Annotated in this window: 88 protein-coding genes, 4 tRNA genes and 2 pseudogenes (1 of these 94 running past the window's edge); 58 read left to right on the forward strand and 36 right to left on the reverse strand. The window is 65.6% G+C overall.

Annotated features, from left to right (window positions below; all coding sequences use genetic code 11):
- Window positions 1-479: the 5' portion of a GNAT family N-acetyltransferase gene (locus E3O28_RS08355; protein WP_104102733.1), read on the reverse strand. It extends 1 nt beyond the left edge of the window; 479 of the gene's 480 nt are visible here — the first part of the coding sequence; the start codon lies at window positions 477-479; its stop codon straddles the left edge of the window (only 2 of its three bases are visible, at window positions 1-2).
- Between the two features lie 262 nt (window positions 480-741).
- Here E3O28_RS08355 and E3O28_RS08360 point away from each other — a divergent pair, with 262 nt between their 5' ends.
- Window positions 742-3204 carry a DEAD/DEAH box helicase gene (locus tag E3O28_RS08360; protein WP_134415602.1) on the forward strand — a complete coding sequence of 821 codons (2463 nt, stop codon included), beginning with the start codon at window positions 742-744 and terminating at the stop codon, window positions 3202-3204.
- Between the two features lie 94 nt (window positions 3205-3298).
- On the opposite strand, the gene E3O28_RS08365 is transcribed toward E3O28_RS08360, so the two are convergent.
- The 7 genes from E3O28_RS08365 to paaI form a co-directional block, all read right to left on the reverse strand.
- Window positions 3299-6055: an HAD-IC family P-type ATPase gene (locus tag E3O28_RS08365; RefSeq protein WP_134415603.1), complete on the reverse strand. Its 2757-nt coding sequence runs from the start codon at window positions 6053-6055 to the stop codon at window positions 3299-3301.
- Between the two features lie 9 nt (window positions 6056-6064).
- The gene (locus E3O28_RS08370) at window positions 6065-6577 is read right to left on the reverse strand and encodes a universal stress protein (RefSeq protein WP_233191501.1); all 513 of its coding nucleotides are present in this window, start codon (window positions 6575-6577) and stop codon (window positions 6065-6067) included.
- Between the two features lie 71 nt (window positions 6578-6648).
- Window positions 6649-6993 carry a helix-turn-helix domain-containing protein gene (locus E3O28_RS08375; protein ID WP_134341836.1) on the reverse strand — a complete coding sequence of 115 codons (345 nt, stop codon included), beginning with the start codon at window positions 6991-6993 and terminating at the stop codon, window positions 6649-6651.
- 10 nt (window positions 6994-7003) lie between these two features.
- Entirely contained in the window at window positions 7004-7402 is a 399-nt protein-coding gene (locus E3O28_RS08380) for a hotdog fold thioesterase (RefSeq protein WP_104102727.1), read from the reverse strand.
- A gap of 54 nt (window positions 7403-7456) precedes the next feature.
- Entirely contained in the window at window positions 7457-8092 is a 636-nt protein-coding gene (locus E3O28_RS08385) for a TetR/AcrR family transcriptional regulator (protein ID WP_104102571.1), read from the reverse strand.
- Between the two features lie 74 nt (window positions 8093-8166).
- Window positions 8167-9486 (reverse strand): phenylacetate--CoA ligase PaaK, encoded by a 1320-nt coding sequence (gene paaK, locus E3O28_RS08390; RefSeq protein ID WP_241973060.1) that lies wholly within the window; start codon window positions 9484-9486, stop codon window positions 8167-8169.
- A 24-nt stretch (window positions 9487-9510) separates the two neighbouring features.
- Complete coding sequence (gene paaI, locus E3O28_RS08395; protein WP_104102568.1) at window positions 9511-9945, reverse strand: hydroxyphenylacetyl-CoA thioesterase PaaI; 435 nt, start codon at window positions 9943-9945, stop codon at window positions 9511-9513.
- Between the two features lie 116 nt (window positions 9946-10061).
- On the opposite strand from paaI, the gene paaA reads away from it, so the two are divergent.
- From paaA to E3O28_RS08425, 6 genes are read left to right on the forward strand one after another with little or no spacing between them, the layout of a single operon-like run.
- Window positions 10062-11045, forward strand: a complete 984-nt coding sequence (gene paaA / locus E3O28_RS08400) for a 1,2-phenylacetyl-CoA epoxidase subunit PaaA (RefSeq protein ID WP_104102566.1) — start codon at window positions 10062-10064, stop codon at window positions 11043-11045.
- Window positions 11045-11350 carry a 1,2-phenylacetyl-CoA epoxidase subunit PaaB gene (gene paaB, locus E3O28_RS08405; protein WP_104102564.1) on the forward strand — a complete coding sequence of 102 codons (306 nt, stop codon included), beginning with the start codon at window positions 11045-11047 and terminating at the stop codon, window positions 11348-11350. The genes paaA and paaB overlap by 1 nt, the downstream gene beginning before the upstream one ends.
- The gene (gene paaC, locus E3O28_RS08410; protein WP_134415604.1) at window positions 11347-12177 is read left to right on the forward strand and encodes a 1,2-phenylacetyl-CoA epoxidase subunit PaaC; all 831 of its coding nucleotides are present in this window, start codon (window positions 11347-11349) and stop codon (window positions 12175-12177) included. Before paaB ends, paaC begins: the two co-directional genes overlap by 4 nt.
- Before the next feature lie 2 nt (window positions 12178-12179).
- Window positions 12180-12698 (forward strand): 1,2-phenylacetyl-CoA epoxidase subunit PaaD, encoded by a 519-nt coding sequence (paaD, locus tag E3O28_RS08415; RefSeq protein WP_233191499.1) that lies wholly within the window; start codon window positions 12180-12182, stop codon window positions 12696-12698.
- 2 nt (window positions 12699-12700) lie between these two features.
- On the forward strand, window positions 12701-13852 hold the full coding sequence (gene paaE, locus E3O28_RS08420; protein WP_134341838.1) for a 1,2-phenylacetyl-CoA epoxidase subunit PaaE: 1152 nt from the start codon (window positions 12701-12703) through the stop codon (window positions 13850-13852).
- A 48-nt stretch (window positions 13853-13900) separates the two neighbouring features.
- Window positions 13901-14674 (forward strand): enoyl-CoA hydratase/isomerase family protein, encoded by a 774-nt coding sequence (locus E3O28_RS08425; protein WP_104102554.1) that lies wholly within the window; start codon window positions 13901-13903, stop codon window positions 14672-14674.
- Between the two features lie 281 nt (window positions 14675-14955).
- On the opposite strand, the gene E3O28_RS08430 is transcribed toward E3O28_RS08425, so the two are convergent.
- The 5 genes from E3O28_RS08430 to E3O28_RS08450 all read right to left on the reverse strand — a co-directional run bounded on the left by E3O28_RS08430 (window position 14956) and on the right by E3O28_RS08450 (window position 20736).
- Complete coding sequence (locus E3O28_RS08430) at window positions 14956-15663, reverse strand: ABC transporter ATP-binding protein (protein ID WP_104102551.1); 708 nt, start codon at window positions 15661-15663, stop codon at window positions 14956-14958.
- Complete coding sequence (locus E3O28_RS08435; RefSeq protein ID WP_104102549.1) at window positions 15660-17576, reverse strand: ATP-binding cassette domain-containing protein; 1917 nt, start codon at window positions 17574-17576, stop codon at window positions 15660-15662. The genes E3O28_RS08430 and E3O28_RS08435 overlap by 4 nt, the downstream gene beginning before the upstream one ends.
- Before the next feature lie 4 nt (window positions 17577-17580).
- Window positions 17581-18453, reverse strand: a complete 873-nt coding sequence (locus E3O28_RS08440) for a branched-chain amino acid ABC transporter permease (protein ID WP_158250302.1) — start codon at window positions 18451-18453, stop codon at window positions 17581-17583.
- A gap of 2 nt (window positions 18454-18455) precedes the next feature.
- On the reverse strand, window positions 18456-19640 hold the full coding sequence (locus tag E3O28_RS08445) for an ABC transporter substrate-binding protein (RefSeq protein WP_134341841.1): 1185 nt from the start codon (window positions 19638-19640) through the stop codon (window positions 18456-18458).
- 175 nt (window positions 19641-19815) lie between these two features.
- Entirely contained in the window at window positions 19816-20736 is a 921-nt protein-coding gene (locus E3O28_RS08450) for an EamA family transporter (protein ID WP_134415605.1), read from the reverse strand.
- 70 nt (window positions 20737-20806) lie between these two features.
- Here E3O28_RS08450 and E3O28_RS16305 point away from each other — a divergent pair, with 70 nt between their 5' ends.
- From E3O28_RS16305 to pip, 9 genes are all read left to right on the forward strand, one after another.
- On the forward strand, window positions 20807-21475 hold the full coding sequence (locus tag E3O28_RS16305; RefSeq protein ID WP_166784772.1) for a copper resistance CopC family protein: 669 nt from the start codon (window positions 20807-20809) through the stop codon (window positions 21473-21475).
- A gap of 39 nt (window positions 21476-21514) precedes the next feature.
- Window positions 21515-23542, forward strand: coding sequence for a DNA helicase RecQ (gene recQ, locus E3O28_RS08465; protein ID WP_166784773.1), 2028 nt, complete (start codon window positions 21515-21517; stop codon window positions 23540-23542).
- 57 nt (window positions 23543-23599) lie between these two features.
- Entirely contained in the window at window positions 23600-24244 is a 645-nt protein-coding gene (locus E3O28_RS08470; protein WP_134415607.1) for a class I SAM-dependent methyltransferase, read from the forward strand.
- 417 nt (window positions 24245-24661) lie between these two features.
- A complete protein-coding gene (locus E3O28_RS08475) occupies window positions 24662-26689 on the forward strand; it encodes an acyl-CoA dehydrogenase (RefSeq protein ID WP_241973071.1) in 2028 nt (675 codons plus the stop codon).
- A gap of 200 nt (window positions 26690-26889) precedes the next feature.
- Window positions 26890-27816 carry an ATP-binding cassette domain-containing protein gene (locus E3O28_RS08480; protein ID WP_134415609.1) on the forward strand — a complete coding sequence of 309 codons (927 nt, stop codon included), beginning with the start codon at window positions 26890-26892 and terminating at the stop codon, window positions 27814-27816.
- A gap of 2 nt (window positions 27817-27818) precedes the next feature.
- Window positions 27819-28700 carry an ABC transporter permease gene (locus E3O28_RS08485; RefSeq protein WP_104102530.1) on the forward strand — a complete coding sequence of 294 codons (882 nt, stop codon included), beginning with the start codon at window positions 27819-27821 and terminating at the stop codon, window positions 28698-28700.
- Window positions 28701-28710: 10 nt separating this feature from the next.
- Complete coding sequence (locus E3O28_RS08490; RefSeq protein WP_241973061.1) at window positions 28711-29988, forward strand: histidine kinase; 1278 nt, start codon at window positions 28711-28713, stop codon at window positions 29986-29988.
- On the forward strand, window positions 29985-30656 hold the full coding sequence (locus E3O28_RS08495) for a response regulator transcription factor (protein ID WP_134372774.1): 672 nt from the start codon (window positions 29985-29987) through the stop codon (window positions 30654-30656). The genes E3O28_RS08490 and E3O28_RS08495 overlap by 4 nt, the downstream gene beginning before the upstream one ends.
- A 10-nt stretch (window positions 30657-30666) precedes the next feature.
- Window positions 30667-31623, forward strand: a complete 957-nt coding sequence (gene pip, locus E3O28_RS08500) for a prolyl aminopeptidase (RefSeq protein WP_104102525.1) — start codon at window positions 30667-30669, stop codon at window positions 31621-31623.
- 66 nt (window positions 31624-31689) lie between these two features.
- On the opposite strand, the gene E3O28_RS08505 is transcribed toward pip, so the two are convergent.
- The 7 genes from E3O28_RS08505 to E3O28_RS08535 all read right to left on the reverse strand — a co-directional run bounded on the left by E3O28_RS08505 (window position 31690) and on the right by E3O28_RS08535 (window position 43236).
- The gene (locus E3O28_RS08505) at window positions 31690-34614 is read right to left on the reverse strand and encodes a fibrinogen-like YCDxxxxGGGW domain-containing protein (protein WP_134415610.1); all 2925 of its coding nucleotides are present in this window, start codon (window positions 34612-34614) and stop codon (window positions 31690-31692) included.
- Window positions 34615-34782: 168 nt separating this feature from the next.
- On the reverse strand, window positions 34783-35442 hold the full coding sequence (locus E3O28_RS08510; protein WP_241973062.1) for a CDP-alcohol phosphatidyltransferase family protein: 660 nt from the start codon (window positions 35440-35442) through the stop codon (window positions 34783-34785).
- 167 nt (window positions 35443-35609) lie between these two features.
- The gene (locus E3O28_RS08515; RefSeq protein ID WP_134415612.1) at window positions 35610-38465 is read right to left on the reverse strand and encodes a fibrinogen-like YCDxxxxGGGW domain-containing protein; all 2856 of its coding nucleotides are present in this window, start codon (window positions 38463-38465) and stop codon (window positions 35610-35612) included.
- Between the two features lie 33 nt (window positions 38466-38498).
- Window positions 38499-39209 carry a hypothetical protein gene (locus tag E3O28_RS08520; protein WP_134415613.1) on the reverse strand — a complete coding sequence of 237 codons (711 nt, stop codon included), beginning with the start codon at window positions 39207-39209 and terminating at the stop codon, window positions 38499-38501.
- Window positions 39210-39425: 216 nt separating this feature from the next.
- The gene (locus E3O28_RS08525; RefSeq protein ID WP_166784774.1) at window positions 39426-40877 is read right to left on the reverse strand and encodes a polysaccharide biosynthesis C-terminal domain-containing protein; all 1452 of its coding nucleotides are present in this window, start codon (window positions 40875-40877) and stop codon (window positions 39426-39428) included.
- Between the two features lie 68 nt (window positions 40878-40945).
- Window positions 40946-41713, reverse strand: coding sequence for a WecB/TagA/CpsF family glycosyltransferase (locus tag E3O28_RS08530; RefSeq protein ID WP_134415615.1), 768 nt, complete (start codon window positions 41711-41713; stop codon window positions 40946-40948).
- A complete protein-coding gene (locus E3O28_RS08535) occupies window positions 41710-43236 on the reverse strand; it encodes a hypothetical protein (protein ID WP_134415616.1) in 1527 nt (508 codons plus the stop codon). The genes E3O28_RS08530 and E3O28_RS08535 overlap by 4 nt, the downstream gene beginning before the upstream one ends.
- 208 nt (window positions 43237-43444) lie before the next feature.
- On the opposite strand from E3O28_RS08535, the gene E3O28_RS08540 reads away from it, so the two are divergent.
- From E3O28_RS08540 to E3O28_RS08550, 3 genes are all read left to right on the forward strand, one after another.
- Window positions 43445-44710, forward strand: a complete 1266-nt coding sequence (locus tag E3O28_RS08540) for an O-antigen ligase family protein (protein ID WP_134415617.1) — start codon at window positions 43445-43447, stop codon at window positions 44708-44710.
- Between the two features lie 72 nt (window positions 44711-44782).
- Window positions 44783-45685 carry a glycosyltransferase family 2 protein gene (locus E3O28_RS08545; protein WP_241973063.1) on the forward strand — a complete coding sequence of 301 codons (903 nt, stop codon included), beginning with the start codon at window positions 44783-44785 and terminating at the stop codon, window positions 45683-45685.
- A gap of 18 nt (window positions 45686-45703) precedes the next feature.
- Complete coding sequence (locus E3O28_RS08550; protein WP_134415618.1) at window positions 45704-46627, forward strand: glycosyltransferase; 924 nt, start codon at window positions 45704-45706, stop codon at window positions 46625-46627.
- A gap of 48 nt (window positions 46628-46675) precedes the next feature.
- Here the strand turns inward: E3O28_RS08550 and E3O28_RS08555 are convergent, their stop codons facing one another.
- The 3 genes from E3O28_RS08555 to E3O28_RS08565 form a co-directional block, all read right to left on the reverse strand.
- Window positions 46676-48112 (reverse strand): family 16 glycosylhydrolase, encoded by a 1437-nt coding sequence (locus tag E3O28_RS08555; RefSeq protein WP_347232375.1) that lies wholly within the window; start codon window positions 48110-48112, stop codon window positions 46676-46678.
- A 298-nt stretch (window positions 48113-48410) separates the two neighbouring features.
- Window positions 48411-48869 (reverse strand): adenylyltransferase/cytidyltransferase family protein, encoded by a 459-nt coding sequence (locus tag E3O28_RS08560; RefSeq protein ID WP_198411556.1) that lies wholly within the window; start codon window positions 48867-48869, stop codon window positions 48411-48413.
- 30 nt (window positions 48870-48899) lie between these two features.
- Complete coding sequence (locus E3O28_RS08565) at window positions 48900-50462, reverse strand: sugar transferase (protein ID WP_134415620.1); 1563 nt, start codon at window positions 50460-50462, stop codon at window positions 48900-48902.
- A gap of 435 nt (window positions 50463-50897) precedes the next feature.
- Between E3O28_RS08565 and E3O28_RS08575 the strand changes: the two are divergent.
- Window positions 50898-51776: pseudogene (locus E3O28_RS08575) on the forward strand (neutral zinc metallopeptidase).
- 10 nt (window positions 51777-51786) lie between these two features.
- Here the strand turns inward: E3O28_RS08575 and E3O28_RS08580 are convergent.
- From E3O28_RS08580 to E3O28_RS08595, 4 genes are all read right to left on the reverse strand, one after another.
- The gene (locus E3O28_RS08580) at window positions 51787-52371 is read right to left on the reverse strand and encodes an acyltransferase (RefSeq protein WP_134415622.1); all 585 of its coding nucleotides are present in this window, start codon (window positions 52369-52371) and stop codon (window positions 51787-51789) included.
- A 392-nt stretch (window positions 52372-52763) separates the two neighbouring features.
- Window positions 52764-52836: transfer RNA gene (locus tag E3O28_RS08585), tRNA-Phe, on the reverse strand.
- Window positions 52837-52903: 67 nt separating this feature from the next.
- A tRNA-Asp gene (locus E3O28_RS08590) sits at window positions 52904-52977 on the reverse strand.
- Window positions 52978-53063: 86 nt separating this feature from the next.
- Window positions 53064-53136: transfer RNA gene (locus E3O28_RS08595), tRNA-Glu, on the reverse strand.
- 238 nt (window positions 53137-53374) lie between these two features.
- On the opposite strand from E3O28_RS08595, the gene E3O28_RS08600 reads away from it, so the two are divergent.
- Window positions 53375-54778 (forward strand): M23 family metallopeptidase, encoded by a 1404-nt coding sequence (locus E3O28_RS08600; protein WP_104102476.1) that lies wholly within the window; start codon window positions 53375-53377, stop codon window positions 54776-54778.
- Window positions 54771-56198, forward strand: coding sequence for an NlpC/P60 family protein (locus tag E3O28_RS17225; protein ID WP_134415623.1), 1428 nt, complete (start codon window positions 54771-54773; stop codon window positions 56196-56198). The genes E3O28_RS08600 and E3O28_RS17225 overlap by 8 nt, the downstream gene beginning before the upstream one ends.
- A 231-nt stretch (window positions 56199-56429) precedes the next feature.
- Here the strand turns inward: E3O28_RS17225 and E3O28_RS08615 are convergent, their stop codons facing one another.
- The gene (locus tag E3O28_RS08615; protein ID WP_134342633.1) at window positions 56430-56948 is read right to left on the reverse strand and encodes a DUF6671 family protein; all 519 of its coding nucleotides are present in this window, start codon (window positions 56946-56948) and stop codon (window positions 56430-56432) included.
- Window positions 56949-57156: 208 nt separating this feature from the next.
- Window positions 57157-57648: an inorganic diphosphatase gene (locus tag E3O28_RS08620; protein ID WP_104102469.1), complete on the reverse strand. Its 492-nt coding sequence runs from the start codon at window positions 57646-57648 to the stop codon at window positions 57157-57159.
- Between the two features lie 45 nt (window positions 57649-57693).
- Between E3O28_RS08620 and tilS the strand changes: the two genes are divergently transcribed.
- The 15 genes from tilS to cls all read left to right on the forward strand — a co-directional run bounded on the left by tilS (window position 57694) and on the right by cls (window position 71428).
- The gene (gene tilS / locus E3O28_RS08625; protein ID WP_104102466.1) at window positions 57694-58767 is read left to right on the forward strand and encodes a tRNA lysidine(34) synthetase TilS; all 1074 of its coding nucleotides are present in this window, start codon (window positions 57694-57696) and stop codon (window positions 58765-58767) included.
- Complete coding sequence (gene hpt / locus E3O28_RS08630; protein WP_104102464.1) at window positions 58748-59299, forward strand: hypoxanthine phosphoribosyltransferase; 552 nt, start codon at window positions 58748-58750, stop codon at window positions 59297-59299. Before tilS ends, hpt begins: the two co-directional genes overlap by 20 nt.
- Window positions 59300-59365: 66 nt before the next feature.
- Window positions 59366-61375, forward strand: coding sequence for an ATP-dependent zinc metalloprotease FtsH (ftsH, locus tag E3O28_RS08635; protein ID WP_104102461.1), 2010 nt, complete (start codon window positions 59366-59368; stop codon window positions 61373-61375).
- Between the two features lie 8 nt (window positions 61376-61383).
- The gene (gene folE / locus E3O28_RS08640) at window positions 61384-61953 is read left to right on the forward strand and encodes a GTP cyclohydrolase I FolE (RefSeq protein WP_104102458.1); all 570 of its coding nucleotides are present in this window, start codon (window positions 61384-61386) and stop codon (window positions 61951-61953) included.
- A gap of 20 nt (window positions 61954-61973) precedes the next feature.
- A complete protein-coding gene (gene folP, locus E3O28_RS08645; RefSeq protein ID WP_104102712.1) occupies window positions 61974-62768 on the forward strand; it encodes a dihydropteroate synthase in 795 nt (264 codons plus the stop codon).
- Complete coding sequence (folB, locus tag E3O28_RS08650) at window positions 62765-63130, forward strand: dihydroneopterin aldolase (protein WP_104102455.1); 366 nt, start codon at window positions 62765-62767, stop codon at window positions 63128-63130. The genes folP and folB overlap by 4 nt, the downstream gene beginning before the upstream one ends.
- A complete protein-coding gene (gene folK / locus E3O28_RS08655; RefSeq protein ID WP_104102453.1) occupies window positions 63127-63651 on the forward strand; it encodes a 2-amino-4-hydroxy-6-hydroxymethyldihydropteridine diphosphokinase in 525 nt (174 codons plus the stop codon). Before folB ends, folK begins: the two co-directional genes overlap by 4 nt.
- Window positions 63648-64118: a DUF3180 domain-containing protein gene (locus tag E3O28_RS08660; protein ID WP_104102450.1), complete on the forward strand. Its 471-nt coding sequence runs from the start codon at window positions 63648-63650 to the stop codon at window positions 64116-64118. The genes folK and E3O28_RS08660 overlap by 4 nt, the downstream gene beginning before the upstream one ends.
- Window positions 64111-64608 (forward strand): PH domain-containing protein, encoded by a 498-nt coding sequence (locus E3O28_RS08665; protein WP_233191491.1) that lies wholly within the window; start codon window positions 64111-64113, stop codon window positions 64606-64608. Before E3O28_RS08660 ends, E3O28_RS08665 begins: the two co-directional genes overlap by 8 nt.
- On the forward strand, window positions 64605-66203 hold the full coding sequence (locus tag E3O28_RS08670; protein WP_134415624.1) for a PH domain-containing protein: 1599 nt from the start codon (window positions 64605-64607) through the stop codon (window positions 66201-66203). The genes E3O28_RS08665 and E3O28_RS08670 overlap by 4 nt, the downstream gene beginning before the upstream one ends.
- On the forward strand, window positions 66200-66958 hold the full coding sequence (locus E3O28_RS08675) for a Rossmann-like and DUF2520 domain-containing protein (protein ID WP_104102442.1): 759 nt from the start codon (window positions 66200-66202) through the stop codon (window positions 66956-66958). Before E3O28_RS08670 ends, E3O28_RS08675 begins: the two co-directional genes overlap by 4 nt.
- A gap of 32 nt (window positions 66959-66990) precedes the next feature.
- Complete coding sequence (gene panC, locus E3O28_RS08680) at window positions 66991-67890, forward strand: pantoate--beta-alanine ligase (protein WP_233191489.1); 900 nt, start codon at window positions 66991-66993, stop codon at window positions 67888-67890.
- 132 nt (window positions 67891-68022) lie between these two features.
- Complete coding sequence (gene lysS, locus E3O28_RS08685; RefSeq protein ID WP_104102437.1) at window positions 68023-69558, forward strand: lysine--tRNA ligase; 1536 nt, start codon at window positions 68023-68025, stop codon at window positions 69556-69558.
- A 223-nt stretch (window positions 69559-69781) separates the two neighbouring features.
- Window positions 69782-69958: a hypothetical protein gene (locus tag E3O28_RS16310; protein WP_166784554.1), complete on the forward strand. Its 177-nt coding sequence runs from the start codon at window positions 69782-69784 to the stop codon at window positions 69956-69958.
- Between the two features lie 6 nt (window positions 69959-69964).
- The gene (gene cls / locus E3O28_RS08690; protein ID WP_104102434.1) at window positions 69965-71428 is read left to right on the forward strand and encodes a cardiolipin synthase; all 1464 of its coding nucleotides are present in this window, start codon (window positions 69965-69967) and stop codon (window positions 71426-71428) included.
- 657 nt (window positions 71429-72085) lie between these two features.
- On the opposite strand, the gene E3O28_RS08695 is transcribed toward cls, so the two are convergent.
- Window positions 72086-74023, reverse strand: a complete 1938-nt coding sequence (locus tag E3O28_RS08695) for a sugar-binding domain-containing protein (protein WP_347232374.1) — start codon at window positions 74021-74023, stop codon at window positions 72086-72088.
- The gene (locus E3O28_RS08700) at window positions 74020-75033 is read right to left on the reverse strand and encodes a LacI family DNA-binding transcriptional regulator (RefSeq protein ID WP_104102425.1); all 1014 of its coding nucleotides are present in this window, start codon (window positions 75031-75033) and stop codon (window positions 74020-74022) included. Before E3O28_RS08700 ends, E3O28_RS08695 begins: the two co-directional genes overlap by 4 nt.
- A gap of 215 nt (window positions 75034-75248) precedes the next feature.
- Between E3O28_RS08700 and E3O28_RS08705 the strand changes: the two genes are divergently transcribed.
- The 6 genes from E3O28_RS08705 (at window position 75249) to E3O28_RS08730 (ending at window position 81793) form a co-directional block, all read left to right on the forward strand.
- Window positions 75249-76556, forward strand: coding sequence for an ABC transporter substrate-binding protein (locus E3O28_RS08705; RefSeq protein ID WP_134343452.1), 1308 nt, complete (start codon window positions 75249-75251; stop codon window positions 76554-76556).
- Between the two features lie 96 nt (window positions 76557-76652).
- Entirely contained in the window at window positions 76653-77576 is a 924-nt protein-coding gene (locus E3O28_RS08710; RefSeq protein ID WP_241973064.1) for a sugar ABC transporter permease, read from the forward strand.
- Entirely contained in the window at window positions 77573-78451 is an 879-nt protein-coding gene (locus tag E3O28_RS08715) for a carbohydrate ABC transporter permease (RefSeq protein ID WP_233191484.1), read from the forward strand. Before E3O28_RS08710 ends, E3O28_RS08715 begins: the two co-directional genes overlap by 4 nt.
- A 54-nt stretch (window positions 78452-78505) precedes the next feature.
- A complete protein-coding gene (locus E3O28_RS08720; RefSeq protein ID WP_104102419.1) occupies window positions 78506-79444 on the forward strand; it encodes a glycoside hydrolase family 43 protein in 939 nt (312 codons plus the stop codon).
- A 10-nt stretch (window positions 79445-79454) separates the two neighbouring features.
- Entirely contained in the window at window positions 79455-80267 is an 813-nt protein-coding gene (locus E3O28_RS08725; protein ID WP_255409042.1) for an aldose 1-epimerase family protein, read from the forward strand.
- Window positions 80268-80650: 383 nt separating this feature from the next.
- The gene (locus E3O28_RS08730) at window positions 80651-81793 is read left to right on the forward strand and encodes a glutathione-independent formaldehyde dehydrogenase (protein WP_104102415.1); all 1143 of its coding nucleotides are present in this window, start codon (window positions 80651-80653) and stop codon (window positions 81791-81793) included.
- A gap of 78 nt (window positions 81794-81871) precedes the next feature.
- Here the strand turns inward: E3O28_RS08730 and E3O28_RS17230 are convergent.
- Both E3O28_RS17230 and E3O28_RS08740 read right to left on the reverse strand, forming a co-directional pair.
- A pseudogene (locus tag E3O28_RS17230) lies at window positions 81872-81961 on the reverse strand (GMC oxidoreductase); the annotation flags it as partial.
- A 72-nt stretch (window positions 81962-82033) separates the two neighbouring features.
- Window positions 82034-82264: a hypothetical protein gene (locus tag E3O28_RS08740; protein ID WP_134415625.1), complete on the reverse strand. Its 231-nt coding sequence runs from the start codon at window positions 82262-82264 to the stop codon at window positions 82034-82036.
- 176 nt (window positions 82265-82440) lie between these two features.
- Between E3O28_RS08740 and E3O28_RS08745 the strand changes: the two genes are divergently transcribed.
- The 6 genes from E3O28_RS08745 (at window position 82441) to E3O28_RS08770 (ending at window position 93695) form a co-directional block, all read left to right on the forward strand.
- Window positions 82441-84966, forward strand: coding sequence for an ATP-dependent Clp protease ATP-binding subunit (locus tag E3O28_RS08745; protein ID WP_104102410.1), 2526 nt, complete (start codon window positions 82441-82443; stop codon window positions 84964-84966).
- A 230-nt stretch (window positions 84967-85196) separates the two neighbouring features.
- On the forward strand, window positions 85197-85703 hold the full coding sequence (locus E3O28_RS08750; RefSeq protein WP_104102407.1) for an amino-acid N-acetyltransferase: 507 nt from the start codon (window positions 85197-85199) through the stop codon (window positions 85701-85703).
- A gap of 204 nt (window positions 85704-85907) precedes the next feature.
- Window positions 85908-90656 (forward strand): ExeM/NucH family extracellular endonuclease, encoded by a 4749-nt coding sequence (locus E3O28_RS08755; protein ID WP_134415626.1) that lies wholly within the window; start codon window positions 85908-85910, stop codon window positions 90654-90656.
- Window positions 90657-90795: 139 nt separating this feature from the next.
- Window positions 90796-91428, forward strand: coding sequence for a hypothetical protein (locus E3O28_RS08760; protein ID WP_104102402.1), 633 nt, complete (start codon window positions 90796-90798; stop codon window positions 91426-91428).
- 89 nt (window positions 91429-91517) lie between these two features.
- Complete coding sequence (locus E3O28_RS08765; protein ID WP_241973065.1) at window positions 91518-91943, forward strand: dehydrogenase; 426 nt, start codon at window positions 91518-91520, stop codon at window positions 91941-91943.
- Window positions 91944-92099: 156 nt separating this feature from the next.
- Window positions 92100-93695, forward strand: a complete 1596-nt coding sequence (locus E3O28_RS08770; RefSeq protein WP_134372702.1) for a GGDEF domain-containing protein — start codon at window positions 92100-92102, stop codon at window positions 93693-93695.
- A 121-nt stretch (window positions 93696-93816) separates the two neighbouring features.
- On the opposite strand, the gene radA is transcribed toward E3O28_RS08770, so the two are convergent.
- Entirely contained in the window at window positions 93817-95181 is a 1365-nt protein-coding gene (gene radA / locus E3O28_RS08775) for a DNA repair protein RadA (protein WP_134415627.1), read from the reverse strand.
- Window positions 95182-95190: 9 nt separating this feature from the next.
- Window positions 95191-96102: an SGNH/GDSL hydrolase family protein gene (locus E3O28_RS08780; RefSeq protein WP_241973066.1), complete on the reverse strand. Its 912-nt coding sequence runs from the start codon at window positions 96100-96102 to the stop codon at window positions 95191-95193.
- A gap of 131 nt (window positions 96103-96233) precedes the next feature.
- Here E3O28_RS08780 and E3O28_RS08785 point away from each other — a divergent pair.
- The 6 genes from E3O28_RS08785 to E3O28_RS08810 all read left to right on the forward strand — a co-directional run bounded on the left by E3O28_RS08785 (window position 96234) and on the right by E3O28_RS08810 (window position 103637).
- Window positions 96234-96323 (forward strand) — tRNA-Ser (locus tag E3O28_RS08785).
- 1460 nt (window positions 96324-97783) lie between these two features.
- Complete coding sequence (locus E3O28_RS08790) at window positions 97784-98365, forward strand: recombinase family protein (RefSeq protein WP_134415628.1); 582 nt, start codon at window positions 97784-97786, stop codon at window positions 98363-98365.
- A gap of 420 nt (window positions 98366-98785) precedes the next feature.
- A complete protein-coding gene (locus E3O28_RS08795) occupies window positions 98786-99379 on the forward strand; it encodes a sigma-70 family RNA polymerase sigma factor (protein WP_134415629.1) in 594 nt (197 codons plus the stop codon).
- A complete protein-coding gene (locus tag E3O28_RS08800) occupies window positions 99345-100301 on the forward strand; it encodes a hypothetical protein (RefSeq protein ID WP_134415630.1) in 957 nt (318 codons plus the stop codon). Before E3O28_RS08795 ends, E3O28_RS08800 begins: the two co-directional genes overlap by 35 nt.
- 1085 nt (window positions 100302-101386) lie before the next feature.
- Window positions 101387-102115, forward strand: a complete 729-nt coding sequence (locus E3O28_RS08805; protein WP_134415631.1) for a hypothetical protein — start codon at window positions 101387-101389, stop codon at window positions 102113-102115.
- 526 nt (window positions 102116-102641) lie between these two features.
- Window positions 102642-103637, forward strand: a complete 996-nt coding sequence (locus E3O28_RS08810) for an IS30 family transposase (protein ID WP_347232376.1) — start codon at window positions 102642-102644, stop codon at window positions 103635-103637.
- A gap of 88 nt (window positions 103638-103725) precedes the next feature.
- Here E3O28_RS08810 and E3O28_RS08815 read toward each other — a convergent pair whose 3' ends face one another.
- Window positions 103726-106080: a hypothetical protein gene (locus E3O28_RS08815; protein ID WP_134415632.1), complete on the reverse strand. Its 2355-nt coding sequence runs from the start codon at window positions 106078-106080 to the stop codon at window positions 103726-103728.
- A gap of 199 nt (window positions 106081-106279) precedes the next feature.
- Between E3O28_RS08815 and E3O28_RS08820 the strand changes: the two genes are divergently transcribed.
- The 3 genes from E3O28_RS08820 (at window position 106280) to E3O28_RS08830 (ending at window position 115151) form a co-directional block, all read left to right on the forward strand.
- Complete coding sequence (locus E3O28_RS08820; RefSeq protein WP_134415633.1) at window positions 106280-107179, forward strand: hypothetical protein; 900 nt, start codon at window positions 106280-106282, stop codon at window positions 107177-107179.
- A gap of 1 nt (window position 107180) precedes the next feature.
- Complete coding sequence (locus tag E3O28_RS08825) at window positions 107181-107531, forward strand: GntR family transcriptional regulator (protein ID WP_134415634.1); 351 nt, start codon at window positions 107181-107183, stop codon at window positions 107529-107531.
- Window positions 107532-108524: 993 nt separating this feature from the next.
- The gene (locus E3O28_RS08830; protein ID WP_166784776.1) at window positions 108525-115151 is read left to right on the forward strand and encodes a PA14 domain-containing protein; all 6627 of its coding nucleotides are present in this window, start codon (window positions 108525-108527) and stop codon (window positions 115149-115151) included.
- The last annotated feature ends 192 nt before the right edge of the window (window positions 115152-115343 follow it).

Raw genomic sequence — 115343 nt, forward strand, 5'->3', positions numbered from 1 at the left:
CATGGCCGGGTTCCCGGGATCGTCTTGGCAAAGCAGACGCTGAAGGCTTCGCCCACGTACTGACCGAATAGGGGAACCTCCCGGTAGCCGACGCTCCGATAGAAGGAGAGCGCGGCATAGCTCTCCGGTCCGGTCTCCAGCACGATTTCTCGGATGCCGCGGGCCGCGGCATCCGTCTCGATCCCCGCCAGCAGGCGGGCGGCCACGCCGCGGCCCCGGGCGTCGGGGTGCACGAACATGCGCTTCAGCTCCGCCGCGCTGGTCGTGCCGGCCCCACCAACCAGCGCGGCGATCCCCACGGCGCGGGCCGTCGCATCCCGCACGACGTACACGGCGACACCCGGCTGCTCGAGCTCGTCGACGTCGAGCAGAAAGTTGCTCTCCGGTGGGTACAGCGAGTGGGCGTAATCGCCGCTCAGTCGCAGCAACGCGGCGATCTCCGGCTGCCGCGGGGACTCAATGTTGATGGTCGTCAGCATGTGAACAGAGTAAGCGGTGAAGGTGATCCGTGACATTGCGGCATCGATCAGGTAACGTAGACAGGTCGGCTCTTGACACCGTGCGTTTTTTTGTGTGCGCGGATGGGTTTGTAAGTCAGGATGGGCCGGTTTCCCAGTAATCCGCTGGTGAAAAATCACTGTATGTGAACGGCCCCGGCCATAGACTGCCCGGGTTCTCAGGTTGCGTCGCGTGTGCGGCGTTGTTCTGCCATGTACCCAATACAACCCAGGAACATTTTTCATGCCTAAGAACTTCGATCCCAAGTACTCCGCCAAGGGTGGACCATCCAAGGGCGGCAGCAAGAGCCCCGGACACCGCGGCCACAACGCCGCCGAGGGTGCGCCCAAGAAAGCCCGGTGGAACGCCGGCGAGCGGGCCGACCGTGCCGCCGGCCGCCCCGCAGGCAATGACCGTCCGGCCTACGGCAACGGCCGCCCCGCCGGCAACGACCGCCCGACCTACGGCCAGCGCTCCGAGCGCCCCGCCTACGGCGACCGCCCGAACCGCAGCGACCGTCCCTCTTCTGGTGGTGCCCCGCGCGGAGACCGTCCCTCGTACAACAGCGACCGTCCCCGCAGCGACCGTCCCGCGTACAACACTGACCGACCCTCCTACGGCGACCGTGCCCCGCGTACGGATCGTCCGGCGTACAACAACGACCGTCCGCGCACGGACCGTCCGTCCTACGGCAACGACCGACCCTCCTACGGCGACCGTGCCCCGCGCACGGATCGTCCGGCGTACAACAACGACCGTCCGCGCACGGACCGTCCGTCGTATAGCAACGACCGTCCCTCTTACGGCGATCGTGCCCCGCGCACGGATAGTCCGGCGTACAACAACGACCGTCCGCGCACGGACCGTCCGTCCTACGGCAACGACCGACCCTCCTACGGCGACCGTGCCCCGCGCACGGATCGTCCGGCGTACAACAACGACCGTCCGCGCACGGACCGTCCGTCCTACGGCAACGACCGACCCTCCTACGGCGACCGTGCCCCGCGCACGGATCGTCCGGCGTACAACAACGACCGTCCGCGCACGGACCGTCCGTCGTACGGCAACGACCGACCCTCCTACGGCGACCGTGCCCCGCGCACGGATCGTCCGGCGTACAACAACGACCGTCCGCGCACGGACCGTCCGTCCTACGGCAACGACCGACCCTCCTACGGCGACCGTGCCCCGCGCACGGATCGTCCGGCGTACAACAACGACCGTCCGCGCACGGACCGTCCGTCGTACGGCAACGACCGACCCTCCTACGGCGACCGTGCCCCGCGCACGGATCGTCCGGCGTACAACAACAACGACCGTTCGTCCTACGGCGACCGTCCGGCCCGCACCGAGCGTGGCGGCTACGACCGTTCCGAGCGTTCGAACTCCGACCGTCCGGCGCGTCCGGCCCGCTCGGCGTCCGATGGCGGCCACTCCAGCAACTTCTACCCCGACCGCGACACCAAGGCGCACTTCGCCGCTGGTGACGACGTCGTGCTTGAGCGCCTCGAAGCTATCGCGACGACGGCTGCCGAAGTCGTCGGCGTGACCTTCGGCGACTTGGGCCTCGGTGAGAACATCGTGCGCGAGCTCGCCACCCTCGGTGCCGCAGCGCCGTTCCCGATCCAGGCCGCGACCATCCCGGACGTACTCGCCGGGCGCGACGTGCTCGGCCGTGGCAAGACCGGTTCCGGCAAGACCATTGCCTTCGGCGCTCCCCTCGTGGAGAAGCTGCTGGAGAACAACGGCGCCAAGGACCGCAAGATGGCCCGCAAGCCCCGCGCGCTCATTCTGGCCCCGACCCGTGAGCTGGCCCTGCAGATCGACCGCACCATCCAGCCCATCGCCCGCAGCGTCGGCCTCTTCACCACCCAGATCTACGGCGGCGTTCCGCAGTACCGCCAGGTCAGCGCCCTCCAGCGCGGCGTGGACATCATCATCGGCACCGCCGGTCGCATCGAAGACCTCATCGAGCAGGGTCGCCTCGACCTCAGCGAGGTCGTCGTCACCGTCCTTGACGAGGCCGACTACATGTGCGACCTGGGCTTTCTCGAGCCGGTTCAGCGCATCCTGCGTCAGACCAAGAAGGGCGGCCAGAAGCTGCTCTTCTCGGCCACCCTCGACAAGGGCGTCGCCTCGCTGGTCAAGGAATTCCTGATCAACCCGGCCGTGCACGAGGTTGCCGGCGAAGATCAGGCCTCCTCCACCATCGACCACCGTGTGCTCGTCATCGAGCACCGCGACAAGAGCGCCATCATCGGCCAGCTCGTCGACCGCCAGGGCAAGACGCTGATCTTCTCGCGCACCCGTGCCTACGCCGAACAGCTCGCCGAGCAGCTCGAAGACGCCGGCGTGAAGGCCACGAGCCTGCACGGCGACCTGAACCAGGCTCGCCGCACCCGCAACCTGCAGATGCTGACCAGCGGTCGCGTCAACGTGCTGGTGGCAACGGATGTCGCGGCTCGCGGCATCCACGTGGATGACATCGACCTGGTCATCCAGGCCGACGCTCCCGACGAGTACAAGACCTACCTGCACCGCTCCGGTCGTACCGGGCGCGCCGGCAAGTCCGGTACCGTCGTCACGCTCATCCCGAAGCAGCGTCGCCGCCGCATGGATGAGCTGCTGGGCCGCGCCGAGATCGAGGCCTCCTTCACGAACGCGGCCCCCGGCGACACGTCGGTGCGCGACCTCGCCGGAATGTAGTCGGCAGCAACTCCAGCACCTCCTGAAATAACGCGAGAAGGGGCATCCGCCGTCACGGTGGATGCCCCTTCTCGCGTTGCGGGTCGGGCAGGTCTCAGCGGCGAGCTGCGCGATGCCCGGCTGCCCGCACGATGGCTTTTCGGACCTCCTCGATCCAGAGCACCGACGACCCGACCAGCACGCACAGACCCCATTGGCCCGACGTGAGGGAGGTCGTGTCGAAGAGTCCCTGGAGCACGTCCATCTGCACCACGAGGACCTGCAGGATGATCACGGCGGTGAGTGCCAGCCAGATGCTGCGGTTGGTGAACGTCTGGAGTGAGAAGACGGAGTGGGTGTCCGAGCGCACGTTGAGCAGGTTGAACACCTGGTAGAAGACGAAGGTCGTGAACGCGAGGGTGGTGGCGAAGGCCGCGTTGCCCGCACTGTCCGGGAACAGGGCGGACGCCTGGGTCAACACGGTCAGGGTTCCCGCGGCCATGACGAGGCCGAGCCCGAGAATACGCAGCATCCTGTCCCGAGTGAGCAGAGGTTCGTCGGACGGGCGCGGAGGCCAGCTCATCGTTCCGGGTTCGGCCGGATCCAAGCCGAGCGCCAGTGCGGGTGGGCCGTCCATGATGATGTTGACCCAGAGGATCTGAAGCGCCGTGAACGGCGCGCCCGCGGCCCACCCGGTGACGCCCGCGATCAGGAAGATGAGCACGAATCCCCACGCCGTGGTCAGCTGGAACCTGACGAACTTCAGGATGTTGGCGTAGATGCCGCGTCCCTCCTGCACCGCGGCGACGATCGTGGAGAAGTTGTCGTCGGTGAGGATCATGTTTGCGGCGCCTTTGGAGACATCCGTGCCGGTGATACCCATGGCGATGCCGATGTCGGCCTGCTTCAGGGCCGGCGCGTCGTTGACGCCGTCACCGGTCATTGCAACGACATTGCCGCCGGCCTGCAACGCCCTGACCACCCGGATCTTGTGGGCCGGGGTGACCCGGGCGAGTACCCCGTAGTCAGCGGCCCGCGCGGCGAGCGCGTGATCGTCGAGGTCGTCCAGCGTAGGACCGGCAGCAGCCTCTCCGGGCAGGCCCAGGTTGCGGGCGATGGCCGAGGCCGTCACGAGATGGTCGCCCGTGATCATGTGCACGCGGATGCCGGCGCCGAGCGCCACCGCGATGGCCTTGGCCGCCTCAACCCTGGGTGGATCGACAATTCCGACGATGGCGTAGAGGGTCAGACCGGTGACCAGGGAGCGACCCGAGTCGTCGCCCGGAACGGTGCCGGCGTCGAGGGTGCGTCCGGCGACCATGATCGTGCGCAGGCCCTCACCGGCCAGTTCCTGGATGGTGTCGTGGATTCGTTGCTGCATGGTGGCATCGAGAGGGCGGATGCCGTCGTCGGTGAGCACCGAGTCGGTCAGGGGCAGCAGTGCGCCCGGTGCGCCCTTGGCGAAGCAGCGGTGTCCGGGCGGTCGCGGCAGTCCGGTCGTCGGCTCTGCCGGCCGGTGGAATGTGGCCATGAATTTGTAGTCGGAGTCGAAGGGCACTTCGGCTACCCGGGGGTGGGTCCGCCTCGCAGCCGCGACGTCGATGCCGCCCTTCTCGGCGAGAACGGCCAGGGCTCCTTCGGTGGGGTCGCCGACCAGCACGCCGTCGTTCAGTACGGCGTCATTGCACAGGGCCATGGTTAGGAACGCCTCGGTGAGGTCAGGCAGGGGCCGGTCATCACCGGTGAGGATCCGGCCGTCGGTGGAGTAGCCCTCGCCGGTGATGCGGAAATCACGGCCATGGGTGTGCAGTCGGCGGGCCGTCATCTCGTTCATGGTCAGCGTGCCGGTCTTATCGGTGGCGATATGGCTGACGCTGCCGAGGGTTTCCACCGCCGAGAGCTGCTTGATGATGGCGCCTCGGGCGGCCAGCCGGGAGGCGCCCATCGCCAGGGTGAACGCGACGACCGCGGTGAGACCCTCAGGAATGGTCGCCACGGCCAGCGAGACGGCGGTGATCAGCAGCTCGGTCCAGGAGTCCCCGCGCAGGAGGCCCAGCACGAAGACGATCGCCACCACGACCAGCGCCGCAACGGTGAGCAGCTGGGCCAGCTGGTCGATCCTCCGCTGCAACGGTGTTTGGTCGTTCTTCACCTCGTTCAACAGCACCGCGATGCCGCCGACGGCCGTGCCCATGCCGGTGTCGGTGACCACCATGGTGGCGCGGCCGCGAGTGACCAGGGTGTTCATGAAAAGCATGTTGGTGCGGTCTGTGAGCGGCAGTTCCGCATCGTCCAGAGCGGGAATCGTCTTCCCGACCGGCTCGGATTCCCCGGTCAGGGTCGCCTCGGCCACCTGCAAGCCGGCATTCTCGATGATGCGACCGTCCGCCGGAACGGAGTCCCCGGCATCGAGGAGCACGATGTCGCCCGGCACAAGATCGGAGAATTGCACCTCGAGTTCGGTTCCGTCCCGCCGAGCGACGGCCTTGCCTTCCGACAGCTGCTGCAGCGCCTGGAGGCTGCTCTCGGCCCTCCGCTCCTGCACATAATTCAGAACCGTGTTGAGGATGATCACGACCAGGATTACGATCGGTGTCTCGAGTTCTTGCGAGACGACGGCGCTGACGACCGCGGCCACCAGGAGCACGATCGTCATCTTCTCGCCGAGAAGGCGCACGATCTTGCGCCAGGTCGGCACGCGTTTCGGCTTACGCAGCAAGTTCGGTCCGTATCGCCGACGGCGGTCGTCGACCTCGGCTGCGGCGAGCCCGGCGCGGACGTCGACGTCCTGGGCCGCCGTGGTTTCAGCGGCCGAGAGGGTGTGCCAGGCGGCGTGCTCGGTGGCCGCCGCTGCGGGAGAGGTGGTGGACATCCGTCTGGGTCAGCGATTCGGCCGTTTGCGCGTCACCAGCACTGGGCAGACCGAGAGCCGGGTGCACTGGTCGCTGACCGAGCCCAACAACAGTCCGGCCAGGTTGCCGCGCCCGCGGGAACCGACCACGAGCATCCGCGCCTCACGCGACACCTCGATCAGGCTGCGGGCAGGCCCCGCATGCACGGCCCGGTAGTCGACGGTCACGTTCGGGAAGGCATGCACCAGCGCAGCGGTGTCCTCGATCAGTGCGGCCCGAACCGCCTCCGAGTATTCGGCGAACGTCGACACGTAGCCGAACTCCCAGTTCGCGGGCCTGGGGGCGGTGTCGATTGACCAGGCGCGCACGATCACGACCGGGGCGTGCAACTGATCGGCGAGCCCGAGCGCCGTGCTGAGCGCGTGGTCTGCGAAGGCCGAGCCGTCGTGGCCGACGACGATGCTGCCGGCCGGCGACGGCGCCGGCGTGGACGCCTCGGCGGTTTCCGGTGTGCCTGCAGGGGTGGTGCCTTCGGTGCTCACGGCGGACTCTCCAAACTGGGGGATGAATGAGGAAGAACGATCAGAACACTCCCAGATTAGCGAACTGCCGTTCAGGTGTCCAACTTGGGGGGTGAGACCGGCACGAGCACGGCGAGCAGCTCGTCGAGTTCGTGTCCTTCGGACACCGGATGCCGGAACAGTCTCCCGGGGGCGATCTGGTAGCTGTTGCGCCGCCCGACCCGGGTTCTCGTGATGTAACCGCTCGCCACGAGATCGGCGATGATCTTCTGGGCCCCGCGCTCGGTGACGCCCACCCGGGAGGCCACTTCGCGCATCCGGCACTGCGGATCCCGCGCGATCGTGACGAGAACGTGTGCGTGGTTGGTCAGGAACGTCCAGCGGGCGTCGCTCCCGGGGGTGGGCCGGGGCTCCTGGTCAGGGTCCGATGCGTTCATGTAAGTGAGATTAGTCCACCGGTGTCGCGCCGTCTTGCGCCCGGGGCACGAACGGCGGCCGGTCGGGCGCGTCGACGATCAGGTTCGTGATGCGCGCGGTGCACAACCGACGGCCCTGGTCGTCGCTGATCACGATCTCGTGGCAGGCGATCGTGCGCCCGAGCCGGATGGCCGTCGCCACCCCGGTCACGATTCCCGACCGCGCCGCGAGGTGGTGGGTCGCGTTGATGTCGAGGCCCACCGCGCTTCGCCCCGGGCCCGCATGGATCACGGCAGCCCACGAGCCGAGAGCCTCGGCGAAGGCGACGGATGCCCCGCCGTGCAGCAGCCCGAAGGACTGTCGGTTGCCCTCCACCGGCATCGTCGCGACGACCCGCTCCGCGGACTGCTCGAGGATGGTCACGCCCATCTTCTCGTCAAGTTCGCCGAGCGTGATCTTCCAGTTCTCGTTCACGTGTCTCCTCTATTCGGTGGTCGAGCTCGCCGAGACCCGCGAGCCCGGCGCCACCCGCAGCCCGTCGAGCGCCACCGCGAGCACATCGTTGGCGAGTTGACCGGCATCTTCCGGCCCCTCCGGCCGGTACCACTCCACGATTGAGTTCACCATGCCGAACAGCAGCCGGGTCACGATCCGAGGGTCGATGTCGCCGCGCAGGGAACCCTCATCGCGGGCCTCCACCACGAGGGCGGATACGGCCCGGTCGAATAAGCGGCGGCGGGCGAGCGCGGCGCGCTCGACATCCGTGTTTCCGCGCACCCGTAGCAGCAGCGTCACGTAGGGCAGCCGGGAGGTGAGCACCTCCACGGCTCCGCGCAGCACCGCGGCGAGCCGGTCGATGGCCGGGCCGCACTGGGCGCTCTGCTTGAGCAGCACCCCTTCGAGTCCGTCGAGGGCCTCGCCGAGAGCCTGTTCCAGCAGCTCCTCCTTCGAGGTGAAGTGGTGGTAGATCGCCGATTTCGACAGGCCGAGGCGGGTCGCGAGCACGCCCATCGAGGTGGCGTCGTAACCGAACTCGTTGAAGGCGGCGACCGCCACCTCGAGAATGGCGGGCTGGTCGTATCCGGGGCGGCCACGCTTGGCCAGGGCTGGTTCAGACATAATCGAGAAGTCTGTCACGAGCCGGGTTTCCGGAGGAACGACCGGCCCGTGACTGCGCGGGTTGTGCGGCAGACTCAGCGCAGGTCGTAGACACGCTTGTGCTTGCCGGTGCTGCGCTCGAGCGTGCCGGGTTCGACGATCAACACGTTGACGCTGGACCCGATCAGGTCCTTGATCTTATGGATCAGCAGCGCTGAGGCGATGTCGGAGGCGGCATCGCTGGCGTGCTCGTGCCGTTCGATCCGAACGGTCAGTTCGTCCATCCGGTTCGGCCGGGTCAGCTCGATCACGAAGTGCGGAGAGAGGCTCGGGATGCTGAGCACGATCTCCTCGATCTGGGTCGGGAACAGGTTGACGCCGCGCAGGATGATCATGTCGTCGTTGCGACCCGTGATCTTCTCCATCCGGCGCATGCCGGGGCGCGCCGATCCGGGCAGCAGGCGGGTCAGGTCGCGGGTTCGGTAACGGATGACCGGGAAAGCTTCCTTGGTCAGCGACGTGAACACGAGCTCACCCTGGGTGCCGTCAGGCAGCACGAGTCCGCTGTCGCCGTCGATGACCTCGGGCAGGAAGTTGTCCTCCCAGAGGTGCGGTCCGTCTTTCGTCTCGATGCACTCGTTGCCCACGCCCGGGCCCATCACCTCGCTGAGCCCGTAGATGTCGAGCGCGTCGAAGTCGAGGCGGTCTTCCAGCTCGAGCCGCATCTGATTGGTCCACGGCTCTGCGCCGAGCACGCCCGCCTTCAGGCTGGACGAGCGAGGGTCCATGCCGGCCGCGACCATCGCATCCGTGATCGTCAGCAGGTAGCTGGGCGTGGCCATGATGACGTCCGGTTCGAAGTCCTGGATCATCTTGACCTGCTTGTTGGTCTGGCCGCCGGACATCGGGATGGCGGTGGCGCCCAGCGCTTCGATGCCCGCGTGCGCGCCGAGGCCGCCGGTGAAGAGGCCGTAACCGTACGCGTTGTGCACGCGCATGCCGGGCCGCACGCCGGAGGCGCGAAGGCTGCGCGCCACCAGGCCCGCCCACATCCTGAGGTCCTTCTTCGTGTAGCCGACGACGGTCGGCAGCCCGGTGGTCCCGGAGGAGGTGTGGATGCGCGCGACCTGGTCCAACGGCACCGCGAACATGCCGAACGGGTAGGAGACGCGCAGGTCGTCCTTGGTCGTGAAGGGCAGCAGGGCCACATCGTCCAGGCTGCGGATGTCGTCCGGGTGCACTCCGGCCTCGTTGAACTTGCGGGTATAGAGAGGAACGTTCTGGTAGGCGAGCCGTACGGTCTTCTGCAGCCGGGTCAGCTGTAACGCCTGCAGTTCGTCACGGGACATCCGCTCCTCGGGATCGAGTTCATCCTGGGCCGGGGCGTGCAAGCGGGTCTTGGTCATCGTTGACATGAGGCCTCCTGGTGGAATGCGGATTTAAAGTAGAGGAGCGACGGAACCAGGCACGGGAAAGTTGGTGGTGCGGCTGCGCCCGCGAAACTCCGCCACCGGTACGTTGTGCTCGTTGGCAACGCGCACGTCATAAAGTCCGGAGCGACCGCTCTTGGTGCGCAACACGGCGGTCGCGGTGAGGGTCTGCCCGGCGGCGGTGGGCTTCAGAAAGGTGATGTCGGCGCCCGACGCGAGCGTGACGTGGTGGTCGTCGTTGCAGGCGATCGCGAACGCCGTGTCGGCCAGAGCGAAGACGATCCCGCCGTGCGTCACGTCGAAGCCGTTCATCATGTCGTCCCGCAGGAGCATGGAGACGACCGCGCGGCCGGGCTCTGAGGCGTGCACGACCATGCCGAGTGCGGCCGATGCCCGGTCGTTCTCCATCATGGCCCCGTTGGAGGGCGGTAAAACTTCCGTCATGTGGTTCTCCTCATTGAGTTCCGCGGGCCGCAACGCATGGTTGTGGGGGTCGTAGGGAAACCATATACTAACTGAACGATCGGTTGGTAAAAGTTCGCCAAACCCAGGAGTCAACGATGACAATCCCGCCAGTTCCCTACGCTATCGCCCCGGACAGCGCCGCCACGGTGTCTGCCGAGGAGCAGCAGTTCAACGACCTGATTGCCGCCGATTCGCGAATCGAGCCGCGTGATTGGATGCCGGACGGCTACCGCAAGACCCTCATCCGCCAGATTTCCCAGCACGCGCACTCCGAGATCATCGGGATGCAGCCGGAGGGCAATTGGATCACCCGGGCGCCCAGCCTGAAGCGCAAGGCGATCCTACTGGCCAAGGTGCAGGACGAGGCCGGCCACGGTCTCTACCTCTACTCCGCCGCGCAGACTCTCGGCATCAGCCGCGACCTGATGACGGACCAGCTCATCGCGGGCAAGGCGCGCTACTCCTCCATCTTCAACTACCCGAGTCCCACCTGGGCCGACATGGGCGCCATCGGCTGGCTCGTCGACGGCGCCGCGATCTGCAACCAGGTGCCGCTCTGCCGCGCGTCCTACGGTCCGTACGGGCGCGCCATGGTGCGCATCTGTAAGGAGGAGTCTTTCCACCAGCGGCAGGGCTTCGAGATCCTGCTCGAGCTGATGAAAGGCACGCCCGCCCAGCGCGAGATGGCCCAGGAATCGGTCAACCGCTGGTACTGGCCGGCCCTGCAGATGTTCGGGCCGCCCGATGACGACTCGCCCAACTCTGCGCAGTCGATGGCCTGGAACATCAAGCGGTTCTCCAACGACGACCTGCGCCAGCGCTTCGTCGGAATGCTCGTGCCGCAGGCCGAGGTGCTCGGTGTGACGCTGCCGGACCCGGACCTGCGCTGGAACGAAGAAAAGGGTGCGTACGACATGGGCGAAATTGACTGGACCGAATTCCACGAGGTGCTCGCGGGCCGCGGACCGGCGAACGCCAGGCGCCTCCAGCGCCGCCGCGACGCGCACGACGAGGGTCAGTGGGTGCGTGAGGCTGCTGCCGCGTACGCCGCCAAGCAGGGCGTGAAGGCGGTCGCATAATGAGCGCTCCCGGTGCATCCGAGAAGGAGATCTGGCCCCTTTGGGAGGTTTTTGTGCGCTCCAGCCGCGGAATCAGCCACACCCACGTGGGTTCCCTGCACGCCCCCGACGCCACCCTCGCGGTGCGCAACGCGCGTGACCTCTACACCCGCCGCAATGAGGGCGTCTCGATCTGGGTCGTGCCTGCCGACGCGATCACCACGAGCGATCCGGATGCGAAGGGTGCCTTCTTCGAATCGCCCGCCGGCAAGAACTACCGCCACGCGAGCTACTACACGAAGAGCGAAGGGGTGAAGCACCTGTGAGCGACACCATCGAGCAGGACGGCCACGGCCACGTCGACGTCGACACGGTCCAGCTCTCCGCGGAACTGGTCGAAGCGGCATCCGTCGCCTCGCACGACGTTGCGGAATACGCGCTTTGGCTCGGCGACGACTCGCTCGTGCTGGCCCAGAACCTGGGCTGGTGGATCTCCCGCGCCCCGGAGCTGGAAGAGGACATCGCCCTCGGCAACATCGCCCTCGACCTGATCGGGCACGCCCGTTCCCTGTTGCACTACGCCGGGGCCGAATCCGGCCGAACCGAGGACGACCTGGCGTACTGGCGTGACGAACCCCAGTGGCGCTCGGCGCACCTGTTCGAGCAGCCCAACGGTGACTTCGCGCACACGCTCGCCCGTCAGTTCATCGCGGCGCACTACCTGTTCGAGCTCTACAGCGCGCTGATGCAGTCGACGGATGCGACGCTCGCCGCGATAGCGGCCAAGGCCGTCAAGGAGGTCGACTACCACCGCGACCATTCCATCCAGTGGGTGCTGCGCCTCGCTCAGGGCACCGAGGAATCCCGCCGGCGCATGATCACCGGTCTCTCCGACCTATGGCCGTTCGTGGAGGAGCTCTTCGTCGACGAGCCGCTGATCGACCGGCTCGAGGGCGTCGCCGTGCGGCCGTCCTCCCTCCAGGCCTCAGTCCTGAGCGCCATGTTCCCCGTGCTCGCCGAAGCCGAGCTCGAGGTTCCCCGCGGCTTCATCTCCTCCGGGGGCGGGCGCCGCGGCGACCACTCCGAGAACCTCGGGCCGCTGCTCGCCGAGATGCAGGTGCTGGCGCGGGCGCACCCCGGCGCGAAATGGTGACCGTGGCCTCCCTTGCCCGTCCGCGTCCGGGCGACGCGGCGTCGCAGAAGGCCTGGGACATCGCCGCCGAGGTCTGCGACCCGGAGGTCCCCGTGCTCACGATTGAAGATCTGGGAGTGCTTCGGTCGGTCGCCGTTTCGGCCGACGGAACCCACGTCATCCTAACGCCGACCTACAGCGGATGCCCCGCGATGGAGGCCATGCGCGACGACGTCCGGGCGGCCCTCACCAATGCCCACTACCAGAACGTCACCGTCGAACTCGTGCTCGCCCCGGCCTGGACCACCGACTGGATGAGCGAGGAGGGCAAGGCGAAGCTGGTCAGTTATGGCATCGCTGCCCCGACCGGCCACTCCGGCGTGCGCCCGACCGGCGCCGTCCGGCTCCAACTCGTGGTCAAGTGCCCGCGCTGCTCCTCACTGAATACGCGGGAACTCGCCCGCTTCGGTTCGACGTCGTGCAAAGCACTCTACGAGTGCCGGGACTGCCTCGAACCGTTCGACTACTTCAAGGTGTTGTAACCATGGCCGCACTCAATCTGCGCAGTACCGATTCAGCCGTTCTCGACCCTGCCACCGAGCCTACAAAGCGCCGCGCCCGGTTCCACACCCTCGCCGTCGGCGAGGTGCGTCAGCTCACCCAGGACAGCGTCGAGGTGACCTTCCTGGTTCCCGAGGCGCTGCAGGGGGAGTTCGACTACGACCCCGGGCAGCACCTGGCGTTGCGCGCCACGATCGGCGGCCGGGAGCTGCGCCGCAGCTACTCGATCTGTCGTCCGCACGCGCTCGGCTCGGTCAGCGTCGCGATCAAGCGCGACCTCGGCGGGGTCTTCTCCAGCTGGGCGAACACCGAACTCCGGGCCGGGGACCGCCTTGACGTGATGAGCCCGCAGGGCACGTTCACCACCGCGCTGGACACTCTGGACGACAAGCACATCGTCGGCATCGCCGCCGGCAGCGGCATCACGCCGCTGATGTCGCTCGCACACACCGTGCTCGAACGCTCGGAGACCTCCCGCTTCACGCTCGTCTACACAAACCGCACCGCGCTCGACGTGATGTTCCTCGACGAGCTCGCCGACCTGAAAGACCGGTACCCGGCCCGGCTGGCACTGCACCACGTGCTCTCGCGCCAGTCTCGTTCCTCCGCCCTGCTCTCCGGCCGGATCGACGAGGAGAAGCTGCGCCTGATGCTGGCCAGCATCATCCGTCCCAACGCCGTCGACGAGTGGTTCCTCTGCGGGCCGTTCGAACTGGTGCAGTTGTGCCGCGACACGCTGGAGAGCGTGGACGTCGAGCCGGGCCACATCCGGTTCGAACTGTTCACGACGGGGGAGCCGACGCACGCGGTCGGCGACACCGGGCGGCCGGTGGTCGTCGGAATCGGTGACAAGACCTTCGAGATCGAGTTCACGCTCGACGGCGAGAGCGCCACGGTGACCACGCCCGTCAACGCGAAGGAGAGCATCCTGAACGCCGCCCTGCGTGTGCGGCCGGATGTTCCGTTTGCCTGCGCTGGGGGAGTGTGTGGCACCTGCCGCGCCAAGCTCGTCAGCGGTGACGTCACGATGACCGAGAACTACGCCCTCGAACCGGACGAACTGGCCCGCGGCTATGTGCTCACCTGCCAGTCGCACCCAACGACCGACCGGGTCGTCGTCGACTACGACGTGTAGCGCCACTCGCCCATCAGGTATGGCGCGCAAGCGCAGAAAGCGGTTCCCGTGATCGAGCTGTCCATCCGGGACGACGTGGCCTACGTCGTCCTAAACGCCCCCGACAAGCTGAACGCGCTCGACGAGGCCGGCCTGGCCGAGCTCGCGGCCGCATACGAGACCGCGGAGGCGGCCGGCGTGCGCGCCCTCGCGCTGCGCGGCGAGGGCCGCGCATTCTGCGCGGGCCGTGACATCTCGGGCGTCGACCCGCGCGACGACGATGTGATGGGTTTCCTGGGGGGACTCGTCACGCCGTTGTTGCAGCGGATGAGCGCCTTCCCGGCGCCCACCTTCGCCGCCGCGACCGGGGCCTGCCTCGGGGTTGGCCTCGGCTTGCTGATCGCCACGGATGTCGTCTACGTCGCCGACACCGCGAAGATCGGGTCCCCGTTCGCGAACCTCGGTGCCACGCTCGACTCCGGCGGCCATGCCCTGTTCGTCGACCGGCTCGGCGCGCACCGCACTCTCGACCTGATCTACTCCGGCCGGCTCATGTCGGGCGCGGAGGCCGTGGCCGCCGGCCTGTTCAGCCAGGCATTCCCGGCCGACGAGGTGACGGATGCCACATTGACGGCCGCCCAACGGGCCGCACAAGGGGCGACTCAGGCGTTCCTCGCCAGCAAGGAGCTCGTGCGCGCCCTCCGGGACGACCGGCTCGGCCTCTGGCAGAGCGTCGCCGCCGAGAACCGGGCGCAGGCGGCCCTCTGCGACACCGCTGACTACCGCGAGGGCTTCGCCGCCTTCCAGCAGAAGCGCAAGCCCGCGTTCACAGGCCGCGACTGACCCGTCGCGTCCCTGGCCTGGCCCGTCCCTGCCGCCCGCGTCGAACCAATTCGACGGAGATTCTGGGAAAAAGGCGGTTCCCGAAGGTTCTGGGGCCGTTTCGGGCAAAATCTCCGTCGAATTCGTTAGGGCCGGTCGCCGCAGTCGCCCGCAGCGACCACATCCGCAGCATTTGCCGACCAGGTCCGCGGCGCGGGTTCTACGCCGCTGCGCGGCTGGCACGCCACGCGCTTAGCGGCGCAACACCTGCGTGCCGCTCCTGGAGCGGGCAACGGATGCCGCTACGCGGCTGCGCCACCCAGGTAGGCGTTGTGCACCTCGGGGAGTTCCACGAGTTCGGCCGGGGTTCCCGTGAGTGCCACCCGTCCGCGGTGCATGACCACTGCCCGGTGCGCGATCTTGAACGAGGCGCGCACATTCTGTTCCACGAGGAGAACCGCGAGCTGCTTCTCGACGCAGAGCCGGGAGAGCACGTCCATGATCTCCGCGACCACCTTCGGCGCGAGGCCGATGGACGGCTCGTCCAGCATGATCGCCGTCGGGTTCGCCATCAGGCCGCGCCCGATGGCCACCATCTGCTGCTCGCCACCCGAGAGGGTTCCGGCGGCCTGACCCATCCGGGTGCGCAGCCGGGGGAACAGCTTGAGGATCGAGTCGACGTCGCCGTGGCCCTTCTTCGTCCAGGCACCCAGCATGAGGTTGTCACGCACCGAGAGGGTCGGGAAGCACAGCCGGTTCTCGGGCACATGGGTCAGGCCGAATCCGGCCATCTTCTCCGTGGGCTTCCCGGTGATCGTGCGACCCTCGAGGGTCACGCTGCCCCCGGTGGGCCGGATGAGGCCGCTGACGGCTCGCAGCAGGGTCGTCTTACCGGCCCCGTTCGAGCCCACCACAGCCACGATCTCCCCACGCGCCACCTCGAAGCTGACCTCGTGCAGCACCGCGAGCTTGCCATAGCCGGCGTCCAGTCCGGAAACGATCAGCGTCATGCGTGCTCCTCCAATTCGTTCAGTTCCGCTTCGGCCTCGTCGAGGTCCGTGCCCAGGTAGGCAACGACCACGGCGGGGTCATTGCGCACGGACTCCGGGTCGCCGTAGGCGATGAGCACACCGTCGTCGAGCACCGCGACATGGTCGGCGAGGGACATGACCTGCGCCACATCGTGCTCGACGAGCACGATCGTGAGCCCGGCGGTCCGCAGCCGCCGCAGCAGCTCGGCCATCACCTCGCGCTCAGCGCCGGATAGGCCGGCCATCGGCTCGTCGAGGAGGAGCAGGGCCGGCTCGGCGGCCAGAGCCCGGCAGACCTCCATGATTCGCTGCTTGCCGAACGACAGATCCGAGGCCGAGTCGTCCGCGGCATCCGAGAGTTTCATCGACTGCAGGATCTCGTAGGACGCGGCGCGGTGGGTGCTCTGCTCACCCGACTGCAGCCCCAGCATTCCGCGGAGGACGCCCGCGCTTCCCTTGCGGTACCTGCCCATGTACACGTTGCCGACGACATCCGTCGAGGTGAAGACCTGCAGGTTCTGGAACGTGCGGGTCAGCCCGTGCGCGGCGGCGACGTGCGGTTTGCGGCCGGAGATCACCTGGTCGAGGAACGTGACGGTGCCCTCGCTTGGGGTCAGTGCTCCGGAGATCATGTTGAAGCAGGTCGTCTTGCCAGCACCGTTGGGGCCGATCAGACCCAGGATGCTGCCGGCCGGCACGGTGAGGTTTACATCGTTGACGGCGACGACGCCGCCATATCGTTTGCTCAGTCCCTCGAGGACGAGGATCGGCTCACCGGCCGCGACCGGGGTGCTGACCGCCGGGAGCTGCGGGATCGTCGTGTCGTCCTCCGGGACGTGCGCATGCGCGTCGCCGGGTGGGCGCTTCCCGGCGAACGGCAACTTCTGCCACAGCGTGGTCGCCGCCTGGTGGAGGCCGCCGGGCAGGAGCAGGATCACCAGGATCAGGACGATACCGTAACCGAGCAACTGCACCTCTCCGGTGGCGCCGGGGAAGATGGCCGGGATGACGTCGCGCATGCCCTCGCCGAGGAATTGCACGAGGAAGGCGCCCGCGACGGCGCCCCAGACCGATCCCAGGCCCCCGATGACGACCATCAGCAGGATCGAGACCGACAGGTGGAATTCGGCGGTGGCGGGGCTCACGATCGCGACCTGGTAGGCGTAGAACACTCCGCCGAGGCCCGCGAAGCCGGCGGAGAGCACGAAGACTTTCAGCCGCAGCGCATAGGTGTTGACGCCAAGGCTCTCGGCGGCGAGTTCGGAGTCGTTGACGGCCGAGAGGGCGCGACCGGCGCGGCTGTGGGTGAGGTTGAGGGCCAGGATGAGCCCGATCACCACGAACGGCGTCACGAACCAGAGGAAGAAGCCGCTGTTGTCGATCGGGATCCCGAGCACCGTGGGTCGCGAGATGCCGTAGATGCCCGTGGTTCGTCCGGTGACATCCCATTCGCGCACGCCGATCATCACGATGAAGCCGAGCCCCAGCGTCGCCAGCGCGAGGTAGTGGCCGCGCAGGCGCATCAGCGGAAGGCCCACGAGCAGGGCGACCAGCATCGCGGCGAGAACACCGACGGTGGCCGCGACCGGGCCGGGCAGATCGAGCTTGGTCAGCAGGATTGCGTGGGTGTACGCGCCGATCGCGAAAAACGCGGCCTGCCCGAGGCTGACCTGCCCGGCCAGACCCATCAGCAGGTTGAGCCCGATGGCCGGCAGGGCGAAGATCATGGCGAACACGACGATGTTCATGACCGAGGAACTGGCCGTGAAAGGGACCACGATCATCAGCGCGACGAGCACGCCGCAGCCGATCAGCGTGCTCTTGTTGTTCGCCCAGAAACGCGTGCGGAGGGAGCGCGTCCCGGCGAGGGTAGGTGTGGTTGCATGTGTCATTTCGCTACACCCTGACCGCTGTGGGCTTGAGAACGAGGCCCTGGGGGCGAACGACGAGCACAAGGATGAGGATGAGGAAGGCGGCGCCGTCCCTCAGGCCGGACGAGACGTACCCGGCCACGTAGGCCTCGATCACGCCGAGCAGGAGAGCCCCGACGATCGCGGCACGAAAGGAGACGAAGCCGCCGAGGACGGCGGCGACGAAGCCCTTGAGGCCGAGCAGTACGCCGCCCGACCAGAGTGAGAGGTAGATCGGGGAAGCCACCACGCCGGCGACACCCCCGACGAAACCCGCAATCGCGAAGGCCAGCACTGACGCGGTGACCGGTGAGATCCCCACGATGCGCGCCGCAACGGGCTGCTCCGCACACGCCCGCAGGGCCTTGCCCCAGCGTGACTTCTCGTAGAAGAGCACAATTCCACCGCCGACCACGACGAGGGCGCCGATCATCCAGAATTCCTGAGAACGGATGCTCACCCCGCCGATCAGGATGTTGGTCCCCGGGAACAGGGGCACCCCCTTGGCCTCGGGCCCCCAGGCCAGCAGCATGATCGCCTGCAGCAGAGTCGAGACGCCGAGGGTCAGGATGATGGACGTGAGCGGGGTCAGCTTCTTCACCCGTGCGATGATCAGCCGTTCCATCGCAATGGCCACCAGGGTCACCGAGAGGATGGCGACCAGGATCGCGAGAAGGAGCGGCATCCCGGCCGCGGCGAGCCAGGCACTCCCCAGTCCGGCCAGCATCGCGAACTCGCCCTGGGCGATGTTGATGACGTGGCGAACCGTGTAGACGGCGATCAGGCCGACGGCGAGCAGGGCGTACACAGAGCCCTGTGAAAGCCCTGCCACCGTCAACTGCAGGAAATCAGTGAGCACGATCAGTCCTTGAGGAGGTTCCAGCGACCATCCTCGGCCTCAGCCAGGATGAGGGCGGTGGCGTCGAGGCCGGAGTGGTTCTTCGCGGTCATCTGGAAGACTCCGGAGATCCCAGTCCACTGGGCGCTCTCGAGTTCGCCGCGCAGGGCATCCGCGTCGGTGCCGGCGGCCTCGATCGCGTTGACGGCGATGTGCCAGGCGTCGAACGCGTGGCCCGCGAAACCGGACGGCTGCTCGCCGTAGGCCGCGTTGTAGTCCGCCTGGAACTGCTCGATGACCTCGCGCTGGGTGTTGTCGGCCGCCAGCTGGTCGGCGACGAGCAGGCGGCCCATCGGGGCGATGACGCCGTTGGCGGCGTCACCGGCGGCGTCGAAGAATGCCTGGTTCGAGATGCCGTGCGAGTGGTAGACCGGCTTGTTCACGCTGAGCTGCACATAGGCCTTCTGGGCCAGGCCGGCCGAGGGGTTGATGCCCCAGATGATGACGGCGTCAGAGTCCGAGCCGCGCACGTTAGTCATCTGCGGGGTGAAGTCGGTCGCGCTCGGCTCGAAGGCCTCCGTCATGACCAGGGTGATGCCGCGCTCGGCGCCGAGGTCTGTGATGTACTCCGCGACCCCTTCGCCGAAACCGCTCGCGTCGCGCACGAGGGCCAGCTTGGTGTATCCCTTCGCCTCGGCGTCGTCGAGGATGCGCTCGAGCACGACCACGTCGTTCTGCGCGGTCTTGAAGACCCACTTCGAGCCCTCGACGATGGCCACGTTGGCCGCGACGGAGATCATCGGGATCTTCGCGGCTTCCGCGATGGGGCGCATGGCCAGGCTGGGCCCGGTGCGTGAGGCACCGATGATGATGTCGACCTTGTCGCTCTCGATCAGCTTGCTCGTGGCCTTGGCCGCGCCGTCCTCGGTCGACTGATTGTCGATGATGGTGAGCTCGACGTCGCGGCCGTCGATGCCGCCGTCGTCGTTGAGCTGCTTGGCCAGCATTGTGAGCGTGTTCTGCTCCGGCACGCCGAGGCTGGCGCCGACGCCGGTGACGTCGAGAACCGCGCCGATCTTGATCGGGCCGGCCTCCGCTGCAGGGTCGTCCTTGGCCGTTCCCCCCAGGTTCGAGGTGCTGCATCCGGCCAGCGCAAGGGCTGTGATAACGGCAATCGGCGCGATGAAACGCAGACGAGACTTCTTCATTGGAATCTCCTTCAGAGGAACAGATAATTAGTGACCGACCAGTCGTTCACTAATTCAGGTGTGGGCCTGACAGTACCGTGGCATCGCCGCGCGCGGCAAGGGTCCCGAGGCAGTCGTTCGTAACGAGTGGGTGACGGTGTCGGCGGTGAAAGGATGCCAGTCGGCGCCCGGTCCGTCAGGCCAGCGCGAGCATCCCGGCCGCGCCGAGGGCGAGCGCGAGGCCCAACCACTGCACCGGCGCGATCCGTTCCCGGAGCACCACGGCGGCGAGCAGGATCGTGCCGGCCGGGTACATTGCCGTGAGTACGCTCATCACGCTGAGGTCCCCGGCGCGCATGCCGAGCAGCAGCAACACATTGGCCACGACGTCGATCACGCCGCAGGCCACGGCCAGCCGCAGCCCGATGGTGAGCGTCGAGCGGGGCTGCGGCGCGGCATCCGTCACCGGTCTGGACGAGCCCGTCATCGGCGCGGTCGTCACCAGTGAACGTCGCCGCCGCAACGCGAGCAGGGCGAGCAGCCCGACCACGGAGAACATGATCGCCGCATTAACCGCGCGGTTCATCACCAGCGGCACGAGCCCGCTGTCCGCCGGGGTCAGGTCGATCATCACCATGAAGGCGCCGATCATCGTGCCGGAGCCGAGGGCCATCAGCACGCCGAGCAGGCTCGGCCGCACGGCGCCGCGCTCGGGCACGAAACCCACGAGCACCACCGCCACGAGCGCCAGGCCGAGCGCCCAGTAGCCGATCGGGGCGAGGCGGTCGCCGCCTGCCAGCCCCACCGTCATCGGCACGACCGCCGACACCACGGCCGTGAGCGGCGAGAGGATGCTCATCGGCCCGATCGCGAGGCAGGTGTAGAGCAGCGAGATCGCGATTGCGCCGCTGACTCCGGACAATCCGCCCCACAGCACGGCCGACGGCGACCAGACCCCCACCACAAACGGTAGGGCGAGCAGCAGGGCCACGAGCCCGGATGCCGCGGCGACGGCCGTCACGAGCAGGGAACTCATGCGCTTGGCGGCGAGCCCGCCAAGGAAGTCGGCACTCCCGAAGATGAGTGCGCCGGTGAGGCCGAGGACCGCGGTAAGCATAGAAAACGAGCTTAGCGAGTGGCCGGTATCCTAAAACCCCCAACTGTGTGAGGCGGGGAGACAGGTCGCTGTGAAACGAGGGAACAGGGCGCGGCAGTGGGCAGCGCTCGCGCTGGGCGCCGCCGTGGTGGCCGCGCCGCCGTGGTGGTCCGCCGCCCCGGCGTCGGCCCACGACTCCGTGGGCGGGTCCTCCCCGGCAGCGGGGGCCGTCGTGACTGAACAGCCTTCGCTGTTCACCGTGACGACGAACGACGCCCTGCTTGACCTCGGCGGCGGGGGAGCGGGCAGCGGGATGCTCATCAGCGGGCCCGCGCGTGTGGCCACGCCTCTCTACTACGGTGACGGCTGTATCAGCCTGCTCGGCCCGACCGTCGAGACCAAGGCCCAGCTGGGCCAGCCGGGCGAGTACACGGTGACCTGGCAGGTGGTCTCGACCGACGGGCATCCGGTGTCCGACGACTTCACCTTCACCTGGCAACCGGCCGCCGACCAGGCATTGGCTGAAGGGTCCCCGGCCAAACCGGTCTGCGCCGAGACCGCGGACGCCGCCGCGGATGCTGCTTCCCCGGATTCCACCGACACAAGCGCCGTCGCCCTCGCCGAAGCCCCCCTCGTCGCCGTCTGGATCGCCGCCGCCCTCGGTGCCGTTCTCCTCGCCGTGGCTGGAACCCTCCTCGCCATCCGCCGACGCGCGCCTCGCCCACCGAATCAGCCCGAGCAGCCCGACCAGCCCGCGTAGCCGACCCGCACCATCGGAGGGCGCAGGTAGAGTTGCCGGGTGAGTTGGAACGCCGAAATACCGTGGAATCCTGACGAGTTCGAACCACCCGACGAATTCGACGCCCCGCCACCGCCCGACGGCTATGCCGGCGGAGCCAGGGAGTGGGAACCGGCCCCGGGCCTGGCGGGCCCGGCAGGCCGCGCCGGTGCCGGCGCATCCGCCCTTCGCGTACCCGCAACCCCGCCCCACCGCGCCACCGCGAAGTTCGCGACGGCCGGCGAGGCCCTGCGCACGGTCTTCGGCTACGACTCCTTCCGCGGCGAGCAGGCCGCCATCATCGACCAGGTCATCAACGGCAACGACGCCGTCGTGCTGATGCCCACCGGTGGGGGTAAGAGCCTGTGCTATCAGATCCCCTCGCTCGTGCGGGAGGGCACCGGCATCGTCATCTCGCCGCTGATCGCCCTCATGCAAGACCAGGTCGACGCGCTCACCGCCGTGGGCGTGCGCGCCGCGTTCCTCAACTCCAGCCAGGACTCCGCCGCTCGGGGCGCGGTCGAGCGCGACTACCTCGCCGGCAACCTCGACCTGCTCTACGTCGCCCCCGAGCGACTCTCCTCCGAGGCCACCAAGCGTTTCCTCGACCGCGGCACCATCGCCCTCTTCGCCATCGACGAGGCCCACTGCGTGTCGCAGTGGGGGCACGACTTCCGGCCCGACTACCTGGCCCTGTCCGACCTGGCCGACCGCTGGCCCGATGTTCCCCGCATCGCTCTCACCGCCACGGCCACCGACGCCACCCATAAAGAGATCACCACCCGGCTACAGATGGGCGATGCCCGGCACTTCGTCGCCAGCTTCGACCGGCCCAACATCCAATACCGCATCGTCGGCAAGGCCGAGCCGCGCAAGCAGCTCCTGGCCTTCATCAAGGCCGAGCACCCCTCGGATGCCGGCATCGTCTATGCCCTCAGTCGCAAGACCGTCGAGGCGACCGCCGAATTTCTGCGCCAGAACGGGCTCAACGCGCTGCCCTACCACGCGGGCCTCGACCAGGGGTTGCGCGCCCGCACCCAGTCCCGGTTCCTCCGTGAGGAGGGCGTCATCATCGTCGCCACGATCGCGTTCGGCATGGGCATCGACAAACCGGATGTGCGTTTCGTCGCCCACATCGACCTGCCCAAGTCCGTCGAGGGCTACTACCAGGAGACCGGCCGCGCGGGCCGCGACGGCCTGCCCTCCACCGGCTGGCTCACCTATGGCCTGCAAGACGTCGTGCAGCAGCGCCGCATGATCGACGAGTCGCCCGGCGACCTCGGCCACCGGCGCAAGCTCTCCGCCCACCTCGACGCCATGCTCGCGCTCTGCGAGACCGTCAGCTGCCGCCGGGTCAACCTGCTGCGCTACTTCGGCCAGTCCAGCGAGCCGTGCGGCAACTGCGACACCTGCCTCGAACCCCCCGTCGGCTGGGACGGCACCGTCCCTGCCCAGAAACTGCTCTCCACCGTGGTGCGCCTGCTGCGCGAGCGCAATCAGCGCTTCGGCGCCGGGCAGCTCATCGACATCCTGCGCGGCAAGGTGACCCCGCGCACCACTCAGCACAGCCACGACCAGCTGGCCACCTGGGGCATCGGTGCCGACCTCAGCGACCAGCAGTGGCGCGGCGTCGTGCGGCAGCTCCTCGCCCAGGGTTTCCTGGCCACCTCCGGCGAATACGGCACCCTGGTGCTGACGGATGCCGCCGCAGAGGTCCTCGCTGGCCGCCGCACAGTGGAGCTCCGCACCGAGCCCGAACGGGCCGCCCGCCCCGCGGCCGGGGCCCGCAAGAGCGCCGCGAAGGCGGCCGCGGCCGATCTCAGCCCCGAGCAGGAGACCCTGTTCGCGGCGCTGCGGGTCTGGCGCTCCGCCCAGTCCAAAGAGCAGGGCGTGCCGGCCTACATCATCTTCGGCGACGCAACCCTGCTGGCGATCGCCGCGACGAAGCCGGCCACCCTGGCCGACCTCGACGGCATCTCCGGCGTCGGTGCCAAGAAGCTCGACGCCTACGGCGCCGCCCTCCTCGAGGTCGTGTCCGCCGGAACCTGACGCCTCCCGTCCCGGACCCAACCCGCGGCATCCCGCAGGACCGGGTAGAACTGAGTCATGGACTGGACCGAGTACTTCAACGCTCAGGCCGCTCGCCCACCGCGTGCGGTGCTGCTCCGTGCCCTCGACCTCCGTGCCCTCGACCTCTGCGCCGACGCGCCACCCGCCCCACCCGGCACTGCGATCGACTTGGGCTGCGGTGCGGGCACCGAGACCCGGCACCTGCTCGCCGCCGGCTGGACTGTACACGCGTTCGACGCCGACCCGGGCTCTGAGGCCAGGGTCTGGACGGGCCTTCGCGCCGCGGAGCAGTCCCGCCTGGTCTTTCACCGGTCCCGCTTCGAGGATCTCCCCGAGTTGCCCGCCGCAGACCTCGTCTATGCGGGGTTTTCCCTGCCCTTCTGCGACCCCGCAGTGTTCCCCGACCTGTGGGCGGGCATCCGCGCGGCGCTGACGCCCGGCGCCTGGTTCGCCGGAGAATTCTTCGGCCCCCACGATGAATGGGCCGGCCGCGCAGACATGAACTTTCATGATCGCGGCCAGGTCGAGGCGCTCCTGGCCGGTCTGCACGTCGTCGGCCTCGTCGAAGACGACCGCCCCGGTCAGTCCGCATTCGGCCCTCGCCACTGGCACCTCTTCCACGTCACCGCCCGCACCCCGACGACCTGTGCCCCAACGAATTCGACGGAGATTTTGAGCTAAAGCCACGTTTTGGGCTTGTTTTAGGGCTTCTAGGGCAAAATCTCCGTCGAATTCGTTAGGAGCGGCCGGGCCGTCGCTCCGGCAGAGGTGGTGCCCCGTTTGTGGGTAACGGTGCCGTCAGACCCTTTACCGCTGTGGAAACCTACAAGACGAATGCCGGGCGGAGCATCCTTCGTTGTAGGCCCGTCACGCACTATTTCCCCGCTTCGTGAGAGCCGCCTAACGTGTAAGAAAATTTCGAGTTCGCGCGAAGACGAAGGACCAATGATGGTTGACACTGCTCAGCGCTCCAACAGCACTACCCCCGCCAAGACGGAGAAGACCCCCGCCAAGACGGACAAGAAGATGGACGCGACCCTGGCCACGACCGTCGCCGTCACGCCCCCCGTGGCGCCCGGCGTCGACACCGGCCCGGTCATGATCGCCGGCCAGGCCGGTGCCCCCACGGTCAACATCGAGTCGCTGCACCGGCAGCTGCTCGGCACCTGGGCCGACGTGCGCCTGCGGGCGCGCGAGCTCACGGCCAAGCCCGAACTGCAGCGCATCGAGGGTCAATCCATGGCCGAGCACCGCGAACGCGTGCTGGGCCAGCTCCTGATCCTGGCCGACAACGGGCACGTGCACCGCGCGTTCCCGACGCACCTGGGCGGCGCCGACGACCACGGCGGAAACATCGCCGGGTTCGAGGAACTCGTCACCGCCGACCCCAGCCTGCAGATCAAGGCGGGCGTGCAGTGGGGTCTGTTCGGCGCGGCCGTGCTGCACCTCGGCACCAAGAAGCACCACGACGCCTACCTGCCGGGCATCATGACCATGCAGGTCCCGGGCGTCTTCGCGATGACCGAGACCGGACACGGCTCGGATGTCGCGGCCATCGGCACGACTTCGACCTACGACCCTGCCACGCAGGAATTCGTTCTCGACACCCCGTTCCGCGCGGCGTGGAAGGACTACCTCGGAAACGCCGCGAAAGACGGCATCGCCGCCGTTCTCTTCGCCCAGCTGATCACGGCAGGCGTCAACCATGGAGTGCACGCATTCTGGGTGCCGATCCGCGACGAGTCCGGGGTTTTCCTCCCCGGCATCGGTGGCGAGGACGACGGCCTCAAGGGTGGCCTCAACGGCATCGACAACGGGCGGCTCCACTTCGACGGGGTGCGCATCCCCCGCGAAAACCTGCTCAACCGCTACGGCGACGTCGCCGAGGACGGGACCTACGCCAGCCCGATCTCCAGCCCCGGCCGCCGCTTTTTCACCATGCTCGGCACCCTCGTGCAGGGCCGCGTCTCGCTCGACGGCGCCGCCACCCAGGCTTCGGCGATGGCCCTGACGATCGCCATCACCTACGGCAGCCAGCGCCGCCAGTTCAACGCCGGTAGCGACACCGACGAGGAGGTCATCCTCGACTACCAGCGCCACCAGCGCCGTCTGCTGCCGCGCCTGGCCACGACCTACGCGCACACGTTCGCCCACGACGAGTTCCTGGTCAAGTTCGATCAGGTCTTCAGCGGCCAGGCCGACACGGATGCCGACCGGCAAGACCTCGAAACCCTCGCCGCCGCCCTCAAGCCGCTCTCGACCTGGCACGCTCTCGACACCCTGCAGGAGGCCCGCGAAGCCTGCGGCGGCGCCGGATTCCTGGCCGAGAACCGGCTGGTCGGCCTGCGCGCCGACCTGGACGTCTTCGCCACCTTCGAGGGCGACAACAACGTGCTCCTGCAGCTCGTCGCGAAGCGTCTGCTCACCGACTACAGCCGCAAGTTCGCCTCAGCCGGCCCGGGCGTGCTCGCCCGCTACGTCGTGCAGCAAGCTGCCGGCCGCGCCTACCACGGTACCGGGCTCCGCACCCTGGGCCAGGCGGTCTCCGACTTCGGCTCCACCGCTCGCTCCGTGGGCCACCTCCGCGACACCACGGTGCAGCGGGAGCTGCTCACCGACCGGGTCGAAACCATGATCGCCGAGATCGCGGGCAAGCTCCGCTCGGCCGGCAAGCTGGCACCGAAGGATGCCGCGGCCCTCTTCAACGCCAACCAGGACCAGCTGATCGAGGCGGCCCGCTCACACGGCGAGCTGCTGCAGTGGGAGGCGTTCACCCGGGCGGTCGAGACCGCCGAAGACGCCGGCACGAAGCAGGTCCTGACCTGGCTGCGCGACCTGTTCGGCCTCGGACTGGTGGAGAAGCACCTGGCCTGGTACCTGATCCACGGGCGCCTGTCGGCCAAGCGGGCACAGTCGGTCACGGCCTACATCGACCGCATCATCGCCCGGCTCCGCCCCCACTCCGTCGACCTGGTCGACGCCTTCGGTTACAGCCAGGACCACCTCCGGTCGGCAATCGCCAGCGGTGCCGAGCAGGAGCGCCAGAACGAGGCCAGGGACTACTACCAAACCCAGCGTGCCAACGGCACCGCTCCCCGCGCCGAGAAGACTCCCGCCAAGAGGTAGCCCCGATCCGGTGGAGAGTGCCCGTTCCGCCGGCCGCTCTCTACCGGAACGGGCACCCTCGTGTCGTACCCAGGTACGAGGCCGGCGGGCGCACAAGCGTCCGCTGGGCCGATGCGTGCAGCATCCGTCCCCCGTAGCGTCGATGACGGGTCGATTTCACACGGTGAGACCGGCCCCACCGATGTACAACGAGGAGACGGATGATTCAGGCACAGTCCCTGACCAAACGGCACGGCGGCAAGACCGCGGTCGACGCGATCGACTTCACCGTGCAGCCCGGCAAGGTGACCGGCCTGCTGGGTCCGAACGGCGCCGGCAAGAGCACCATCATGCGCATGATCGTCGGACTGGACCGGCCGACCGCCGGATCGGTCACGGTCAACGGCAAGCATTACAGCGAGCACCGGGCGCCGCTGTGCGAGGTGGGCGTGCTGCTCGACGCGAGGGCCGTGCACACCGGCCGCTCGGCCCGCAACCACCTGCTGGCCCTGGCGGCCACCCACGGCATCCCGGCCACCCGGGTCGACGAGGTGATCGAGCTCACCGGGATTGGAGCCGTCGCCCGCACGCGCGTCGGCGGCTTCTCCCTCGGCATGAGCCAGCGCCTCGGCATCGCAGCGGCGCTGCTCGGCGACCCTGCGGTGCTGATTCTCGACGAGCCCGTCAACGGGCTCGACCCCGAGGGCGTGCAGTGGGTGCGCCAGCTGATGCGGTACCTCGCCGCGGAGGGCCGAACCGTGCTGCTGTCCTCGCACATGATGAGCGAAATGGCTCTCACGGCCGACCACCTGATCATGCTGGGCCGGGGAAAGGTGATCGTGAATGCCCCGGTCTCCGAGATTATCGGCATGGCCGGCACGCACCGGGTGCGCGTGCGCACCCCTCAGTCCGCCCAGCTTGCGGCCCTGCTCGCCCAGCCCGACGTCACCGTCAGCACCGGAGAGCCGGACCTGCTCGAGGTAGCCGGTATTTCGGCCGGTGACATCGGCGAACAGGCCGCCGCCGCGGGCATCGTGCTGCACGAGCTGACCGGCGTGAGCGCGTCACTGGAAGAGGCTTACCTGGCCCTGACCCAAGACGAGGTGGAGTACCGCGCCAGCGGCTCCGCGCAACTGCAGGAGGCATGACGATGACCGAGACAACCGCGACCAAGACGCCCGCGCCCGCTGCTTCCTCCTCCCCGGCCGCGGACGGCACCGTGCCCGGCGCCGCATCCGCTGTGCACGGCCTGAGCGCGGCGGGCCTGCTGCGGTCGGAGTGGATCAAGCTGCGCAGCGTGCGCTCGACGGCCTGGTCGTACGCCCTGCTCGTACTGGTTTCGCTCGCCCTCGCGGCGGTCATGTCCTCGACGCTCGACCTGCAGGGTGCGGACGCCTCGATGATCCCCGCGGCCGACCAGGCGACTTTCATCGCCCAGACCGCGACATTCGGGGTGTTCTTCGGCCAACTCATCGTGGCCGTCCTCGGCGCGCTGACCATCAGCGGCGAATACTCCACCGGCATGATTCGGTCCACGTTGACAGCGGTTCCGCGCCGGCTGCCCGCCCTTGCGGCGAAGGCCGCCGTGCTGTTCGTCACGACCTTCGTGGTTGGGCTGGCCGCCAACCTCGGTTCCTATCTGGTGGCGTCGCTGGTGCTTTCCCGGCAGGGCTTGGGCGTCAGCTTCGCGGATCCAGCCGTGTTCCTGCCGGTACTCGGCGGTGCGCTCTACCTGGCCCTGATCGCGGTCTTCGCCCTCGGCATCGGCACCATCGTGCGCAGCGGGGCCGGCGGCATCGCGGTCGTGCTCGGCATCGTGCTGTTGCTCCCGATGGTGTTCCAGGTGATCGCTGCCCCGTGGGCCGCCGCGGTGCTGCCGTATCTGGTGTCGAACGCGGGCATCAACATGTTCGGGTTGATGTCGTTCAGCCCGGTGCCGATCGAATGGTGGGTCAACCTGCTGGTGGTGCTCGGCTGGCTCGCGGTCAGCTTGGTCGGTGCCGCTGTGGTGTTGAAGCGGAGGGACGCGTAAAGTCCTCTGAATGACCGAATCACTCCTCGCCCTCGGCCGGCCGCTTGTGCCGACCGAGGGCGAACTTCGTCTGCCGACACCGCCGGGGGTGGCCGGGCGGTTCTGGTCGCGGCATCCGTGGCTCAGCGATGCGCTGGTCGCGAGCGCCTATTTCGTGCCGATGGCCGTCGTTTTCCTGATCGACCTGACACGGCAGGCCGGGCCCGGCCTGCCGCCGCAGGCCCTGATCACCGCCGCGGTGGTGATGGTCATCACGGCCGCACTGCTGGTCCGGCGGCATGCCCCGCTTCTCGTGCTCGGGGTGACCTGCGCAGGACTGGTCGTCGCGTTCCCCGGCCAGGGCGACACCCTGCCCGTGCTGATCGCGCTCTACACTGCCGCGGTCTACCGTGGCGTGCGAAGCGCCTGGTTCGGCCTCGCCGTGGCGATCGGCATCGGCGCCCTAGGTGCTTTTCTGGGCGCGAGCAGTTACGCATCCTGGCTTGCGGTCGCCTCCCAATCCGCGGTCCTCATGCTCGCGGCCACCCTGATCGGTGTCACGGTCGGCGATCGCAAGCGTTATGTGGCCGCGCTGGTCGAACTGGCCGCACAGCTGGCCCGAGAGCGCGACCAGCAGGCCCAGCTCGCCCGCATCACCGAACGCGGGCGCATCGCCCGGGAAATGCACGACATCATCGCGCACAGCCTCTCGGTCATGGTCGCGCTCGCCGACGGCGCCGACGCGCTGCTCGTCAAAGACCCGGAACGTTCGCGCGCTGCGCTGCGCGAGGTGGCCCGGACCGGCCGCGGCTCGATGTCCGAGATGCGCCGGCTGCTCGGCGTGCTGAGTGAGGGTCCTCAGGAGCAGGGCGACCCCGAGGGGACGGATATCCCCCTCCGGCCCCAACCCGGCGCCGACCAGCTCGTCGACCTGGTCGAATCGTTCCGCGCCGCCGGACTGCCCGCCCGGCTGGAACTCACCGGGCGCATTCCCGGGAGCCAGGGTCTGCAGTTGACGGTCTACCGGATCGTGCAGGAATCGCTGACCAACGCGCTGCGGTATTCGGCGCATCCGACCGCGGTGACCGTGCGACTGATCCGGGTACCGGGGCGGCTCGAGGTGGTCATCGCCGACGACGGCCGGAACGCGTCGGCCACATTGCCGTCGTCGGCTGCCGGGCGGGGCATCATCGGGCTGCGCGAGCGCGTCGCGCTCTACGACGGCACCCTCGTGGCCGGGTGCCGTCCCGGCGGCGGCTGGCAGGTGCGCGCGACGATGACGGTCGACGAGACGGGGGAACGGGCATGACGCCGATCCGGATTTTGCTCGTCGACGACCAGGCGCTGCTGCGCACGGGCTTCCGGATGGTGCTCGAGGCCGAGGACGATTTCACCGTGGTGGCCGAGGCCGGCGACGGCGCCGAGGCGATCGCACTCGCCACCGACCTGCATCCCGACGTCATCCTGATGGATGTGCGGATGCCCGGAATCGACGGCATCGAGGCCACACGGCGGATCACCGCCGCGTGCCCCGACAGCCGGATCATCATTCTCACCACTTTCGACCTCGACGAGTACGCGTTCGGTGGTCTCCGCGCGGGCGCGCGCGGGTTCCTGCTGAAAGACGCCCAGCCCGCTGAACTCACCGCGGCAATCCGGGCCGTGGCCTCGGGCGACGCCTCCGTTTCGGCGCGGGTGACCCGGCGCATGCTGGACCTGTTCGGAGCGAAGCTTCCGGGGGCAGATCGGGAGGCCGACGGTACCGAAGCGGATGCCGACGCCGGCCGACTCGGCCTGCTCACCGAGCGGGAGCGAGAGGTCTTCTTCGCGGTCGCGGAGGGTCTGTCGAACCCGGAGCTCGCCGAACGTTTCTTCCTGTCCGAGTCCACCGTCAAGAGCCACGTCGGACGCATCCTGGCCAAGCTTGAGCTGCGTGACCGAGTGCAGGTCGTCATTCTGGCCCACCGGCTCGAATAGGCTCGGGGGTATGCGCACCTTTTACCCCGAGATCGAACCCTACGAAACCGGACTCCTCGAGGTCGGTGACGGGCAGACCATCTACTGGGAGGCATCCGGCAACCCCGACGGCAAGCCGGCCGTCTACCTGCACGGAGGGCCGGGCGGCGGATCGAGCCCGAAGCAACGCCGCGTCTTCGACCCGAAGAAGTACCGCATCATCCTTTTCGACCAGCGTGGCTGCGGTCAGAGCACGCCGCACGCGAGCGCGGCGGACGCCGACCTCACCACCAACACCACCTGGCACCTCGTGTCCGACCTCGAGAAACTGCGCGAGCACCTCGGGATCGAGCGTTGGCTGGTCTGCGGCGGGTCCTGGGGCAGCACCCTCAGCCTCGCGTACGCCGAGACACACCCGGACCGGGTCACCGAACTCGTGTTGCGGGGCATTTTCACGCTGCGCCCGATGGAACTCGACTGGTTCTACGAGGGCGGCGCGTCGGCGATCTACCCGGACCTCTGGGAGAGCTTCATCGCCCCGGTTCCGGTGGAGGAGCGCGGCCACCTGATCAAGGCCTATAAGCGCCTGCTGCACGACCCCGACCAGTACGTGCGCGAGCGGGCCGGCGTGGCCTGGTCCACCTGGGAGTCCTCGACCATCACTCTGCTGCAGCAACCCGACACGATCGCGCGTTTCACCGAGCCGGCGTTCGCGGTGGCCTTCGCCCGGATCGAGAACCATTACTTCACCAACTCGGGCTGGTTCGAGCCGAACCAGCTGATCCGCGACGCGGACCGGCTGAAAGACATTCCCGGCGTCATCGTGCAGGGCCGCTATGACATGTGCACCCCCGCGTTCACCGCCTGGGAGCTGCACCAGAACTGGCCGGAGGCCGATTTCAGGCTGATCCCGGATGCCGGTCACTCCTTCGACGAGCCGGGCAACCTGGACGCGATCATCGAGGCGACGGACCGCTTCGCGGCCTGAGGCCGGCGCGACGAACGAGGTCCAACACCCTGCGAATCTGGGCTACTTTATGTTGGACACACTGGCTTACTGACTCACTGCCGACAATTCGAAGCTGTGGCTGGGAGTCGACCGGTAGTTGGAGTGCACCTCCACCGCGATGACGTTGGCTCCGGTTGTGAAAGCCGTCCCGGGAACGCTGACTGTAACCGGATTGGCGACCGCGCTGGTCGCTGATACCGCCATATTGGCGTAGGTCGTCGATGTCACCGCGCCGGCGTTGATGTTCCTACGCAGCACTTCCACGCCGTTGACGTAGACGACGATGCCGTCGTCAGCACGCGTGGTCAGCGTCATCATCGCCACTTTCGTCACGTCGGCAACGTTGAAGGATTTGCGGTAGAACGACGTGAGCGGCCTGGGGTCGGGGGAAGTAAGGGTCGTGCCCAATTGAGCATGGCCCCAACCGAGCGGTGCTGCACCGGTCGACCACGTGGATGCGTCGTACCCCGGCGCTTGCCAACCGGCCGGAGGAGCCGTTTGGCTGAACGAGTAGGCCCAGGTCGCACCGGTGTTGACGAATGTCACCTGCTCCGGCTGCGGCTCGGCCGGGGCAGCGACCACGGCGGCAGGCGTGCTGGCCGACCAGTTCCCGGTGCCGTCGGCTGCCCGCACGAAGTACTTCGTTCCCGCATCCGCTGCGGGCAAGGTCACCGTGCCGGCGCCCGTCGTCGCGACCACTCGGTCGTGACGCAGCACCTGGTAGGACACCGCACCTCGGTTATCCGTGGAGCCAGTCCACTTCAGCACGTCGCCCGTGCTGGACGGCGTCACCGACAAACCGGAGGGAGTGCTCGGAGCCTGCGTGTCGTTGTGAGCGAAGCGCACAAAACCGCCTGACCACTGCTTGGCCAAGGTTGACCTGACCGATGCGGAATAGTCACCACCGAACCAGGTGACACCGGTCGAATCGTTGAACAGCGCCCAGGCGCCGGCGCCGGCGCGCTGGGTGACGATCGGGCTGAACTGCGTCGCGGGCTTGCCGGTGGCATTGTCCCATGCTCCAGCGCTGCTGATCTTCGTGGCCTGGGTCCAGTCCGTGCCGATCGATGGCCACCGCCGGGCACCGGAATAGTTCGTGTAGAAGCAGTGGCAGCCGGCGTACACCGTCGTCCCGTCACTGGAGATCGCCTGGAAGTCACCGCCCGACTTGCCGATGTTGGTGCTTGTTTCGGTCATTCCCGCCCGGTCGTAGCTGTACAGGTTGTGCTCGGAACCGCCGATCCACACTTTCTCGCCGACTTCCTTGACCGCCTGCTGGTAGTTGGCGGTGCTGGAGTGGTCGATCGTCCAGGGGATGACTGACGTGTCGACTGCGCTCAGCGCCGCTCCCTTGTCGGCTGGCGTCGTCTTCGAAGCAGTGAAGTAGCCCGCGAAATAGACTCGGTCTTTTTTCGGCGATGCATCCAGAGCGATCACCGAGCCGTTGAATTCAGGATTCCAGGTGCGGTCGGGAGTACCGTTCGTGACCGAAACGCGGCCTGCAGCTCGAACGTAGACCGGACTCGTGACAGAGCCGCCGGTCATGTGGGTGAACGTGCCGCCGACGTAGAGCCACGAGTCCTGCACGTCCAGGGCGCGGACGATCGGCACCCCTCCGCTCAGGCTGTTGGTGATCGTCGTCGTAAAGGTCGTGTCAGTGGCGCCGGTCGTGGGGCTGAGGACGACCAACCCGGCCCGGGGCGCTCCGTTGACCTGAGTGAAGAAACCACCGGCCGCGACCCGACCGTCGGGAAGTACTGCCAGCGCCTTGATTTGCTTGTCGAAGGTCGGTCGGAACGACGTAATGAATTCTCCGGTCCGCACGTCGAAAGCCGCCAGGTAGGACTGTGCGACCTGGCTGCCGCCCGCGGCCGTCTTCTGCACAGTAAGGAAGTTGCCGCCGACATAGACGACCCCGTTCCCTTCAGCGAACGCCGACACCTCGACGCTGCCCTCCACCGTGTTGGGTCCTGCGCCGAGTCCGCTGACTCCCCACCCCGTCGGCAAAGCGAAGCTCTCAGCGGAGCCCGGCTTTTCTGACTTGGCCGTCCCGGTGTCGGGAATGGCGCTGTAGATCGTGGAACTCATCATCTGCGGGCGAAGGTAGACCTGCGTAAAGGGTCGAGGGTTCCCCGCGGTGCTGCTGGGCGCCCACATGAAACTGGCCGGATCGGCCGACCCGCGCGCGCCGGACCCATACCCGAACCCGGCCTTCCACCCCTGGTTGGCTCCGGTCACCGTTTCGATGCGGTCCAGCTGGTCCCCGGCGCCGAAGGCGCTGGTCTGCCCGCCGGAGCCCGAGGAGGAGCCGATCCGCCAGACGGCAACCCGTTGCTCATTGTTGAACATCCACGACCACTCATCGCGCGGTGAGGAGAACGTGAATCTGCTTTCCTGCCACGCCGTGCCGTCGAGGTTGGCGGCGCGGCGCAGTCGAATGCCGTCTGGCAGCGATTTCACCGGCTGTCCATTGAGGAGCGCTCCGATCACTCCGGTCGAGAGCTGCCGGGGTGCGAAGGCCGCCTGGCCGGTCACCGAGCCGCGAACCTCAGCCGTCGTTCCCTGTCCCTCATTGGCCTCGGACCAACCATCCCTGCCCCGGCCGACCAGCACCCAACCGCCACCGTCGGTGTCCTGGTCGCAGTGGAACTGCGCGGCTGATCCCAGCTTGGGGGTGTTCAGCCAGTACACGCCGCTGGGGGCTGCCGGCGTCAATTGCTTGATCTCCCAGCACGACGCAGCCGCTGTGGCCTGCGAGAGCCCGTCGGGGGAGGCCACCGCAGCGCCGGCGCTCACCGGCGTCAGAAGCGAAGCTGCAACCAGCCCTGCTGCGGCGAGAATGCCCAGCCGCCGGGCTATCGAGCGGCGAGCGCCGACCGGCCGGGAGGAGGAACGCTGCCCGTTCGATGGGTCAACGCGTGGGCTGGAGTGCGTGGGCAAGCCGCGGCGCGGCGATTGTGGCGAATTCACCGGGTGATCTCCTGCAATTCGGGTGACAGGGACAAATTCGGACGCTGACAGCACCCGGTTGCGAGATGCACAACATGAGCAAGAATCAGCAATACGCGCAGGCTAGCCCGGTTGTCGAACCTTGATAAGCCCCCCTAGGGGGTCTGCTCAGCTCCGGATGCTCGAGCGTCAGGGAGTTCGGGACGAATTGTCGCCGGCGGTGCGGGGGGCTTGTCCCAGCTGCCTCAGCTTCACGTACTTGCGCCGCATCGAAATCAGGGTGTGCACCAGGTTTGTGGCGAACATTGCGGTGTAAACGATGATGAACAGAGCAGGGAAGCCCCACCCGAGGAAGGTCCAGCAAAAGGTTCCAGTATCGGTGGGCAGCAGGAGGAACGACCGGGCCGTTCCCGCCGTGGGCGTGGGCACAGGGTGCTGCTTGACCAGTTGCTCGGCAAGGATCTGGCTCATGAACTCAACCACGCTGACAAGGCAATAGCCCAGTGCTACCGCGAGCACCCAGGATGGCTGGTCCTGATTCCACAACCCGACCAGCACCGCCAGGTGGATTGCGGGGGTTCGCAGGGCGTCCACCACGTGGTCCAGCCACTCTCCGGCCGGACTGCCCGCTCGCTGCAGGCGGGCCACTTGGCCATCCGCGGAATCAAGGAGGTACCCGGTTGCGAGCAGGGCCGCAACGGCAACGCCCAGCCACGGCTGGGGGTCAACCAGCATCAGGAGCATGATCGCCGCGAGGGAGAAGGTGGCGCTGAGCGCTGTGACGGCGTTCGGCGTCCAGTGATACGCATAGGCTGTTGCTGCCGCGTAGCGCCCGAGGCGCCGATTCACCCAGCGAGTGTATGCAGGCACACCGTTCCCGGGTTTCTGGGCGCCGTCCAGGCCGGTGAATGCTTCGTGATAACGGCGTAGTCGGTTGCGGCCGGGCCGAGACCAGCCTGCGTCGCGCTCCTGCGCTGTAACTGTTGCTTTCATTCCACCTGTATAGCCCGGCTTGTTCATTGAGTCACTGCTGACAATTCGAAGCTGTGGCTTGATGTCGCCCGGTAATTGGAGTGGACTTCGGCGGCGATGATGTTCATTCCGGATACGAAGGATGAACCGGGGACGGTGACGGTGACGGGGTTGGTGACTGCTGCCGAAGCAGATACGGCGGTGTTGGCGTACGTCCCAGCTGTCACCGGTCCGGGGTCGAGGTTCCTGCGCAGCACCTCAACGCCGTTGACGTAGACGATGATGCCGTCATCGGCGCGCGTGGTCAGGGCAACCGACCCCAGCGTCGAGACGTCGGTGATCGTGAACGACTTGCGGTGGTAGGACGTGAGTGGCTTTGGGTCGGCCGCGGTCAGCGTCGTTCCCAGCTGGGACTGTCCCCAGCCCAGCGGTGCTGCCCCGGTCGGCCAGCCCGACGAGTCGAACCCGGTCGTGTTCCAGGTGCTGGGCGGTGCTGTGGCGTTGAAGTGATACGACCACGTCGATGCGGTTGCGACCAGCGTGCTGCCTACGGCGGGCGGTGGGGGCTCTGCGGTCCCCGACCCGGCGGTCACGGCGGCAGTGCTCGCGGACCGGTTGCCACTCAAGTCCGTAGCGCGCACGAAATACTTCGTGGTGGACAGGGCGGACGGCAGGGTCACCGATCGGTTCATTGTGGCCGCGACGACGCGGTCGTTCCGCAGGACCTCGTAGGTGACACTCCCCCGGTTGTCCGAAGAACCGGCCCAGTTCAGGGTCACCCCGGTGCTCCCCGCGGATGCGGTGAGCGAGAACGGCGCCGTGGGCGCCGTGGTGTCGTTGCGGGCGAAGCGCACGAACCCTCCGGCCCACTGCCTGACCCAACCCGACCTGACGGAAGCGGTGAAGTCGCCGCCGGCCCAGGTGACACCGGTCGAGTCGTTGAACAGCGCCCAGGCGCCGGCGCCGTTCCGCTGGCTCAGAGTGGGGCTGAATTGGGCCGTGTATGCGCCGGTGGTGCTGTCCCACCCGCCCAGCGAGTTGATCTTCGCAGCCTGCGTCCACGCCGTCCCGACGTTCGACCAAGTCCGCGCACCCACGTAGACCGTGTGGAAGCAGTGGCATCCTCCATACACGGTGGTGCCGTCGGAGGAGATCGCCTGGAAGTCGCCGCCGGACTTGGTGATGTTGGTGCTCAGTTCGGCCATGTTCGCGCGATCGTAGCTGAAGAGCATGTGCTGGGCTCCGCCGATCCACACCCGGTTGCCCACCTCCTTGACAGCCTGTTGGTAGTTGGCCGTGGCGTTTGCGAAGTTGATCGTCCACGGAACCACCGATGCGGTGTCTGTGGTGATCGCGGCTCCCTTGGCGGCGCTGGTCCCGCGAGAAGAGGTGAAGTATCCGGCGTAGTAAACCCGGTCGCCCCGGCTGGATGCGTCCAGCGACACGACGGTTCCGTTGAACTCTGGATTCCAGCTGGCGGGGGCTCCGGTCGATACGGACACCCGACCTGCCGACCTGGCGTACAGCTGCGTGGACCCGCTCGCCAGGTGCGTGAACTCGCCGCCGAGGTAGAGCCAGCTGCCTTGGACGTCCAGGCTCCGGACCGCGGGGACGCCGCCGGAGAGGGTGTTGACAACGCGGGTCGTGAAGCTCGTGTTGGTGGCACCTGTAGCGGGATTGAGCACGACGAAACCCGGGGAGGATCTGCCGTTGACTGTGGCGAAATAGCCCCCGGCGGCGACTCTTCCGTCGGGGAGCACCGCGAGTGACTTCACCTGGTTGTCGAACGTGGGCCGGAAGGTGGAGATCCACTCTCCGGTTTGAGCATTGAAGGCAGCCAGGTAGGCCTGGGCGACTTGACCGGTCCCGCTGGAGGTACGCTGCACTCTGGTGAAGTTTCCGCCGACGTAGACCAGGCCATTGCCCTCGGCGAATGCCGAGACCTCGTTGCTTCCCTCTTTCGTGGAGGGGCCGGCGCCGAGGCCGGCGACGCCCCAGACGGTCGGAAGGGCGAAGCTCTCGGCAACGGGGGCGATCTCCCGTTTCGGTGTGCCCGAATCAGAGATGGCGGCGAAGATGTCGGAACTTCGGAACTGGGGGCGAAGGAACACCTGGGTGAAGGGCCGCGCATATCCCGCGGTTGAGCTGGGTGCCCACAGGTAGCTGGATGAAGCCGTCGAACCACCTGTTGATGAGCCGAAGCCGAAACCGTTCAACCAGTTTCCATGAGAGGCGTCCGCAAAGGTTTCGATCCGGTTGAGGCCGGTTCCGGAGCCGAACGAGCTGGTGTGTCCACCGGTGCCGCTGATGGATCCGATGGTCCAGGAGGCCACGCGCTGCTCGTTGTTGAAGGCCCACGCCCATTCGTTGCGGGGCGATGAGAAGCTGAAGGTCGAGTCCTGCCACGACGTTCCTGACGTGTTCGTCGCACGTCGCAGCATGATGTTCTTGCCCAGTGAGCTGATGGACCGGCCATTCGCGAGGCCTGTGATGACCTTCGTCGATAGCTGGCGGGGGGAGAACGCAGCGGTGCCGCTCACCGTGCCGGAAACATCCGCAGGCGTCCCGCGGCCCTCCGTGGAATCAGACCAGTCTTCGCGACCACGTCCGATTAGAACCCAGCCGCCTCCCGCGGTCATCTGGTCGCAGTAGAACTGTTCAGGGGCACCGAGCTCCGGAGTGACGAGCCAGTACTTGCCGCTCGGCGTGGCGGGGTTCTGCTGTTTGACTTCCCAGCACGATGCTGCAGCGGTGACTGCAGACATGCCGTCCGGCGCGGGGATGGGCGTCTCGGCGGCGGAAGCCGCTGGTGCCAAGCCGCCGATAGAGAGCACGACGGCCGACAGGGCCGCGCACAGGCTTATGAGCGAAAGACGAAACCTGTTCCGTTTGGATGCCACGGGATACTCCTCTAGGGCTGCGGGGCCATTCACTCAGCAGGTTGGATTGTCCGGGAACGTTCGGGCGACGACTTTCCAGGCGCCGGCGATGTATTGCAGCGTGTAGATGTTCAGGGCGCGCTGGATGACGCTGCCGGAATCACCGACGGGTTTGCCGCTGTGGTCCAGCGTCATGACCTTGCTGGAGTCGACGCAGGCCTGCGCAACCACCGTTGCGGGGTCGGTCGACGAATCTGAGCTGACAATTGTCAGCGCTTCTATGGTTGCCACCCCCTGACGCGTCCAGCCGTTGGCTTCCAGTTCCTGCGTGTCGTTCTCGACCTCCAAGAGGATGGCTCCGGATGCCGCGTCGCCCAGCCCCACGTTCGAGTCGGGAGCGGCCGGATCTACCGCAATCGAGGAGTCGAGGAACTTCTTGGCTGCGGCGTTGGCCTGTGCAGGTGAGAGGGGGGTGGGCGCGTCGGGCTTGTTGCTCTGACCCGGGGCTTCGGGCACGGTGGGACCCGAGTCCGGGGCGGCCGGCACCACGGGCGCGCTTCGTGCGCGCGTAGTGCCCGCCGCGACGGATTCGCTCGATGTTCGCGGTTGGGCTCCTTCGCTGTCTTTTTCAGGGGATGCGAGCGCGGCGAAATAGGTGGTCGCACTGAGCGCAACGGCGGCCACTACGGCGAATCCGAGCATCCGCTCGCTCAGGAAGCGCCGTCGCGTGCGTGCCGCAGTGCGTTCATCCGGCTGCTTTATCATTCCCGCAGGCCTCCGCCTTCGATGTGTCTTGTCGGTGGCGCCGAGGTTCGGCGCCCGTCATCGGGTGACGTCACTGCTTCACAGTTCATCTCCGGAATCGGGTTCACAGGTGCGGAGGTCAGCGTGCAAAGACTTGATACTTCGTCACTTTTACGGGTCAGGATACCCCGATGCCCACAATCGTTGGGCCCCGTGCGGGTGATTCTTTCGATCACGTCACGCGCGCCGGGTCAATCGAGCCAGATCATCGAGGCGCAGTCGCTTGCGATCAAGCGCGCACCAGACGGTGAAGCACACGGCGCCGATCACCACGGTGAGTATCAGGGCTGGCATCGTGTCGCCCAGCGTCAGGCGCAGTGCCACGGCGGGAGTCCCGAAGGCGACGATGGGAACGACGAGAGCATAGGCGATAGTCGGCGCCCAGATCCGGATACCGAGGAAGCGGCGTACCTCGACGGCTGCCAGCAAAGCGTCTGCCAACATGCTCAGCGCCCACGAGATCGCGGCGCCATTGATGCCGATAAGCGGCACGAGTATCAGGTTGCCCACGACGTTGACGACGAGGACGACCACTTTGTTGAAGAGCGCCCAGCCGCTGCGGCCGCTCATGAGAAGCACCGAGTGGATGTTGCCCGCGGTGAACGTCAACACGGCACCGATGCTCAGGATGACTAGCGCGCCGGAACCCTCCTCGAACCCCGGCCCCAGCCAACGGAGCACAACCGGTGCGAACATGGCGAGGACCAAGTAGACCGGCGTGCTGAACAGCACGAGCCAGATGGCGGCGGTTCGATACAGATCTTCGACTTCGGTGATCTTCTTGGCGAACAAAAGCGCGCTGAATCTTGTCGACACCACCATCCGAAGCGCCGTGTCGACAATGAGTCCCGCCGCGATGAAGCGGCTGGCACCGCCATAGATGCCTGCGGACGCCGACCCGGCCAGGAACCCGACAATGATGATGCCCAGCCAGATGATCGACTGTTCAAGTCCTGCGGACAGTGCCCGGGGCAGTGCGTAGGTCAGGATGCTCGTGCGGAGGACCGGGTCCACGCGCCACGCGCCGCGCACGTCCAGGACGCTTTCGTGACGGCGCACTTGAATGCGCAGCACGACAAGAGCCGCGACGAGCGCGATGACCACCGGCGCTGCCCAGGCCACGGTCACCGCAACCAGGGATCCGCCAGCGATCGCCACGAGCCAGACGGTGAGGGGGCGCACCGTGGGCAAAGCGATGTTTCCTACGCTGACGTAGGGAAGGATGCCTCCCAGCCCCCTGGTCGCGGCTAGGGCCAGAAGCAACAACGCTCCTGCGGGCAGGAACCAACCTGCCGCGGCGACAGCCCGAGCGACATCGGTGGCGTGGCGGTCTCCCGACAAGGCAAACGCAGGGGCGAGGACGATCGTGGCGGTCGCGAAAATGGTGCCGGACACGGCGGTGACCAGAAACATCAGGGCAAGGCTGCCACGAATCCGCGACGGATCGGAGGCGCTGAGGCGGGGCATGATCCACACGGCAACAGAATCCATGCCCGCACGGGCCAGACTCAGCACGATCGTGAAGACCGCCATGGCCTGCAGGACAACCCCCGACCCGGCATCCCCCAGCACGCGAGCCAGGACCACGATCAGGAAGAAGCCCATGATGGCGCTCGTTGCTGCGCCCAAAAAGCCGGCAGCGCCTTCCCTCGCCAACTTCCGCGAGCTGTTCTCGGCTACCACTGTCTTCGCACCGCTCACGAGCGTGTGGCCTGCGCCTGCCTGCGCACAATCTGTCTTGCTAGCCGGAAGAGGAATACCGGATTGCCGATAAGGTAACGGGATGCGAGCCGTCCCGGTTCGAGCATCAGGCGCCACAGCCATTCGAAGCCTGATGAGAGCATCCAGCGCGGGGCACGCCGGTTGTCGCCGCTTGTCCAGTCGAAGAGACCGCCGCACGTCAGGATCACGGGAACATTCAGCTGGTGCCGATGCGCGTCGATCCAGTGTTGCTGTAGCGGGTCACCCAAGCCGACGAAGAGGATATCCGGCGAGAACGCCCTGATCTGGTCGATGACGTGCCGCATCTGGTCTGGGGCCGTGTACCCGTCGTGGCCATCGATGAGAAGCCCGGGAGCTGATGCGCGGAGGCGGGCAGCGGCGCGCGCCGCCACGCCCGGCGCGCTCCCGTAGAGGAATATTCTCTTGCCCCGCTGCGCCGAGACCGCCGCGAGCGGGTTGACCAGGTCGGTGGTGGCAATGCGCTCCGGAAGCCCAACACCCAGAAGCCTGGCCGCCCACACGATTGATTGGCCGTCCGGGTAGAGCAGGTCAGCCCGCATCAGCACGGTCCTGAAGGTCCTGTCCTCGGCCGCAAGGTTGCATACGGCAGCGTTGACGCCGACCGCGACCCGGGAGCCGGGGAGGGAAGTCCACTCCATGATCGTCTCGACGACCTGGTCGCTGGTCAGTCGATGCACCGGCACATCGAGTACCCGCACGTGGTCGAACTGGACGGTGGTCATGGCAACGACCGCGCATACAGCGTTTTCAAGTTGAAGCGGGAGGCAGCTGACCTCGCCGCAGCGGGCCTCGGTGCCCCCGGGGGGCCAACCCTCGTGCACGAGATCCGGTTGGGCGGTACGGCGATCGTGCCCAAGAAGTCGATGCCGAGCCGCGAAGCTTCGTCAAGGATCTGCTCGGCGTCGTTGGCACGGGTTCGGTGCTTGACCGCGACGAGGATGAGAGCGTCGGAGAGCCGCAGAGCGGCGAGGGCACTGGAGGGAGATGCGGCTTTTCCGATCACGACGAAGCGGAGTTCGCCGGCATGGAGTGGTCCGACGGCCCGTCCAAGGCGTGAGGGGAAAGAAACCGTGAGGTCCGGGACACGTTTGGACCTGCAGACCTCGCCGGAATCATCGGGGAGGGGATCAGTCAGCTCAAGGCTCGCGCCCAGCACGCGCTTGAGGTAAGGCGATGCGTTGGGCAGGATGAGCGTGGTGGCCACCCCTCCAGAGGCCGTGACGAGGGCAAGGTTCACCGGAATATCGGCGCACAGGTCGGCGGGCGTGTCATCGACGATGGCAATGACCTGGGCGTCCTCCTGAAGGTCTGCGAAGATGCGCTCGCGCGCCGCGCGAAGCAACTCGAGGGTGGCCTCGTCGTGCGGGATCGACGCCTCAACGGAGTGGATGTCGGCAAGGACAGGGGCCTCCGTGACCCTGCGGACCTCGTTGGCGTTTCGCAACCGGTGGTCGAAACGATTGGCCACGAATGCCACTACGACGCCGAGTATGCCGCCGGCGAGGAGACCGATGAGCAGCAATTGAAGCAGGGTCGGCTGGACAACGACGTCGTTGCGAGCGGCTTCGGTAATTACATCGCCGCCCTTGGTATCGACCTGCTCCAGAGCCCCCTTCTGAGCCAGAAGGGCGTTGAGCTCGATGGTGACCAGGTCGCGGTCGCTGGCCGCTTGGTTGGCGGCCAGGGTGCCGGCAGCGGCTTCACTGATGCGTGCGTTCGCATCGGCGAGTTGGGCGCCCAGGACGGTTCGGCGCTTCTCCACACCCTCCAGGATGGAGTCCAGCTTCGCTTGTGCCCGGGAGGTCCGATAGGCCAGGTAGGACGCGGCAACGGCATCCGCTCCCGCTCGTGCGTCCTCGCTCCTCGGCGCGGCGTAGACGATATGCACGATCGACGCGCCGGTTTCGGAGTCCACTGTCAGACGGCGACGTACCTCATCCGGCACTGTGCCGGCCCCCAACTCCTTCGCAGCAACCTGTGCCACGGCGTAAGAGGTCGCGATCTGGGTCTCGGTCGTGCCGTCAAGGAGACTGGATGCCTGCTTGGAGGTGTCGAACGGGTCCGTTGAGATGACGCTGAGGTTGATCACGGCCGTCGCCTTCACAGGCGACGGGGACACTGTGTAGAACCCGAGGGCGGCCAGGCCGCCGAGCACGGTTGCGGCGAGGACTACCAGCCATTGGCGTCGAAGGACGAAGCCGTAGTAGTCCAACCCCAGGGTAGCGGCATCCGACTTTTGCGACATACTGTGCACACCCAACTTCGGCCGATACGCAAGCCGATTGGCTCGGTTGCACGCATAGTAATGTGATCTCCGAAAAAAGTGATGGGTATTCATTTTTGGTCCCATCCCCCAAAAAGAGGGTGGATCGATGCGCTCATGGTTGGCAGCTGCGGGCGATCGCGGCCGGGCGCCCAGTTGGGACTCTGCTGTCGCGCATCCAGAGAAGCGGATGAGCGCGCCTCGCGAGTTGCCGAGGTGGCCGCTCACGGTGATGTTCGTCCTGTTCCCGCTCTGGTGGGTGCTCGGGCCGGGCGAGGCAGTGTGGATTCCTCTCGCTGGGGTCATGCTCCTGCTGCTCAACAGGCATGGGCGGATCCGGATACCCCGGGGTTTCGGTATCTGGCTGCTCTTTCTGCTGTGGATGGTCTGCTCCGTCATCGGCATTGACACCGAAGGCCGCATGATCGGGTTCATCTACCGCGCGCTGCTCTACCTCACCGTGACCGTGGCATTCCTATACGTGTACAACGCCCGTGTTACGCTCACACCGCGATACGTGCTGGGCGTCCTGACGATCTTTTGGCTCGTCGTCGTGGCGGGCGGTTACCTCGGGGTGCTCTGGCCACTGTTCTCCATCAACACGCCGCTCTTGGCCGTGCTGCCGCAGTGGCTCACTGCGAACGACCTTATTCAAGAGATGGTCGTGCGCCGCGCGACCCAGTACAACCCGAACTCGTGGTTACAGCTCGATCCTCGCCCCAGCGCCCCGTTCCTCTATACCAACGGCTGGGGAAACGCGTACTCGGTGCTCACCCCGATGGTGATTGCGTACCTGGCCCTGGTTCGGCGGGAGCGCCGATTCTGGTGGCTACTGCCGGTGGTTCCGCTTTCCTTCGTGCCCGCCTTCCTCACTCTGAACCGCGGCATGTTCATTGGGCTGGGTGTGGCGCTCGCGTACATACTCATCCGTTCGGTCCTGCAGGGAAACGTCCGCGCGATTCTCACGGTTGTCGGGATCGCGGTGCTCGCGGCGGTTGCCCTGGTGACTCTTCCGATCGCGGAAAGACTCACCGAGCGGGTTGAAAGCAGCTCGTCGACCGAGGACCGCGCGAGCCTGTACATCGAGGCGTTCGAGAGGACACTGGAGCAGCCTGTCTTCGGCTACGGGTCGCCTCGGCCCTCCGAAACACCCGGTGCGCCATCCGTCGGCACTCAGGGCCAGTTCTGGATGGTGATGTTCTCCCATGGCTTCCCGGGAGCCGCGCTTTTCATGGGATGGCTGGCGTGGGCATACTTCCGGTCAGTCAGGGAGCGGGATCCCGCCGGCCTGGCGTGCAACACCGTGCTGCTCCTCACCCTTGTGGAATCGCTGTATTACGGCATTATGACCGCAGGACTCATGGTGGCGATGCTGGCGGCAGCGGTGGCCTTGCGTCCTGAAGAAGATGCCGAGCCGACCGGACGGCTACCTGGGGCTCTGTCACAGGAGAAGTAGGTTGGGCGCTTTGGTTGCGAACCATAGGGATGGAACCCGATGTCGATGGCGGAAAGTGCGGAAACTCCGAGTGTGAGCGTCATCATTGCGACGCGGGGAAGGCCGGAACTTCTGCGGTCGGCCGTGCGCTCAATCCTCGACCAGGATTACCCCGGTCAGATTGACCTGACGGTCGTCTTCGACCAGACGGCAGTCGACCCGATGGACGACATCGACGTCCCCGCCGCCCGTCGGCAGGTTCGGACCGTCCCTAACTCGCGAACCCCAGGACTCGCCGGAGGGCGGAATACCGGGATCCAGGCGGCAACGGGCGATCTCATCGCCTTCTGCGACGATGACGATGAATGGCTTCCGGCGAAGCTTCGCACGCAGATCGAAACCTGGAAGGGCGACCCCGCTGCGGTCCTCGTCGCGACCGGCATCCGGATCGCTACTTTCGGTCGGATGCTGGACCGGCTACCGCCACGACGCACGGAGTTCGCGGATCTCCTTCGTTCTCGCACGACGGAGATCCACCCATCCTCGTTCCTGATGCGCCGGTCTGACGTCTTGGGGCGGATCGGGTTGGTCGATGAAGAGCTGCCGGCGTCCTACGGCGAAGACTATGATTTCCTCCTTCGTGCCGCCCGGGTCGGGCACATCCTCGGGGTGTCAGAGCCGCTGGTCATCGTGCACTGGAATCGGACATCGTTCTTCGATGGCAAGTGGCGGGGCATCGCAGACGGGCTCACGTATCTTTTGCAGAAGCATCCGGAGTTCTCCGGGAGCGCTGTCGGATCCGCTCGGATCGAGGGCCAGATCGCGTTCGCGCTGGCGGCTCTCGGCATGCGTGCCGAGGCCTTTCGATGGGCACGAAGCACGATCCGGCACGACCGCTCCCAGTTGCGTGCGTACGCCGCTGTGGCGATTGCCGCGCGGCTGGTGCCCGCGAGCGTGCTCGTCAGCGCCGTGAACCGGCGTGGTCGCGGACTGTGAACGGCGAGTGAGCGAACGATGCCACGTTTGAGCGTCATCCTTCCGGTACGGAATGGCGAGCGCACGATAGCGCGGGCGGTGACGTCGACGTGCCGGGCGTTGCCCGCAGATGCTGAACTTGTCATCTTCGATGACGGAAGTACGGACTCCACGCCGACGCTGCTGCGCTCATTCGAATCCGCGTCCGTCCGCGTGATCACCTCGCCCGTCTCTGTGGGCGTTGCCACGGCACTCAATATGCTTATCGATCGGACGGACAGTGAATTCATCGCCCGAATGGATGCCGATGACGTCACCCTGACCGGACGGTTCGGCTACCAGCGCCGCGCGATCAGCCCGGGTGCGGCGGTGAACTTCACGACCGTTCTCGAATGGCGTCCTGACAGCAGACGAGTGAGCCCGGCAGCTCCCCTGCCCATAAGTGCGCGTGCCTTCCCATACCACTTGCTCATGACGAATCCGGTGTCGCATCCGACCCTCTTCGCAAAACGGGCTGCTCTCGTTCGAGTGGGCGGTTACCGGCAGGTACCTGCCGAGGACTATGACCTATGGCTTCGTCTCGCCAGCGAAGGAATCGGTATTCGGCGACTTGCGATTCCCACCCTGCTTTACCGGATGCATCCGCAGCAGGTGACGTCGTCCCTGGAGTGGAGGCACGCGTCTTGGACCGACCGCACCGTCGCGGCGGCGTTCGGCCGATTAAGCGACATGTTGCTGGGCCGCCCGTTCAGCCGACTCGTGAGCCTCGGTTTTGACGCCACTGTCGGACCGCAGGAAGTTGAGCGGACACTGGCCGACTTCGCGGCCCGCCTTGAGTCTGCGATCGCCGACCTGCCGCCGTGGGACCGGCGCATCCTGATGCGTCGGCTCGCCGGGCGGTGCGAGGCGGTGCGGGCGATGGGAAGAACCGACGAATCGGGTGCTACCGTGCCGCAGCCCTAACGGACGTTGTCCGGTGAGGGCTGAGGCACGATACTCAGCCTGCTGTGGTCAGCGCTGGTAGACCCGCACGTAGTCGACCTCGAAAGCCGCAGGGAACACGGTCTCTGCGGTCGGTGATCCGGGCCAATTTCCACCGACGGCCAGGTTGAGCCGGATGTAGAACTCGTTGACGAAGGCTTGGTCGATCCACGAGGTTGTGGACAGGCTTCGCTCATACGTCTTCACGCCGTCCACGAACCACGTGATGGATCCGGGCGCCCACTCGACGGCGTAGTTGTGGAACCCGTCGGCGGTGGTGCCGACCGGAAGGTCGTAGCCGGTGCCCTGCTTGGAATGCGTTCCCACATAGTCGTAGTGGACGGTCTGGACGACATGGTTGGCGCTGAAGGCATCACCCTTGCCTGTGCCGATGGCCTCGAGGATGTCGAGTTCGCCGATGCCGCCGGTTGTCGGGCGCAGCCAGAATGCCGGCCATAGTCCCTTGGAGGTGCCCTGGGCGAGTGGCGTCTTGGCGCTGATCTCGAATCTTCCGTATTCGAAGTCCACCTTGTTCTTGGTGGTCAGCATGCCGGAGGTATAAGAACGACCGTTGGGGAACCGCGTGTCGTTGTCCTTGCACGTGATGGGAGTGGCTTCCTTGCGGGCGGTGACCGTCAGCAGGCCGCCGGAAACCTTCACGTTCTCCGGTCGGTCCATCAGACAAGCGAGTTCGTTGTTTCCGTCGCCATAGGTCGAGTTGTTGTCGACATTCCAGGCATCACGATTGATCGCAGTGCCGTTAAACTCGTCTGCCCAGGCCAGGCTCCAGCCGGCAGGCGCAGCCACCGGCGTCGGGGCTGGAGCAGGAGCCGGAGCAGAAGCCGGAGCAGGGGTAGGCGGAGTAGCGGTGGTATCGACCAGAGTCACGTCGTCGACGACGACGGCGCCTCCGGGGGCCAGTCGGGAGCCGACGACATTCACGTCCAGCGAGGTGGATGTCCGCGTAGCCGTGTAAGAGGTGGTGATCTGTTTCCACGCGGTGTCTGAGCGCCACTGGTACGACTGCTCGCTGTTGACGACCGTCAACGAGGAGTCCTCTTCGAGTAGCCGCAGGATGACTGCCTGGCCGGCATTTTCTGCCCGGACCCAAGCCGTGGCCTGGTAGGTGTGACCCGCGATCAGGCTGGATGCCGAGTTCACCCTATCGTTGAGCGTCACCGTTGCGGCGGCACTGGACGCGTTTGAGACCCGAATACCGACAGATCCGTTTCGGCCGGACGCCGTCGATGCAAGGCGGGTGTTCCTTCCACCTTCCCAGCCGGTGGTAGCTGACGAAAAATCACCGTTCACGACAGAAGTCGTTGCCGCTTGGGCGACGGTTCCGGTGAGGCTTACTCCTCCGACGGCGACCATCACTGCCGTCGCTACAGCGAACAGAACTTTCCGCTTACCAAATGCGTGGCGCGCGCTCAATTTTTTTAAACGTGCTGGTCTAACTATTGACATGGGTCTCCCAGACGCGGACAGGCATGATGTCACGCGACAGTGTGTACTCAGCGCCGATTGGCGTGTTTTTTCTGGCCTGCGTGAACCTTGCACCCGTCACCGGGTACCTTCTGCGCTCGTGAGAGAATTTCACCTCCAACCCGTGAGTCCTAATTCTGGTGACCATTGCCGGGGGATTCACAGGTTTGCACTGCACGCACACACGGCTTCCGCGTCTGTGAGGCAACGCGAGAGCCGTGCGAATATTTTTCTTGTTGACCGTTTCCAGGTCGTCCCCACGAGCCATTGAAATTCTGCACTAGCCCGATCCGCCGGTTCCCGTTTGCAGACTCGGTTCCATGAGTTTTTCCAGCGCCCGCCGAAGTAGGGTGCTCGACGTTGCCATCGTGTAGGGGAAGTAGACGACATCCACACCCACCTTGGCGAACTCAATTTCAAGGAGGTGAGCACGCTCGGTCCCCTTCCAATCATCGCCCTTGAAGTAGACGTTGAACCGTGTCGTACGCCACGCGTCCAGCTTGTCCATCACGTCTTCCTCCACGACCTCGTCGACGAAAGAGATGTTGCGGACGATCTCGATCCGCTCGGCGTAGGGAATGATCGGGGTCTTGCCTTTAGTGATCTCCAGAATCTCGTCCGTGACGACGCCCGCGATCAGATGATCGCACTGGCTCCTGGCGTGCTTGAGGATATTCAGGTGCCCGATGTGGAATAGGTCATAAGCGCCACCGGCGTAGCCGATTCGTTGTGTACTCACGTGCTGTTCTCCGTTCCTGGTTCTTCGGGGCTAGTACGCACCCTGTGGTTGGATAACTGTCTTGAAAGTTCGCCAGAGAATCATCAGGTCGCCCGCAAGAGACCAGTTCTCCACGTAGTAGAGGTCGAGTCGTACGCTGTCTTCCCAGCTGAGATTCGAGCGGCCGTTGATCTGCCACATTCCGGTCACGCCTGGCTTGATGTAGAGCCGGCGATGCACGTGCGTTTCGTAACCTTCGACCTCGGCGGGCAGCGGCGGGCGAGGTCCGACTAGGCTCATTTCTCCCACCAGCACATTCCACAGCTGGGGGAGTTCATCGATGGAATACTTGCGGATGAATCGTCCGAAACGGGTGATCCGAGGGTCGTTTCGAATCTTGAACAGCACCCCGGATGCCTCGTTCTTGTCGAGGAGGCTGGCCAGGTCGTCCTCTGCGGTCCGCACCATGGAGCGGAACTTCAGCATGTAGAAGGTGTCGCCGTTCCGGCCACAGCGCACCTGGCGGAACAGGACCGGTCCAGGGCTGTCGATCCTGATGATGATGGCGACGACGATCAGGAGCGGGAGCAGAAGTAGGATGCCGAGGGCCGCAGCGACAACGTCAAGGGTCCGCTTCAGCGCATATTTGGCACCGGAAAAATTTGGGATTTCGACATGGATAAGTGGCAGACCTTCCACCGGCCGGAAGTGGATGCGGGGGCCGGCGACGTCGGTGAGTCGACTGGAGAGCACTAGATCGGCGTTCGTCTTCTCCAGGTCCCAGGCCAGGGCGCGGATGAAGGTGCTGTCCAAACTCGGATGTCCGGCCACGATCACGGCGTCGACGCCGAGCAACTTCGCGGCCGCGGCCACATGCGCGAAGTCCGCCACGACAGGAACGAGCCGACCGCCGGACCTGATGGAGATACCGTTCGCTTCCAACGCTGCGCCGACGATGTGATAGCCGGCCTCGAACTTCTGATCGATCTGCCGGATGACGTATTCCACGTCGTCGGCACCGCCGACGACCAGTGCCTTGGCGAGGGAATGTCCGAAACGGCGCTGTCGGATGAGCCATTTGCGCCACAACCAACGTTCAAGGAGCAGTGCGGTGACTCCTAGCGGCAGGGCAAGCACGAAATACGGCCGTGCAGTGTCCACCTGGAGCAGCAGGAAAGCGATGGCCAGCATGCCGAACGCCAGTGTGCTGGCGTTGATGACGAGCTTGTATTCCGGGGCTCCGATGGAGATGACCCTGGCGTCGCGGGTGCGGAACATCGAAAGTGTAAGGGCCCAGGTGGCGGCGACGATCGCGCTGACCGCCCAGGAGTCGGCGGGAACCGCGGCCAGGCCAGGGATCGCGTTGTCCCCGGCTAGCGGGGCTAACACCGCAGCCGCGGTGACCACGAGGATTACCGTGAGATCGGTGAGACGAAGCTTCGCACGGTACTGCTTGGCCCAAACCGCTCCGGACAAACCGCTGCCGGGCTCCGTCGCCGCCTTCGGGCGAGCGAACCGGTCACGGGCTACCGGAGAGGTGACCTGCTGGAAATAGGCCCGGTATCCGGTCGCGGCGGCTCCGACCCCGGCAGAGCCCGATTTAAGGGTGCTCATCGGCTACGGGGGTTTCGCGCTGATCGGCGGGCAGGTTTAGCGCCGGTAGGGGTTCCCTCCCACAGGAGGGGAGACTTAATGGCGCGACAAATGATTCGACAAATAAGGGTGTTCACGTGGGTCCCCTGCATTTCGGGTTTACAGGTTTCTAGCGGGCAGTGGTGCCAAGGAGCAATGGTGCGGACGTGCCTGGGTGCGATGGTGCGAACGGGCGGGTGGCCCGGCCAAGAGGGCGGAACGATACTCGGGTGTTCGGGTGTTCGGGTGTTCGGGTGTTCGGGTGTCGCCGGTGCGAATTCCTGATTAATTCTCAGTACTTCACGACCTGAACATACTCCGCATTCTGGAATTAGCGATGCTCGCCCAGCTGATCCGCGACGCGGACGGTCCGACGGTCCGACGGACATCCGGGCGTCTTCGACGGGTAGCTTTTTCATGACATTCAACGACAACGCGAACATCGGCGGCGGCCGGGTCAGCAAAAGGGGCCGCACCGCGGGAATCGCAGTGGGCGGCGGCGTGGGTGCGATCGCCCTCTTTCTGCTCTCACAGCTCCTGGGTGTCGACCTGAGTGGCCTGGCCGGCGGCGGCACGCAGCCCGTCGACAGCGGCAGCGTGTCGAATCTGCCCGAGTGCACGACCGGCGCCCAGGCGAACGAAGACGTCGAGTGCCGGATCAAGGGCGCGGCGGCGTCCCTCGACGTATTCTAGGCTGAGGAACTGCCCGCCCGCGGAGCCGAATACCAGCGGCCGCCGGTTGCGCTGTTCACCGACAGCGTCGGAACCGGGTGCGGCGGGGCCACCAGCGCCACCGGGCCGTTCTACTGCCCGCCGGATGCGACCATCTACATCGACACCGCGTTCTTCGGCGACCTGCGCACCCGCTTTGGCTCGTCGGGCGGCCCGCTCGCCGAAATGTACGTCGCGGCGCACGAATGGGGCCACCACATCCAGAATCTCGATGGAACACTCGCGGCCTCCCAGGATGGACAGACCGGGGCCGGCTCCAACGCGGTGCGCGTCGAACTTCAGGCCGATTGTTTCGCCGGCGCCTGGGCCGGGGCCGCCTCCGACACCCGCGACACTGGCGGAGTGCCCTTCCTGAAGCCCATCACCCCGGCACAGATTCAAGATGCGCTCAGTGCGGCATCCGCAATCGGCGACGACCGCATCCAGGAGTCCATGTAGGGCCAGGTCAACCCGGAGGCCTGGACCCACGGCTCCAGCGAACAGCGCCAGCGGTGGTTCCAGACCGGCTTCGACGACGGCGCCGGTAGCTGCGACACGTTCGCGCCGGCCGACGCGGTGCTGTAGAGCGGGCGGGTCAGTTGCGCGTGAGTATGCCGTCGTGTTCGGTGTAATCTTCGCCGGTGACCGGACACACAAAGCGGTTGTCTCCCTCGGCCCGCAGGGGCAGGCCGCTGCGTCCGACCCAGCCGGTGCGCCGAGCCGGCACGCCGACCACCAGGGCGTAGTCGGGGACATTCTCGGTGACGACCGCACCGGCTGCCACCATGGCCCACCGTCCGATCGTGAGCGGGGCGATGCAGACCGCGTGGGCGCCGATCGACGCGCCGGTACGCACGGTCACCCCCACGAGGTCGCGGTCGTCGGTGGCCCTGAGCGTTCCGTCGGGATTCACGGCCCGAGGATGCGTGTCATTGGTGAAGACCGCCGCGGCGCCCACGAAAACCCCGTCCTCCAATAGGGAAGGCTCGTAGATGACCGCGTAGTCCTGGATCGTACAGTGCCGCCCAACCACGACGCCGGGTCCGATATGGGCGCCGCGGGCGAGAACGCACTCGGGGCCGAGCCGCGCGTATTCGCGCACCTGCACGAGCGGGCGGATCGTGCAACCGGGGCCGATCACGGCGCTTGGATCGATCTCGGCCGACGCCGCGACTCCCATCACGTCCCCTCGGGTGGCAGGAAAAGGGTCGGGTGCTCCGCGGGGGGGCGGAGGAATCGACGACAAAGAAGCGTATTCACGGTGATTCCCTGCAGTTCGGGTTACAGGTCGGAGAAGTGCTGCCGCGGTGGCTGCCGCGTGCGCCGCTGCCGGGAATCCTCGCACGACATCTACGAACAATCTGACGTTTTCTCAGCGAGTCACAGCACGGAATGTACCCCCGTTTGGACGCGAGCTACTAGGACCTCTTCGGGGGGGGGGGGGGGGGGGTNTTGGTTCGGGAGGTGAACGCGCTGCGAGCCGGAGTCTTCCCCGGGCGGCCTACGGATACCGGGCTGCGAGGCAAAAAAAAAAGAAGGCCACCCCAGTAGAAGCCTGGGAATGACCTTCAGTGGCCCCGACCGGCGTCGATCCGGTGACCTTTCGATTTTCAGTCGAACGCTCTACCAACTGAGCTACAGGGCCAGAAGTGGCTTCGAGAAGCCGCTTCAAGGAAAAAAACCCTCTCTGTCGAAAGGGCTTGTTGCCTGTGCGACCCTGACCGGACTTGAACCGGCGACCTCCGCCGTGACAGGGCGGCGCGCTAACCAACTGCGCTACAGGGCCTCGTAAGAAGATCTAACGAGAGTCGAACTTTGTCTAGCTGTTTTCGTACTTACTTATTCTTGCACATCCCAGACCTGCAGGATGCGTAGCCCCAACGGGATTCGAACCCGTGTTAACGCCGTGAAAGGGCGCCGTCCTAGGCCGCTAAACGATGGGGCCGAGACGCCATAAACCTCATGGCTTCCGACGCATAAGCATACGGTCTACCGCCCGGGAATCTCAAATCGAGAGCAAAAAGTGTTCCTTCCGGGGGTGTCGCAGGCATTGAGCCCGTGAATTTCCCAGGTTTCGCTTGGCGGGCCGCTAGATTCAAGGGGGGTGTTTTTACCCTGTTGTTGTTACTCTGAGTCGGTCTCAAGCAGTAGCAGATGTGTGTAACGAGCCCGATCGGGGAGTAATGAAGCGCACGGCAGTTCTCTTCAGCCGGGAAGCACGAGCGGAAAAGGGGGGTGACGGATCCGCGGGCAGCAGGCGCAGTCGCCGCCACCGTGTCAGCCTGGCGACCGGTTTCGTCGCTGCGCTCTCCCTCTTTGTTTCCCTCATCGGTCCGGCCGGCCCGGCCCAGGCCATCGACTATCCAACGTGGCAGGACGTGCAGAACGCCAAGTCCAACACGGCCGCCGCCTCGGCGCAGGTCAGCCAGATCCAGGGTCTGATCGCCGACCTGCAGACCCAGGTGGAGCAGACCCAAGCCGAATCCGAGGCCCGCGGAGCGGAACTGCAGGCGGCGCAAGAGAAGTTCGACGAGGCCAGCCGGCGCGCCGCCGACCTCGAGGCGCAGTCCGCCGCGAGCTCCGCGGTGGCGGCGACCGCGACTCGCCAGGCCGGCCAACTTGCCGCCCAGCTCTACCGCACCGGCGGCACCGACCTGAGCGTGAACCTCTTTCTCGACGGCGAGGGGCGCGGCGAAGACGCCGATGCGCTCCTGTCCAAGCTGGGCAGCATGAGTAAGCTCGTCGAACGCAGCAGCAGCGTCTACGAGCAGGCGCAGACCGCCACCAACGTGGCCGAGTCTCTGGGTGACCAGGCCAAGGTCGCCCAAGCCGAGCGCGAGAAGCTTCGCGTCGCGGCCGAGGAAGCGCTCGTCGCTGCGCAGGCCGCCGCGCAGGCGGCCGCCAGTGCCCTAGCCGAGTCGGAGGCGAAGAGAGTCGAACTCGACGCCCAGCTGGCGTTCATGCAGGATGCGCAGGCCACTACGTCGGCCGGCTACGAGGCCGGAGTGGCCGAGCGGGCGCGACTGGCCGCCATCGAAGCGGAACGGGTGCGCGTCGAGCGCGCTGCGGCCAGCGCGCGGGCGGCCGCAGCGGCCGCAGCTGCAGCGGCCGCGAGGCCGAGCAACGGGGGAGGCTCGTCCAGCAGCTCCGGCGGCTCAGTCGGCGGCGGTGGCTGGGCGGTTCCATCCGGCGGGCGCATCACGGACGGCTACGGCCCGCGTGCGCAGATCTGCGGCAACGAGGGCTGCAGCAAGGGCTTCCACAGCGGCACGGACCTCGGCGCCGGCTGCGGCTCGGGAATCTACGCGGCCAGCAGCGGCACCGTCGTCTACGCCGGTCTCTACGGAACCTACGGCAACTTCGTTTTGATCCAGCACGCCAACGGCATCTCCACCGGGTATGCCCACATCCGCTCGGGCGGCATCTTCGTCTCCAACGGCGAGAGCGTCTCCGCGGGGGAGAACATCGCCAGCGTTGGGGAGACCGGTGCGGCCAGCGGCTGCCACCTCCACTTCGAGGTGCGCACCAACGGCAGCCAGATCAACCCGGTTCCGTTCATGTCGGACCGGGGCGCTTCCCTTGGCTAGGGACACCGACCGACGGGGGCGGCGCAAGAAGCCCTCCCGTCTGTTCGCGGCGGTCGCCCTCGGAGCTGTCTCGGCATCCGTGGGCGTCGCGGCGCCGGCGGCGTTCGCCGTGCCCGGCTACCCCAGTTGGGACGACGTGGCGAAGGCCAAGCTCAGCGAGGCCACCAAGCAGGCCGAGATCGAATCGATTACCGAGCTGCTCCAGGGCCTGCAGATCTCGGCGGCGGCGGCCACCAAAGCCTCGCTGATCGTGGCGGAGGCCTACCGGGTCGCGCTGGACGACCTCGAAGCGGCCACGGCCCGTGAAGCGAGCCTGGCGAGGCAGGCCCAGACGGCGGAGGCCCGTGCCGCGACCTCGAAGCTGCGGGCTGGCCTGATCGCAGCCCACCTGGCGAAGACCGGCGCCCAGGATCTGTCGCTGAGCCTGTTTCTCAACGGCGACAACTCCGATGAGTTGCTTGGACGGCTCGGCACCGCGAGCAAGCTGAGTGAGCAGTCGGACACGATCTACCGCGAAGCACTGCAGGATAAGAACACCTCCGAGTCGCTCGGGAAGCAGGCGGCATCCGCTGCCGAGGAACGCACCCGGCTCAGCGCGGAATCGCTGGCCAGGTACGAGGCGGCGAATGTGGCCGCGCAGGCCGCCGAGACGGCCTACGAGACCGAGCAGCGGCGCTCCACTGAGCTGTTCGCGCAGCTGGCCCTGTTGAAGGACACCACGGCCGAGGCCGAACGCGCCTACCAAGCCGGTCAAGATGCCGAGGCGGCGACGGCGGCCCTCGCCCGGGCGCAGGCGGCGGCCGCCCAAAAGACCGCAGCCGACGCCCAGAAGGCCGCGGGCGGCAAGAGCACGCCCCGGCAGCCGGCGGCCCAGCCCGCGCCCCAGCCCGCAGCACAGCAGCCCGCTTCACGGCCGGTCACCCCGGCCCAGGCGGCCCAGCCCGCTGCCGCGGCAGCTCCTGCGGCTCCGGCCCCGGCAGCTCCTGCGGCTCCTGCGACTCCGGCCCCGGCGGCTCCGACCACCGCGGCCCGGGCCCCGAGCGCCGGAGCGGTCGACACGGCGCTGTCATTCGCCACCCAGCAGCTCGGCGACCGCTACGTGCTCGGCGGCTCCGGGCCGAACGTCTGGGACTGCTCGGGGCTGACCAAGGCCGCCTACGCGGCGGCGGGCATCTACATTGGCTCGCACTCGGCCACCAACCAGTACCGCACCATGGCCAACGAGGGTCGCCTGGTGCCCTTCAATCAAGCTCAGCGCGGCGACCTCGTATTCTGGGGCGGTGGTGGCGACTACTACCATGTGGCTATCTACGTGGGCGGCGGCAAAATCCTCGAGGCCCCGAACCCGTCCTCGCCCGTGCGCATCCACGGCATCTGGTCTGCGGGCGACGTGGCTCCCTACGTGGGACGACCCGGCTGACCGGCGAAACGGATCACCGGGTTGTCGGGTGCGCGGGCATCCGGGGCGTGTCTGCGAATTCGTGTCACCACACCACGATGGCGCTCAGGACAGCTCCGCCCCGGTAAGTGAGGGCGGGTTTGTCGTGGCGAGTGGCAAGTCCGCGCCACAGCTTGCGGGTGTGGCAACCCGGCGTCGCCGCTCGAGGAGCGCGGGGACGAACGAGGCGGCAGCACGTGTGGGGTCGCCACTTCATGGGTTGCAGCAGTCGCACCATTCTGGGGCTGCCAGTGCGTGATTTCGTGGTGGTCGGATCTGGTGAGTCCACCGGCCGCAACCGTGGATATCGGCTGTGATGGCCTGGGTTGCCGATCCGCAGAAGGAGCAGGGCAGGCCGTGTTCGACGTCGACGTGGCCAAACCCGGGCGCCCGGGAGGCCGGACACTCGGTTGAGAGACGCTGGGCCATTTTCTCGCACAGTGCTCGGATGGCTGCGGCGCGGGATGGTGCCTTGTGGGCGCGGTAGTCCGGAAGTATCGCAACGGATTGGTGCTGTTTCAGAAGTGCTTCAGCGGTGTCGCCGAGGATCTCGAATTGGGTGATGCTTTTGTGGGTGACCGTGTGGTTCTTCTGTGTGCCGTGCAGGATCACGCCCTGGTCCAGGAAGCCGATAGCCGACGCGAACGTGATGGCTTCGCTGGCGCTAACGATGTGTCGTCTTCCGGCCACTGGCGAGGTGCTGACGCTGCCTTCGGCAATCTCCGGGCCCAAGGTGGTTCACGTCCCGCCGGGCGACTGCATCCCGGCGGGCACGCGGGCCCGGTGTGGCTGGACATCGGCGGGATGATCTCCGGTCTGCGCGTGATCTCGGCCCGGGACGAGTCCCGGCAGCCCGCCCTCACTCACGCCCGCCCTCACGGCAGTACGAGTCACGGGTCGACTCTGCCGACAATCCTCACCGGACTGAAGGAGACGCGTCCTAGTGGCCCTCTTCCGCCAGTTTCGTGAGGCCGTCGCGCACGATCTGGTCGGCCTCCGCGGCGTCGCCCCAGCCCTCGGTCTTGACCCATTTGCCGGGTTCGAGGTCCTTGTAGTGCTCGAAGAAGTGCTCGATCTCCTTGCGGGTGTACTCCGGGATGTCGGTGACGTCCTGGATATAGTCCCAGCGCGGGTCGCCCGCGGGAACCGCGATGACCTTTGCGTCTGAGCCGCCGTCATCCGTCATATTGAACACGCCGACCGGGCGAACCGACAGGCCGACCCCTGGGAAAAGGGGAAACTCGATCAGGACCAGGACGTCGACCGGGTCGCCGTCGAGTCCCAGGGTGTTCTCGAAGAAGCCGTAGTCGGTCGGGTACACGAAGCTCGTGTAGAGAACCCGGTCCAGGTACACCCGCCCGGTCTCATGATCGACTTCGTACTTGTTGCGGCTCCCGCGAGGGATTTCGATTACTGCGTCGTATGCGGCCATGGCCTGGTCTCTCCCTTGTTCACAGTCTGTCGATAACGTTACTGGATGGAGTCCCCACGCCGCCCGAGGCTCACCCCGGCGATCGCCGATGTGCGCCGCCATGTACGCACCCTGCTCACCGAGGCCGGCCCGGCCCGCGGCGGCGGCCTGGTGCTGGTCGGCCTCAGCGGGGGAGCCGACTCGCTCGCCCTGGCCGCAGCCACCGCTTTCGAGGCGCCGCGCGCGGGCCTGCGCGCCGGGGCGGTCATCGTCGACCACGCCCTGCAGGCCGGCTCGGCCGGCGTCGCGGCGGCCGCGGCCGGGCAGGCGCGGGAACTCGGCCTCGACCCGGTTCTCGTTCTTCGGGTCACGGTCGACCACGGCACGGATGCCGGCGGTCCGGAGGCCTCCGCCCGCACCGCTCGGTACGCGGCCTTCGACCAGGCGCGGCGGGAGACCGGCGCGAGCCACATCCTCCTCGGGCACACACTCGACGATCAGGCCGAGACCGTGCTACTCGGCCTTGCCCGGGGATCGGGCCCCACAAGCCTGCAGGGAATGAAGCCGGTCGGCGGGCCGATTCTGCGGCCGCTGCTGGGCATCCGTCGCGCCCGGACCCGGCAATTCTGCGTGGATGCCGGCCTGCACCCCTGGCAGGACCCGCACAACGACGACCCCCGCTTCCAGCGGGTGCGGGTACGCCAGACCGTGCTGCCCGTACTCGAGCGGGAGCTGGGGCCCGGCGTGGCCGAAGCACTCGTGCGCACGGCCGGGCAGCTGCGCGAGGACTCGAGCGCGCTCGACGACATGGCCCGTGGTCTCAGCGAGCAGCTGAGCGAACCGCTCAGCGACTCTGCCGACGGCGCCGGAATCCGGCTGGACGCGAGCCGGCTCGAGACGAATCCGCCCGCGGTGCGCCAGCGGATCATCCGATTCTCGGTCGAACGGGAGTTCGGGGTGTCCCTGGAACGCGTGCACACGCTGGCCGTGCTGCGCCTGGTCACCGACTGGCACGGGCAGAAGCCGCTTGACCTGCCAGGCGTTAGGGTTATACGGCAGGACGGCTGGCTGATATTGACCGCGCCTGGACACGCCCCGAGTAAAGGACCCTCCCGCTCCCATGGAACCCCGCGACATTGAAGGCGACCTCACCGAGATTCTGATCGAGGAGGAGCAGATCCGCACCCGGCTCGCAGAGCTGTGCCGCCTGATTGAGGCGGACTATGCCGGCAGGGACCTGTTGCTGGTCGGCGTGCTCAAAGGAGCGGTCATGGTCATGGCCGATCTGGCGCGCGAACTCGTGCACCCGATCACGATGGACTGGATGGCGGTCAGCTCCTACGGGTCCGGCACGCAGTCCAGCGGCGTCGTGCGCATCCTGAAGGATCTCGACACCGACCTGCTCGGCCGCAACGTGCTCATCGTCGAGGACATCATCGACTCCGGTCTGACGCTCTCGTGGCTGCTGTCCAACCTGAAGTCTCGCGGCCCGGAATCCGTTGAAATCTGCGCCCTGCTGCGCAAGCCGGATGCCGCTCGCGTCGACATCGACGTGAAATACCTCGGTTTCGACATTCCGAACCAGTTTGTCGTGGGCTACGGTCTCGACTTCGACGAACGCTACCGCAACCTGCGCTCGGTGGGCGTTCTCGCCCCGCACATCTACAGTTGAGCCTGGTAGCGCTTTGGGCGAACACACGGTCTTCGTCCAGCGCGGTCACGGTAGCCTGTCACCACGATGAACGTCAAGAAGCTACTGCGCGGGCCGCTCCTCTACATTCTCCTGGCGATTGTTGCTGTGTGGGTAGGGTCGAGTCTCATTACCATGTCGGGATTCAAAGAGATTCCGACCCAACAGGGACTGGAGTTCCTGAAAGACGGGAAGGTTTCCGAGGCCACGATCGTCGACGGCGAGCAGCGCGTCGACCTCACCCTGACCAAGGCGGATAAAGACCTCGGTAGCGAGGTCCAGTTCTACTACGTCGCCCCGCGTGGCGAAGAGGTCATCACGGCCGTCACCACTGCCAATCCGGCCGACGGCTTCACCGACGAGGTGCCGAAGTCCAGCTGGATCCTGTCGCTGCTCGGCATCATGCTGCCCCTGCTCCTGATCGGCGCTTTCTTCTGGTTCATGCTCGCCGGCATGCAGGGTGGCGGCAACAAGGTGATGCAGTTTGGCAAGTCGAAGGCCAAGCTGGTATCCAAGGAGAGCCCCCAGGTGACGTTCGCGGATGTCGCGGGCGCCGACGAGGCCATCGAGGAGCTCGAGGAGATCAAAGATTTCCTCAAGGAGCCGGCGAAGTTCCAGGCCGTCGGGGCGCGCATCCCCAAGGGCGTTCTGCTCTACGGCCCTCCCGGAACCGGTAAGACCCTCCTCGCCCGGGCCGTGGCCGGCGAGGCCAACGTGCCGTTCTACGCGATCTCGGGCTCCGACTTCGTGGAAATGTTCGTCGGCGTCGGCGCGAGCCGCGTGCGCGACCTGTTCCAGCAGGCCAAGGAAAACGCCCCGGCCATCATCTTCATCGATGAGATCGACGCCGTTGGCCGTCACCGCGGCGCCGGCATGGGCGGCGGGCACGACGAGCGCGAGCAGACCCTCAACCAGCTGCTGGTCGAGATGGACGGCTTCGACGTCAAGGCGAACGTCATTCTCATCGCGGCCACCAACCGGCCCGACATCCTCGACCCGGCGCTGCTACGCCCCGGTCGCTTCGACCGTCAGATCGGCGTGGACGCGCCCGACATGCTCGGTCGCAAGCGCATCCTGGAGGTGCACTCCAAGGGCAAGCCGATGGCTCCCGGCGTCGACCTCGAGGTGCTGGCGCGCAAGACGCCCGGCTTCACCGGCGCCGATTTGGCCAACGTTCTCAACGAGGCCGCGCTGCTCACCGCGCGTTCCAACGCGCAGCTGATCGACAACCGCGCCCTCGACGAGGCAGTCGACCGCGTGATGGCCGGTCCGCAGCGCCGCAGCCGTGTCATGCGTGACAAAGAGAAGCTGATCACCGCGTACCACGAGGGCGGCCACGCGCTCGTGGCGACCGCAATGCGCAACACCGACCCGGTCACCAAGATCACGATCCTGCCCCGCGGCCGCGCCCTCGGCTACACGATGGTTATGCCGGTCGAAGACCGCTACTCCGTCACCCGCAACGAACTACTCGACCAGCTCGCCTACGCAATGGGCGGTCGGGTGGCCGAGGAGATCATCTTCCACGACCCGACCACCGGCGCCTCGAACGACATCGAGAAGGCCACCTCGACCGCGCGCAAGATGGTCACCGAGTTCGGCATGAGCTCGGCTGTCGGCCCGCTCAAGCTCGGGCAGGGTTCCGGTGAGGTTTTCCTCGGCCGCGACATGGGCCACCAGCGGGACTACTCCGAGCGGGTCGCCGAAAGCGTCGACGCCGAAGTGCGCCAGCTGCTTGAAGACGCGCACGACGAGGCTTACCAGGTGCTGATCACGAACCGGGCCATCCTCGATGAACTGGCCGCCGAGCTGCTCGAGCACGAGACGCTCGACCAGCACGCGCTGGCCGGGCTCTTCACGGGCGTCGTCAAGCTGCCCCCGCGGCCGCAGTGGCTGTCCAGTGACAAGCGTCCGGTCTCCGACCTGCCGCCCATCGCGATGCCGACCCCCAAGGCCCTCATCGAGAGCGGAGTCGCCGATGGCAGTACCGCTGGCGAGACCGCCGCGCGCACTCCGGCCCGCACGCCGGCCCGTACCCCTCGTCCTGCCACCGCGTAGGCCCCCGGGTGGCAGTGGACAGGGTTCGGATCGAAGCCGCGGTCGCCGAGATCCTCGCCGCAATCGGTGAAGATCCCGCCCGTCCGGGCCTCAGGGCGACCCCTCGCCGGGTGGCCGAATCCTACGGTGAGCTCTTTGCCGGGCTGGCGGTGGACCCGGTCGACCACCTGCGTGACGCGATCCCGGTGGGCCCGCACACGGGTGAACTGGTGCTCCTGCGCGACATCGCCTTCCGCTCCGTCTGCGAACATCACCTGCTGCCCTTCCTCGGCATCGCCCACCTTGCCTACGTGCCGAACGAACGGGTCGTGGGTCTGGGCAAGCTGCCGGCTGTCGTCGACACGATCGCCGCCCGGCCCCAGATGCAGGAACGCCTCACCGAGGAGATCGCCGAGGCGCTCCAAATCGGGCTCGCACCGCTCGGCGTACTGGTCGTGCTCGACGCCGTGCACGGTTGCGTGACCGCCCGCGGTTCGCGCCAGACCGCCAGCTCGACCGTCACGATGGCCAGCCGCGGGTCCCTCGCCGAACCCGTGAAGCGCGCCGAGATCATGGCCCTGATCGGCTCCGGCCGGTGACCCGGCCGCGCACCCTGATCATGGGGGTGCTCAACGTCACACCGGATTCCTTCAGCGACGGCGGCCGGTGGGCATCGACGGATGCCGCGATCATCCACGCCCTCGACCTGCAGTCCCAGGGAGCCGACCTGATCGACGTGGGCGGCGAGTCCACGCGCCCCGGCGCCGGCCGGGTCGCGCCCGCCGAGGAGCAGTCCCGGGTGATCCCGGTGATCAGCGAACTCGCCCGGCAGGGGCTTTCGATCAGTGTCGACACCCTCAATTCGAGCACCGCGGCCGCCGCGGCCGCCGCCGGGGCGCAGATCATCAACGACGTCTCCGGCGGCCTGGCGGACCCGCAGATGGCATCCATCGCCGCACGCAGTGGGCTGACCTACGTCGCCATGCACTGGCGGGCGCACGCCCCGAAGATGGACGACCTCGCTGTCTATGGCGACGTCGTCGCCGAGGTGCGGGCCGAGCTGGTTTCGCGGGTCGACATGCTCACCGCGGCTGGCCTGCCGCCGGAGAAGATCGTGCTCGACCCGGGGCTCGGCTTCTCGAAGCTGCCCGATCACAACTGGCGTTTGCTGGCCCACCTGGACGCCTTCGCCGACCTGGGGTTCCCGGTCATGGTCGGTGCCTCTCGCAAGCGGTTCCTCGCCGGGGTGCTCCCGGCCGACGCGGGCGTGCTGGAACGCGATCTGCCGACCGCCGTGGTCAGCGTGCTGGCCGCGCAGGCCGGCGCCTGGGCGGTGCGCGTGCACGACGTCGCGGCGACGCGAACGGCGCTGAATGTGCTGGCACTGGCGGATTCCGCCAGAATGGGACCATGAGAAGCGACTCCATCACGCTCACCGGCCTGCGGGTCAACGCGCACCACGGCGTCTACGACTTCGAGCGGGAAAACGGACAGGACTTCGTCATCGACGTAACGGTTTGGCTCGACCTGCGGCGTGCCGCCGCGAGCGACGATGTGACGCAGACCATCCACTACGGCGAGCTCGCCGTGGAAGTGACGGATGCTGCCCGGCACAACCCGGTCGACCTGATCGAAACCGTCGCCGAGCGCATCGCCGTTGCGGTGCTGGCGCACGACGCCGCCGACACGGTGCAGGTGACGGTGCACAAACCACAGGCACCGATCTCCGTACCGTTCACGGATGTCGCGGTGCAGATCGTGCGGACGCGCGCATGACCGACGCGACCCCGGCGCTGCTCGCCCTGGGCAGCAATCTCGGCGACCGCATGGCCACCCTCACCGCGGCGATCGACGCGCTGGAGCAGGTGCCCGGGCTCGAGCTGACCGGCGTCTCCCCGGTCTACGAGTCCGCCGCGGTGAAGGTCGGCGGCGTCGACGACGAGGCACCGCGCTATCTGAACCTGGTGGTCGGCATCCGTTACACCGGGCACCCGCACACCCTGCTCGACGCGGTGAACGCCATCGAGAACGACCACGGTCGGGTGCGGGTCGAACGCTGGGGCGACCGCACCCTCGACATCGATATCATCGTCTTCGGAACGGCCTCGCTGCACGACGAGCGCCTGACCATCCCGCACCAGCGGGCCGCCGAGCGCGACTTCGTGCTGGCCCCGTGGTTGGACCTCGACCCGGCCGCAGTGCTGCCGGGCCGCGGCCCGGTGCGCGCGCTGCTCGGCGCGATCAACACCACCGTGCAGCGGTACCCCGCACTGCCGTCCGCGGGCGGCAACCGGTGAAACGTACGCAGCCGTCGGCGCTGATCGCCCTGGGTCTGGCCGGCCTGGTCGTCGTGTTCCTGCTCGAGCTGGCCGCCGCGGCCGGCGGCTCGGCGATGTTCCTGCCCCCGGCCACCCTGCCGATCGCGTTGATCGCGATCGGGATCGGCGTCCTGGCGCTGGCCTGGCCGATCCGTCAGGCCATTCGCGGCACGGTGCGGAAACACGTCAACCCGTTCCTGGCCATCCGGGTGGCGCTGCTGGCGAAGGCGTCGGCGCTGAGCGGGGCGCTGCTTCTCGGCGGCGGACTGGGAATCGTGCTCTACATCCTGACCCGCTCGGTCGTGCCGGCGGTAACATCGTTATGGCCTGCAATCGGGACGGCGGTAGGCGCCGGGATCCTTCTGACCCTGGGGCTCGTGGCCGAGCACTTCTGCACGCTTCCCCCCGATGACGACGATCAAGAGCAGGGAGAAGTGCGTGCCTGACGCGGCTGTAGGACTGGACCTCCCCGACGTGGAGGAGTGGAAGCGCGTCTCCCCGCGTTATGTGGTGGTGGAGACGGTCGGCACGATCGTCTTCGGACTGGTGCTCACGGCCATGGCCGCGGCGGTGTGGCTGCTTCTCGACGTGCAGTGGGCGCTCTACGTGATCGGCGCGATCGTGTTGATCACCGGGGCCAGTGTCGCCTTCGAACCGCGCCGGGTGCGGGCCATCGGCTATCAACTGCGACGCGACGACCTGCTCTTCCGCCGGGGCATCATGTTCACCCGGTTCGTGTCCGTCCCTTACGGGCGGATGCAGCTGGTCGATATCACGCGCGGCCCGATCGCGCGCTGGCTGGGTCTGGCCGACCTCAAATTCGTGACCGCGGCGGCCTCGTCGGGGGTGCTCATCCCGGGGCTCGCCGAGGCCGACGCGGAGAGCCTGCGCGACCGGCTCGTGGAGTTGGCCGAGAGTCGCCGGGCCGGGCTGTGACCACGCTCGCCGACGGGGAATGGCACCGGCTGCATCCGGCCAGCCCACTGCTGCGCGGCGGCATCTTCATCGTCGCCGTGCTCGGCTTCATCATCGCCAACCTCCGCGAGCGGCTGATCGACGTCTTCTTCGGGGTGCCGAGATACGGCGGCGACCCGATCGACGCGATCCTCGAGCGCGGCGTCGTCGGCTGGGCGCTGCTCGCGGTCGCGGTCGTGCTTGTGCTGATCCTGGCGGTCTTCTACCTGTCCTGGCGCATGCACACCTTCCGGGTCACCGGGGAGGTCGTCGAGGTGCGTAGCGGAATGCTCTTCCGCAGCAACCGCCGGGCCCGCCTCGACCGCATCCAGGGTGTCAACATCGTGCGCCCGTTCATCCCTCGCCTGATCGGCGCCGCGAAGCTCGAAGTCAGCGTGGCCGGTCAGGACGCCAATGTGCAACTGGCCTACCTGGGTTCGACCCTGGCCGACCAGCTGCGACGGGACATCCTTCGCCTCGCGTCCGGACTGCGGCAGCAGGCCGTTCCCGCCCCGGATGCCGCGCTGGCCCAGACCTCCCGTCTCGGTCACGCTCCCGCGTCACCCCTCTCTCCCGCGACCGCCGCCGCCGACCGGGCCCGGGATCTCTTCGCGCCCGAGCTGGACCCCGACGCCGCCCCGCCGGAATCGGTGGTGCGGATTCCGCCCGGGCGGCTGATCGGATCCGTCGTGTTCAGCGGCTTCACGGTTTTCGTCGTGCTCGCCGGAATCGCCCTGATCGTCGGCGTGACCGCCGGCGGCAGCGACTGGCTGCTCGTAGCCTTCATCCCCACCCTGATCGCCAGCGTCAGCTTCTATTTCACCAGGGTCATCAAGTCGCTGCGCTACAGCATCGCCGGCACCCCCGACGGCGTGCGGGTCGGCTTCGGGCTGCTCACTACTAGCAACGAGACCCTGCCGCCGGGCCGGGTCCACGCGATCGGCGTCTCGCAGCCGTTGCTCTGGCGCCCGTTCGGCTGGTGGCAGGTGCGCATCAACACGGCCGGCCACTCCAGCACCCAGGGTGCCGCCGGCGAGGCCAACACCACAACCCTCCCGGTGGGCACGCTCGCCGACGTCGCCCGGGTGCTCGAATTGATCCTGCCCGGGTTCGACTCGGCGGAGCAGCAGGCCCTGATCGAACGGGGCCTCCGCTCGAAGGGCGGCGACGACGGCTTCACGAACGCGCCGCGCCGGGCGGCCTGGCTGCATCCGTTCTCGTGGCGCCGCACCGGCTACACCGTCGTGGGCGGCATCGCTCTGCTCCGGCGCGGCGTGATCTCGCGGGAGCTGGTGCTGGTGCCGCTGGCCCGGTTGCAGAGCGTCGCCATCTCGCAGGGCCCCGTGACTCGGATGCTGCGCCTCGCCTCCGCCCGGCTGCACACCGTCGCCGGGCCGGTCTCCGCCTACCTCGGGGTGGTGGCCGCCGCAGAGGCCCTGGTTTTCTTCGACCGGATCGCCTCCGGGGCCATCTCGTCGGCCCAGTCCGACACCAGCCACCACTGGAACCAGCCGATCCAGGACCAGCCGACCGCGGCCCAACCCACCTGGAAGCAACCGAACGGAGTCATCGAATGACGCCGCGTCCCGGACGCCTCGGAATCGGCATCATCGGTGCCGGCCGGGTCGGCCCCATCCTCGGCGCCGCCCTCGCCGGCGCGGGCCACGCGATCGTCGGGATCTCCGCCATCTCGCAGTCCAGCCGTGACCGGGCCGAGGCGATTCTTCCGGGCGCGCCCATCCTCACCGTTCCCGAGATCGTCGAGCGCAGCGAACTGGTCATCATCGCCGTGCCCGACGCCCAGCTCGAGAGCCTCGTCAGCGGGCTCGCGGCCGCCGGAACCTGGCAGGCCGGCCAGCTTGTGTTGCACACCTCGGCCCGGTATGGCACCTCGGTGCTGGCCCCGGCGCTGGCCGGTGGCGCAATCCCGCTGGCCATCCACCCGGCCATGAGCTTCACCGGCACCAGCATCGACCTGGCCCGCCTCGCCGACAGCTACTTCGCGGTGACGGCGCCCACGCCAGTGCTGCCGATCGGGCAGGCGCTGGTCGTGGAGATGGGCGGCGAGCCCGTGATCGTCGCGGAGGCCGACCGGGCTGCCTATGCCGAGGCCGTTGACACCGCCACGGCGTTCTCCACCTCGATCGTGGAGCAGGCCACCGGGCTGCTGGCCGGCATCGGCATCGAGCACCCCGGAGCGGTGATCGCGCCGCTGATGCGGTCCGCCATGGAGAACGCGCTGGCCCGAACCAGCCCCGACCGTCTCGACCTCTCCCAGCTCGACGCGCTGGACGCGCTCGACACCCGCGACCAGGACGGTTTCGACGAATGACACAACCGCAACACACCGGAGGACGAGTGAACGTGCTCACCAAACCAGCAGTCATCGGCAGCATCGAGGAACTGCGGAGCCGCCTGACCGACGCGCAGAGCCGCATCGAGAGCGCGCGCGCCGGGCGCGGCGAGGCCGGGCTCGGGCGACCACGCATCGTGCTGGTCCCGACCATGGGGGCCCTGCACGCCGGGCACCTGACCCTGGTTCGCCGGGCCCGCAGCCTCGGCGACATCGTCGTGGTGTCGATCTTCGTCAACCCGCTGCAATTCGGGGTCGGGGAAGATCTCGGCAGCTACCCGCGCATGCTCGAGGCCGATGTCGCGGCTCTGGCCGCGGAGGGCGTGCCGTTCGTATTCGCGCCAACCAGCCAGCTGATGTACCCGGACGGCGCCGCTTCCACCCGGGTTGTCGCCGGCGCGGTCGGCAGCCTCTTCGAGGGCGCTGCGCGCCCCGGGCATTTCGACGGCATGCTGACGGTGGTTGCGAAGCTGTTCAACATCGTCGGCCCCGACGTGGCCGTGTTCGGCCAGAAAGACGCGCAGCAGGTCTTCCTGGTCGAACGGATGCTGGCCGACCTCAACTTCCGCACCCGCATCGAGGTCGTCCCGATCGTGCGCGAAGACGGCGGCCTCGCCCTCTCCAGCCGCAACCGCGCGCTCGAACCGGCGCAGCGCGCCGCCGCCCGGGCGCTGTCCGCGGGGCTCGAGGCCGCAGCATCCGTCGCCGCCCAGGGGGTCGGCGCCGCACTGCAGGCCGCCCACGCGCGGATCGACGTGCAGCCGCTGGTTAAACTGGACTATCTCGTTGTCGTCGACCCGCGGACCTTCCTTCCGGTCGGGGGCGAGCATCACGGCCCGGCCCGCATGCTGGTCGCCGCGCTGGTCGGCCACACCCGGCTGATCGACAACGTGGCCCTGGACCTTCCCTAGGCCGCACCACCCGCACGACCGTCACCAGCCAGACCCTCACCAGCCCGACCTTTCATCAACACGTCGTCACATCAATGAGCACGCGCGGGAGCGACGGGCATCGCCCGGCCGCCACCTGCCACGGAGAACCGCATGAGCGAGCAGAACCCAGCACCGACCGAGGCCGAAATCGTGGCCGCCGCAGCGGCGGAGGCCGAGACCAACGAGCAGAAGGTCGTGCGCCTGGCCAAGCGTGACCGGTTGAACGCCGCCGCGACCAGTCCCGCCGGCGGCGCCTACCCGGTGTCCGTGCCCGTCACCGACACGATCCCCGCCGTGCGTGCGCAGTTCGGCGACCTCGAAGCGGATGCCGTCACCGGCGTCATCGTCGGCCTCGCCGGCCGCGTCGTGCACCTGCGCAATACCGGCAAGCTCTGTTTCGCGAGCCTGCAGTCCGGGGACGGCAGCCGCATCCAGGCCATGATCTCCCTGGGGGCGGTGGGGGAGGAATCCCTCGCCGATTGGAAAGACCTCGTCGACCTCGGCGACCACCTCTTCGTCTCCGGCGAGGTCATCTCCTCCCGCCGCGGCGAGCTCTCCGTCATGGCGTCGGAGTGGCAGGTCGCCGCCAAGGCGCTGCTGCCGCTGCCGAACCTGCACACCGCGCTCAGCGAGGAGACCCGCGTGCGCAGTCGGTACCTCGACTTGATCATTCGCGAGCAGGCCCGCCGCAGCGTGATCCAGCGCTCGCAGACCGTCGCTAGCCTGCGCCGCACCTTCACGGAGCTGGGCTTCATCGAGATTGAGACGCCGATGCTGCAGGTCATGCACGGTGGCGCATCCGCTCGCCCGTTCACGACCCACAGCAATGCGTTCGACACCGACCTCTTCCTGCGGATCGCGCCGGAGCTGTTCCTCAAGCGCGCCGTGGTCGGCGGCATCGACCGGGTCTACGAGATCAACCGCAACTTCCGCAACGAGGGCGCCGACTCCACCCACTCGCCGGAGTTCGCGATGCTGGAGGCCTACGAGGCTTACGGCGACTACAACTCGATCGCCGACCTCACCCAGAAACTGATTCAGGATGCCGCGTTCGCCATCGCCGGCTCGCACGTGGTGACCTGGGCCGACGGCACCGAATTCGACCTGGGCGGCGACTGGGACCGCATCGGCATGTACGACAGCCTGTCCGCGGCCGTGGGCTACGTGATCTCGCCGGCCACCCCGCTCGCCGACTTGAAGGTGCTCGCCGACACGGAGGGGCTCGATATCGACCACCCCATCCACGGCAAGTACGTCGAGGAGCTGTGGGAGCACTTCGTGAAGGGCGGCCTGACCCGCCCCACGTTCGTGCTGGACTTCCCGATCGACACCAGCCCGCTCGTGCGCGGCCACCGCGGTGTGGCCGGGGTGGTCGAGAAGTGGGACCTGTACGTGCGCGGCTTCGAGCTGGCCACCGGCTACTCCGAGCTCGTCGACCCGGTCGTGCAGCGTGAGCGCTTCGTCGAACAGGCGCGCCTCGCCGCCGGCGGCGACCCCGAGGCCATGCGCCTCGACGAGGAATTCCTGCGGGCCCTCGAGCACGGGATGCCGCCGACCGGCGGCATGGGCATGGGCATCGACCGTTTGCTGATGGCGCTGTCCGGGCTGGGAATCCGGGAGACCATCCTGTTCCCACTGGTGAAATGATCATCCGATGAGGTCGAATCCGCCTCGCGAGCCTGTGCCCGGCGAGCCTGTGCCCGGCCAACCGATCCCGCGCGTCCGTCGTCGTCCGTCCCTGCTCGAAATCTCGATCTGGGTCGGCGTCGGGGGAACCGGGATCTACGCAATCGGAACCGGTATCGCAGGGCTGCTGAACACGTAAACGCCGCGCGCCCGCCCGCCGTTTTCCCGTATCGTTGGAGACATCATGGATAACTTCTGGGTCAGCGCTTTCTGGGCGCTCCTGCCCACCGTCGCCGTCGGGCTGATCTTTTGGATCGTGATGCGTTCCATCGTGCGGGCGGACCGCACGGAGCGTAAGGTCTACGCCCGGATCGAGGCGGAAGAGCGCGCCAAGCTCGGGCTCGATAAACCGGTTACGTAGCACCGAATGTTCGGCATCGACATCTCGACCATCATCCTCGTGATCGCCCTGGTGGTCGATTTCTCCATTCGCGTGGTGGCAATCGTCGTCGTTCCTCGCAACCGTCGGCCGACATCGGGCATGGCGTGGCTGCTAACGATCTTCTTCCTGCCCTTCATCGGCGCCTTACTCTTCCTGCTCATCGGCTACCGAACCCTGCCGAAAAAGCGACTGGAAATGCAGGAGGAGATCAACCAGTTCATCCTCGACAGCACCGAGGGAATCGATCAGGTGCGTCGCGATCATCCGTGGCCGCTCTGGCTCGACTCGGTCGTCGAACTCAACCGCAATCTGGGGGCGATGCCGCTGGTCGGCGGCAACGAGGCCCGCCTGCTCGGCGACTATGAGGGCACGTTCGCCGAGATGGTCACGGACATCGATCGGGCCCTCAATTTCGTGCACGTCGAGTTCTACATTCTTTCCCTGGATCCGACCACGGCACCATTCTTCGACGCCCTCGAAAACGCCGTCAAGCGCGGCGTGACCGTGCGCGTGTTGATGGATCATATCCAGTCGATGCGCAAGCTCGGCTACCGCGAGACGCTGCGCCGGCTCACCGACTCCGGCGTGAAGTGGGAGCTCCTGCTGCCGCTGCAGCCGCTCAAGGGAAAGTGGCAACGGCCGGATCTGCGCAACCACCGTAAGGTGCTGATCATCGACGGCACGGTCGGTTACATGGGGTCGCAGAACGTCATCGACCGCACGTACAACATGCCGGGGAACATCCGTCGCGGCCTGAAGTGGAAAGACCTGATGACGCGGGTCGAGGGACCGATCGTGTCGGGTCTCAACGCGATTTTCATCACCGACTGGTACAGCGAGACCAACGACCTTCTGACCCGGGACATCCAGCCGGTGTCAACCGAGGTTGTGCCGCACTCCCTGGACTGCCAGGTCGTGCCCAGCGGACCCGGCTTCGAGGGCGAGAACAACCTGCGTCTGTTCCTCGCTCTGCTCTACTATGCACAGGAGCGCATCATCATCACGAGCCCGTACTTCGTGCCAGACGAGTCGATCATGTACGCCATCACGACGGCCACTCAGCGCGGGCTGCGGGTGGAGCTGTTCGTTTCCGAGGTCGGCGACCAGGCCCTCGTCTACCACGCGCAGCGCTCCTACTATGAGGAGCTGCTTCGGGCGGGCGTGAAGATCTACCTGTACAAGGCTCCCTACGTGCTGCACGCCAAGCATTTCACGATCGACGACGAGGTGGCCGTGATCGGGTCGAGCAACATGGACATGCGCTCGTTCAGCCTCAACTTCGAGGTATCGATGATGGTGCGCGGACGCTCCTTCGTGCAGCAGTTGCGGGCGGTGGAAGACGGCTACCGGGAGGACAGCCGTGAACTCACCCTGGCGGAATGGATGAAGCAGCCGCTGCGCTCCACGGTGCTCGACAATCTCGCCCGGCTGACCTCCGCGGTGCAGTAGCGGCGTCCGGCTCGGCTCCGAGCCCCGGCACCTCGCCTCACCCAATTCGGCGGTGGTCGAGGGGGCACTCCCTCGACGATGCGCGACGTGCCCAACAGGCGTTCACGAGCCGGAGACCGCACGACCAGGAGCTCGGTTCGGTGGTGAACCAATTCGACGGAGATTTTGGGAAAGAGGGAAGTTTTTCAAGCTAACCTAACCGCTTTTGCCAAAATCTCCGTCGAATTCGTTCGGGGGCGCGGGTGAAACGTGTTTTTGGCCGGTGCCCGTGCAGAGGCGTGTGTGCATAGTACGCTTCCGCTCATTCTCGCCACGTTCATGTTCTTGCTCACGGTGCTGCGGAGCATCCGTTCTGACGGCGTGATCGCTCTGGTTTTCTTCCTGGCTCACCTGGCGATGCAGATCCGGGTCGAGGTGATCGCACAAATCTTTCTCCCGCACAGGGGTTTTATGCCGGTCGACTTGGCTGGTTCCGAACCCGGGGCGCGCGGTTCGAAAGCGCCGTCTCCGGGTTCCTGCTGGACATCGTCGCCACGGCCGCCTGTGCGGCCGTCGTCGGACTCGCTGAAACTCGAGCAGAGGCACAACTCCACGCCCGATCTCAATACCTGCGTGCACTCACTGAGACCGAGTGCGTGGAGCCGGTCGCAGGTGTCCTCAGCCGGTGGCTGGGTGCAGGCTCGACGCAGCGACCCGCGCCACCCGGGGAAGGGGTGCGTTCTCCCCGGATACGATGCTGCGAATGACGGCGATCGGCAGTTTGGGCTCCCGGTTCGCGTCGGTCAGGCCGTTGGTCTCCTGCATTGTGTCCGTCAGCTGGGTGTAACAAAAGCCCGAGAGGATCGGGTTGTCCCGAAGGCTTCCCACGAGACCTGATACACGATTTTCGAAGTCCTCATGGCTTGTCGCTGTCGTGTAGCCCCACGAGTCATCGGCAGCATCGGGCGCGAAGCTGACCCCGCCGAATTCAGTGACCATGATCGACTGGCCATCGACTTCGCGGGGGATGAGCTGCAGGCGACGCCCTGCCGGACCCATACCCGCAACGAGGGATCGGATGGCGTCGATGTCCTTGTAATTGGCGTCGAGCTGCTCGGCCGTGCCCGCATAGTCGTGGATTGTGAGGATGTCAGATATGGCGTGTTCCCAGCCGTCATTGGAGATGACGGGGCGGCTCGGATCGAGCGCGCGAGTCAGGTGGTAGAGCGACTGGGCGAAGCTCAACTGGGCGTCGTCGTGTGCGATCTGTTGAACACCCCAACTCTCGTTGAGGGGAACCCAGGTGACGATTGACGGATGCGATCGGTCGCGGCGCACTACTTCGGTCCATTCGCGGGTGACTCGCGATACTGCCTCCGAAGAGAACTCGTAGGTGCTGCCCATTTCACCCCAAATGAGCAAGCCGAGCCGGTCCGCCCAATAGAGGAATCGAGGGTCCTCGACCTTTTCATGGATTCTCGCGGCGTTGAACCCGAGGGCCTTGATGAGTTCCACTTCGGCTCGCAGAGCTTCGGCCGAGGGCGCAGCGAGGTGCGACTGCGGCCAGTAGCCCTGCTCCAGCACCGATCGTACGAAGTACGGTCGGTCATTGAGCAGGAACCTGCCGCCCGCGACACCGACGCTGCGAAGCCCGAAATAGGAGAAGGACTCGTCGAGAATGCTTCCGTCGTCAGCAATGATCGAGACATGCGCGTCAATCAGTCGTGGGTTTTCCGGTGACCAGAGGAGAGCTTCACAGGCCTGACCGTTCGCCTGCCGAGAAATCTGAATGGTTGCCTGTGATCGCGGCTCAACGGCCAAGAAAGACTGCCGGGCGAGAATTTCGCCCGCGATGGACAGTTCCACCTGAACAGTAACGCTCGGCGCCGGTCGCCGCGTCAGCTCCACCTCGATCGCGACGTCCCCAGCCGGCACGTTTGGAATCCAACGCAGTGCCGTGATGCGCTGATCCGGCACAGACTCGAGCCAGACCGGTTGCCAAATCCCCGTAGTGCGGTGGTACCAAATGACGTGCGCATCCTCAAGCCAATCCTGTTTGCCCCGCGGCTGAGCTACGTCGTGGGGGTCATCCTCGGCACGAACCACGAGCACGCAGTCCTCTTGGGGCGACAGAGCTTCGGTGATGTCAAAGGAGAATGGCGTCTGGCCGCCCTCGTGAGACCCGATGAACTGGCCATCGATCCACACAGATGCGCGGTAGTCGACCGCCCCAAAATGCAACACCACTCGGTCACGCCCGCGGGACAGTCCGCTCGCGGCCACGTCTTCGGGGCTGATGATGCGGGAATACCAGACAACGGGATGGAAGCCCGGCTCGGCGATTCCTGACATCTCCGACTCAGGCGGAAACGGAACAGTGATGACCCGGCCAAGGTGTGCAGGGTTTGCGAACCACTTCTCGCTTCTGCCGATGTCGTGATCGTCGTGTTCGAATGCCCACTCGCCGGCGAGATCGTGCCAATTCGGGCGGACAAGTTGCGGGCGGGGATACACGCCACCCTGGGCACTGGCAGAAATCGGGAGAGAACGCGACATACCGCAATCATGCCGCCAAATTACAGCGCTGTAAAGTCTGAGTGTCGGTCGAGGCGTCAAGGAGCAAATGGAGCGCTCTCGCGCACCTCGAGTGAATGCCCCACGATCCTGTGGCGGCCAACCCCCCGGTATCCAGCGATTCGTTCCTCGAGGAGATCGAAAGCAGCCGCGGCGATAGCGGTCTTCCTCGGCGCCACGGAGGTGAGTGTCGGGGACGTGTACGCGGCCAGGAAGGTGTTGTCCCAACCGACCACGGCCACATCTGCGGGTACCGATCGCCCGGAATCATGGAGGGCTTTCAATGCTCCGATCGCAAACCGGTCGTCGCGGCTGACCACGCCGTCAAAACACACCCCGCGCTCAATCGCCTCGGCAACCGAACGAAGGCCTGCTTCAGCCGTGAATTCCAAGGCCGTGAATACCAGCTCAGGATCCAGCTGGACCCCGGCCTCCAGGAGACCCTGTTGGTAGCCGAGAAGGCGCTGATTCGTCGAACCAGTGATGTCCGCCGCTATGACACCGAGAAAAGCGATGCGTCGACATCCTCTCGCTAAGAGGTGCCGCGTGGCATCGAGAGCGGCCGAGATGTTGTCGATCATCACGTGGTCTGTCATGACAGGCATGGCCGCCTCGCCGAGCAAGACCAGCGGAGTGCCAGGATCGAGCTTCGCAATGTCGAGCGATTCCATGCGGACGGGGTGAAAGATCACGCCGTCGACCAGCCCAGCCTCCCGATCGCTGAGTACCGCCCGTTCCGCGACGGGATCGCTCAAGGTCTGCTCGATGATGACTCGGTATCCTCGTCGAGTTGCTTCTTCGGCAATGTGACGGGAGAGTTCCGAAAAGTACGGGTGGTCGATTTCGGGGATTGCCAGGGCGATCATTCCGGTTCTTCCGGTAGCCAGACGCCGCGCCGTAAGGTTGGGTCGGTAGCCGAGCTGGTCAATTGCCGCTTGCACCTTCTCGCGGAGCGCCGGGGCCACGTGAGGATAGTTGTGAACGACGTTTGAGACGGTCTTCATGGATACGCCCGCGAGCTCCGCGACGTCTATTAGTCGAACCCTTGCCATGTTTGTCCCGTCCCGTCCGGTCCATCCTAAGGCGACTGTGGCCAGGCGCTGGAAACGGTGTTTGTCGCGGATCCTCGCAGACTAGACAAACATCTTTCTAGCGCTGTACATTGACGGAAGGCGCTCGTCTGCCGCTCCGATTGGTGCGGGGAATGGGCGGCCCGCTTCGCGCATGAGTCGCGGAGCGATGTTTTCGATGAGGAGGACGAACGATCATGAAGCAGAAAGACTTCCTGGGGCGGCGAGTGATTGGGGCCACAGCTCTCGGTGCCGCACTCATGCTGGTACTGGCCGGATGCTCTGCGGGCGGAACCGGGCAGGCGGCGAGTGAGCCCTTCACCGGTGAATACACCGGACCTGAAGTGGAGCTGTCCTACTGGAACGGCTTCACCGGCGGGGACGGTCCGTTCATGGAGAAGATGGTGTCCGACTTCAATGCTGAGCATGACAACATCACGGTTGTCTCGAACACGATGCAGTGGACCGACTTCTACCAGAGACTGCCCGCAGCGGTGACCGCCGGCGAGGGTCCCGACGTCGGCGTGATGCACCTGGACCAGCTCGCGTCGAATGCCGCGCGAAACGTCATAGTACCGATCGACGATCTCGCTGAGGACTTGGGTCTCACGTCAGATGACTTCAGCGACGAAGTCTGGAATGCCGGCGTCTATAAGGACGCCCGATACGGCATTCCGCTCGATGTGCATTCACTGGCCATGTACTACAACACCGAACATTTCGCCGCCGCTGGGATCGAAGGGGCCCCGACCGACGCGGCTTCCTTCCAGGAGGCGCTCGACAAGCTCAAAGCAGCTGGGTACGAAACTCCATTCTGGATGCCGACGCGGTGGCCGAGCCACCTCATGAACCTCTCCGTGCTGTGGCAGAACGACGGTGAACCATATGGTGACGACGGGGCAACGTTTGATTCAGCAGCCGGGGTAGAGGCACTTGAGTGGCAGCGCTCCATCGTGGACGACGGTTACAGCCCGAGTGACGTCGCCATCGACTCTCAGTACGTCGCCTTCAAGAATGGTGAGACCTCGATCACATGGGACGGCATCTGGCAGATCAACGATCTCGCCGAGTCCGGTCTGCCTTACGCGGTCGCCCCGGTCCCCACAATTGGTGACACGGATGCCGTATGGGCCAACTCCCATAACTTCTTCCTTCCCCGCCAGGCAAACGCGGACCAGAACAAGGTCAACGCATCGAAGGTGTTCATCGCCTGGATGAGCGAGCAGTCCGCCGAGTGGGCGAGCTCGGGCATGATCCCCGCTCGCCAGTCGGTGCGTGATGCGGGTGCCCTCGACGGCCTGCCGCAGGAAGCAATCGCGGCAACGATCGATTCGATGCGTTTCTTGCCGCCCATTCCCGGGATCGGTGGGGTTCAGGCCGAGACCCTCGAAATCGCAGTCGCCGACGGGGTTCAGGGAACGACGACGCCGAGTGACGCGCTCAAAAAAGCCGCCGGCACGGCGACGAAACTCATGGCCGACAACAAAGCCTCGTTCGGGGACTGACCAGTGTCGACGAAGGTCGGTGAGCGCGCCCTCCCCATGGGGAAGGGGGGGGGCCGCCCCTCGGCCTCCGACCCGGAGTCGCAGAAAAATCGTGGAGTGCGAGCGGGCACTCGGCGGCAGGGGATAGCCACCCCCTGGCTATTCCTTGCCCCCTACCTGCTTCTGTTTGGCAGCTTCGTCGTCCTCCCGGCAGTTTTAGGGGTGTGGATCAGTCTTCATTCCTGGGACTACACGTTGCCGAACAAACCCTTTGTCGGCCTCGACAACTACGTCGCCTTGTTCTCACCCGGATCGACGGTTTTTGGCCCGTTCTGGGGGTCCATGCGGGCCACCGGCATCTTCACGGTACTCAGCGTGCCATTGCTCCTGATCGTCCCGCTCGCCGTTGCCTTACTCATGAGCAGGAAGTTTCCCGGACGGGACTTTCTCCGAGCAATCTACTTCGCCCCCTACGTACTCGGCGTCGCCGTCATCTCGGTGCTGTGGCGATACCTGCTCGACAACAACATCGGGCTGGTGAACCACTATCTGGGACTCCTAGGACTTCCGGATGACACCGCTTGGACAACAACGACGCCCGCGGCCTGGGTCGCGCTCGTGGGAGTGACCGTCTGGTGGACGCTCGGATTCAACGCCGTCATTTACCTTGCCGGCCTTCAGGACATCCCGATCGAACTCTACGAAGCCGCACGTGTTGATGGGGCCGGACCGTGGATGCAGTTCCTGCACGTGACGATCCCCGGGCTCAAGCCCATCCTCTCGTTCATCACGATCATCACCCTTCTTGCATCCGCCAACATGTTTGGCCAGTCCTATCTCATGACTCAGGGCGGCCCCGGACGTGAAACGCGCACGGCCATATATCAGATCGCCGACGCGGGTCTGCGCAACTTTCAGATGGGCAGCGCCGCAGCGATGAGTTATGTACTGACCGTATTCCTCATGGCGATCAGTGCTTTTGTCTTCTACATCTTTCGCGAGAAACAGCCCAAGAAGCTCAAGAAGGAGGTGCGCTCGTGAACGCTCTCACGACCAGGATCAGTGCAGGTTCCCGTGCACGCAGTGCACGTCGACGGAGTGGCACAATCACTCGGGTCGTCGTTCTCGGCGCGATCGCAATCGCGTTCATCAGCCCGATCATCTTCATGATCGTGACCAGCTTCAAGACCCGGGCTGACGCAACGGCTATTCCACCGGCGTGGATTCCCAATCCAATTTCCGTACAAGCTTTCGCGTCTATCCTCGCTCCCGGGACTGCGACTCCGGTGCTGCAATGGTTCGCAAACAGCATGGTCGCAGCCGCCCTCAATGCCACGCTCGTCGTCGTCACGGCGTCATTGGCGGCGTATCCGCTCGCACGAATGCAGTTTCGCGGCAAGAATTTCGTCTTCGTCATCATCGTCGCGACATTGCTGGTGCCGCCGGTAATCCTGGTGATTCCCAACTACCTCATCGTGAGCGAACTGGGGTGGCTCAACTCGCTCGTCGCGATCATCATTCCCACGGCGGCGTCCGCATTCGGAGTGTTCTTCATGCGACAGTTCTTCGTCGGCCTGCCGATCGAGTTAGAGGAGGCCGCCCGGCTCGATGGGGCGAACCGATTCGTCATCTTCATGCAAGTGGTTCTGCCGCTCGCCAAACCCGCACTTGCAACACTCGCGCTGCTCGCCTTCCTCGGCAACTGGAACGACTTCCTCTGGCCCGTCTACGTCTTGTTCAGCCCGGAGATACAAACACTGCCAGCTGGACTGTCCACGCTTCAGTCCGCAAATGCGGTGCGCTACGACCTTTTGATGGCCGGCGCGGTTGTCGCGAGCGTGCCCGTGCTGGCGCTGTTCATCTTCCTTCAGCGCTTTATCATCGAGGGCGTTTCTCGCTCCGGAGTGAAGGGATAGCACGTGTTGACCTCTGCTCGCCGCGCAGCGGTAGCGTGTGTGGCTGGAGCCATCATGACCGCCTTCGCGGTGAGTGGCTGCACGGCGGCTCCGGAGCACTCGGCACCTCCGGCGTCTGCCGCAGCAGGCGCTGCGGTACTCAACACGAATTTCGCAGACCCCGACGTGGTGGAGGTCGACGGCACTTATTTCGCGTATGCCACCAACGACAACAACCGCAACGTGCAGGTCGCCTCCTCCACCGATCTCCTCGATTGGGAGGTGTTACCGGACGCGTTGCCGGATCTCCCAAGCTGGATTATTCCGGGAAAGACCTGGGCGCCTGAGGTGACGAGACTCGCCGATGATTCATTCGTCATGTACTTCACGGCGACGAATTTTGCGCCAACGCTGCAGTGCATTGGTGTAGCCACTGCCAGCGACCCGGCCGGACCGTTCATCGTTCAGAGCGACGCCATGATCATCTGTCCAGAAGACGAAGGCGGCGCGATCGATGCAAGCACCGTGCTCATCGACGACGCCTTGTACCTCGTCTGGAAAAATGACGGTAACTGTTGCGACCTCGACACCTGGATTCAGGCGGCCACGCTGTCTCCCGACGGGCTCAGCATCACGGGCGATCCCATCAGGATCCTGAAGCAAACCGAGGATTGGGAGGGCAACCTTATCGAGGCTCCCACCATTGTGGTCCGAGGTACAGGACTCCTGATGCTCTACTCCGCTAACTCTTACGGAGACGACCGATATGCGGTCGGTGCTGCAACGGCTGCCTCAATCGATGGCCCGTGGACGAAGGAAACGGGTCCGATCCTCTCGACCGAAGGGTCGGGGGGCCTATATCGCGGCCCTGGTGGCCAAGACCTGGTCTTTGGTCTGAATGGCAAGGACTATCTCGTCTTCCACGGGTGGGACACGGACTACACGTACCGCGCACTTCACGTTGCCGAGACCGAATGGGACGCCGACATTCCTCGGGTCCTGACCCCCGAGTAACCCAATTGGGGTGCGACCTTTCTTTCGCGGCGCCATCCTGGCGCCGTGGCCGAACCGAGTCGTGGATGGAAAGTACACATTCGGTGGTGTCGAGCAACAGCTCAGCATCACCGAGCCGTCGAGGGGTCACGCTCTCCATGGACTCGTGTCCTGGTTGAACTTTGCAGTGGTCAGGCAGGCGGCCGATCGGCTCGTCCTCGCGGCAACCGTCGAAGCGCGGCCTGGATACCCCCACCGGGTGACGCTGGAGGTGGATTTTGCGCTTGACGCCGGTGGCCTTCGAACGGCAGTTACGGCAGTGAATGCCGGTCCAAATGCCGCCCCTTTTGGCGTCGCTCCGCACCCGTACCTTGTTGCCGGCGATGGCCGCGTCAACGACTGGACGCTGGAGCTCGCAGCCCAGCGAATCCTGACCGTGACTCATGACCGCCTCATTCCCCTTCACCTCTGTGATCTCGATGCTGGTGATCTTGCCGTGTTTGACTTCCGCACGCCGCGGACTATCGATGACACCTTCATCGACCATGCATTCACTGGCTTCGACCGGGACGATGAAGGCATGGCGACACTTCGATTGACGACGACCGCGGGCAGTGGAGTGGAAATGATCTGGGGTCCCGAATGCCCGTGGGTTCAGGTGCATACGGCTGATCAATTAGTACCCTCGATCGACAGAATTGGACTCGCCGTCGAACCAATGACCTGTCCGCCGGATGCGTTCAACTCTGGAATGAACCTGAACGTCCTTGAGCCATCCGGCTCAACGCGCGCCTCCTGGACGGTTCGTGCAATCGACCAGCTATGCAGACCGCTCCGGAATTGACGCGACTCGCGTCGCCGAATGACCAAACCGGCACAATAGCGCTTGACCGACGATTTCACATACGTTCTGACGCGGTGGTCGCTGAACGCCCGATAGCCGAACGGCTAGCGGCCGTTCCGTCGTAAGAGAGAATGCCTCGGTACCCACCTCGGTGCCCACCTCGTGGTGTCGACGAGGCACCCCTGGCGCTGGCAGGGGGCAACGCGCAACCCGAATTCGGTCGCATCCTCGCAGTGGCGGGTCATGTGCGATCGTGATAGATCTGGGACATGCACATTTTCCGCGCAGCCTGAGACTCTGCCCGGACATTCACCGTAAATGCACCTCCGAAAGTGAGGGCGGATCTTCCGTCTTTCATGGTCAAAATTTAGGGAGTGAAAGAAATGAAAGCAGTCGTTTATAAAGGCCCCAACGCGGTCAACGTTGAAGACGTTCCGGATGCCAAGATCGAACGCCCCACTGACGTTCTTGTTCGCATCACAGCGACAAATATTTGCGGTTCCGATTTGCACATGTACGAGGGACGCACCGATTTCGAGGTCGGGCGCACCTTTGGTCACGAGAACATGGGTGAGGTCATCGAGATCGGGAACGGCGTCGACGCCGTCAAGGTCGGCGATCGGGTCGTGCTGCCATTCAATATTTCCTGCGGGTTTTGCAAGAATTGCGAACGCGGTTTCACGAACTACTGCATGACCACTCAACCAAACCCGGTCGGCGCGGGCGCCGCCTACGGCTTCGCTGGTATGGGTCCGTATCCCGGCGGGCAGGCCCAAATGCTGCGTGTGCCCTACGGCGATAACAACTGCTTGCGCCTGGGTGAAGACGCGGTAGAAAAGCAAAACGATTACGTGATGCTGTCGGACATTTTCCCTACCGGTTACCACGCTACCGAGATGGCCGGAGTGATCCCCGGTGACACGGTCGTGATTTACGGTGCGGGTCCAGTCGGACTGATGGCCGCCCTGTCCGCCACGATCAAGGGCGCGAGTAAAGTCTGGGTCGTGGATCGACGCCCTGACCGGCTGGCCCTCGCCGAGCAGATCGGTGCGATCGCCATTGATGACTCGAAGACGGACCCGGTTGAGTTCGTTTTGGACCAGACCAAGGGTATCGGCGCGGACCGGGGATGTGAATGCGTGGGTTATCAGGCCCACGACCCCCAGGGCACCGAAGATCCCGCCATGACTCTGAATCGGCTGATCCAGTCCGTGCGCATCACCGGGGGAATCGGCGTTGTCGGAGTCTTCCTTCCGGCAGATCCCGGCGGCTTCGACGATAACGCCAAGCAGGGCAAACTTGCCATTGATTATGGCCTGCAGTGGCTTAAGGGTCAAAGCATAGGCAGCGGACAATGCCCGGTGAAGAAGTACAATCGGCAGTTGCGCGACCTGATCGCCGCGGGCAAAGCCAAGCCATCCTGGATCGTTTCCCACGAGATCCCCCTCAGCAAAGCCGCGGATGCCTATAAGAACTTTGGCGAACGCACCAACGGTTGGACCAAAGTCATCCTCAAGCCGGAGTAGGCCAACCGATCCTTCGTTGGGTATCCGCGCGTGCGCCGCCGCACGGCTACCCGGGATGAGGGCAGCAGCGCGTTCCGCGATGGCGACGACGGCGGCATCCGTGTTGCCGGACATTGCCGAGGGCATAATCGAGGCGTCTGCGACACGCAGTCCGACGATTCCGTGCACCCGTAATTCCGGGGGGCAGCGGCCCGACCGTCATCAGACCGTCGGTGCCCCGGATCACGGCCCTCCGTCGTCTCACCGCGCCGATCGTGCTTCCATGCTCGGCAACATGGTGCTGATTTGCTCGGCGGTGGACCGGCCGCGGTCATCGACCACGCGACCATCGGCCAGGAGGATGATGCGGTCGGCATAGCTGGCGGCCTGCAGCGCGGCGATGACCTGCGTCTGGCTGAGCCGCAGCGCCTCTTCCCAGGCGGTTGCGATCGGATCCGAGGTCACCACCTGTTCGGCCGACGAGGCCGCCACGTGCGGTCGAGATCGCCCGCCACACCTTCCGAAATCGGCCGAAGGTGACGAGGTCGGAGCCGGTGCGCGACGACATCCGTCACGCCTGCGGCGAACAGAGGCACTCATTTCAGGGTTCGCTCGTTACTCTCGATGTATCGGCGCCACAACTGCCCTGGCGCCAAGGGAGCGATCACATGTTTGAGAGATTTACCGACCGAGCTCGACGCGTCGTTGTTTTGGCCCAGGAAGAGGCCAAAATGCTCAACCACAACTACATCGGTACTGAGCACATCCTGCTCGGCCTGATCCACGAAGGCGAGGGAGTTGCGGCCAAAGCCCTCGAGAGCCTGGGTATTTCCCTCGACGCCGTGCGTGAGCAGGTGCAGGACATCATCGGTCAGGGCCAGCAGCAGCCGACGGGGCACATCCCGTTCACGCCGCGCGCCAAGAAGGTTCTCGAACTGAGCCTGCGCGAAGCACTGCAGCTCGGCCACAACTACATCGGCACCGAGCACATTCTGCTCGGCCTCATCCGCGAGGGTGAAGGCGTTGCCGCCCAGGTGCTCGTCAAGCTCGGCGCCGACCTCAACCGGGTGCGCCAGCAGGTCATCCAGCTCCTCTCTGGTTACCAGGGCAAGGAGCAGGTGCAGGTCGGCGCGAACGAGCAGGCGAGCGGTCCGGCGGGCAGCCAGATTCTCGACCAGTTCGGGCGCAACCTCACGCAGGCCGCCCGCGACAACAAACTCGACCCGGTCATCGGGCGCGAGAAGGAGATCGAGCGGGTCATGCAGATCCTGTCCCGCCGGTCCAAGAACAACCCGGTTCTGATCGGTGAGCCCGGAGTCGGCAAGACCGCCGTCGTCGAGGGTCTCGCCCAGGCCATCGTCAAGGGCGATGTACCCGAGACGCTGAAAGACAAACAGCTCTACTCGCTCGACCTCGGCTCGCTCATCGCCGGAAGCCGCTATCGCGGTGACTTCGAGGAGCGGCTGAAGAAGGTCACCAAGGAGATCCGCACCCGCGGCGACATCATCATCTTCATCGACGAGATCCACACCCTCGTCGGTGCCGGTGCCGCTGAGGGCGCCATCGACGCGGCCAGCATCCTGAAGCCTCTCCTCGCCCGAGGCGAGCTGCAGACCATCGGTGCCACCACGATCGACGAGTACCGCAAGCACTTCGAGAAGGATGCCGCGCTCGAGCGACGCTTCCAGCCGATCCAGGTGGCCGAGCCGTCTCTGCCCCACACCATCAATATCCTCAAGGGGCTGCGCGACCGGTACGAGGCGCACCACAAGGTCTCGATCACCGACGGCGCTCTCGTGGCCGCGGCGAACCTGGCCGACCGCTACGTCTCCGACCGGTTCCTGCCGGACAAGGCCATCGACCTGATCGACGAGGCCGGCGCCCGCCTGCGCCTGTCGATCCTGTCCAGCCCGCCCGAGCTGCGCGAATTCGACGAGAAGATCGCCGTGGTGCGCGCCGCCAAGGAGACCGCCATCGAGGAGCAGGACTTCGAGAAGGCCGCCGGCCTGCGCGACGAGGAGAAGAACCTCCTCGGCGAGCGTTTGCGCCTCGAGAAGAAGTGGAAGTCGGGCGATGTCAAGACGACCGCCGTCGTCGACGAGGGCCTGATCGCCGAGGTTCTGGCCCAGGCCACCGGCATCCCCGTCTTCAAACTCACCGAGGAGGAGTCCTCGCGGCTCGTCTTCATGGAGAAGGCGCTGCACCAGCGCGTCATCGGTCAGGAAGAGGCCATCTCGGCGCTCGCCAAAACCATCCGTCGCACCCGTGCCGGACTGAAGGACCCGAAGCGCCCGAGCGGTTCGTTCATCTTCGCGGGCCCCACCGGCGTCGGAAAGACCGAGCTGGCCAAGGCGCTCGCCGAGTTCCTCTTCGACGACGAGGCCGCCATGATCTCCCTCGACATGAGTGAGTACGGCGAGAAGCACACCGTGTCCCGACTGTTCGGCGCCCCTCCCGGGTTCGTCGGCTTCGAAGAGGGCGGCCAGCTCACCGAGAAGGTGCGCCGCAAGCCGTTCTCCGTGGTGCTGTTCGACGAGATCGAGAAGGCCCACCCTGACATCTTCAACTCGCTCCTGCAGATTCTTGAAGAGGGCCGATTGACGGATGGCCAGGGTCGCGTCGTCGACTTCAAGAACACCGTGATCATCATGACCACGAACCTCGGCACCAAGGACATCAGCGGCGCGCCCGTCGGTTTCCAACTCGAGGGTGACACGTCCACCGGTTACGACCGGATGAGCGGCAAGGTGAAAGAGGAGCTGAAGAAGCACTTCAAGCCCGAGTTCCTCAACCGCGTGGACGAGATCATCGTCTTCCCGCAGCTGACCAAGCCGGAACTGCTCCAGATCGTGGACCTGTTCATCAAGCGCTTGAGCGAGCGCCTGCTCGACCGCGACATGACCGTGGACCTGACCCTCGCCGTGAAGGAGCACTTGATCGAGGTCGGCTTCGACCCCGCACTCGGTGCCCGTCCGTTGCGCCGTGCGATCCAGCGCGAGGTGGAGGACCGCCTGTCGGAAAAGATCCTGCAGGGCGAGCTCAACGCCGGCGACCACGTGCACGTGGATTACGTGGGTGGGGAGTACATCTTCACCACGACGGTGCGCGCCTCCGCCGTAGCCGTCGGCGTCAACACCACGGCCGCAATCGGCACGGGGCCGGGCTCACCCGACCTCGCGGTGACCAGCGAGTAGCGGTAACCCGTTGGACAGGGCCCGGCGGAAACATCCGCCGGGCCCTGTCTCGTGCTCGCCCGGCCCCGACTCCCTGACGAATTCGGCGGAGATTTTGCTCCTGCGGGCCTGTTTCGGGCTCAAAACGGGCAGGTTCGGCAAAATCTCCGTCGAATTCGCTCCCCCCACAGCTGCCTAGACTGAGCTGGTTGGTTCGCGTGAGTGAACCGAGAGAGATCGGTGGACAGCGAATGCAGGAGTTTTTGGTGCGCCGGGCACGCACCACCGATGTGCCCCGAATCCAGGCGCTCGTGGCGCCGCTGGTGCAGGAGCGCATTCTGCTCGGCAAGGAAAGCGTCGTCTTCTATGAGGCGGTGCAGGAATTCCGGGTGGTCGAGGATGCCGACGGCACTCTGATCGGCTGCGGCGCCCTGCACGTGATGTGGGAGGACCTGGGCGAGGTGCGCACCCTCGCCGTGACCGCCGACCGGCTCGGCCACGGCGTCGGCCACGCGCTGATGGACCGGCTCGAAGCGGATGCTCGCGAGCTCGGGCTCAGCCGCCTCTTCTGCCTGACCTTCGAGGTGCCATTTTTCGCCCGGCACGGCTTCACCGACATGGGCTCCGAAACGGTCGACCCGCAAGTGTACGCCGAGCTCGTGCGCTCGCACGATGAGGGTGTCGCCGAGTTCCTCGATCTGGCCCGGGTCAAGCCGAACACGCTCGGCAACACCCGGATGGTCAAGCGGCTCGACTGACCGTCTGAAAGCTGACCGCAGTGGGCAGAAGACAGCGAGAGACTACCCGTTCAGGTGCCGCTCAGGTGAGGGTAGTTCTGGAGATTTCTGCTCATCCGAGCGAAACGCTCAAATTCACTGATTGTTACTTCGCAGGTAGCGCACTGGCAACACCGCGTCCGTAGCATGGCGATCACTGTCGATCGTTAATAGCTGAGGAAAACTATGTCGCCTGCACCGAACAGCCGTCTGAAACTGGCTTTTTCTGCTCTACTCGGAGTGGGGCTGGTCGCCAGCCCCCTGGTGGCCCTGCCCGCCTTCGCCGACGTCGGCGGCACCGGGGTCGTGATCAACGAGGCCTACCTGAACGGCGGCAGCACGGGAGCGACCTACCTCAACAAGTTCGTCGAGCTCTACAACCCCACGGACGCTGCCGTCTCCCTCGACGGCACCTCGCTGCAGTATCGGTCGGCCACAGGCGCGGCGAACCCGTCCGGCACGCTTGCACTGAGCGGCTCGATCCCCGCCAAGGGGTACTACCTGGTGCAGGGAACGGCCAACTCGACCAGCGGCGCGGCGCTGCCCACCCCCAACGCCACCCTCGGCTTCTCTTTCGGCGGCGGAGGCGGAACCCTCTTCCTCGCCAGCCAGGCCACGCAGCTGACGGCCCCGGCCACGGGATCCCTCCTCAATGCCCCGGGCGTCATCGACCTACTCGGCTACGGCACGTCGCTCACGTTCGAGACCACGGTGGCGTCCGCCGCATCCGTCACCACCGCGCTCACCCGCGCCACGGGCCTCGACACTGACGTCAACTCGGCCGACTTCATCGTCGCGGCTCCCACCCCGACGAACGCCGCAGGCGAGGCCGCGGCGACCCCGGTCGACCCGACCGCGACGCCCACCCCGACGCCCACCCCGACGCCCACCGCGACGACTCCGCCCGTGCCTGCCGCCGCCCTTGCGATCAACGAGATCCAGGGCTCCACGGATGCCGGCGCCCAGACCGGTAAGGTCGTCACGACGACCGGCGTCGTCACCGCCACATATCCCACGGGCGGTTTCAAAGGCTTTTACCTGCAGACCCCCGGCACCGGCGGCGCGGTCGACCTGACCACGCACACCGCGTCCGACGGCCTCTTCGTCTACACGAACGCACTGGCCGCCCCGGTCACGGCAGGCGACTACGTCTCCGTCACCGGCACCGCGAGCGAGTTCTTCGGCCTCACCCAGATCACGATCACCGCGCTCAGCGACGTGACCGCGTTGGACAAGGCCGGGATCGTCGGCCCGGTGCCGGCCACGGTCGGCCTCCCGTCAACGGATGCCGCACGTGAGTCTCTCGAGGGCATGCTCGTCTCCCCGCAGGGCGACTTCACCGTCACCAACAACTACGCGACCAACCAGTACGGCGAGATCGGCCTCGCGGCCGGAACCACCCCGCTCGTCGGCCCGACCGTCACCGCCCGCCCGGGAACGGACGCGTACACCGCGGCCGTCGCCGGCAATAAGGCGCGCGCGGTCACCCTCGACGACGGCGCCACCACCAACTTCTTGTCCAGCATCAACAAGGACAAGCCCGTTCCCTACCTTTCGACGACCAGCCCGGTGCGCATCGGCGCGGCCGTCACGTTCGCGACGCCGGTCATCCTCGACTTCCGCAACAGTGCCTGGAAGTTCCAGCCGACCACCGAACTGGTGCCTGCGACCGCCGCAGCCGTGCAGCCCGCAACCTTCGCCGACACCCGCACCGCGGCACCTCGATCGGTGGGCGGCGACATCCGTCTGGCCACCTTCAACGTGCTCAACTACTTCGCCACCACCGGGGACTCGATCACCGGCTGCAGCTACTACACCGACCGGGCCGGCACACCGATCACGGTCAACAGCGGATGCGACGCCCGCGGCGCGGCCACCCAGGTCAGTTTCGAGCGCCAGCAGGCAAAGATCGTCTCGGCGATCAACGCCCTCGACGCCCACGTCATCACGCTGGAAGAGATCGAGAACTCGGCCCGCTTCGGCAAGGACCGCGACTTCGCCCTCGCCAACCTCGTCACCGCCCTGAACACCGACGCGGGCAGCCCGGTTTGGGCGTTCGTACCCTCACCGGCCGCCCTCCCGGCCAGCGAAGATGTCATCCGCACCGCATTCATCTACAAGACCGCCGCGGTCGAAACCGTCGGCGGATCGACCATCTTCGACGACGCCGCGTTCGTGAACGCCCGCCAGCCGCTCGCCCAGGCGTTCCAGTTGGTCGGCGACGCCGGCAGCAGCTTCCTCGCGATCGTCAACCACTTCAAGTCGAAGGGTTCTGGAACCGGCGCCGACGCCAACACCGGCGACGGCCAGGGAGCCTCGAATCTGTCCCGCGTGAACCAGGCGACCGCGCTCGTCAAGTTCGCCGACACGCTGAAGACCAGTACCGGCATCGCGCGCGTCTTCCTCACCGGTGACTTCAACGCCTACGACCAGGAAGACCCGATCAAGGTCATCACCGACGCGGGCTACCTCAGCCAGGAGGCCAAGAGCGGCGAGTACACCTACGCCTTCGGTGGCACCGTCGGCTCGCTCGACCACGTGTTCGCGTCACCCGAGGCAAATGCCGCGGTCACCGATGTGGACGTCTGGAACATCAACTCGGTCGAGTCCGTTGCGCTCGAGTACAGCCGCTACAACAACAACGTCACCGACTTCTACGTGGCCGACGCGTTCCGCTCGTCGGACCACGACCCGGCGATCGTCGGCTTGGACCTCGCCAGCCCCACCGACGTCGACATCAACCTGCTCAACATCAACGACTTCCACGGGCGCATCGACGGCAATACGGTGAAGTTCGCCGGAACGATCGAGCAGCTCCGCGCGGAATACGGAGACGCGTCCACTTTGTTCCTCTCCGACGGTGACAACATCGGCGCCTCCCTGTTCGCCTCGGCGTCGCAGGGCGACAGGCCCACCATAGACGTGCTGAACGCGCTCGGCCTCAAGACCTCGGCCGTGGGCAACCACGAGTTCGACCAGGGCTTCGCCGACCTCACCGGGCGCGTCGCCGACGCCGCCGACTTCGACTACCTCGGCGCGAACGTCTACCTGCTTGGAACGACGACCCCGGCGATGCAGGAATATGCGATCTTCGACGTCGACGGCGTCTCGGTCGGTGTGATCGGCGCCGTCACCAAGGAGACCCCGGCGCTGGTGTCGCCGAACGGGATCGCCAGCCTGAGCTTCGGTGACCCGGTAGCCGCGGTCAACCGGGTCTCGGCCCAGCTCACCGACGGTGACCCGGCCAACGGCGAAGCCGACGTGCTGATCGCCGAGTACCACGAGGGTGCCAGCGCCGGAACGCCGGACAACGCGACCCTCGAGCAGGAACTCGCCCTCACCGACAGTGCGTTCGCAGTGATCGTCACGCAGACCTCAGCCGAAGTCGACGCGATCTTCACCGGCCACACGCACAAGCAATACGCGTGGAACGCACAGTTGCCCGGTGCGCCCGCCGGCATCACCCGCCCGGTGCTTCAGACCGGCAACTACGGTGAGAACATCGGCCAGGTCGTGCTGAACTACGACATTGCCTCCGGTGACACCACGACCGTGAAGAACCAGAACGTCAAGCGCTCGGTCACCGCCGACGCCACCCTGGTCGCCGCCTACCCGCGGGTCGCCTTGGTGAAGACAATCACGGATGTCGCGCTCGCCCAGGCGGCCGTCATCGGCAACCAGCCGATCGGCTCCGTCACCGCCGACATCACCCGCGCCTGCCTCGGTGGCACCGCACCGTGCGCGGAGAACCGGGCCGCACCATCGGCGATGGGCACCTTGGTGGCCAACTCGCTGCGCGAATCGCTGGCTGACCCGCTCAAGGGCGGCGCCGAAATCGGCGTGGTCAACCCCGGCGGCATGCGCGCCGAGCTGCTACTCGCACCGGACGGCGTCGTCACCTACGCCGAGGCCAACGCGGTGCTGCCGTTCCTGAACAACCTGTGGACGACCAGCCTCACCGGGGCCCAGTTCAAGACGGTTCTGGAGCAGCAGTGGCAGCGTGACGCGGCCGGCAACATCCCGAGCCGTCCGTACCTGCAGCTGGGCCTCTCCGACAACGTCAACTACACGTTCGACGCGAGCCGGACCGAGGGTGACCGCATTACGGGCATCTGGATCAACGGCTCGGCAATCGACCCGGCGCGCTCCTACCGGGTCGGCTCGTTCAACTTCTTGCTCACCGGAGGCGACAACTTTCGGGAGTTCAAGAACGGAACGGGCACGCGCGACTCCGGTCTCGTCGACCGGGACGCGTGGATCTCCTACATCACGGCCAAGAGCCCGCTGACGCCGTCGTTCGCCACCCGCCAGGCCAGTGTCACGGGTGTCCCGACCGTGGCGGTCGAGCGCGGCGCCTCGGTCACGTTCACCGTGGGCAACCTGAACCTGAGCTCGCTCGGCGCGCCGAAGAACACGGCAATGTCGTTGGTCTGGGCCGGCAGCAGTGCCGGACTGGGAACGGCAGCCGTTGACGCAACGGGTGCGGCGACGGTCACCGTCACGGTGCCGCAGGATGCCGCGGCGAACAGCGTGCTCGAACTCACCACCACGGAGTCAGGCACGATCGTGCGGGTGCCGATCACGGTCGTTGTGCCGGTTCCGCCGACGACTGAACCGGTCGCCGCCAGCCCGAAGGCGCTGACCAAGGCACTCAAGAACGCGATCGTCACGGACGCGGCCACGTATGCCGCGGGTGCCCCGGTCACGGTCGACGTCGGAGTGGCGCGTGCCGGTGAGTTCGTCTCCGTATCGCTGCAGTCCAAGCCAGTGGAGAACCTGGGCGGCTGGCTGCTGGTGAACGCGCAGGGTGAGGTCAGAACGACCCTGCCGGCCGACACCCGTGCGGGCAAGTACAAGCTGGTCGTTCAGGACGAGAACGATAACGTGCTCGGCTGGACCGAGATCAGGGTCGACAAGGCGCCGCGCGGCCGGTAGTACCGCCCGGAGCAAACCGGACCGGCGCGGAACCGAGCCTCTCGAGGTCGGCCGCGCCGGTTCGGCGTTTCCCGCCCGACACGCGCACGACACGCACAGCATTGCCGGCGGCGTCGGTATACCTCGCTAGCCTTGGGTAATGTCGACGATCAAACATCCGGTCGGCCCCCAGTCCAGCAAGGTGTACTGGCGCCGTCGTCTCGTGGTGGGCCTCGGCCTGCTCATCGTGCTCGCCCTCCTCATCCTGGTCATCTCGTCCATCGTGCGCCCGGCCGCCGGCGCCGGTGTGCCCGACAGCACTCCGGCGCCCGCGGCCGAGGCGGCCGGAGCGGAGGTCTCCGCCTCCGACCCGGCGGCCGACCCGGCCGCGTGCGACCCCGCATCCGTGCAGATCGAAGCGACCACCGACGCGGTCAGCTACGAACCGGGGGCGCAGCCGATGCTCTCGCTCAGCGTCACCAACATCGGCGACGTGCCGTGCGTGCTGAACGCGGGCACGGCGACGCAGGTGTTCACGGTGTCGAGCGGCACGGATGTCTACTGGACGTCGACCGACTGCCAGCAGGAGCCAGGCGACGCCGACGTCAGCCTGCAGCCGGGTGAACCCGTGAGTTCCGGCGAAGCGATCGCCTGGGACCGCACCCGTTCGAACCCGGACACCTGCGGCGAAGCCAGCCGCGATGCCGCGCCGGCCGGCGGAGCGGCCTACAACCTGACCGTGAGCGTCGACGGCATCGAGTCGGTGAACCCGAAGCAGTTCTTCCTCTCCTGATACCGGCCCGGCCGCCGTTCGCTCGTGGCGTGCCCCCCAAGGGTCGGATTCGGCGTGTCACTACCGCGCCAACTGGTTGAATGGAAGCCGTGACTGACGCTACTCCACCGACGCATTCCCCTGCCCTCGCTGCCGCTCTGGCCGCCCAGGATGTGGTCGCTGTGGCCTATGCCCTGCGCAACGATGTGATGATCGTGCCGCAGCTGGTCGTCAACGGGCAGGCGGAACAGGTGCGGGTCTTCGGCCGTGAAGGCACCGACCGCCGGATGCTGCTGCTCTTCTCCTCCGCCGAGAACTACGCCCGCATGGTTCCCGACGAGATCGATCCGCAGATCATGGTCGGTGACGCACAGTGGCTTCGCGAATTCCTCACCGTGCACCAGCAGGTGCTCGAGATGGTGTTCTTCGACGTCGCCGGTCCCCATGTCATGCAGGCCGCACCGGCGGACCTGATGCGCGCCCTCGGCCCGCTGCCCGGCGAGGAAGAAACCGGCACGAGCGAACCCGGCGGGTAGCGCCCGACTGACCCCCTCAGGCTGGGGGTCCCCAGACCCCCGGCCGCGGAGTCGGCCCGCGCTAGGCTGGCGCTAGACAGTGTTCGGCCCGCTCCCGAAGCGGAATCCGACGGACTTTTCACGGTCAGCATTCAGCCTGTCAGGGAGCAGGTCAATGTGGTGGGGACCGAACAGGGTCTGACCGACGCCCGCCTCGCGGGCGTCGAGCGACAGTACTGGATCGACCGCAATGTCGCCCTCCAGGACGCCGAGGCCTGGCTCGCCGAGTTCGGCGACGGGGAGCACGGAGCGACTGCGCGACGGCTGCAGGTTGTCGTCGCGGCTGTGCGCATCCGTCGCGGCGACCCGAGTCAGAGCGCCGTTGACGTGCAACAGATCCTGAGCTGGGCGGAGCAGCACGGCGAGCTCGCCCTGCAGTCGCGCTGTCACGACGTGCTCGGTTCCGTGTTCGAGATGGTGGGCGACCGCGCCCTGGCCCTGGAACACGCCGTCGCCGCGAACGACCTGCTCGAGGAGTCGGAGGTTCCACTCATGCGTGCAGCCGCCCGCAAGTGCCTGGCCGACGCGCTCGGCTCGGCCGGGTCCCTCGACGAGGCGCGCCGCCGCTACGACGATGCCCTCCGCCTCGTGATCGATGACCCCGAGACCATCATCCGCTACAACATCCTGAACAATCTCGCCTACACCGAATACCTGGCCCACAACCAGGTCGAGGCCCTCGCGGCCGTGGAACAGCTGATCGGCCTGTCCGAGGTGGGCGACCGACAGATCGGTATGTACGCCCTCGACACGGTCGCGCGCGTCTACCTGACGGCGGGGCGGCTGGACGAGGCAGAAGCGAAGCTGCTGCCGGCTATGGACCCGGCCGTGGGCAACCTGCATCCCGACGGGTCCGCAGTGGCCCTGGTCACGCTGGCCGAGATCTATCGCACGCAGGGCAATCTGGCCCGAGCGCAGACCGTCATCGACCGGTGCCGCGAGCTGTCTCAGCGGTTCGGGCTCACCCGCTGGTCGACGGAAGCGGCAAGGGAGCAGGCCGAGATCCATGCGGCCAACGGCGATTTTCGCGCCGCGTTCGAGGCGTACCGGCACTTCCACGAACAGTCCGAGGCGCTCGGTGCGAGCGAGAACGAGTCGCGCGGGCGCATCCTCGAGGCCATGTTCCAGACCGCGGAGTCCCGCCGAGAGAGCGAGCGGTACCGAGAGCTGGCTGAGCGCGATCCGCTCACCGGGCTGCACAACCGCCGGTTCGTCGACGAACACCTCAGCGCCGCGCTGATGCGCCTGCGCGAGGGTGGGCCGAGCGTGGCCATCGCCATGGTCGACCTCGATCACTTCAAGCGCATCAACGACACGCTGTCGCATGAGGTCGGCGACACTGTGCTCCGCGAGGTGGGCAGCATCCTGATCGCCGCTGCGGCATCCGCGGCCGACGGCATCGCCGCACGCCTGGGCGGCGAGGAATTCCTGCTGATCATGCCGGGGATTGACGCCACCGAGGCGCACCGGCGTTTCGAGGCGGTCTGCCGCTCGATCGCTGATCACGACTGGTCGCCGATCACCGGCGCCCTGCCGGTGACCGCGAGTCTCGGGATTGCCCTGGCGCCTGCCGACGGCCAGCAGAGCTCGGACCTGCTGCGCGCCGCCGATGTGCGTCTGTACGTGGCCAAACGCGACGGTCGCAATCGGGTCGTTCACGCCGCCATCGTCTCCACGTCGACCCCGGAGGCGGAACTGCTCGAGGCCCGATGATCACGGTGGGTCGGGCTTCCCGCTGGTCGAGCGCCCGGTGGTTGAGCTTGTCGAGACCCCGGTGACCCGAACCTGCCGCTCGCCCGGGACATCCGTGGCGGCCCGCGCCGGATGCTCCCTGCTAGAACGCGCGGTCGAGCTCGGCGTCCCGTGCGGACTGGCCGGTCGCGATCGCCGCGGCGACCGCGGTGCCGATCGCGCCGGCCTCGGCATCGAGTCGGATGGTGAAGCCGAGCCGGGCGGCCTCGGCTGCGCGCAGCTTGGCCGCTGACACCGGTCGCACCTCGCCGGCGAGGCTGATCTCGCCGAACGCCACGGCCCGTTGAGCGATCGGCTTGTCCTTGAACGCGGACGCGATGGCGAGGGCGATGGCGAGGTCGGCGGCCGGTTCGGTGAGACGGATGCCGCCTACGGTCGACACGTAGACATCCATGCTGCCAAGCCCCGACAGGCTCGCCCGGCGCTCGAGCACCGCGAGGAGCATCGCCACCCGTGAGGAGTCCACCCCGTTGGTGACGCGGCGGGGGTTCGGGGCCTGGGTCTTGATCACCAGAGCCTGCACTTCGACCGGCATCGCCCGGCGGCCCTCGAGTGCCACCGTGACGCAGGTGCCGGACACGGGGGTGGAGCCGCGGCTGAGGAACAGCGCGCTCGGGTCGGGCACCTCGGCGATGCCGTCGCCGGTCATCTCGAAGCAGCCCACCTCGTCGGTCGAGCCGAACCGGTTCTTGAGCGCCCGCACGAAGCGCAGCGCGCTCTGCCGGTCGCCCTCGAACTGGCACACTACGTCGACAAGGTGTTCGAGCAGGCGGGGGCCGGCGATCGAGCCGTCTTTGGTGACGTGCCCGACGAGCAGGATGGGCAGGTTGCGGTCTTTGGCCACCCGGATCAGCGTGGAGGCCACCTCCCGCACCTGGCTGGGCATGCCCGCGAGGCCGTCGGAGAGTGAGCTGGCCACCGTCTGCACCGAGTCGACGATGACGAGGTTGGGTTGAATGGCGTCGATCTGGCCGAGGATGGTGGCCAGGTCGGTCTCGGCGGCGATGTACAGCTCGGGTTGCAGCGCCCCGGTGCGCTCGGCGCGCAACCGCACCTGGCTGACCGATTCCTCGGCGCTGACGTAGAGCACGCGGGACTTGGCGGCCGCTGCCTTGGAGGCCACCTCGAGCAGCAGTGTCGACTTGCCGACGCCGGGCTCGCCGCTGAGCAGGATGACCGAGCCAGGCACGATGCCGCCACCCAGCACCCGGTCGAACTCGGCGATGCCGGTAGGCCAGTGCGAGACGGCCGTGGTGTCGACGTGAGTGATCGGGCGGGCGACGCCCGCGCCGGTGACGCTGGCCGGCTTGAGCGCGCGGGCCAGGCTCGCCTTCTCGGTGGTGTCCACCACGGTGCCCCACTGCTGGCATTCGCCGCAGCGGCCTGCCCACTTCAGGGTGGTCCAGCCACACTCGGTGCAACGGAAGGAGGAAACGGGTCTGGCCATTCTGCGAGCCTAGCTCGGGCCGCTGACACCACCCGATTCCGAAGTGTTCGCCACCGGAGTCGACGCGGGTTCCGGCGTGGGGGAGGGCCGGCTGGCCGGCACGGCCGAGGGCAGGCCGGCAGGCGCGTTGGGGGCATTCGGCCCGGCCAGGTCGGCAGGCCGGATGCCCCGCACCAGATGAGCGCTCAGCGCCGGAACGAACGCCTCGGCCCAGGCCCGGTAGCCGCGGTTATTGGGGTGGAACAGGTCGCCCGCGACGTGCGTGGCGACGCTGCGCAGCCCGAGCCGCTTCGTCGTGGCGTGGAGCGGCACCACGCGTAGCTGGTACTCCGCGGCCACCTGGCGGATGATGCGGTTGGCGACGGCGACCATCCGTTCGTTGCGGGGCAGGTGGAAGCAGGGCAGGTCGGCGACCAGGGCGTGCGGGGGCAGCGCCGCGCAGACCTGCCGGATGCCGGCCTCGAAGACGGCGGCGTCCCAGAGGGCGATGTCGTTGGCGCCGATCGCGACCGTGACGATGTCCGGGGTGAGCTTCGCGAACGTGGGCAGCTGGTCGCGCACAGCCATTTCGACGGTGGCGCCCGACACGCTCAGGTTCACCACGCGCACCGAGCGGCCGGTGGAGAGACGGATGTGGTCGGTCAGGATTCCGACATAGCCGCGGTGCGGGGAACTCGCCCCGATCCCCTGCGCGGCACTGTCTCCGATGACGGCGTAGATCAGCTCGCCCTTGTCTTTCGCGCGGGCGCGCCACCAGAGAGAGTGCACCGGCAGGGTCTCATTGAGAATCACCGAGCTCTCGGCGATGCGACGCTGGAAGCCCCGGTAATTGACCACGGCGGCGGCGCCGAGGCCGGCCGCTGTGGCCAGGGTTCCGGCAGTGAGGGCAAGGGAACGGAGCCTGTGGTTCACGGTGATCACCCGGTGAGAATACCGCTTCGTGCTGGGTTCTCGTCGTTCAGGGCCGTTCGGGGCCGTTCAGGGCCGTTCAGACACGGATGTTCGCCGCCGCGATTCGCGCAAGGCCCCCGATTTCAACTAAACTCTCCCTCGGTACCGTGTCCGAGCGGCCGAAGGTGCAACTCTCGAAAAGTTGTGTGGGGGAGACTCCACCGTGGGTTCAAATCCCACCGGTACCGCCACAGAAAACCCTCTGCAGCCCTGTGTTTCACTGGGACTCAGGGGGTTTTTTCTCGCCGGGATTTCCCCAGCGGTAACGCAGCGGTAACGGAACATCTGTGAGCGGGTGTGAGCAAGTGCGAGTTGAGGCATGCGGTGGATGGTGACGCACGTGACTGCCGGGTGGCCCGCACCTTCCTGGCGACGATCTCCATGGTGCGCTGTGGCGGCTCGAGAGCAGTCGAATCGACGTCCTCGCATCGGTCACGGCGAGCCCGGTGCGCTGCCGGTGAGCGCGGGGGGATACGCGTCCTCGACACGCCCGACGTGTCTGGGAATAAGCTGTGTGGCCGCTATCTCCGAAATGCACACATACACATTCACCCTCGCCGGTACGTGTACGTGTACGTGTACGTGTCCGGAAGCGGTGCGACCCATACGAGACAAGGGGAGCGGGCACATCCAGCTTCAACGGTCGTACACATTCTCGCGGCGACAACTCAAGTTCAGGACCCCCCCGGGCGCGCACAGATTCAAGGGAGTTGGGAGGAGAGTGCACATCTGTACACATACTTATCGTGGGCGCGAGCAGAGTCGCTAGGACTGTCGATCCGGCGGTACAAACGGCAGACGCGGTCCGTCCACCCGAGATCCGCGTAAATCCGCGGAGGTTAAGGGAAATTCGCAGGGTTTTCGATTTTTCAAAAGCGGTACATCGCCGGTGCTTTTCCGGAGGGCTCGCGCCTGACGCACGACGACCGCCACGTCTGAACGCATGATGTGCTAACAAACTGCTCTTAAGGCAGGGAGCCGGAGCCACCGGAACTTAGTCGCACTATCAGAGGCGAGTGCCGTCGTTCTTGTTCCAATCTGGAGGCCACTCCTCGCGCGCAGCGTCCACCCACTCCGGTGACCTGTCTGGCCAACCTGTCGGCAGTGTGTCCCTTTGAACGTAGTAATGGCTTCGGTGCCCCGCGCCGCCCGTCCCCAGCACAGCTCCCCAGGAGTGCGGCGCCAGGCGCGCCATACTTGTCCTCGCTCGGCGGTCTCGACCACGAATCGAAGATCAAGTCCGCCAAAAAGCACTTCGCCGCGATCGGCATCGACGACTACGCAAAGTCGAGCCCGGAGAATTGGAATCTGTGATGCATATGCGCCGGCGTCGATCGATTTGAAGGGTGGTTCCCCGCTAGTTGTTTGCATAGTCATTGCCGGTTTGCTGCCCGAGTCACCAGAGACGGGCCTCCGCGAATTTCCCGGTTCTGATGTGCTCAAGACTCGTTGCCAGAATCAAACGTCGCCAGCGGAGCGCTACCGGGATTGAAGCTCAGGTTGGGCGATCCTCATGCCAATCTGGGTACACCCCAACTAGACGTCAGGTGACGGCATTCATCACCGTCAAGATAGGGTCAAATTCTTCTTGGTTGACAGCCTTTGATGCGGGGTCTTAGAGTTCAACCTGACAGAAGAGACAGGAGATTCCGTGACGGGCCAACGAGTTGGATATGTGCGAGTCAGCACCCTCGACCAGAACACCGTCCGCCAGCTTGATGGCGTCGATGTCGACCGGGTCTTTGAGGACAAGGCGTCGGGGAAGGATCTGAACCGGCCCGAACTCGAGGAGATGATCAAGTTCGTCAGAGATGGCGACACCGTTCTCGTGCACTCCATGGATCGCCTTGCCCGTAACCTGGACGATCTCCGCTCGATAGTGCGCCGGCTCACGGCGAAAAAGGTCCGAGTCGAGTTCGTGAAAGAGCAACTCTCCTTCACGGGCGACGATAACGCGATGGCGAACCTGCTCCTTAACGTCATGGGAGCCTTTGCTGAGTTCGAGCGGTCCTTGATCCGTGAACGTCAACGCGAGGGAATCGCACTGGCCAAGAAGCGTGGCGCCTACCGAGGCCGAGCCCCCTCACTCGACACGGCTCGCGCCGCCGAGCTGCGTGAGAAGGCCGCCGCCGGCGTGCCGAAAGCTGTTCTCGCTCGAGACTTTGGGATCAGCCGTGAAACCGTCTACGCCTACCTCCGCGCCGAGGTCAGTGTTAGCGCCGACCCAAAATAGGACCACAAGCGCCGGGCGCTTCAGTGCGTCACCCCCATGCGTTTCGAGACTGTCGAGCAGCGAGCGATGGTCGCGAAAAACACACCGGAGCGCGAATCTTGTCCGGGCGGGGCAAACGGGACGGACCGGTCCACAGGAGCGCTGGGTGTCATTTTCCGTACTCGTCTGCATAAATTTCCGCACTCGCGTGCACAGCTCATTCACGCCACCACGGGCTTGGCTCTGTGCCCATGAGAGTCCCCCTTACGGGCACCGAACGTCGGCGTCGAGCCCATGAGCCGAGGGGTGCAGTGCTTCCACTGGACCAGCATCCAGTTCATCGATGCACGGACGAGCCTGTCAGAGCACGCCATCGCGTGTAAATGTTCGCACCCAGCAAGATTGGTGTGAACCCAATTGATGGAATCGAGCAATACGGATATGAGCTCTGATAACGACGTAGTAGAGCGGTCGGCGCGTGACCCGGCCGTGTTCGCGACGCTGTACGACCGTCACGCGACGTCCGTTTACCGGTATGTCGCACAGCGGCTGGGCGACCATGCTGCGGACGATGTGATGGCGGAGACGTTCTTGGTGGCATTCGAGCGGAGGGCGGCCTACGACGTGACGGTAGTCGATGCTCGCCCGTGGTTGCTGGGTATTGCTACTCGACTGATGCGCAAGCATGTCCGCTTGGAGGCGACGGCGTGGAAGGGGATGACAGCGGACCTCGCGGCGCAGATCGCCCCCGACCTCATCGATCTGGCCGGCGCACGTATCGACGCTCACCGCCTCACGCAGCGGTTGGCGAAGGCGCTGCGGCGACTGTCGGAGATCGATCGCGACACCCTGCTGCTCTACGCGTGGGGCAACCTCGACTACGCGTCGATCGCCGCAGCGATGGATGTACCGGTCGGAACGGTGCGCTCACGACTGAATCGGGCACGGCGCCAACTGCGCCGCGCCGCAGGTATCGACACCCTTGAACAGGAGACGGACTATGGACGAACTGACACTGCTCCGCAACACGCGTGACGACTCGCGCGAGCCGAGCCCGACAGCGTTGGCTGCGGGGCGGGCTGCGCTTCTCGGCCACATCGCGGACGGCGACGCGACTCACGCGGTAGCGCAGCAGCAAAAGAAGCGGCTCTGGCTGCCGCGGCTGACCTGGGCTGCTGCCGGAGTGGCCGCCACAATGACGTGCGTCCTGGTGGCGGGTAACGTCAGTCTGAGCGCCCAGTCGGCCTACGCGAGTGACGTGCTGCGGTCCGCGGCCACCCAGACCATCCAATATGCAGATCTTGTGGCTGGTTCCGATCAGTTCCTGCGTTCCCGCACGCACGCACGCTGGGGAATCTGCGATAACAGTGGATGCGAGCCGAACGATCAGATCCTCGACGTGTATATGCCCGCTGATCCCGGTGCGGAATGGACCCTCTACCGCGATTGGGGCAGCATGCGGGGCGTGCTCACCAGCGAATCGATCGAGACAATCCGAGCGGTCGACGGGCAATTCTATGGCCCGGATTCTTCGTGGGTGAACGTCGACTACGCGGACATCCCCCTCGACGGCATCGCAGCGTATGAGTGGATCAACGCCCAGTACAACGGTGGATCGGCATCCCGCGACGAGGACAACTTCGTGCGCATCACGGACATCCTCCGGTCCGGTCTCGTTCCGGCGCCACAGCGCGCGGCTCTCCTCGATGCGCTCTCCCGTATTCCCGGAGTTTCGGCCACAGACAACGTTGCGAATCTCGACGGCGTGACAGGAATCGCGATCGGCCGGAACGAGATGCTCAGAGCAGGGCAACGCCAAGAAATCATCATCGATCCCGACACCGGACTTGTCACTGGTGAACGAGCCATGAGCGGCGCCACTGTCTTCGGGTGGGGACTCAACGAGGAGATGTCGCTGACTGCGATCGAGACCACCGTTGTGGACACAGCGCCATGAGCATTCCGATCCAGGAAGTCAACCCAGCTGCAGTCGATCTCCCGCCGACGTACTCTATCCCGGTCCCGCTTCCGTCGGCCCCGGAGACGACGACCACCCTGCGGCGTTGACCGCCGCCGGGGCAGGGCACTCGGAAGGCCCTAAGGCGCACAGCTTCCGGTCTCCAGTGCCCCAGCTTCTTGTCAACTGGCATGTAGAGGCCGCCGTTGGTGTAGGCCCTGCACGAAAAAAGACTCGCGGCTCGGCACCTTCACTCAACGACGGGCGAATGCGCTGACAGCCGCCTGACTCGCCGGAAGCCCATGACTGCAGTCACCGTCCCGTAGGCCGTTCCTCTTGCGGGGAACATCACGACAGTGGGCACTTCACTCTTGGGTTATAGGACGCTGACGCCCCGGAGCGTCGTGGGTGTACAACTCAGTGCGCCAAATAGCGATCAAAGAACGCCGCCACAGAGCGCAAAAAGTCACACTCAACCAGCGCCGACAACCAGGTAGATGCGCCAAATAGCGATCACATTTCGCCGCCACATAGCGCCGAAAGTCACAGATCTGCAAAGGCGACAAGAGAGAGTCGTGAGACACCTCATATCCCTAGGGTTACGAGTCGCTGTAGTTCTCCCGGACAGAAATAGTCGGTTCCAATGGCATTGCAGTTGTCCGCACTTTGTACCCAGTTCAGGGTGCACTTCTAGCGAGGCTGTAGGCGGTGGATATCGTGTGCCTTAGGTTCTTCGGTGTGTGGCATATGCCTGACATATCTCTTCGAGAACACTCAGAGCTGAGCTGATTCTGCTCTTGGTGAACTACCACAGAAACTGGGATTCAATGAACATCCGTAAGTTCAAGTGGGTCTACCCAGTGAATCGCCCATTCCTTAGGCGTGCTGCTGTGGTCTTCGACGTAGCTCTGACGCTGACGACCACTGGGTGCACGTCAGACGCGCAACGGACCGAACCAGCACCTTCGTCATTTGCATTCTCGGGAGTTACGCCACCAACGCCAGACCCGCTCTTGGCGTACGCCCAGAACCCACCAGTAATGGTGGCAATGGCTCGAGCGGAATCCGCTCTGACTCAAGAGTGCATGACGCAGTTTGGCTACGAATTCAAGCCCGAAATGGATTTTGACAAGTACGCCGAAAGTTTCCTGGTATCCGATGCGCGACTCTACGGCATTACGGACCCTGTGGTGGCAAAGGTGTACGGGTACTTGCCCGCGCCCGGCAATTCGGCCATTCCAAACGCCAATGCCGCGCTTGCGGGTCCCAACTTTGATCTTGTCCTGATCGGCGTCGACAATGGCGAGGCCCCGACTCCCGAGGTTCTGTCGAAATCGCCCGGTACGTTGGGGGGAATTGAAATTCCCGCTGGCGGATGCCTCGGCGATGCTCGGCTGAAAGTGACTGGGAATGTATCGGGCAACGCGCTCGATTCCGAAACTCTTGGCCAAGATCTTCACATTCAGGCGTGGCGAGCTGCGATGCAGGACGAGAAATTGGCTGCTGCGAAAGATGCGTGGGCCAGGTGCATGGCCAAAGGCGGTTATACCGGCATCGATCCGATCGGTGGCCCCGAGAAGTTAAGCGGACTCGGCGAGGACGGTACCATCAATCCCGCTTCTGATTCCGAAGTGAAGCAGGCATTGGTCGACATCGAGTGCAAACGCACTACCGACTGGGTGAAGACAGCCAATGCGGTGCATGTCGACTACGCGCTGCGCGCGATCAACGAGAATCAACTTGCTTTGGAAGATTCCAAGAATTTCTTCGACAACGCACTTGAGAACGCAAATGACGTTATCGCCAATGGCTAGGGCAGGTAGATACTCTCGCACCGAGAGTGTTGCTAGGCGAGACCGAGATCATCAGTGTCGGCAGCGCCCCACTAGAGGCAGAGACGAGTGACGTGACGTCGAAGTTTGCCGCGTTCCCCAAGCGCCACGACGTCAATGGCCTGGCCTGACGGCCCATTCGGGCAACCGCAAAGGCGTGGTGGAGGAGAACTACCACACCTGCGCGATTCGCGAATGACGCAAGAATCGTGCGTTCAGATGTGAGCCGCAAATACGCTGACGTGCCTCATAACCGAGGCGCGGCGAGTTCAGGTGGTGAGAGCAACACCCTGAGTTCTGTGGGGTGTTGTCGATGGCTCGACCGTGGTCGCCTTTGAGCGTCCGTTTGTCGTTTTGGGATGGGCTGGACGCGGGGCTATCGGTGGCCGTCGCGGCGCAGGCTGCTGGGGTGTCGCGACCGACTGGGTATCGTTGGTTAAGCCAGCATCAGAAGGTGCTGCCATCACCGGTTCAGGATTTCAGTGTTGCCCGTGCCGGACTCTTATCGTTGCGAGAGCGCGAAGAGATCGGATTCCAGCTCGCCCGCGGTCAAGGGGTGCGCCGCATCGCCGCGGCTCTGGGCCGGGCGCCATCAACGATCAGCCGGGAGGTGGCCAGAAACAAGGTCACTGGCCGCTACGTGCCGTCGCTCGCGCAGGAGCAAACCTGGGCGCGGGCTCGCCGGCCCAGAGCCCAGAAGCTGGACGGGTTAGCGTTACGGGAACAGGTCACCACGATGCTCACCGATCGGTTCAGCCCGGAACAAGTCGCGGGCCGACTGAAAGTCGAGCATCCGGAGAATCCGGAGATGCAGGTGTCACACGAGACGATCTACCAGGCCCTCTACGTGCAGGGCCGCGGATCGTTGCGCCTGGAAGTTGCCACCGCGTTGCGCTCAGGGCAAGTAACACGGCGGCCGCAGAGGCCGGAGGGTCCGCGGCCGCAGAGATTCCGGGAGATGGTGATGATCTCCGACCGCCCGCTGGAGATCGAGGACCGCGCCGTTCCTGGGCACTGGGAGGGCGACCTGATCATCGGCTCGACCTCGTCGAAGTCCGCGATCGGAACACTCGTCGAACGGACCACGGGATACGTGATGCTGCTGCATCTGCCCGGGGATCACACCGCTCGCACGGTGGCCGACGCGATGATCGTCGCGATGAACACTCTCCCGGAACAGCTGCGCCGTTCGACCACCTGGGATCAGGGAGCGGAGATGTCCCGACACCAGGAAATCACGATGGCGACCGGGATGCCGATCTATTTCTGCGATCCGCACTCGCCCTGGCAGCGTGGCAGCAACGAGAACACCAACGGGCTCCTGCGCGAGTACTTTCCGAAGGGTACCGACCTGTCCTTCCACGGGCCCGGGATACTGGAAAACGTTGCCGCGGAGCTCAACCGCCGGCCCCGCAAACGCCATGGCTACCGAACGCCCGCAGAAGTCCTCGCCACGCTAATCTCGAACCCAACAAATCAAACCGGTGTTGCAGACACCACTTGAATCCGCCTCTTGCGAGACAGGTAGGTTACGAGACACCACCCAAAGGACAGGTGTTCCGAAAGTAAGGCGCGTCTGCCCTTTTCAGTGCCTAGATCTTGCTTGTCTGGATACCCAAGAATCGGTGATAGGCGGCATGAACTTGAAGCCTTCGCGCATCATCCCGAGGCTCTAACTTGCTGGCTCGTGCCTCAGCTAGCTTGGTCTCACTTCCAACTTCGGGAAATTCGAAAACGTTGGCTGCCGTCTCGACTCCAAAGAACGACATGGACGTCAGCTTTTTGAGGACGACGTTCAGTCGTTCTTCAGCGAGGCCACCAGCAAGTAGCGCCTCTCGTCGCGAACCGGTACTCGCGATCGCCTCCGAGTCGATGAAGGCAAGCAGGGACTCCTCCATTTCCGGAATAGTCACTCCATTCTCAACGAGCAATGCTTCGTACGCGTATTGGGAGTAGACCGACTCCGCCTCCAGGAAATCCTCCTCTAGGACTCGGTCGTGGAGTCGGTCTACGGCCCGAGCCACAGCCGCATTGCAAAAAAAGACAATGTCTCGTGGGCGGGGAAGTGTGACCCGGAGAAGGTAGTCAGCTGTTGGTTCACCAGCGACTTCATTCGCAAAGTAGTCCTGCCACAGCTCCTGGGCTACGCCCGGTTTTGCTTCGCTTGTGAGGAATCTGGCCTCGACGACGGCCCGAAGTGTCTCGTGGTCCTTCCACGCAATTGTGGAGATAGGGAGTTTGTCGGGCTCGCGCGCCTCGGAGCGCAAATACGTGTAAATGTCGCTTCGAAGGAAAATCGCCACGGTGAGCTTGATCGTGTCGCGCCAATAGTCATGCCGTTCAAAATCCATAACGACTCGGCCACGTGCTGTTAGTAGACCGAGGATGAAACGCGCCATGACGCGGAAGTCGGCACCGCGTTCCCAACCCTTGTCGAGATTGTCGATGAAGACCGCGACGCGTTTCTTACCCTTGAGTACTGGTCCCAGTTGGGCGCGCAGCGCAGCAAGGGAGGAGGCGTGAAACGCCTCATTGATTAGGTTCCTATCAGTCTCACCGGAGTCAGGCATAGCCTGCATGAGGCCGGCAAGGGCTTGTTCCAAGCGCACAGATAGCTCCGCAGTCATGTCGTAGGGGAGGCCGTCTACGAAGTCCAGGAAGCCTTGCTCGTCAACCGAGAAGGGAACCGATTTATTTCTGGCTCTTAGGCGTAAGAGCAGCGCGGCGGCTACTTCAGTCTGAATGAGGAACTGCCACATTGAGTCGAAAAAATAATCGTGCTGAAGATCTGGCAGCTTCTGAACAGCGGCGAGGATGGCGGGAAACTCAAAACTCGGTGGCTTGATCAGAATGGCTAAGTTCGTTTTATTAGCCGAAACGTGCTCAAAAGCCTGGGACGCGTTCGCCGTTTTTCCAGTTCCTCGATGGCCGATAAAGATCGTGTCGCGTGCTGCCACGACATCGTGGTAACCGGATGTCTCTAGAAAATAGTCGGCGAGTTCGGCGCGCTCATTCTCCGCGACGTGTTCGCCGAATCGAATGCCTCCCAACTGACTCTGCAAACTTTTTCGGGGTGTACCCCAGGCAATGCCCTCGAAGGTCAAGTCACCGAGCCATTCTCGGGTGAGCTGGAGACATTCCTCGGCAGACGTATATCTACTCAGTTGAGTTTCGTAATCAAATGGCGCCGGATAATCGCCTTCGGCCACCATAAGCACAGGCGTGTCTAGACCTAGCCCGAGGCCGCCGACAAATGCGTGGCGGTTGTTATGGATGACCGATCTATTTCGGTCTGGCCCCGCAAAATGGATCAGCATTCCCGCTGCACTCGCGATGCGGGGTGCAAACCAAGTGATGGGGTTGAGGCTTGACTCGCTCGGGTCTGACACGACCACGTCTAGGCCGCGCCGCCGCCGTTCGTCTACTAAATTGCTCAACCGATTTGACGCTTCGAATGGCTCAAACGTGGAGCAGTAAAAGAGGCTGCGACGCTCGCGTGCATTCTCGGGAAGAACAGGCTCAATGATGTCGTCGTAGATCGCGGTCAAGGTTTGGACGGGATTCTGTCTGGCGAATTTGTCCAGGAGATGCTGGCTATTTCTGTAGGAGGTGTAGCCAACCTCTTTCAGGATGGCCAACTCCTCCCACAAACGCTGATGGGATCTAGAAGTGGAGTCGAGAACGAACCAGAGTGGTTTCCCGCGTCCTACGGCGTACCCGGCTTCGAAGAGAACGTTGGGATTCGGAAGCGTCAGGTCGAAGACCGCCATATCGCATTCGTCGATCGCTCTGAGCACCTGTTGGATCACCAGCTTGCCGTCCACTTCGAGATCCTGCCACGTCCGAGCATTCTCCCCAGCGGCTCGCAACCCCAACGCAGTGGCCCGCATGACCTCGGCCTGCGCTGTGGGATATTCGGGATACCCGAAGAAGATGTTGTCGCCCATGACTTGTGCCCCCAATGTTGATCTGACCGTAGCGCATGCATTCGGCGCCAGGTCCAGTCATCAAGGAGGTGCCGTCTCGTATCCCTAGGGTTTCGAGACAGTGGCTATGTCAATTACCGTGGCAAAGGCTTGACGCGCCGTATCAGGTGAGTGGTACAGTCAGCTGTATCAATCGAATGATACGGCCCAAGGAGTGGAAATGCTCACAGTGACGATAGCTCCAATTGTCGGGCTTGTCCTTGCCGTGTTGTGGGTCGGCCTTCGCCCCCCGAGAGGCGCGGCTGGCTCGCCACGGAAGGTACGCGGTTTCACTCTGGTCGGCGTCGGTATCGCACTTTCCGGTGCTCTGATCGTCGAGTTGAGCGGGAATAACGCTTACTCAGCAGTGACTTCTCCTTTGCCGCTGACTTGGGTGCCAGGCGATTGGCGGTACGTGGTTCCGCTCATCTCCGGTCTCGCGGGCGTTCTCGTGTTGATGCTGCCGTTGCTCGGCCGCGGGTCGAGAGGGTCTGCGCAGCTTGCGCGGCGGACTGCCTTCAGCTTCGCGGGAGGCAGGTGGCTCGTCTTCGCTGGCGTACTCATGGGGATAGTCGTCATACTCAGTGTTGCGGCCGGGTTTGCATCTAGCCCGGACGAGGTCGGCCGTTACCGCATGTTCGCGATGGATTCTGGTGCGGCTGAGATTCGTATCCTGATTTATGGCTGGTACTACTCACTCCCGAGCCTTATTGCCATTGCGCTGTTTGCTGGAGCCGCGGCATTCACGCTGAGTGTGATCGCTCATCCTCCGCTGGCTGCCGACACGCTCCACGACACCGCAATTCGGAGGGAACGAACGCGGAACGTGATGGGTGTCTTTGCCGGGGGTCTTCTCGTGCATCTCGGCGCTGTGCTGACCTTCCTTGCCTATACCGGGACAAGCAATGTCGGAGTATTTCAGGGCGAGGACATCATCCCGATCATCGCGCCGTTTGCTGCTTTTGGCCCGCTGCTCTGGATGCTAGGCGGGGCGGCATCTGTGCTCGGCTTCGCTTGCTGGTTCGAGATCGCGCTCAGCAGTGTGCGGCGTCCCGCGCGTCGACGAGTGAGCGTCTCCTGACATGGAGATCGAACTCCGGGGGTCGACGCCACCCGCTGATCAGATCCGCGAACAGATCAGTGGATTGATCGCGGCAGGGCGAATGGGCGCCAGCGAAAAGCTTCCTTCCGTGCGGCAACTCGCCCGTGACCTCGGCGTCGCACCAGGGACCGTTGCCAAGGCATATCGGGCGCTGGAAACGGATGGTTACGTTGAAGCACGTGCGGGTGGCAGCACACGCGTCAGCGCGAAAGCAAGCCCCACTCCTCGTCCCGTAATCGAAGCGGCTCGTCACCTGTCAGTCATCAGCACGTCTGAGGGTGTTTCCTTGGATGAAGCCATTCGCCTGCTGCGGGTGGTCTGGCCAAACTAGCAACTCCAGCGGCGCCCGGAGCTCGCAAACGATGCAAGCAGGGCCTGAGACGTGTGTCGTAACCTCCGTGTCTCAAAACCCATGGGATACAAGGCACTAACGCCTGCTCCGGAGCGACGTGGGCATATAGCTCAATGCGCCAAATAGTTATCACAGAACGCCGCCACAGAGCACCAACAGTCGCAGCCATCGCCCAACCCAAAATCCACGGCTTTTGCGGGACCTAGAATAAATGACTGGATAAGTGACATTTCTTCTTTTGTTGGAGGCGAAGACTCGTCTGTCACGCAATCGGACGTATAAATGACAGAGGCGAGCATGTTCGTCGAATGTATGCGCGTGCCAAGAGCCAACGGGTCGCAGGGCACTGACCTACAACGAGACGCGCTCCTGGCCGCCGGCGTCGCTGCAAGGTACCTCATGACAACTAGGCATCCGTCAAGAAGGATGACCGGCCGCACTTGGCGGCCTGCCTGAAGGCGCTGCGCTTAGGCGACACGTCCTGGTCTGGAAGCTTGAACGCCTCTGCCGAGTTGTCTCGAATGCATTAACGGGCCACTTCGGCCAGGGCCCCCCAATTCGGGACGATGCGCTTCAGGCTCAGCGGTAGAAACCAAGTTCGATCAGGAATTTTGGTGAAACCGTCCCTGCGCGCCTTGACCCCGTATGTTCAGGATGCTCTTTGTCTATTCACAGGGAGTTGCAATTCTGCTTGACTGCGTTTTACAGGGCGGAGCCGCTTTGGGGGTAGTTTGCGCACGCTGAGGGGGAACCATGGCCGGTATCCGGCGCGTCGTGAACACGACGCTTAGTGTTGTGCTCGCATCACTACTAGTTGTTGGAGTCGTGCAGCCGGTCAGTGCTCTTGGGTTCAAAGCGCTATCGGCGTCGGTGTCAGAGGAAACGCCCGATCCCTTGCTCCCCGATGAGTCTATGAAGCCGCAGCTGCCCACGAGCGAGGCGCCGCAGGTAGGCGATTTTTCGAATCCTCCGATGGACAGTAATCCGATCGCACCGGTGCCCGCTCCAGCTCCGGTGAGTCCGGAGGAAGCGCCGGACGTCACGGACTTCGACAAGTCGACCGCGAAGGTGCTTTCTGAGGGCGAGTTCGAGCGGACATATCAGGGTCCGGGCAACACGAAGATGACGGAGTTCTCCGACGTTCCCCTGAACGTGAAGGTCGGCGGCAAGTGGAAGCCGGTTTTGACGGACCTGTCCGGTCGTGGGCCCTTCGCATTGCTGGGCAAGGGCGGGGCAGAAGTTGCCCAGCACCCGTTGGCACCGGTATTTGCCGAGCGGGCTGACGAGTCCCCGTTGCTCAGCGTCACGCAGGACGGTCGAAAGGTGTCCTTCTCGCTGGTCGATGCGTCCAGTGGTTCGCTACAGCGGGATCAGTCGCCGTGGGCGGAGAGCAAGGACACGGTTACCTACCCGGAGGTGTTTCCGAACACTGACCTGATCTATGAGGTGCAGCCCTCTGGAGTGAAGGAGCTTTTCGAGCTGTCCAAGAAACCAGGGAAGTCGGGACGGGTGTCCTGGCAATGGCGGATCGACACCGGTGGCCTGCAGCTTCAGGTTGACGAGAAGACCGGCGACATTCTGTTCACCGACGAGAGTGGCGCCGCCCAGCTGACCGTCCCGCGCCCGATCGCCTGGGACTCTGCGGGAATCAAGGGCGATCGCGCGAACACTCAGGGCGACGTCGCCGTCAAGGCCGTCAAGGACGGCAATACGTGGTTGTTGACCTTGTTCGTCGAACGCGACTGGCTCAACGACAAGGACCGGGCGTACCCGGTGTTCGTGGACCCGGACCTGTATCAGAACGCGAGCGAGACGCACGCGTACAAGACCAACGGGCAATACAACCACAACCTCGGCATCCAAGTCGGCAATACCAACTCAAACGGCACGTGGCGCACGATGGCGCTTTTCAATTGGGGTTCCATCGCCGGCAAGCAGGTGTTGGACGCGCAGATCGCCCTCGGATCTCAGTCGTCTGACAGCACGACGACCGCCCGTACCGGTGCCCTGTGGCAGTCGAACAACTTCAATTACAACAACCTCGGTGCCCACCTCGGTACCGTGAATTACACGAACGGCGGCGGCAACGTCGACAACGACACGTTCACGCAGGCGATGGCGTCATGGACCGCTGGCGGCAGCACGTCGATGTGGTTGACGTTCACGGGCGAAGAGATCAACGGCTACACCTATAAGCAATACAAGGCGTACCAAATGTACGTGTGGTGGAAGGATTTCCCCACGCCGGGGACGGCCGTAGCGCCCTCGCCGAGCAATGGTGCCGTCAACGTCGGGTTGACGCCGACAGTGAAACTGGGCGGATACACGGCGGCGTCGGGGACGTCGCTCTCGTTCTGGTTTAAGGTCAGTGAGAACCCTAACCCTGACGTGTCGCCTGTCTGGTCGTCCGGATATCAGGGTTCGGACACGCTTCAAGTCCCGGCCACCGTGTTGCTTCCGGGGCATAAGTACTACTGGAAGGGGTATGTCACCGATAACTATTCCGGGTGGTGGGGCGCGTCCTCTGAACGAGGCTCTGCGACGTGGAGCTTCACCGCCAACGCGCCGCCACTTGCAGACAAAGGGACCACTTCCCCCCCCAACAAGGGCGTTCTGGTTTCCACCGAGCCGACCCTATCGGTGAAGGCGCCAGCGAATCCCGAGAACCGGACCTTGAGGTACTGGTTCCGTGTAGCAACTGGGTCGGATTCCAAGCTGGGCGGGGTTCTGAACTCAGGCTGGCTGACTGTGCCCACGTGGACTGTACCAGCGGAGTCCCTTCAAGATGGCACCACCTACTCGTGGACCGTGGTGACGCGAGACCAGTACTCCGAGTCGGGCACCCCATGGGTGAATACATTCACTGTGAACAAGAGACTCGGCGCTGGCGGGCCTTCACCGTCGGATGCGGCTGGCCCAGTGAACGTGAACCTCGCCTCCGGAAACGTGTCCCTCAGTTTCTCGTCGCCGACCGTGACCACCGTCGGCGGGGCAATGGGCGTCGCGTTCAACTACAACTCTCAGTCGACATCGAACCGAGGACTGACCGGAGAATACTTCGACGCCGCCCCAGTCGTCGGACAGCCGCAAACCTGGAACATCGGCTCCGCAAAAAGGGTCATGGTCCGCACCGACCCCTGGGTCTCCTTCGACTGGGGTACGGGATCTCCCGGCGACGGAGTCCCCGTCGACGTGTTCGAGGCCCGCTGGACCGGTTACGTGAAACCTCCCTCCGGCAACTACACCTTCGGTGTGAAGCGTGACGATGGCGCCCGCCTCTACATCGACGGAACGACGATGCTGGACCAGTGGACCAACACTTCTCCAGTCGACGTCCAGTGGGGTGCCTCGAAGACCTTCACCGGAGCAGCAGTCCCCATACGGCTGGAATACTTCGAAAACGGCGGCGCCGCCAATATCGGGCTGTGGGCGAAATTGACCTCCGGTGGTACGCCGTTTCTGGTCCCGGCGGAGTGGTTCACCAAACAACAGCAGATCCTTCCCGATGGGTGGGCGACCTCGACCATCCTCGCAGGAGATCAAGGAACCTACACCCGCGCCAGAATCGAGGAAGGCTCCATCGCCGTCACCGATGCGGCCGGCGGCACCCACTCATACATCCGAACTTCCACCGGAGGCTACACACCGCCAGCGGGGGAATCAGGTGTGATCTCGGTAGGGCTGGACAACAAAGTCACCCTCACTGATGGGAGCGGGGTCATTCACGTGTTCCGGACAGACGGAGCCATTGAACAGACACTGTCGCCTCTGGACGTGAACAAACCCGCCGCGCCGGGCGTGGAATACAGCGAGGGCCGGGTCAAACGTACCTTCGATAGGCTAGCCGGAGCCGGTCCCGCCCGGGACATCTGGTACTTCTATGGCGGGGACACGGTAGCCGGACCACTGACTAGCGCCGACTCGGACATATCTAACACCGCGTGCCCGCCCATGCCGGGCGCGGCCGCAACTCCACAGGGGATGTTGTGCCGGATCGTCTACCCCGGGCACAAACCGGGAGACCCGGACACCACACGGTTGCTCTACAACTCATACAGCGAGCTCACCGGCATCGTGGATCCAGGTGCCGAGGAAACATCATTCACATACGACTCCGCCCGACTCCTCAACGGCGTCCGCGACCCGCTGCAAACCGACTGGGCGCGCGTCCCCGGACGAACGGCATCAGACCAGAACCGCACCACGATCACTTATGACAGCGACAAGAACTCGCCACGAGCGACGAAGGTCACCCTCGCCGCACCCGACGGGATAACCACCGCAGACCAGCCTTGGCACCAGTACACATACAACCTGACCACCCGCACCTCGACCGTCGACGCTGCGGGACAGGGCGCGTGGGGCGCCCCTCCCACTGGGCATGTTCGCACGGTCACCTACGACGACGCGTGGCGGACGCTCGCTGACACCACGCCATCTGGACTGACCGGGACGACCGAGTGGAACTCCAAAGATCAGGTTCTCTCCAACACTGACCCGCTTGGCCGAAAAGCGACGACCCTCTATGACAGCCTGAACCGGCCCACCGACACGTACGGGCCGGCACCAACCGCGTGCTTCGGCGGTGACCGCAAACCCGCCGCCGGCTGCGCGATCACACCCGCTCACTCAGCGACCCGTTACGACGAGGGAATGGCCGGACTGTCCGCTGCCTGGTACGACAACGCCTCCCTCGCCGGGGTCCCGAAAGCATTCAGCCTGGGCATTGGCCTTAGCGACGGTTCAGTCGCTAAGGCCTGGGGCACGGCGGCGCCGACCACCGGGATCCCAGCCGACAACTGGTCGCTGCGGTTGACTGGCACGATCACGTTTCCGGCTGCGGGTACATACACTTTCCGAACCCGCTCCGACGACGGCGCCCAGATGTGGATCGACGACACCCTCAAGATCGACCAATGGGTGGCTCAAGCGCCCACATATTCCCCACCGGCCACCTTCACGGCCAGCTCCGCCAACCAGATCACACGGATCCGAATCCAGTACTCCGAACTGACTGGTGCAGCCTCCCTGGGGCTCTATTGGACCAAGCCTGGCGGAACTACACCTGAAGAGATCGTCCCCGGTGCTCAACTCGCGCCGGCGTACAACCTCGCCACGTCAGGCACAACCGACGACTCCATCGCCGCAGGTGCCCCCGCAGGCGTGACGAATCAGAACGTCCCCAGTATCAAGACCGCCACCGGCTACAGCAGCCCATGGCTCGGGCTGGCGACCACGACCACAATCGACCCGGCCGCGCTAAACCTTCGAACAGCCACCAGCTACGACGACTATCAGCGCCGCACTTCTCGGATGCTGCCTGCCGGTGTCGCTGCGGGGTCCAGTGTCGCAGCTGCCGGATCCCAGAGCGCCTACTACGCCGCAACGGACACAGTAGGGAGTGTGTGGTCCACCAGCAGCGCGATCTGTGGGGTGCCGGCATCGGCCCTGCAATACGGTGCGCTGAAGCAGACCACGTCGGCTCCGTCAGCCGACGGCAGTCGGATAACGACGCAGTTCGTGTACGACTTGTTGGGGCGCGCGACCGGAACCAAACGCAGCGGCGACCCGGCGTGGACATGCGCCACGTACGATGCTCGCGGACGTCTCGCATCCACTGTCTTGCCCGACTACAACGGCGTTGCGGGGCGCACCGTCACCAACAACTACGCCGCCGCTAACGGCGACCTCACCGCCGACCCGCTGACCAGCACCGTCACCGACCCCGCCGGCACGATCACGGCCACGATCGACCTCCTCGGCCGCGTACTCCGGTCGACGGACGTGTGGGGCGTGGTGACCACCGCGACCTATAACCTCCTCGGGCAGGCAACCACCTCCCAAACGACGGTACCCGGGAAGGCCCCATCGGCAACGGCACTGACCTACAACCTCAACGGCCAGGTAGAAACCATCACCGTAGACGGCACCTTGCTCGCCGACCCCGTCTACGACAATTCCGCCCAACTCTCCACCGTCGCCCTGGCTAACGGCACCAGCTTGTCTGCGATCGAGCGTGCCGCCACCGGTTCGCTCACCGCCCAGACCTGGTCCTTCCCGGGGCAGGATGGTTACACCGACCGGGTCTATCGCTCACAATCCGGACGAATCGTCGCCGATACGACCACCGACGGCACCGTGAATGCTAGTTCCACGTACGCGTTCGACGGCGCCGGAAGGCTTGTGACGGCGACGATCCCTCAACAGACGTTGACCTACCAATACGCGAACACGGGCTCCTGCGGTCTCAACGCCGGCGCTGGGCTGAACGGTAACCGCACAAGCAGCACGGACCAGACAGCGACCGGCACCCAGACCACCACGTCCTGCTACGACCAAGCCGATCGGCTCACGTCCAGCGGCGTCATCGGACCGGTCGCCAACCTGAACCCCGTCGCAGCGGGGATCGCACCGAGTGGCATCAGCTACGACTCCCACGGCAACACCACCAAACTCGTCGACCAAACCCTCGCGTATGACATCACCGACAGGCACGCACGCACGACGCTGGCTGATGGCACTGTCATTGCGTACACCCGCGACGTGAGCGGCCAAATCGTCCAGCGCACCGAAACACCTGCCAGCGGCCCGGCCAAGACGATCCGCTTCGCCAACACCCCCAGCGGGGCCAGCATCGTCCTCGACGGGGCCGGCGCCGTGGTGCAAACCACACGGTCGCTACCCGGTGGCGCCAGCGTCAGCACCCGCGCGGATAGCAGCCAGCTATGGTCCTACCCCAACATCCACGGGGACATCGCCGTGACCGCCAATGCGACCGGAACCCGCACCGGCGCATACCGCTACGACCCGTTCGGACAGACGATCGACCCCACCACCGGACAGATCGGCACCACGACGGCAGATGACGCACTGCCCGATACTCTCCCCGGCACCGACGCTGACCAGGGGTGGGTCGGCGGTGCCGGCAAACTCACCGAGCACACGGGCACGATCGCCACCATCGAGATGGGCGCGAGGCAGTACGTCTCGGCCTTGGGCCGTTTCCTTTCGGTCGACCCCGTCGAGGGAGGCGTAACCAATTCCTACGACTACCCGGCAGACCCGATCAACATGTTCGACCTGAGCGGGGAACGAGCAGATTGTGGAACGACTGCTTGCAACAACGCTCACTACTCCAAGCCTGGGGTCAACCAACAGACAGGTGCGGTCACCTCGACACGAGCCGTCCCGTCCCGCGGTCATAACACACCATCAATTCAGCCTAAGAAGAAGGCCTCTGAAGGTTGGCAAAATGCCAGCGCCTGGCTGTCAGTCATAAGCGTCGTGGCGCTAGCTGTGGCCTTGGTCCCGATTCCCGGCTTCAACGCTGTTGCCCTGGCTGTGTCCGCGGCCACGAGCCTTGCCTCTACCGGAATTGACTGCTTCATAACCGGCGACACGACAGGCTGTGCGATCGGCGGAGCCACGTTATTTTTGGGGGGCGCCGGCAAACTAACAGGAATAGTCGCAAAGCGTGTGACGGGCACGCGCATGGCAGGCAGGGGGGTTGTCCGATACATAGGTGCGCTTGAGACAATGAGTGGTGTACTCGGATCGGTCAACTCGGCCGGTGGGGCATATGGCAGGTGGTCGCAATGAGTGAATCCGTTGAGTATCGTGTTCGGGCGAGGGTTGCGGGAATGTCCATGTGGTGCTTGGCCCTCAGCGCAGTATTTTTCGCTGCTACAGCGCTTGTGGGAGGTATTTCCGGTTCAGTGATGATCCTGGTCTCAGGTGTGCTTTTTGAGAACCCTTGGTTGGTGGCGTTCTGGGGCGCCGCATCAGCAAGCC

It is taken from the genome of Cryobacterium sp. TMT2-14 (assembly GCF_004402465.1).
Classification (GTDB): domain Bacteria; phylum Actinomycetota; class Actinomycetes; order Actinomycetales; family Microbacteriaceae; genus Cryobacterium; species Cryobacterium sandaracinum.

Excerpts from the sequence above, each read along its gene's own strand:
- E3O28_RS08365 (WP_134415603.1), bottom strand. The coding sequence starts at position 6,055 with ATGTCCACCACCTCTCCCGCAGCGGCGGCCACCGAGCACGCCGCCTGG.
- E3O28_RS08620 (WP_104102469.1), bottom strand. The coding sequence starts at position 57,648 with ATGGCCGCATACGACGCAGTAATCGAAATCCCTCGCGGGAGCCGCAAC.
- lysS (WP_104102437.1), top strand. The coding sequence starts at position 68,023 with ATGAGCGAGCAGAACCCAGCACCGACCGAGGCCGAAATCGTGGCCGCC.
- folB (WP_104102455.1), top strand. The coding sequence starts at position 62,765 with ATGAGAAGCGACTCCATCACGCTCACCGGCCTGCGGGTCAACGCGCAC.
- E3O28_RS08600 (WP_104102476.1), top strand. The coding sequence starts at position 53,375 with ATGAAGCGCACGGCAGTTCTCTTCAGCCGGGAAGCACGAGCGGAAAAG.
- E3O28_RS08490 (WP_241973061.1), top strand. The coding sequence starts at position 28,711 with ATGACCGAATCACTCCTCGCCCTCGGCCGGCCGCTTGTGCCGACCGAG.
- E3O28_RS08830 (WP_166784776.1), top strand. The coding sequence starts at position 108,525 with ATGGACAGTAATCCGATCGCACCGGTGCCCGCTCCAGCTCCGGTGAGT.
- E3O28_RS08795 (WP_134415629.1), top strand. The coding sequence starts at position 98,786 with ATGAGCTCTGATAACGACGTAGTAGAGCGGTCGGCGCGTGACCCGGCC.
- E3O28_RS08520 (WP_134415613.1), bottom strand. The coding sequence starts at position 39,209 with ATGATAAAGCAGCCGGATGAACGCACTGCGGCACGCACGCGACGGCGC.
- E3O28_RS08565 (WP_134415620.1), bottom strand. The coding sequence starts at position 50,462 with ATGAGCACCCTTAAATCGGGCTCTGCCGGGGTCGGAGCCGCCGCGACC.
- E3O28_RS08720 (WP_104102419.1), top strand. The coding sequence starts at position 78,506 with ATGACCGCCTTCGCGGTGAGTGGCTGCACGGCGGCTCCGGAGCACTCG.
- E3O28_RS08435 (WP_104102549.1), bottom strand. The coding sequence starts at position 17,576 with ATGACACATGCAACCACACCTACCCTCGCCGGGACGCGCTCCCTCCGC.
- E3O28_RS08700 (WP_104102425.1), bottom strand. The coding sequence starts at position 75,033 with ATGGCAAGGGTTCGACTAATAGACGTCGCGGAGCTCGCGGGCGTATCC.
- tilS (WP_104102466.1), top strand. The coding sequence starts at position 57,694 with ATGGAGTCCCCACGCCGCCCGAGGCTCACCCCGGCGATCGCCGATGTG.
- E3O28_RS08445 (WP_134341841.1), bottom strand. The coding sequence starts at position 19,640 with ATGAAGAAGTCTCGTCTGCGTTTCATCGCGCCGATTGCCGTTATCACA.
- E3O28_RS08360 (WP_134415602.1), top strand. The coding sequence starts at position 742 with ATGCCTAAGAACTTCGATCCCAAGTACTCCGCCAAGGGTGGACCATCC.
- E3O28_RS08745 (WP_104102410.1), top strand. The coding sequence starts at position 82,441 with ATGTTTGAGAGATTTACCGACCGAGCTCGACGCGTCGTTGTTTTGGCC.
- E3O28_RS08385 (WP_104102571.1), bottom strand. The coding sequence starts at position 8,092 with ATGTCTGAACCAGCCCTGGCCAAGCGTGGCCGCCCCGGATACGACCAG.
- E3O28_RS08470 (WP_134415607.1), top strand. The coding sequence starts at position 23,600 with ATGGACTGGACCGAGTACTTCAACGCTCAGGCCGCTCGCCCACCGCGT.
- E3O28_RS08535 (WP_134415616.1), bottom strand. The coding sequence starts at position 43,236 with ATGTCGCAAAAGTCGGATGCCGCTACCCTGGGGTTGGACTACTACGGC.
- E3O28_RS08495 (WP_134372774.1), top strand. The coding sequence starts at position 29,985 with ATGACGCCGATCCGGATTTTGCTCGTCGACGACCAGGCGCTGCTGCGC.
- E3O28_RS08805 (WP_134415631.1), top strand. The coding sequence starts at position 101,387 with ATGACGCAGTTTGGCTACGAATTCAAGCCCGAAATGGATTTTGACAAG.
- paaA (WP_104102566.1), top strand. The coding sequence starts at position 10,062 with ATGACAATCCCGCCAGTTCCCTACGCTATCGCCCCGGACAGCGCCGCC.
- E3O28_RS08750 (WP_104102407.1), top strand. The coding sequence starts at position 85,197 with ATGCAGGAGTTTTTGGTGCGCCGGGCACGCACCACCGATGTGCCCCGA.
- E3O28_RS08540 (WP_134415617.1), top strand. The coding sequence starts at position 43,445 with ATGAGCGCGCCTCGCGAGTTGCCGAGGTGGCCGCTCACGGTGATGTTC.
- E3O28_RS08705 (WP_134343452.1), top strand. The coding sequence starts at position 75,249 with ATGAAGCAGAAAGACTTCCTGGGGCGGCGAGTGATTGGGGCCACAGCT.
- radA (WP_134415627.1), bottom strand. The coding sequence starts at position 95,181 with ATGGCCAGACCCGTTTCCTCCTTCCGTTGCACCGAGTGTGGCTGGACC.
- paaK (WP_241973060.1), bottom strand. The coding sequence starts at position 9,486 with ATGTCAACGATGACCAAGACCCGCTTGCACGCCCCGGCCCAGGATGAA.
- E3O28_RS08730 (WP_104102415.1), top strand. The coding sequence starts at position 80,651 with ATGAAAGCAGTCGTTTATAAAGGCCCCAACGCGGTCAACGTTGAAGAC.
- paaB (WP_104102564.1), top strand. The coding sequence starts at position 11,045 with ATGAGCGCTCCCGGTGCATCCGAGAAGGAGATCTGGCCCCTTTGGGAG.
- hpt (WP_104102464.1), top strand. The coding sequence starts at position 58,748 with ATGGAACCCCGCGACATTGAAGGCGACCTCACCGAGATTCTGATCGAG.
- paaE (WP_134341838.1), top strand. The coding sequence starts at position 12,701 with ATGGCCGCACTCAATCTGCGCAGTACCGATTCAGCCGTTCTCGACCCT.
- paaI (WP_104102568.1), bottom strand. The coding sequence starts at position 9,945 with ATGACGGAAGTTTTACCGCCCTCCAACGGGGCCATGATGGAGAACGAC.
- pip (WP_104102525.1), top strand. The coding sequence starts at position 30,667 with ATGCGCACCTTTTACCCCGAGATCGAACCCTACGAAACCGGACTCCTC.
- E3O28_RS08380 (WP_104102727.1), bottom strand. The coding sequence starts at position 7,402 with ATGGGCGTGACCATCCTCGAGCAGTCCGCGGAGCGGGTCGTCGCGACG.
- folK (WP_104102453.1), top strand. The coding sequence starts at position 63,127 with ATGACCGACGCGACCCCGGCGCTGCTCGCCCTGGGCAGCAATCTCGGC.
- E3O28_RS08755 (WP_134415626.1), top strand. The coding sequence starts at position 85,908 with ATGTCGCCTGCACCGAACAGCCGTCTGAAACTGGCTTTTTCTGCTCTA.
- E3O28_RS08580 (WP_134415622.1), bottom strand. The coding sequence starts at position 52,371 with ATGGGAGTCGCGGCGTCGGCCGAGATCGATCCAAGCGCCGTGATCGGC.
- cls (WP_104102434.1), top strand. The coding sequence starts at position 69,965 with ATGTTCGGCATCGACATCTCGACCATCATCCTCGTGATCGCCCTGGTG.
- E3O28_RS08825 (WP_134415634.1), top strand. The coding sequence starts at position 107,181 with ATGGAGATCGAACTCCGGGGGTCGACGCCACCCGCTGATCAGATCCGC.
- ftsH (WP_104102461.1), top strand. The coding sequence starts at position 59,366 with ATGAACGTCAAGAAGCTACTGCGCGGGCCGCTCCTCTACATTCTCCTG.
- E3O28_RS08485 (WP_104102530.1), top strand. The coding sequence starts at position 27,819 with ATGACCGAGACAACCGCGACCAAGACGCCCGCGCCCGCTGCTTCCTCC.
- E3O28_RS08675 (WP_104102442.1), top strand. The coding sequence starts at position 66,200 with ATGACGCCGCGTCCCGGACGCCTCGGAATCGGCATCATCGGTGCCGGC.
- folP (WP_104102712.1), top strand. The coding sequence starts at position 61,974 with ATGGGGGTGCTCAACGTCACACCGGATTCCTTCAGCGACGGCGGCCGG.
- E3O28_RS08375 (WP_134341836.1), bottom strand. The coding sequence starts at position 6,993 with ATGAACGCATCGGACCCTGACCAGGAGCCCCGGCCCACCCCCGGGAGC.
- E3O28_RS08815 (WP_134415632.1), bottom strand. The coding sequence starts at position 106,080 with ATGGGCGACAACATCTTCTTCGGGTATCCCGAATATCCCACAGCGCAG.
- E3O28_RS08475 (WP_241973071.1), top strand. The coding sequence starts at position 24,662 with ATGATCGCCGGCCAGGCCGGTGCCCCCACGGTCAACATCGAGTCGCTG.
- E3O28_RS08430 (WP_104102551.1), bottom strand. The coding sequence starts at position 15,663 with ATGACGCTGATCGTTTCCGGACTGGACGCCGGCTATGGCAAGCTCGCG.
- E3O28_RS08530 (WP_134415615.1), bottom strand. The coding sequence starts at position 41,713 with ATGACCACCGTCCAGTTCGACCACGTGCGGGTACTCGATGTGCCGGTG.
- E3O28_RS08800 (WP_134415630.1), top strand. The coding sequence starts at position 99,345 with ATGGACGAACTGACACTGCTCCGCAACACGCGTGACGACTCGCGCGAG.
- E3O28_RS08550 (WP_134415618.1), top strand. The coding sequence starts at position 45,704 with ATGCCACGTTTGAGCGTCATCCTTCCGGTACGGAATGGCGAGCGCACG.
- E3O28_RS08820 (WP_134415633.1), top strand. The coding sequence starts at position 106,280 with ATGCTCACAGTGACGATAGCTCCAATTGTCGGGCTTGTCCTTGCCGTG.
- E3O28_RS08450 (WP_134415605.1), bottom strand. The coding sequence starts at position 20,736 with ATGCTTACCGCGGTCCTCGGCCTCACCGGCGCACTCATCTTCGGGAGT.
- E3O28_RS08760 (WP_104102402.1), top strand. The coding sequence starts at position 90,796 with ATGTCGACGATCAAACATCCGGTCGGCCCCCAGTCCAGCAAGGTGTAC.
- E3O28_RS16310 (WP_166784554.1), top strand. The coding sequence starts at position 69,782 with ATGGATAACTTCTGGGTCAGCGCTTTCTGGGCGCTCCTGCCCACCGTC.
- E3O28_RS08555 (WP_347232375.1), bottom strand. The coding sequence starts at position 48,112 with ATGTCAATAGTTAGACCAGCACGTTTAAAAAAATTGAGCGCGCGCCAC.
- E3O28_RS08480 (WP_134415609.1), top strand. The coding sequence starts at position 26,890 with ATGATTCAGGCACAGTCCCTGACCAAACGGCACGGCGGCAAGACCGCG.